Source organism: Pseudomonas sp. 32_A, assembly GCF_017490905.1.
In the GTDB taxonomy this organism is placed as follows: Bacteria; Pseudomonadota; Gammaproteobacteria; order Pseudomonadales; family Pseudomonadaceae; genus Aquipseudomonas; species Aquipseudomonas inefficax.
In genome coordinates, this window is record NZ_JAFGYI010000019.1 from 1 (window position 1) to 104,280 (window position 104,280).

Annotated in this window: 100 protein-coding genes, 2 tRNA genes, 2 pseudogenes and 1 riboswitch; of the genes and pseudogenes, 58 read left to right on the forward strand and 46 right to left on the reverse strand. The window is 63.9% G+C overall.

Annotated elements, in window-relative coordinates; all coding sequences use genetic code 11:
- From J5M58_RS13615 to J5M58_RS13630, 4 genes are all read right to left on the reverse strand, one after another.
- On the reverse strand, nt 1–401 hold a 401-nt coding region (locus tag J5M58_RS13615), incomplete at its 3' end, for a GreA/GreB family elongation factor (protein WP_207878430.1).
- 67 nt (nt 402–468) lie between these two features.
- Complete coding sequence (locus J5M58_RS13620; protein WP_207878432.1) at nt 469–825, reverse strand: hypothetical protein; 357 nt, start codon at nt 823–825, stop codon at nt 469–471.
- A gap of 136 nt (nt 826–961) precedes the next feature.
- Nucleotides 962–2,815, reverse strand: coding sequence for a DUF4105 domain-containing protein (locus J5M58_RS13625; RefSeq protein ID WP_112251935.1), 1,854 nt, complete (start codon nt 2,813–2,815; stop codon nt 962–964).
- A 74-nt stretch (nt 2,816–2,889) separates the two neighbouring features.
- Nucleotides 2,890–3,378, reverse strand: a complete 489-nt coding sequence (locus tag J5M58_RS13630; protein ID WP_112251936.1) for a DUF3015 domain-containing protein — start codon at nt 3,376–3,378, stop codon at nt 2,890–2,892.
- Nucleotides 3,379–3,631: 253 nt separating this feature from the next.
- Between J5M58_RS13630 and J5M58_RS13635 the strand changes: the two genes are divergently transcribed.
- The 5 genes from J5M58_RS13635 to J5M58_RS13655 all read left to right on the forward strand — a co-directional run bounded on the left by J5M58_RS13635 (nt 3,632) and on the right by J5M58_RS13655 (nt 8,419).
- Nucleotides 3,632–6,070, forward strand: coding sequence for a Lon protease family protein (locus J5M58_RS13635; protein WP_207878434.1), 2,439 nt, complete (start codon nt 3,632–3,634; stop codon nt 6,068–6,070).
- A 161-nt stretch (nt 6,071–6,231) separates the two neighbouring features.
- Nucleotides 6,232–6,570: a hypothetical protein gene (locus J5M58_RS13640; protein ID WP_003247487.1), complete on the forward strand. Its 339-nt coding sequence runs from the start codon at nt 6,232–6,234 to the stop codon at nt 6,568–6,570.
- 194 nt (nt 6,571–6,764) lie between these two features.
- Nucleotides 6,765–7,253, forward strand: a complete 489-nt coding sequence (locus J5M58_RS13645) for a TIGR00645 family protein (protein ID WP_003247486.1) — start codon at nt 6,765–6,767, stop codon at nt 7,251–7,253.
- A 157-nt stretch (nt 7,254–7,410) separates the two neighbouring features.
- A complete protein-coding gene (locus J5M58_RS13650; protein WP_085626988.1) occupies nt 7,411–7,716 on the forward strand; it encodes a DUF6482 family protein in 306 nt (101 codons plus the stop codon).
- Nucleotides 7,717–7,801: 85 nt separating this feature from the next.
- Nucleotides 7,802–8,419, forward strand: a complete 618-nt coding sequence (locus J5M58_RS13655; RefSeq protein WP_025337633.1) for an FKBP-type peptidyl-prolyl cis-trans isomerase — start codon at nt 7,802–7,804, stop codon at nt 8,417–8,419.
- 142 nt (nt 8,420–8,561) lie between these two features.
- Here J5M58_RS13655 and J5M58_RS13660 read toward each other — a convergent pair whose 3' ends face one another.
- From J5M58_RS13660 to J5M58_RS13670, 3 genes are all read right to left on the reverse strand, one after another.
- Nucleotides 8,562–8,807: a hypothetical protein gene (locus J5M58_RS13660; RefSeq protein WP_112251938.1), complete on the reverse strand. Its 246-nt coding sequence runs from the start codon at nt 8,805–8,807 to the stop codon at nt 8,562–8,564.
- Between the two features lie 84 nt (nt 8,808–8,891).
- Nucleotides 8,892–9,233, reverse strand: a complete 342-nt coding sequence (locus tag J5M58_RS13665) for a zinc ribbon domain-containing protein YjdM (RefSeq protein WP_016713349.1) — start codon at nt 9,231–9,233, stop codon at nt 8,892–8,894.
- A 187-nt stretch (nt 9,234–9,420) separates the two neighbouring features.
- The gene (locus tag J5M58_RS13670; protein WP_112251939.1) at nt 9,421–10,389 is read right to left on the reverse strand and encodes a polyprenyl synthetase family protein; all 969 of its coding nucleotides are present in this window, start codon (nt 10,387–10,389) and stop codon (nt 9,421–9,423) included.
- A 244-nt stretch (nt 10,390–10,633) separates the two neighbouring features.
- On the opposite strand from J5M58_RS13670, the gene rplU reads away from it, so the two are divergent.
- The 5 genes from rplU (at nt 10,634) to J5M58_RS13695 (ending at nt 14,329) form a co-directional block, all read left to right on the forward strand.
- Complete coding sequence (gene rplU, locus J5M58_RS13675) at nt 10,634–10,948, forward strand: 50S ribosomal protein L21 (protein WP_003247466.1); 315 nt, start codon at nt 10,634–10,636, stop codon at nt 10,946–10,948.
- Between the two features lie 38 nt (nt 10,949–10,986).
- Nucleotides 10,987–11,244 (forward strand): 50S ribosomal protein L27, encoded by a 258-nt coding sequence (rpmA, locus tag J5M58_RS13680; RefSeq protein WP_003247464.1) that lies wholly within the window; start codon nt 10,987–10,989, stop codon nt 11,242–11,244.
- Between the two features lie 188 nt (nt 11,245–11,432).
- Nucleotides 11,433–12,659 carry an Obg family GTPase CgtA gene (cgtA, locus tag J5M58_RS13685; protein ID WP_112251940.1) on the forward strand — a complete coding sequence of 409 codons (1,227 nt, stop codon included), beginning with the start codon at nt 11,433–11,435 and terminating at the stop codon, nt 12,657–12,659.
- An 85-nt stretch (nt 12,660–12,744) separates the two neighbouring features.
- Entirely contained in the window at nt 12,745–13,863 is a 1,119-nt protein-coding gene (proB, locus tag J5M58_RS13690) for a glutamate 5-kinase (RefSeq protein WP_112251941.1), read from the forward strand.
- Nucleotides 13,864–13,885: 22 nt separating this feature from the next.
- On the forward strand, nt 13,886–14,329 hold the full coding sequence (locus J5M58_RS13695) for a CreA family protein (protein ID WP_207878486.1): 444 nt from the start codon (nt 13,886–13,888) through the stop codon (nt 14,327–14,329).
- A 131-nt stretch (nt 14,330–14,460) separates the two neighbouring features.
- Here the strand turns inward: J5M58_RS13695 and mksF are convergent, their stop codons facing one another.
- Genes mksF through mksB form a run of 3 tightly spaced genes read right to left on the reverse strand, consistent with a single transcriptional unit; the run spans nt 14,461 to nt 19,275 of the window.
- Nucleotides 14,461–17,292 (reverse strand): Mks condensin complex protein MksF, encoded by a 2,832-nt coding sequence (mksF, locus tag J5M58_RS13700; protein WP_112251943.1) that lies wholly within the window; start codon nt 17,290–17,292, stop codon nt 14,461–14,463.
- Nucleotides 17,289–17,996, reverse strand: a complete 708-nt coding sequence (mksE, locus tag J5M58_RS13705; protein ID WP_112251944.1) for an Mks condensin complex protein MksE — start codon at nt 17,994–17,996, stop codon at nt 17,289–17,291. The genes mksF and mksE overlap by 4 nt, the downstream gene beginning before the upstream one ends.
- A complete protein-coding gene (gene mksB, locus J5M58_RS13710) occupies nt 17,986–19,275 on the reverse strand; it encodes an Mks condensin complex protein MksB (protein WP_112251945.1) in 1,290 nt (429 codons plus the stop codon). Before mksB ends, mksE begins: the two co-directional genes overlap by 11 nt.
- A gap of 301 nt (nt 19,276–19,576) precedes the next feature.
- Here mksB and J5M58_RS13715 point away from each other — a divergent pair, with 301 nt between their 5' ends.
- The 4 genes from J5M58_RS13715 to J5M58_RS13730 all read left to right on the forward strand — a co-directional run bounded on the left by J5M58_RS13715 (nt 19,577) and on the right by J5M58_RS13730 (nt 22,279).
- Nucleotides 19,577–20,362 (forward strand): energy transducer TonB, encoded by a 786-nt coding sequence (locus J5M58_RS13715; protein WP_207878436.1) that lies wholly within the window; start codon nt 19,577–19,579, stop codon nt 20,360–20,362.
- On the forward strand, nt 20,359–20,814 hold the full coding sequence (gene rimI, locus J5M58_RS13720; RefSeq protein WP_112251947.1) for a ribosomal protein S18-alanine N-acetyltransferase: 456 nt from the start codon (nt 20,359–20,361) through the stop codon (nt 20,812–20,814). The genes J5M58_RS13715 and rimI overlap by 4 nt, the downstream gene beginning before the upstream one ends.
- A gap of 49 nt (nt 20,815–20,863) precedes the next feature.
- Entirely contained in the window at nt 20,864–21,502 is a 639-nt protein-coding gene (can, locus tag J5M58_RS13725) for a carbonate dehydratase (RefSeq protein ID WP_112251948.1), read from the forward strand.
- 201 nt (nt 21,503–21,703) lie between these two features.
- Nucleotides 21,704–22,279, forward strand: coding sequence for a D-Ala-D-Ala carboxypeptidase family metallohydrolase (locus J5M58_RS13730; RefSeq protein WP_207878438.1), 576 nt, complete (start codon nt 21,704–21,706; stop codon nt 22,277–22,279).
- Here the strand turns inward: J5M58_RS13730 and J5M58_RS13735 are convergent.
- A complete protein-coding gene (locus tag J5M58_RS13735) occupies nt 22,219–23,136 on the reverse strand; it encodes a LysR substrate-binding domain-containing protein (protein ID WP_207878440.1) in 918 nt (305 codons plus the stop codon). The genes J5M58_RS13730 and J5M58_RS13735 overlap by 61 nt on opposite strands.
- A 246-nt stretch (nt 23,137–23,382) precedes the next feature.
- On the opposite strand from J5M58_RS13735, the gene J5M58_RS13740 reads away from it, so the two are divergent.
- A complete protein-coding gene (locus J5M58_RS13740; RefSeq protein ID WP_207878442.1) occupies nt 23,383–24,000 on the forward strand; it encodes a LysE family transporter in 618 nt (205 codons plus the stop codon).
- 102 nt (nt 24,001–24,102) lie between these two features.
- Here J5M58_RS13740 and J5M58_RS13745 read toward each other — a convergent pair.
- Nucleotides 24,103–24,179: transfer RNA gene (locus J5M58_RS13745), tRNA-Met, on the reverse strand.
- A gap of 101 nt (nt 24,180–24,280) precedes the next feature.
- Nucleotides 24,281–24,879 (reverse strand): annotated as a pseudogene (locus tag J5M58_RS13750) (FecR family protein); the annotation flags it as partial.
- 155 nt (nt 24,880–25,034) lie between these two features.
- On the opposite strand from J5M58_RS13750, the gene J5M58_RS13755 reads away from it, so the two are divergent.
- The 3 genes from J5M58_RS13755 to J5M58_RS13765 all read left to right on the forward strand — a co-directional run bounded on the left by J5M58_RS13755 (nt 25,035) and on the right by J5M58_RS13765 (nt 27,812).
- Nucleotides 25,035–26,249 (forward strand): MFS transporter, encoded by a 1,215-nt coding sequence (locus J5M58_RS13755; RefSeq protein ID WP_112251953.1) that lies wholly within the window; start codon nt 25,035–25,037, stop codon nt 26,247–26,249.
- A 184-nt stretch (nt 26,250–26,433) separates the two neighbouring features.
- A complete protein-coding gene (locus J5M58_RS13760) occupies nt 26,434–26,571 on the forward strand; it encodes a hypothetical protein (RefSeq protein ID WP_166674214.1) in 138 nt (45 codons plus the stop codon).
- A gap of 83 nt (nt 26,572–26,654) precedes the next feature.
- Nucleotides 26,655–27,812, forward strand: a complete 1,158-nt coding sequence (locus J5M58_RS13765; protein ID WP_112251954.1) for an MFS transporter — start codon at nt 26,655–26,657, stop codon at nt 27,810–27,812.
- 173 nt (nt 27,813–27,985) lie between these two features.
- On the opposite strand, the gene J5M58_RS13770 is transcribed toward J5M58_RS13765, so the two are convergent.
- The 3 genes from J5M58_RS13770 to J5M58_RS13780 form a co-directional block, all read right to left on the reverse strand.
- Entirely contained in the window at nt 27,986–30,454 is a 2,469-nt protein-coding gene (locus J5M58_RS13770; RefSeq protein ID WP_207878444.1) for a TonB-dependent receptor, read from the reverse strand.
- A gap of 96 nt (nt 30,455–30,550) precedes the next feature.
- Nucleotides 30,551–31,507, reverse strand: a complete 957-nt coding sequence (locus J5M58_RS13775; protein ID WP_112251956.1) for a FecR domain-containing protein — start codon at nt 31,505–31,507, stop codon at nt 30,551–30,553.
- A complete protein-coding gene (locus tag J5M58_RS13780; RefSeq protein WP_112251957.1) occupies nt 31,494–32,009 on the reverse strand; it encodes a sigma-70 family RNA polymerase sigma factor in 516 nt (171 codons plus the stop codon). Before J5M58_RS13780 ends, J5M58_RS13775 begins: the two co-directional genes overlap by 14 nt.
- A gap of 172 nt (nt 32,010–32,181) precedes the next feature.
- On the opposite strand from J5M58_RS13780, the gene J5M58_RS13785 reads away from it, so the two are divergent.
- The 3 genes from J5M58_RS13785 to J5M58_RS13795 all read left to right on the forward strand — a co-directional run bounded on the left by J5M58_RS13785 (nt 32,182) and on the right by J5M58_RS13795 (nt 36,699).
- Nucleotides 32,182–32,808: a DNA-3-methyladenine glycosylase gene (locus J5M58_RS13785; RefSeq protein WP_207878446.1), complete on the forward strand. Its 627-nt coding sequence runs from the start codon at nt 32,182–32,184 to the stop codon at nt 32,806–32,808.
- Between the two features lie 370 nt (nt 32,809–33,178).
- Nucleotides 33,179–34,231 carry a bifunctional DNA-binding transcriptional regulator/O6-methylguanine-DNA methyltransferase Ada gene (gene ada, locus J5M58_RS13790; RefSeq protein ID WP_207878449.1) on the forward strand — a complete coding sequence of 351 codons (1,053 nt, stop codon included), beginning with the start codon at nt 33,179–33,181 and terminating at the stop codon, nt 34,229–34,231.
- A 56-nt stretch (nt 34,232–34,287) separates the two neighbouring features.
- Complete coding sequence (locus J5M58_RS13795; RefSeq protein WP_207878451.1) at nt 34,288–36,699, forward strand: DUF3772 domain-containing protein; 2,412 nt, start codon at nt 34,288–34,290, stop codon at nt 36,697–36,699.
- A gap of 69 nt (nt 36,700–36,768) precedes the next feature.
- On the opposite strand, the pseudogene J5M58_RS13800 reads toward J5M58_RS13795, so the two are convergent.
- Nucleotides 36,769–37,029 (reverse strand): annotated as a pseudogene (locus tag J5M58_RS13800) (DUF3422 family protein); the annotation flags it as partial.
- 160 nt (nt 37,030–37,189) lie between these two features.
- On the opposite strand from J5M58_RS13800, the gene J5M58_RS13805 reads away from it, so the two are divergent.
- Nucleotides 37,190–37,708, forward strand: a complete 519-nt coding sequence (locus tag J5M58_RS13805; RefSeq protein ID WP_207878453.1) for a GNAT family N-acetyltransferase — start codon at nt 37,190–37,192, stop codon at nt 37,706–37,708.
- Nucleotides 37,709–37,838: 130 nt separating this feature from the next.
- On the opposite strand, the gene J5M58_RS13810 is transcribed toward J5M58_RS13805, so the two are convergent.
- The 3 genes from J5M58_RS13810 to J5M58_RS13820 form a co-directional block, all read right to left on the reverse strand.
- On the reverse strand, nt 37,839–39,269 hold the full coding sequence (locus tag J5M58_RS13810) for an aldehyde dehydrogenase family protein (RefSeq protein WP_112251962.1): 1,431 nt from the start codon (nt 39,267–39,269) through the stop codon (nt 37,839–37,841).
- Between the two features lie 13 nt (nt 39,270–39,282).
- Nucleotides 39,283–40,782 carry a cytosine permease gene (locus J5M58_RS13815; RefSeq protein ID WP_207878455.1) on the reverse strand — a complete coding sequence of 500 codons (1,500 nt, stop codon included), beginning with the start codon at nt 40,780–40,782 and terminating at the stop codon, nt 39,283–39,285.
- A 94-nt stretch (nt 40,783–40,876) separates the two neighbouring features.
- Complete coding sequence (locus J5M58_RS13820; protein ID WP_112251964.1) at nt 40,877–41,266, reverse strand: nuclear transport factor 2 family protein; 390 nt, start codon at nt 41,264–41,266, stop codon at nt 40,877–40,879.
- Between the two features lie 394 nt (nt 41,267–41,660).
- Here J5M58_RS13820 and J5M58_RS28465 point away from each other — a divergent pair, with 394 nt between their 5' ends.
- Nucleotides 41,661–41,798, forward strand: a complete 138-nt coding sequence (locus tag J5M58_RS28465; protein WP_353844704.1) for a Fic family protein — start codon at nt 41,661–41,663, stop codon at nt 41,796–41,798.
- Nucleotides 41,799–41,928: 130 nt separating this feature from the next.
- Here J5M58_RS28465 and ehuA read toward each other — a convergent pair whose 3' ends face one another.
- The 4 genes from ehuA to ehuB form a co-directional block, all read right to left on the reverse strand.
- Nucleotides 41,929–42,723 carry an ectoine/hydroxyectoine ABC transporter ATP-binding protein EhuA gene (gene ehuA / locus J5M58_RS13825; protein ID WP_075046875.1) on the reverse strand — a complete coding sequence of 265 codons (795 nt, stop codon included), beginning with the start codon at nt 42,721–42,723 and terminating at the stop codon, nt 41,929–41,931.
- Nucleotides 42,724–42,782: 59 nt separating this feature from the next.
- Nucleotides 42,783–43,439: an ectoine/hydroxyectoine ABC transporter permease subunit EhuD gene (gene ehuD, locus J5M58_RS13830; RefSeq protein WP_003256382.1), complete on the reverse strand. Its 657-nt coding sequence runs from the start codon at nt 43,437–43,439 to the stop codon at nt 42,783–42,785.
- The gene (gene ehuC / locus J5M58_RS13835; protein WP_046616765.1) at nt 43,436–44,095 is read right to left on the reverse strand and encodes an ectoine/hydroxyectoine ABC transporter permease subunit EhuC; all 660 of its coding nucleotides are present in this window, start codon (nt 44,093–44,095) and stop codon (nt 43,436–43,438) included. The genes ehuD and ehuC overlap by 4 nt, the downstream gene beginning before the upstream one ends.
- A 62-nt stretch (nt 44,096–44,157) precedes the next feature.
- Nucleotides 44,158–45,012: an ectoine/hydroxyectoine ABC transporter substrate-binding protein EhuB gene (ehuB, locus tag J5M58_RS13840; protein WP_177421250.1), complete on the reverse strand. Its 855-nt coding sequence runs from the start codon at nt 45,010–45,012 to the stop codon at nt 44,158–44,160.
- 240 nt (nt 45,013–45,252) lie between these two features.
- On the opposite strand from ehuB, the gene J5M58_RS13845 reads away from it, so the two are divergent.
- The 14 genes from J5M58_RS13845 (at nt 45,253) to J5M58_RS13910 (ending at nt 61,845) form a co-directional block, all read left to right on the forward strand.
- Nucleotides 45,253–46,647: a PLP-dependent aminotransferase family protein gene (locus tag J5M58_RS13845; RefSeq protein WP_112252041.1), complete on the forward strand. Its 1,395-nt coding sequence runs from the start codon at nt 45,253–45,255 to the stop codon at nt 46,645–46,647.
- Between the two features lie 214 nt (nt 46,648–46,861).
- Entirely contained in the window at nt 46,862–47,833 is a 972-nt protein-coding gene (gene eutB, locus J5M58_RS13850; protein WP_207878457.1) for a hydroxyectoine utilization dehydratase EutB, read from the forward strand.
- Nucleotides 47,834–47,864: 31 nt separating this feature from the next.
- Entirely contained in the window at nt 47,865–48,857 is a 993-nt protein-coding gene (gene eutC / locus J5M58_RS13855) for an ectoine utilization protein EutC (protein WP_112251967.1), read from the forward strand.
- Nucleotides 48,858–48,893: 36 nt separating this feature from the next.
- Complete coding sequence (gene doeA, locus J5M58_RS13860) at nt 48,894–50,084, forward strand: ectoine hydrolase DoeA (RefSeq protein WP_207878459.1); 1,191 nt, start codon at nt 48,894–48,896, stop codon at nt 50,082–50,084.
- 3 nt (nt 50,085–50,087) lie between these two features.
- Complete coding sequence (gene doeB / locus J5M58_RS13865) at nt 50,088–51,107, forward strand: N(2)-acetyl-L-2,4-diaminobutanoate deacetylase DoeB (RefSeq protein WP_112251969.1); 1,020 nt, start codon at nt 50,088–50,090, stop codon at nt 51,105–51,107.
- A 36-nt stretch (nt 51,108–51,143) separates the two neighbouring features.
- Nucleotides 51,144–52,610: an NAD-dependent succinate-semialdehyde dehydrogenase gene (locus J5M58_RS13870; protein ID WP_207878461.1), complete on the forward strand. Its 1,467-nt coding sequence runs from the start codon at nt 51,144–51,146 to the stop codon at nt 52,608–52,610.
- A gap of 12 nt (nt 52,611–52,622) precedes the next feature.
- The gene (locus J5M58_RS13875; RefSeq protein ID WP_112251971.1) at nt 52,623–54,008 is read left to right on the forward strand and encodes an aspartate aminotransferase family protein; all 1,386 of its coding nucleotides are present in this window, start codon (nt 52,623–52,625) and stop codon (nt 54,006–54,008) included.
- 125 nt (nt 54,009–54,133) lie between these two features.
- Nucleotides 54,134–54,754 carry an isochorismate family cysteine hydrolase YcaC gene (ycaC, locus tag J5M58_RS13880; RefSeq protein WP_010951959.1) on the forward strand — a complete coding sequence of 207 codons (621 nt, stop codon included), beginning with the start codon at nt 54,134–54,136 and terminating at the stop codon, nt 54,752–54,754.
- A gap of 264 nt (nt 54,755–55,018) precedes the next feature.
- Nucleotides 55,019–55,837 (forward strand): polyphosphate kinase 2, encoded by an 819-nt coding sequence (gene ppk2 / locus J5M58_RS13885; RefSeq protein ID WP_112251973.1) that lies wholly within the window; start codon nt 55,019–55,021, stop codon nt 55,835–55,837.
- A 36-nt stretch (nt 55,838–55,873) separates the two neighbouring features.
- The gene (locus J5M58_RS13890; RefSeq protein ID WP_207878463.1) at nt 55,874–57,070 is read left to right on the forward strand and encodes a monovalent cation:proton antiporter-2 (CPA2) family protein; all 1,197 of its coding nucleotides are present in this window, start codon (nt 55,874–55,876) and stop codon (nt 57,068–57,070) included.
- A gap of 37 nt (nt 57,071–57,107) precedes the next feature.
- A complete protein-coding gene (locus J5M58_RS13895; RefSeq protein WP_133970249.1) occupies nt 57,108–58,205 on the forward strand; it encodes an AI-2E family transporter in 1,098 nt (365 codons plus the stop codon).
- Nucleotides 58,206–58,218: 13 nt separating this feature from the next.
- Entirely contained in the window at nt 58,219–59,739 is a 1,521-nt protein-coding gene (locus J5M58_RS13900) for an efflux transporter outer membrane subunit (protein ID WP_207878465.1), read from the forward strand.
- Nucleotides 59,736–60,833 (forward strand): HlyD family secretion protein, encoded by a 1,098-nt coding sequence (locus tag J5M58_RS13905; protein ID WP_112251977.1) that lies wholly within the window; start codon nt 59,736–59,738, stop codon nt 60,831–60,833. Before J5M58_RS13900 ends, J5M58_RS13905 begins: the two co-directional genes overlap by 4 nt.
- Nucleotides 60,823–61,845 carry a DUF2955 domain-containing protein gene (locus tag J5M58_RS13910; protein WP_112251978.1) on the forward strand — a complete coding sequence of 341 codons (1,023 nt, stop codon included), beginning with the start codon at nt 60,823–60,825 and terminating at the stop codon, nt 61,843–61,845. Before J5M58_RS13905 ends, J5M58_RS13910 begins: the two co-directional genes overlap by 11 nt.
- 89 nt (nt 61,846–61,934) lie before the next feature.
- On the opposite strand, the gene J5M58_RS13915 is transcribed toward J5M58_RS13910, so the two are convergent.
- From J5M58_RS13915 to J5M58_RS13955, 9 genes are all read right to left on the reverse strand, one after another.
- Nucleotides 61,935–63,647, reverse strand: coding sequence for a SulP family inorganic anion transporter (locus J5M58_RS13915; protein WP_207878467.1), 1,713 nt, complete (start codon nt 63,645–63,647; stop codon nt 61,935–61,937).
- A gap of 184 nt (nt 63,648–63,831) precedes the next feature.
- Nucleotides 63,832–64,932, reverse strand: a complete 1,101-nt coding sequence (gene ychF / locus J5M58_RS13920) for a redox-regulated ATPase YchF (protein ID WP_016713314.1) — start codon at nt 64,930–64,932, stop codon at nt 63,832–63,834.
- A 24-nt stretch (nt 64,933–64,956) separates the two neighbouring features.
- Nucleotides 64,957–65,541 carry an aminoacyl-tRNA hydrolase gene (pth, locus tag J5M58_RS13925; protein WP_009686183.1) on the reverse strand — a complete coding sequence of 195 codons (585 nt, stop codon included), beginning with the start codon at nt 65,539–65,541 and terminating at the stop codon, nt 64,957–64,959.
- 79 nt (nt 65,542–65,620) lie between these two features.
- Nucleotides 65,621–66,214 (reverse strand): 50S ribosomal protein L25/general stress protein Ctc, encoded by a 594-nt coding sequence (locus tag J5M58_RS13930; RefSeq protein ID WP_112251980.1) that lies wholly within the window; start codon nt 66,212–66,214, stop codon nt 65,621–65,623.
- A gap of 121 nt (nt 66,215–66,335) precedes the next feature.
- Nucleotides 66,336–67,277, reverse strand: coding sequence for a ribose-phosphate pyrophosphokinase (locus tag J5M58_RS13935; protein ID WP_003247410.1), 942 nt, complete (start codon nt 67,275–67,277; stop codon nt 66,336–66,338).
- Nucleotides 67,278–67,324: 47 nt separating this feature from the next.
- A tRNA-Gln gene (locus J5M58_RS13940) sits at nt 67,325–67,399 on the reverse strand.
- A gap of 20 nt (nt 67,400–67,419) precedes the next feature.
- Nucleotides 67,420–68,280, reverse strand: coding sequence for a 4-(cytidine 5'-diphospho)-2-C-methyl-D-erythritol kinase (ispE, locus tag J5M58_RS13945; protein ID WP_112251981.1), 861 nt, complete (start codon nt 68,278–68,280; stop codon nt 67,420–67,422).
- A 3-nt stretch (nt 68,281–68,283) separates the two neighbouring features.
- Nucleotides 68,284–68,901, reverse strand: a complete 618-nt coding sequence (gene lolB / locus J5M58_RS13950) for a lipoprotein insertase outer membrane protein LolB (RefSeq protein ID WP_085626905.1) — start codon at nt 68,899–68,901, stop codon at nt 68,284–68,286.
- A gap of 4 nt (nt 68,902–68,905) precedes the next feature.
- Nucleotides 68,906–70,627 carry a tetratricopeptide repeat protein gene (locus J5M58_RS13955; RefSeq protein WP_112251982.1) on the reverse strand — a complete coding sequence of 574 codons (1,722 nt, stop codon included), beginning with the start codon at nt 70,625–70,627 and terminating at the stop codon, nt 68,906–68,908.
- A 553-nt stretch (nt 70,628–71,180) separates the two neighbouring features.
- On the opposite strand from J5M58_RS13955, the gene hemA reads away from it, so the two are divergent.
- From hemA to J5M58_RS13985, 6 genes are all read left to right on the forward strand, one after another.
- The gene (hemA, locus tag J5M58_RS13960; protein ID WP_112251983.1) at nt 71,181–72,458 is read left to right on the forward strand and encodes a glutamyl-tRNA reductase; all 1,278 of its coding nucleotides are present in this window, start codon (nt 71,181–71,183) and stop codon (nt 72,456–72,458) included.
- Nucleotides 72,455–73,537: a peptide chain release factor 1 gene (gene prfA / locus J5M58_RS13965; protein WP_013970909.1), complete on the forward strand. Its 1,083-nt coding sequence runs from the start codon at nt 72,455–72,457 to the stop codon at nt 73,535–73,537. The genes hemA and prfA overlap by 4 nt, the downstream gene beginning before the upstream one ends.
- A complete protein-coding gene (gene prmC, locus J5M58_RS13970) occupies nt 73,537–74,367 on the forward strand; it encodes a peptide chain release factor N(5)-glutamine methyltransferase (protein WP_207878469.1) in 831 nt (276 codons plus the stop codon). The genes prfA and prmC overlap by 1 nt, the downstream gene beginning before the upstream one ends.
- Nucleotides 74,361–75,116, forward strand: a complete 756-nt coding sequence (locus tag J5M58_RS13975; RefSeq protein ID WP_112251984.1) for a molybdopterin-synthase adenylyltransferase MoeB — start codon at nt 74,361–74,363, stop codon at nt 75,114–75,116. Before prmC ends, J5M58_RS13975 begins: the two co-directional genes overlap by 7 nt.
- A complete protein-coding gene (gene murI / locus J5M58_RS13980; RefSeq protein ID WP_112251985.1) occupies nt 75,109–75,906 on the forward strand; it encodes a glutamate racemase in 798 nt (265 codons plus the stop codon). Before J5M58_RS13975 ends, murI begins: the two co-directional genes overlap by 8 nt.
- A gap of 101 nt (nt 75,907–76,007) precedes the next feature.
- Nucleotides 76,008–76,526 carry an acyloxyacyl hydrolase gene (locus J5M58_RS13985; protein ID WP_112251986.1) on the forward strand — a complete coding sequence of 173 codons (519 nt, stop codon included), beginning with the start codon at nt 76,008–76,010 and terminating at the stop codon, nt 76,524–76,526.
- 123 nt (nt 76,527–76,649) lie between these two features.
- Here J5M58_RS13985 and J5M58_RS13990 read toward each other — a convergent pair whose 3' ends face one another.
- From J5M58_RS13990 to J5M58_RS14010, 5 genes are all read right to left on the reverse strand, one after another.
- On the reverse strand, nt 76,650–77,348 hold the full coding sequence (locus J5M58_RS13990; protein ID WP_112251987.1) for an SDR family oxidoreductase: 699 nt from the start codon (nt 77,346–77,348) through the stop codon (nt 76,650–76,652).
- Nucleotides 77,345–78,787 carry a deoxyribodipyrimidine photo-lyase gene (gene phrB / locus J5M58_RS13995; RefSeq protein WP_207878470.1) on the reverse strand — a complete coding sequence of 481 codons (1,443 nt, stop codon included), beginning with the start codon at nt 78,785–78,787 and terminating at the stop codon, nt 77,345–77,347. Before phrB ends, J5M58_RS13990 begins: the two co-directional genes overlap by 4 nt.
- Nucleotides 78,778–79,665: a MerR family transcriptional regulator gene (locus J5M58_RS14000; protein ID WP_112251989.1), complete on the reverse strand. Its 888-nt coding sequence runs from the start codon at nt 79,663–79,665 to the stop codon at nt 78,778–78,780. Before J5M58_RS14000 ends, phrB begins: the two co-directional genes overlap by 10 nt.
- A complete protein-coding gene (locus J5M58_RS14005; protein ID WP_207878472.1) occupies nt 79,655–80,623 on the reverse strand; it encodes a DUF523 and DUF1722 domain-containing protein in 969 nt (322 codons plus the stop codon). Before J5M58_RS14005 ends, J5M58_RS14000 begins: the two co-directional genes overlap by 11 nt.
- Nucleotides 80,624–80,720: 97 nt before the next feature.
- Nucleotides 80,721–81,707 (reverse strand): NAD(P)/FAD-dependent oxidoreductase, encoded by a 987-nt coding sequence (locus J5M58_RS14010; protein ID WP_112251991.1) that lies wholly within the window; start codon nt 81,705–81,707, stop codon nt 80,721–80,723.
- 187 nt (nt 81,708–81,894) lie between these two features.
- Here J5M58_RS14010 and J5M58_RS14015 point away from each other — a divergent pair, with 187 nt between their 5' ends.
- Nucleotides 81,895–82,800 (forward strand): TIGR01777 family oxidoreductase, encoded by a 906-nt coding sequence (locus tag J5M58_RS14015; RefSeq protein ID WP_112251992.1) that lies wholly within the window; start codon nt 81,895–81,897, stop codon nt 82,798–82,800.
- 13 nt (nt 82,801–82,813) lie between these two features.
- A complete protein-coding gene (gene hemH / locus J5M58_RS14020) occupies nt 82,814–83,827 on the forward strand; it encodes a ferrochelatase (RefSeq protein ID WP_207878474.1) in 1,014 nt (337 codons plus the stop codon).
- A 103-nt stretch (nt 83,828–83,930) separates the two neighbouring features.
- On the opposite strand, the gene J5M58_RS14025 is transcribed toward hemH, so the two are convergent.
- The gene (locus tag J5M58_RS14025) at nt 83,931–85,202 is read right to left on the reverse strand and encodes a uracil-xanthine permease family protein (protein ID WP_112251995.1); all 1,272 of its coding nucleotides are present in this window, start codon (nt 85,200–85,202) and stop codon (nt 83,931–83,933) included.
- A 2-nt stretch (nt 85,203–85,204) separates the two neighbouring features.
- Nucleotides 85,205–85,843, reverse strand: coding sequence for a uracil phosphoribosyltransferase (upp, locus tag J5M58_RS14030; protein ID WP_011532223.1), 639 nt, complete (start codon nt 85,841–85,843; stop codon nt 85,205–85,207).
- 161 nt (nt 85,844–86,004) lie between these two features.
- On the opposite strand from upp, the gene J5M58_RS14035 reads away from it, so the two are divergent.
- The 4 genes from J5M58_RS14035 (at nt 86,005) to J5M58_RS14050 (ending at nt 88,055) form a co-directional block, all read left to right on the forward strand.
- The gene (locus tag J5M58_RS14035) at nt 86,005–86,562 is read left to right on the forward strand and encodes a hypoxanthine-guanine phosphoribosyltransferase (RefSeq protein WP_003256346.1); all 558 of its coding nucleotides are present in this window, start codon (nt 86,005–86,007) and stop codon (nt 86,560–86,562) included.
- Between the two features lie 2 nt (nt 86,563–86,564).
- Nucleotides 86,565–87,038: a WbuC family cupin fold metalloprotein gene (locus J5M58_RS14040; RefSeq protein WP_112251996.1), complete on the forward strand. Its 474-nt coding sequence runs from the start codon at nt 86,565–86,567 to the stop codon at nt 87,036–87,038.
- Nucleotides 87,039–87,225: 187 nt separating this feature from the next.
- The gene (locus tag J5M58_RS14045) at nt 87,226–87,696 is read left to right on the forward strand and encodes a hypothetical protein (RefSeq protein ID WP_112251997.1); all 471 of its coding nucleotides are present in this window, start codon (nt 87,226–87,228) and stop codon (nt 87,694–87,696) included.
- 68 nt (nt 87,697–87,764) lie between these two features.
- A complete protein-coding gene (locus J5M58_RS14050) occupies nt 87,765–88,055 on the forward strand; it encodes a PA4642 family protein (protein ID WP_112252042.1) in 291 nt (96 codons plus the stop codon).
- 179 nt (nt 88,056–88,234) lie between these two features.
- Here the strand turns inward: J5M58_RS14050 and mqo are convergent, their stop codons facing one another.
- Both mqo and J5M58_RS14060 read right to left on the reverse strand, forming a co-directional pair.
- Complete coding sequence (gene mqo / locus J5M58_RS14055) at nt 88,235–89,743, reverse strand: malate dehydrogenase (quinone) (RefSeq protein ID WP_025337698.1); 1,509 nt, start codon at nt 89,741–89,743, stop codon at nt 88,235–88,237.
- 600 nt (nt 89,744–90,343) lie between these two features.
- Nucleotides 90,344–90,577, reverse strand: a complete 234-nt coding sequence (locus tag J5M58_RS14060) for a hypothetical protein (protein WP_112251998.1) — start codon at nt 90,575–90,577, stop codon at nt 90,344–90,346.
- A gap of 145 nt (nt 90,578–90,722) precedes the next feature.
- Between J5M58_RS14060 and J5M58_RS14065 the strand changes: the two genes are divergently transcribed.
- Both J5M58_RS14065 and J5M58_RS14070 read left to right on the forward strand, forming a co-directional pair.
- Nucleotides 90,723–91,307, forward strand: coding sequence for a YajG family lipoprotein (locus J5M58_RS14065; protein WP_013970929.1), 585 nt, complete (start codon nt 90,723–90,725; stop codon nt 91,305–91,307).
- A 166-nt stretch (nt 91,308–91,473) separates the two neighbouring features.
- The gene (locus tag J5M58_RS14070) at nt 91,474–91,734 is read left to right on the forward strand and encodes a hypothetical protein (protein ID WP_046616028.1); all 261 of its coding nucleotides are present in this window, start codon (nt 91,474–91,476) and stop codon (nt 91,732–91,734) included.
- Between the two features lie 33 nt (nt 91,735–91,767).
- Here the strand turns inward: J5M58_RS14070 and J5M58_RS14075 are convergent, their stop codons facing one another.
- Nucleotides 91,768–92,934, reverse strand: a complete 1,167-nt coding sequence (locus tag J5M58_RS14075) for a 1-acyl-sn-glycerol-3-phosphate acyltransferase (RefSeq protein WP_112251999.1) — start codon at nt 92,932–92,934, stop codon at nt 91,768–91,770.
- A 125-nt stretch (nt 92,935–93,059) separates the two neighbouring features.
- Between J5M58_RS14075 and J5M58_RS14080 the strand changes: the two genes are divergently transcribed.
- The 4 genes from J5M58_RS14080 (at nt 93,060) to J5M58_RS14095 (ending at nt 95,153) form a co-directional block, all read left to right on the forward strand.
- Complete coding sequence (locus J5M58_RS14080) at nt 93,060–93,242, forward strand: CPXCG motif-containing cysteine-rich protein (RefSeq protein WP_012270508.1); 183 nt, start codon at nt 93,060–93,062, stop codon at nt 93,240–93,242.
- Nucleotides 93,242–93,502: a DUF2007 domain-containing protein gene (locus J5M58_RS14085; RefSeq protein WP_133970277.1), complete on the forward strand. Its 261-nt coding sequence runs from the start codon at nt 93,242–93,244 to the stop codon at nt 93,500–93,502. Before J5M58_RS14080 ends, J5M58_RS14085 begins: the two co-directional genes overlap by 1 nt.
- A 15-nt stretch (nt 93,503–93,517) precedes the next feature.
- Entirely contained in the window at nt 93,518–94,138 is a 621-nt protein-coding gene (locus J5M58_RS14090; protein ID WP_112252000.1) for an SOS response-associated peptidase, read from the forward strand.
- A 199-nt stretch (nt 94,139–94,337) separates the two neighbouring features.
- Nucleotides 94,338–95,153, forward strand: a complete 816-nt coding sequence (locus tag J5M58_RS14095) for a M48 family metallopeptidase (protein ID WP_025337703.1) — start codon at nt 94,338–94,340, stop codon at nt 95,151–95,153.
- A 138-nt stretch (nt 95,154–95,291) separates the two neighbouring features.
- Here the strand turns inward: J5M58_RS14095 and J5M58_RS14100 are convergent, their stop codons facing one another.
- The 3 genes from J5M58_RS14100 to J5M58_RS14110 all read right to left on the reverse strand — a co-directional run bounded on the left by J5M58_RS14100 (nt 95,292) and on the right by J5M58_RS14110 (nt 98,162).
- Entirely contained in the window at nt 95,292–95,873 is a 582-nt protein-coding gene (locus J5M58_RS14100) for a TMEM165/GDT1 family protein (RefSeq protein WP_207878488.1), read from the reverse strand.
- A gap of 91 nt (nt 95,874–95,964) precedes the next feature.
- Nucleotides 95,965–96,104, reverse strand: a riboswitch (yybP-ykoY riboswitch).
- Nucleotides 96,105–96,143: 39 nt separating this feature from the next.
- A complete protein-coding gene (locus J5M58_RS14105) occupies nt 96,144–97,142 on the reverse strand; it encodes a class I SAM-dependent methyltransferase (protein WP_112252003.1) in 999 nt (332 codons plus the stop codon).
- Nucleotides 97,143–97,196: 54 nt separating this feature from the next.
- Nucleotides 97,197–98,162: a 2-hydroxyacid dehydrogenase gene (locus tag J5M58_RS14110; RefSeq protein ID WP_207878476.1), complete on the reverse strand. Its 966-nt coding sequence runs from the start codon at nt 98,160–98,162 to the stop codon at nt 97,197–97,199.
- Between the two features lie 288 nt (nt 98,163–98,450).
- Between J5M58_RS14110 and J5M58_RS14115 the strand changes: the two genes are divergently transcribed.
- The 3 genes from J5M58_RS14115 (at nt 98,451) to J5M58_RS14125 (ending at nt 103,741) form a co-directional block, all read left to right on the forward strand.
- Nucleotides 98,451–100,133, forward strand: coding sequence for a fatty acid--CoA ligase (locus J5M58_RS14115; protein WP_112252005.1), 1,683 nt, complete (start codon nt 98,451–98,453; stop codon nt 100,131–100,133).
- Between the two features lie 331 nt (nt 100,134–100,464).
- The gene (locus J5M58_RS14120; protein ID WP_207878478.1) at nt 100,465–102,351 is read left to right on the forward strand and encodes a DUF1302 domain-containing protein; all 1,887 of its coding nucleotides are present in this window, start codon (nt 100,465–100,467) and stop codon (nt 102,349–102,351) included.
- 25 nt (nt 102,352–102,376) lie between these two features.
- Nucleotides 102,377–103,741: a DUF1329 domain-containing protein gene (locus tag J5M58_RS14125; RefSeq protein ID WP_207878480.1), complete on the forward strand. Its 1,365-nt coding sequence runs from the start codon at nt 102,377–102,379 to the stop codon at nt 103,739–103,741.
- The last annotated feature ends 539 nt before the right edge of the window (nt 103,742–104,280 follow it).

Genomic DNA, 104,280 nt, shown 5'->3' on the forward strand with positions numbered 1-104,280 from the left:
CTCCCCAACGGCGAACCCCAGTTGATCAACCCCCGCCCGGCATCCGCCTCATCCTCGCCCACCAGCCTTACCACTTGCTCCTGGTACTGCCCATCGACAAACCGCACCCGGCTACCAATCTGCACCTTGCTGCGCGATGTCGCCGCCGGCACCACCTGGGCACTCTGCACCCGCGCGCTGAAGTAGCGCAGGTCCCGTTCGGTATCCGCCAGCCTTTGCCTGTCGCCCCGTTCGCCCTGGGCCTGCAGTTCGCTGCGCAGGGCATTCAGTTCGGCCACGCGCTCCTGCAGCTGGCGCAAACCACTGGCGGTGACGTAGTTGGGTTGCGCGCTGACCCGTCGCTCGACCGGCTGATCAGCCTGGGCGGCGGCCTGGTCTTCGTTGACGAATGCTCGGCTCATGTGTGGCCTCCTTGTGCAGGAGACCATCATCGCAGGCTGCCGGTTTCAAGGAATGTCCGTTTGCGACTCAGTTGTGGCGATAGGCGCGTGCGGCATCGCGGTCTTTTTCCTGCTCCCAGTCGCGTTCGCGCTGGTCCCAGAAGCGCTCGTGGTACTGGCGCTGTTCTTCGCTGTTCTGCATGGCGTGGCACTGGCGAAAACCGTCGTCCCAGCCGCTTTCGTACTGGCGCTCGTGCAGGTAGCGCGGCACGTCCTTGCGAAAACCACCGACCATCAGCCCCGCCGCCTGGCGGCCGCTGCTGCAGCCGTCCTGGAAACCATCGGCATAGGCGGGGGGATAACCCTGATTGATCATCTGCTCGTGGGTGGTTTCGCAACCAGACAGCAACAACGCCATGCACACGCCGAACCAGTACCGCGACATAACCACAAAACCCTCCGGTTGATACTGGAAAGTCTAGGTGGGGATTTGTCGGGGGGCCGTCAAAACAGTGTCAAAGAGTCGGTTGGGTCACACAGGTTCTGCCCTGGCGCGCTCCTACAAAAATGCTTGGGGCCGATCAATAGTGATACCACTTCAGCTCAAGCATCACCTCGTTCTGCGCCGTAGCCAGGTGGCTGAACTCCCGCGAAGCACTCAACCGCACGCCCAGGTTCTGGCTGATTTCCCACTGCTGGTTCAGGCTCACACTGCGCCGCACCTCGCCATTGGCGAAATAATCGCCCTTGGCCTCCAGCGTCATGTTGCCCAGCCCGTTGCGCCACAGCAGCCCGCCATTGAAGCCCGCCGCCGGGGCGATGAACTGAGCAAAATCATTGTGGTGCTCGACCCGCACCGTGCCCAGGGCAAAGCCCAGCAACCCGTCGGCCAGTTGCCAGGTGCCACCGGCCCCGCCGTTCACATGGCTCACCAGCACTTCGTCATCATGCTTGCCCGGCACGCGCTCAAGCCCGCCGGCCACCTGCCACGACCAAGGCTTGAGCAGCTCGTTGCGCGGCGTCAGCGAGCGAATGGTGGCCAGGTCCAGGCGCTGTACCTGCCAGTCATTGCCTTCGTACTGGCGCAGCTTCAGCTGCAGGATCTCGATCTGCGCACCCAGCGGGAAGCCATAGGCGTTGTCATTCAGGTCGTGGTAGGCCATGCGCAGGCCGTACTCGGCGTAGGCGCGGTCTTCGCGGGTGCCCACGCCCAGCTGCCAGGTGCGCGAATCATGGCCGTCCTCGGGCAGGCCCGGGCGCTCGATCTGCAGGGGCGGTGGCGGGTTGCTGTTGATTGCCCGCAGCAGTTCGAAACTGCGCTTGGCCTGCCCAGGGTCGCGCTCCTGGCCATTGGCGCGGTAACGCTCCAGGCGGTACGCGGCATCCTGCACCAGCGCCTGGCGCTGGCGGGGGAGGGCCTTGAATTCGGGGCTCTGCAATTGCGCGGTGTCGGCGCTTACAGCCAGCACCTGGCGCTTCTCGTCGTGATCAAGCGGCTCGGCCCGGGCCAACAGTTCGCGTTCGCGAGAAGGGCGGTACGTTTCGCTGGCGACCATGCCGGACTGCTTCACGGCCTTCACCGTGTCGGTCGGGATCGCGGTCAGCGGGAACTGCGACGTCAGGTCCAGGCTCGGGCGGGCCACCTGCAGCAGTTCCAGCAGGCGATACGAGCAGTTCTCGTCGAAGAAGAAGTAGTCGAACTGGATCTGCTTCAGCTCCCACACATGTTCGACCATGCGCCCGGTTTCTTCCGGGGTCAGGTCCAGCTGGTACTCCCACAGGTCGCGGTTTTCCAGGCTGCGGTATTCGGACAGTTTTTCCTGGTAGGGCATCAGCGCGAACAGGCCCGGGTAGCCGCCCATCAGGCCTTTCCAGGCATACAGGATGCTGTTGTCGCTGCCTTCGATGTAGGCGCCGAAGTTGATCGCGTAGCTCAGCAGCGTGGTGTCGTCGCTGCGGGTGTTGGACTGGTCGATGCGCAGCAAGGTGTGGCCGAACATCGATGACGGGCTGTTCAGGTAGGCCGCCGGGAAGATCAGCGCCGCACTGTGCGGGTCGATCGACTGGTACCAGGTGGTGAATTCCTGGCAGTTTGGTTGTGGCAAATCCTGCAGGTCGAGCTGTTCGCGCAGCCAGCGGGTGCGCGCCGGGAACACGCACTGGGCATGCTTGTCGCCGAGGTTGGCCGGCGCGTACAGCGCTTCGACCGTGGCTTGCAGCTCCTGATCGGGGTGGTGCGCGCCGTCCTCGGCAAGGAAGAACGCCTCATCGTCCACGTAGCTGCGCCAGCCACCCAGCTTGGCGGTTTCGTAATGGCCCAGGGCAATCCAGTAAGGGGTGTTGGCCAGTTGCTGGACACGGCCTTGGTCCAGCACGGGCGCGGCATGAACAGGGGCGCAGGCACACAGCGCCAGGGATACGAAGCGTTTGAGCATGTCGGGCAACTACTTCTGAACGATGCCGAAAAAAGGCGAAACCCGCCCCGGAACCGGGGCGGGAGCAGCTGCACTCAGGCCTCGGTTGCGTATTTGGCCAGGCGTGGGTCGTTCTTCAGAACGGCCAGGGTGTTGCTGTGGACGGTTTCGGCAGTGACGTCGGCGCTGCTGAAGATCTGGTTGAAGTGCTGGTGGGTGACCGACGCGAAGTAGCCACGGTCTTCCGGAGCCACACCGAGGACCACGGCATAGGTGGTCAGCGCTTCACCCTGGCCCATGGCCATGTCTTCGGACAGTTCGTTCATCATGCCATTCATGGCGAACCAGGACTTACCGCCGTAGGTCAGCGACGCCCTGGTCGAGCAGCCGTTGGTGCCGGAGGTCATGCCGAAGGTGGCGTTACCGGAGGTGCCGTTGGTGGTGGAAGCCAGGAAGTGTGCCGGAGTGCCGCGCTGGCCTTCGAACAGCATGTTGCCCCAGCCGCAGTTCGGGCCGCCTGGCGCTTCGGCCATGGCATTGATCGAGACCACGGTGAACAGAGTACCCAGAAGAATCCGTTTCATAGCATTTGTTCTCTATTTGACTTAACCAAGGGTCAGGGTTTCTGGCAACTCGGTTGCCAGGTCGGGAAAGCTTTTCACCCACCCGCGCAGCTTGGAGTTTAGGCACGATCTAAAGGTTGCGTTGTTGATTGCGAAAAATTTGCTGTTCCATGACCCGCTTCGGCTGCGACATAAAGTCCTGCGGAGCCTTGCAAGGCGCGCGCGGGCAGCGCCAGAATGCTGCGTATCTGCCCCGCCGAAGTAAGGAAACCCAATGCCCGATCCTGTCGCTGCGCGCCTGCGTCTCGCGCCTGAAGCCCTGACCCGGCGTTTCTCCCCCGAGCAGTTTGCCTTTACCCATACTGACGATCTGGAGCCGTTTCGCGGAGTCCTGGGCCAGGAACGTGCTGTCGAGGCCCTGCAGTTCGGCGTGGCCATGCCGCGCCCTGGTTACAACGTGTATGTGATGGGCGAGCCCGGTACCGGCCGCTTCTCGTTCGTCAAGCGCTACCTCAAGGCCGAGGGCAAGCGCCAGCAAACCCCTTCCGACTGGGTCTACGTCAATCATTTCGACGACACCCGCGAACCGCGTGCGCTGGAATTGCCGTCCGGCAGCGCCGGGGCGTTCATCGCCGACATGAACGGGCTGATCGACAACCTCTTGTCGACCTTCCCGGCGGTGTTCGAACACCCGTCGTACCAGCAGAAGAAAGGCGCCATCGACCGTGCCTTCAACCAGCGTTACGACCGCGCCCTGGATGTGATCGAGCGCGCCTCGCTGGAAAAGGACGTGGCCCTGTACCGCGACGCCAGCAACGTTGCCTTCACCCCGATGGCCGACGGCAAGGCGCTGGATGAAGCCGAGTTCGCCCAGTTGCCGGAAGAGGTGCGCGAGCAGTTCCACGAAGATATCGCCCTGCTCGAGGAACGCCTGAACGAAGAGCTGGCCAGCCTGCCGCAATGGAAACGCGAGTCGAACAACCAGCTGCGCCAGCTCAACGAAGAAACCATCACCCTGGCCCTGCAGCCGTTGCTGGCGCCGCTGTCGGAGAAGTACGCCGAGAACGCTGCCGTCTGCGCCTACCTGCAGTCGGTGCAGCTGAACCTGCTGCGTACCGTGGTCGAGCAACTGGTCGAAGACAGCAAGACTGACGCTGCCGCGCGCAAGCTGCTGGAAGAGCAGTACGCCCCAAGCCTGGTGGTCGGCCACCACGCCGACGGCGGTGCCCCGGTGGTATTCGAGCCGCACCCGACCTACGACAACCTGTTCGGCCGTATCGAATACAGCACCGATCAGGGCGCGCTGTACACCTCGTACCGCCAGCTACGCCCGGGCGCGCTGCACCGCGCCAATGGCGGCTTCCTGATCCTCGAAGCCGAGAAGATGCTGGGCGAGCCGTTCGTCTGGGACGCGCTCAAGCGCGCGCTGCAATCGCGCAAGCTGAAGATGGAGTCGCCGCTCGGCGAGCTGGGCCGGGTCGCCACCGTCAGCCTGACGCCGCAGATGATCCCGCTGAACATCAAGCTGGTCATCATCGGTTCGCGCCAGCTGTACTACGCGCTGCAGGACCACGACCCGGACTTCCAGGAGATGTTCCGGGTGCTGGTGGACTTCGACGAAGACATGCCCATGGTCGATGAGAACCTGGAGCAGTTCGCCCAGCTGTTGCGCACCCGCACCAACGAAGAAGGCATGGCGCCACTGACCAGCGACGCGGTGGCGCGCCTGGCCACGTACAGTGCCCGCCTGGCCGAAAACCAGTCGCGCCTGTCGGCACGTATCGGCGACCTGTTCCAGCTGGTCAGCGAAGCCGATTTCATCCGCCAGCTGGCCAGTGACGAAATGACCGACGCCGGGCACATCGAGCGTGCGCTCAAGGCCAAGGCCACCCGCACCGGGCGTGTTTCGCAGCGGGTGCTGGACGACATGCTCGCCGGCATCATCCTGATCGACACCGAAGGCGCGGCCATCGGCAAGTGCAACGGCCTGACGGTGCTGGAAGTGGGCGATTCGGCGTTCGGCATGCCGGCGCGTATCTCCGCCACCGTGTATCCGGGTGGCAGCGGTATCGTCGACATCGAGCGTGAGGTCAACCTCGGCCAGCCGATCCACTCCAAAGGTGTGATGATCCTCACCGGCTACCTGGGCAGCCGCTATGCCCAGGAGTTCCCGCTGGCGATCTCGGCGAGCATCGCCCTGGAACAGTCCTACGGCTATGTGGATGGTGACAGCGCCTCGCTGGGCGAAGCCTGCACGCTGATCTCGGCCTTGTCGCGCACGCCGCTCAAACAGTGCTTCGCCATCACCGGCTCGATCAACCAGTTTGGCGAAGTGCAGGCAGTGGGCGGGGTCAACGAGAAGATCGAGGGCTTCTTCCGCCTGTGCGAGGCGCGCGGCCTGACCGGCGAGCAAGGGGTGATCATCCCGCGTGCCAACGTTGCCACGTTGATGCTCGACGAGCGCGTGCTGCAGGCGGTGGAGAACGGCATGTTCCACGTGTACGCGGTCAGCCAGGCCGACGAGGCGTTGAGCTTGCTGGTGGGCGAGGAGGCCGGTGTGCCGGATGACAAGGGCCAGTTCACCGAAGGCAGCGTCAACGCCCGGGTGGTTGAGCGCCTGCGTGAGATCGCCGAGATGATCAGCGAGGAAGAAATCGAGAAGGCGGAGAAAGAGCGCCTGGAAGAGGTGATCGCCCAGGCCAAACCGGCCTGAGTCAATAAACCGGCGCTGGCGGCGATGTGCTACCGTTCAGCGCCGGTTTTCCATCTTTCTATACCGTTCTTCTATGCTGGAACTTAAGGACGGTATCAGCGTTCAGGATGGAAACAGCCTGAGGTTCAGGCTGAACAAGGCTTATTGGAGGGGGCGCGGCCATGCGCAATCTCAGCCTCACACGCCAGTGCCTGGGCCTGGTGACCCGCATCGAATGCAGCATTCGTCCGCTGGCCGGGGACAACGGCATGTGGACACTGCTGTTCGCCGCCGGCATGGCCGGTGAACAACCCTCCGCGATCAAGGCCCAAGGGCCGTTCCATGGGCCGCTGGTGGCCGAATCGGTGCTCAATGCCATTGTCGACAGCCTGACCTTGCATGGCTATCAGGTGGCCGAGGATCCGCAGATCTGGTGCTTGCATTTGCAGGCGCAGTTGCGGCGGATCAATGGTGAGCGTTGCCGGAACCTGGGGGATTACCAGTTTCATCCTGAGACCTGATTGAGGCCGGGGGCCGCTTTGCGGCCCATCGCGACACAAGGCAGCTCCTACAAGGGACCGCGATCTCTTGTAGGAGTGGCCTTGTGTCGCGATGGTCTGCAAAGCAGCCCCCATTTCACCGGGCTTTTGCTGTAACAGGTGGCTGGCTATACTCGCCGTCGCTTTTTTAGTCACCTGATGAGTCCCGACACTCCATGGAACGTATCCTCGAAAACGCGATGTATGCCTCGCGCTGGCTGCTCGCCCCTATCTACTTCGGCCTGTCCCTTGGCCTGCTGGCCCTGGCGCTGAAATTCTTCCAGGAAGTGGTTCACGTCCTGCCCAACGTCTTCGCCCTCAGCGAAGCCGACCTGATCCTGGTGATCCTGTCGCTGATCGACATGTCCCTGGTGGGCGGCCTGCTGGTGATGGTGATGATCTCCGGCTACGAGAACTTCGTCTCGCAACTGGACATCGACGAGAGTAAGGAAAAGCTCAACTGGCTGGGCAAGATGGACTCTTCGTCGCTGAAGATGAAGGTTGCCGCGTCGATCGTGGCCATCTCGTCCATCCACCTGCTGCGTGTGTTCATGGATGCGCAGAACATCTCCACCGATTACCTGATGTGGTACGTGATCATCCACATGACCTTCGTGGTCTCGGCATTCTGCATGGGCTACCTGGACAAGCTGACCAAGCACTGAGCCTTCAGGCCTCTTCGCGATCCCTGTGGGAGCGGGCAAGCCCGCGAAGAGGCCGGTACGGTCCACCTGACGAGCGGCGTCAGTCATGCCTTGTGCATTCGTCCATTCTGTACAAAAAATGAGCTCTCATGCGTGGTTCTCATCGCGAGGTGCTTTCATGAACCTGCATCAGCTCAACACCGAGGCCAGGGCTGGCCATGTCGACGAACTGAACCTGATCGCCATCGAAGGCGGTGACTACCTGCTCGAGGCCCGGATCAAAGGCCACGCCCACCCCCTCTCAGACCCCCGTGGTGAACGCCTGCGCGTGCACTCGGTGGAGGATGCGCGCAAGTTGCTGCAAACCATCCCCATGGTCTCGATGAACCTGGTGCACTGGTCGGTGCAGGACGAAATGTGCGGCATGGGCACGCACCCGGAAGAAGACTTGAAGGTGCCGATTTCCCAGCGCTCGGCCTGGTAGCTGCTCGCAGCGCCCCAGTATGCTAGGCTGCTCGCCCTTTTCATCAAGGGCGCGGCTTCACTGCGCCCTGCAGTGGAGCACGACAATGTCCGAACTCAACCTGTCCACCGACGAAACTCGCGTCAGCTACGGCATCGGCCGTCAGCTGGGCGGCCAGCTGCGCGACAACCCGCCACCAGGCGTCAGCCTGGAAGCCATCCTGGCCGGCCTGACCGACGCCTTCAACGGCGCCGACAGCCGCGTCAGCGAAGCCGACCTGTCGGCCAGCTTCAAGGTCATCCGCGACGTGATGCAAGCCGAAGCAGCCGCCAAGGCTGAAGCCGCTGCTGCCGCTGGCAAGGCATTCCTGGTCGAGAACGCCAAGCGTGACGGCATCACCACCCTGGCTTCGGGCCTGCAGTTCGAAGTACTGACCGCTGGCGAAGGCGCCAAGCCGACCCGCGAAGACAACGTGCGCACCCACTACCACGGCACCCTGATCGACGGCACTGTGTTCGACAGCTCCTACGACCGTGGTCAGCCGGCTGAATTCCCGGTAGGTGGTGTGATCGCTGGCTGGACCGAAGCCCTGCAACTGATGAACGCTGGCAGCAAATGGCGCCTGTACGTGCCGAGCGAGCTGGCCTACGGCGCCCAAGGCGTTGGCAGCATCCCGCCGCACAGCGTGCTGGTGTTCGACGTCGAGCTGCTCGACGTTCTGTAATGCCGCTGGGGCCGCTTTGCGGCCCATTCGCGGGCAAGCCCGCTCCCACAGGTACAGCGCAGGATTCAGATGCTGTGGAGTCCCTGTGGGAGCGGGTTCATCGTGGCGACGAACCGCCGCGAAGAGGCCGGCCCTGCCAGCCTCAATTCCAGTCTGTTCCCCCGGGGCGCAACGCCCGCGCATAGCAGAACAGAAACAGATTCCGCACCAGCTCCTTGAGCACCCCCGGTTCACTCGAATTCAGCCCGCTCATGTCCAGGTCGCCCAGGTCACGCAGCTCGTCGAGCGCTTCTTCTTCAAGCACCGCGCACACTTCACCGGTTTCCCGATGAAGAATGCGCAGGTAGGGGTGAGGGCGGTCCAGCCAGGCGTCGATCAGATAAGTCATGGCTATTCTCCTTGGATAGCAGTCCCAATGAGAATAATTCTTATTATCTGAATAGCAAGCGCCAATTGGCGGTTTTAAGAAAAATCAGACCTTGCGTACGAATTCGGACTTCAGCTTCATGGCGCCGATGCCGTCGATCTTGCAGTCGATGTCGTGGTCGCCGTCGCACAGGCGGATGTTCTTGACCTTGGTGCCGACCTTGACCACCAGGGACGAGCCCTTGACCTTGAGGTCCTTGATAACGGTGACGGTGTCGCCATCCTGCAGGATGTTGCCGACCGAGTCCTTCTTCACCACCTCGTCGCTGGCCGCTTCGGTGTCGCCGCTGGCCGACCACTCGTGGGCGCATTCAGGGCAGATCAGCTGAGTGCCATCCTCATAGGTGTATTCGGAGTTGCATTTCGGGCAGGGTGGCAGAGTGCTCACTTCGGTTCCTCAAACAAACAGACGGGCGGTTAAAGACCCGCATTGTAAAAGGTATTTCTGCGAAAGTGATTATGTCCGGACAAAAGCTTCGCGGGTAAACCCGCTCCCATAGGTACCGCATAGGCCCAGAGCCCTGTGATATCCCTGTGGGAGCGGGTTTACCCGCGAATGAAGGCGACTCGGTCTATCAGTGAGTACGCGCGACAGCAAACTCGCTCAGCTCGACCAGCGCATCCCGGTATTCGCTGGCCGGCAGCACTTCCAGGCAGGCGATGGCACGCTTGACGTAGTCACGCGCCAGCTCCGCGGTGTACTTCAGCGCCCCCGACTCTTCTACCGCCACGCGAATCTGCTCCAGGTCTTCCAGGCCACCTTTCTGAATGGCCTGGCGCACCAGCGCAGCCTGTTCGGCAGTGCCTTCGCGCATGGTGTAGATCAGCGGCAGGGTAGGCTTGCCTTCGGCCAGGTCGTCACCGACGTTCTTGCCCAGGGTCTGCGAGTCGCCCTTGTAGTCCAGCAGGTCGTCGACCAGCTGGAAGGCCACGCCCAGGTGGTCGCCAAAGGTGCGCAGGGCCTCGCGCTGTTCGTCGGTTGCCTCGGCCAGCGCGGCGGCGCTGTGGGTCGACGCTTCGAACAGCATCGCGGTCTTGCCGCGGATGACCTCCATGTAGACTTCCTCGGTGGTGCTGGCATCGCGTACCCGCGACAGCTGCAGCACTTCACCCTCGGCAATCACGCGGGTGGCCTTGGACAGGATCTGCATGACCGGCATCGAGCCCAGTTCGACCATCATCTCGAACGAGCGCGAATAGAGGAAGTCGCCCACCAGCACGCTCGGTGCGTTGCCCCACAGGGCATTGGCGGTGGAGCGGCCACGGCGCATGCCGGACATGTCGACCACGTCGTCGTGCAGCAGGGTAGCGGTGTGCAGGAATTCGATGGTGGCAGCCAGCAGGCGCAGGTCGTCGCCTTCGCGGCCCAGGGCCTTGCCACACAGCAGCACCAGCAGGGGGCGCAGGCGCTTGCCACCGGCGGACGTGATATAGTCGCCGATCTTCGATACCAGCGGCACGCGCGAGGTCAGCTGCTTCTTGATGATCTCGTCGACGGCGCTGAAATCATCAGCCACCGCGCGGTAGAAGGATTGGGGTTGCATCGGCTGCTCCAGTGAGGTTGCGCGGCATGCTAGGTCGCGGGTCCCGGCGTGTCAAGGCGCGGTGCCAGCGCGCCGGGGGCGGTACTTGCAAGCAAAACCGCGGTTGCGTACAATCGCGCACCCTAACTTCCTGGGCAGCACCTGCCTTACGCAATTGCGCCGGGCCGTTCCAGCCCTGTGCAGCCATGCCAGCCAATACTCATCATATAAAGCGCTGGGTGAGCAGGATTATCGGAGAAATACCATGTCTTACGCAGTAATCGTTACCGGCGGCAAGCAGTACAAAGTCGCTGAAGGTGAATTCCTCAAGATCGAAAAACTGGAAGTCGCCACTGGCGAATCCGTGACCTTCGATCGCGTCCTGCTGGTCGCCAACGGTGAAGAAGTCACCATCGGTGCTCCAGTTGTTGCTGGCGCTAAAGTAGTGGCCGAAGTCGTTTCGCAAGGCCGCCACGACAAGGTTCGCATCATCAAGTTCCGTCGTCGTAAGCACCACATGAAGCGTATGGGCCACCGCCAGTGGTTCACCGAGATCAAAATCACCGGCATCCAGGCTTAATCCCCTAGATCCCCTGAATTTATTTGGAGAATTGAACCATGGCTCACAAGAAGGCTGGTGGTAGTACTCGTAACGGTCGCGACTCAGAATCGAAACGCCTTGGCGTGAAGATGTATGGCGGCCAGGTTATCAAGCCAGGCAACATCATCGTCCGTCAGCGCGGCACCGAATTCCACGCTGGCTACGGCGTTGGCATGGGCAAGGATCACACCTTGTTCGCCAAGATCGAAGGCGTGATCAAGTTCGAGAAGAAAGGCGAGTTCATGCGCCGTTACGTGAGCATCGTCGCCGCTTAATCGCGACGTCGCTCCAGAAGCCCCGTCACGCGACGGGGCTTTTTCGTTTGTGGTGAGCCTCTTGCAAAGCTGTTTGTATGGGCTGCCGGCGTGAGTTTCTACGGTCGTACGGGGCCGCCGCGCTCATTTTTGCAAGAGCCTCATGTTTTTGAGTCATTCAGCTCGTCTACCGACGAGAGGCGGTTTTAATGAAGTTTGTTGACGAAGTATCCATTCGGGTCAAGGCCGGTGACGGCGGCAACGGTTGCATGAGCTTCCGTCGCGAGAAGTTCATCGAGAACGGTGGCCCCAACGGTGGTGACGGTGGTGATGGTGGTTCGGTGTACATGATCGCCGACGAAAACCTCAACACCCTGGTCGACTATCGCTACACCCGTCACCATGAGGCCCAGCGTGGCGCCAACGGTGGCAGCACCGACTGCACCGGCAAGAAAGGCGAAGACCTGTTCCTGCGTGTGCCGGTCGGTACCACCGTGATCGACGCCTCCACCCAGGAAGTGATCGGTGACCTGGTTACCCCGGGCCAGAAGCTGATGGTCGCCCAGGGCGGCTGGCACGGCCTGGGCAACACCCGTTTCAAGTCCAGCACCAACCGTGCGCCGCGCCAGACCACCCCTGGCAAGCCGGGTGAGCAGCGTGACCTGAAAATGGAAATGAAAGTGCTGGCCGACGTCGGCCTGCTGGGCCTGCCGAACGCCGGCAAGAGCACCTTCATTCGCTCGGTTTCGGCCGCCAAGCCGAAAGTGGCCGACTACCCGTTCACCACCCTGGTGCCGAACCTGGGTGTTGTCAGTGTCGACCGCTGGAAGAGCTTCGTCATCGCCGACATCCCCGGCCTGATCGAAGGTGCTTCCGAAGGCGCCGGCCTGGGTATCCGCTTCCTCAAGCACCTGGCGCGTACCCGCGTGCTGCTGCACCTGGTGGACATGGCGCCGCTGGACGAAAGCAGCCCGGCCGATGCCGCCGAAGTCATCGTCAACGAGCTGACCCGCTTCAGCCCGTCGCTGGCCGAGCGTGAGCGCTGGCTGGTGCTGAACAAGGCCGACATGGTCATGGACGACGAGCGCGACGAGCGGGTCAAGGAAGTGGTCGAGCGCCTGCAGTGGGAAGGCCCGGTCTACGTGATCTCGGCCATCTCCAAGCAGGGCACCGAAAAGCTCAGCCACGACCTGATGCGCTACCTCGAAGACCGCGCCGACCGCCTGGCCAACGACCCGGCCTACGCCGAAGAGCTGGCCGACCTCGACCAGCGCATCGAAGACGAAGCCCGCGCCCAGCTGCAGGCCCTGGACGACGCCCGTACCTTGCGCCGTACCGGCGTCAAGAGCGTGCACGACATCGGCGACGATGACGGTTGGGACGATGATTTCGAGGACGACGAAGACGGCCCGGAAATCATTTACGTGCGCGACTGACCGGTTGCAGTACACTAAACGCCGCTCTTTGGAGCGGCGTTTTTGTATCCACGGTATCTACAGATTCGACATAGGTTGGAAGAAGATGCGAAGCAAGGTGACGGGCGCCAAGCGCTGGGTCGTGAAGATTGGCAGTGCTCTGCTGACCGCCGATGGCAAAGGCCTCGACCGCGGTGCCATGGCCGTTTGGGTCGAGCAGATGGTAGCGCTGCGTGAGGCAGGCGTGGAGTTGGTACTGGTCTCCTCCGGGGCCGTGGCTGCCGGCATGAGCCAGCTGGGCTGGACGTCGCGACCGAGTGCGATGAACGAGCTGCAGGCGGCTGCCTCGATCGGCCAGATGCGCCTGGTGCAGGCCTGGGAGTCGAGCTTCGGCGAGCACGGCAAGCACACTGCGCAGATCCTGCTGACCCACGACGACCTGTCCGACCGCAAGCGCTACCTGAACGCCCGTAGTACCCTGCGCACGCTGGTCGACCTGGGCGTGGTGCCGGTGATCAACGAGAACGATACCGTGGTCACCGACGAGATCCGCTTCGGCGACAACGACACCTTGGCGGCGCTGGTGGCCAACCTGGTCGAGGCTGACCTGCTGGTGATCCTTACCGACCGCGATGGCATGTTCGACGCCGACCCGCGCAACAACCCCGAAGCCCAGCTGATCTACGAGGCCCGCGCCGACGACCCGACACTGGACGCCGTAGCCGGCGGTACCGGCGGTGCTCTGGGCCGTGGCGGCATGCAGACCAAGCTGCGCGCCGCGCGCCTGGCAGCCCGTTCCGGTGCCCACACCATCATCATCGGTGGCCGCATCGAGCGCGTGCTGGATCGCCTCAAGGCTGGCGAACGCCTGGGTACCTTGCTGTCGCCCGAGCGCGGCATGCTTGCGGCGCGCAAGCAGTGGCTGGCTGGCCACCTGCAGACCCGTGGCACCCTGGTGCTGGATGCCGGTGCCGTGCAGGCGCTGCGCCAGGCCAACAAGAGCCTGCTGCCGGTTGGCGTGAAGACCGTGCAGGGCAGCTTCCGTCGTGGCGAGATGGTGGTGTGCGTCGGCCCGGACGGCCTTGAAGTGGCGCGCGGCCTGGCCAACTACAGCGCCCTGGAGGCGCAGAAGATCATCGGCCAGCCGTCGGATGCCATCGAAAGCATCCTGGGCTATATCGCGGAGCCCGAGTTGGTGCACCGTGACAACCTGGTTCTGGTCTGAGGACGTGCGCGTGCTGAAAAGGATGTTTGCCGTGGCGGCACTGGCGTTGCCGATGCTGGCCGGGGCCGAGGAAATCGGCCAGGTGTCCACCGTGTTCAAGTTCCTCGGGCCGAATGATCGTATTGTGGTCGAGGCGTTCGACGACCCCAAGGTCGAGGGCGTGACCTGCTACCTGTCGCGGGCCAAGACGGGCGGCGTGAAGGGTGGGTTGGGGCTGGCGGAGGACCGGGCGGAGGCATCGATTGCCTGTCGTCAGGTCGGGCCGATCAGTTTCAAGGGTGAGCTGAAGGATGGCGAGGAGGTGTTCAAGGAACGCACCTCGCTGGTGTTCAAGACCATGCAGGTGGTGCGCTTCCTCGACAAGAAGCGCAATACCTTGGTGTACCTGGTGTACAGCGACCGCATCGTCGAAGGTAGCCCGCAGAATGCGGTGACAGCGATTCCGATCCTGCCTTGGGCGCATTGATCGCCTGACAGATCGCCGGGAGGCCTTTGGCCTCCATCGCGACACAAGGCCGCTCCTACAGGGAACGCGAATCCCTGTAGGAGCGGCCTTGTGTCGCGATAGGGCCGCAAAGCGGCCCCATTACCCCGATATCAGGCCAATTCTTCGGCCTGATCCTCTCGCACAACAGCCTTCACTTCATCCCGACGGCTGATGAACTTCCAGTCCGCTTCGTCGATGTAGATGCCATTCGGCCCGCTGCCACCTTCCAGGTCGATCGCCACGCGCGCCGAAACCTGCGGCTTCACGCTCGCCAGAATCGGCACGAAGCCCAGCTGCAGGCTGGTTTCCAGCAGCGCAGCCTGGTTGCGTTCGTCGATGTCCGCCGCTTCGTCCAGGTAGTACGGCAGGCGAATGCGCCCGGCCAGGTCGCGGTCCATCAGGTGCAGCAACAGGTACATGTTGGTCAGCGCCTTGATGGTCATGGTGGTGCCGTTGGATGCCGCGCCGTCGATGTCGGCATGGATCACCGGCTGGCCGTTGACCTTGGTGATCTCGAACGCCAGCTCGAACAGGTCCTTCAGGCCCAGCTGGTTGTGGTTGGCCGCCACCAGCCGTGCCAGGTATTCCTTGGCCTCTTCGTTCTTGTTGTCCTGCTCGGCGCTCTGGGTCAGGTCGAATACCGACAGGGTTTCGCCTTCTTCGTACTGACCAGCGCTGTGGATGATCTGGTCGATGTGCTTGAGCGCTTCCTTGTTCGGCGCCAGCACCACGCGGAAGCTCTCCAGGTTGGATACCTGGCGCTTGTTGATCTCGCGGTTGAACAGGGCCAGCTGGTGCTCGAGGCTGTCGTAGTCGCTGCGGATGTTACGCAGGGTCCGGGCGATGTCGGTGACCGCCGCGCGGCGGGCCTTGGCCAGGGTCAGGGCTTCGTCGGTGCGGTGCGCATAGGCATTCACCAGCAGTTGCAGGCGGCGCTCCATGTCGTCTTCGCTGTCGAACTTGGCCACGCCTTTCAGGCGCACCTGGGCGTACAGCGCCTCGATCTGGTTGTCCACCCGCTGCAGGCCCTGCCAGCTGTCCTGGTAGTCGTTGAGCAGTGGCAGCAGGTTGTCCATCGAGTCGTCGACGGCTTCCATGTACGGCGTGCCGTAGGGCAGGTCGGCCGGCAACAGCTGGCGACGGCGCAGAGCGTCTTCCAGGGTGCGCTGCTTGGCCTCGAGGTCGCCGATCTGCCTACCGACCAGCTGCAGCTTGGCCGACAGTTGCTGGACACGTTCGGTGAAGGCGTCGCTGGAGCGCTTGAGTTCGTCCTGGGCGGCTTCGAGCTGCGACAGCTGTTCCAGCTTCTCGGGCTCTTCGGCGGCCAGGGTTTCGCTGCGGCGGAAGTCTTCCAGCGCTTTTTGCGCGTCCAGTACTTCCTGGTACAGGGTTTCGGTCTGCGCCTTGGAGGCGGAGCGGTCGGCGGCCACGGCTTGCTGGGTCTTGAGCTGCTTGAGCTCCTTTTCCAGGCGCTCTTTCTGGTCACGCAGGGCAGCACGGTCGGCCAGGGCCTGCAGTGCTGGTGGGTCGATGTGCGACAGGTCGATGGACAGCCCCGGGGCTTCGAAGCGTTCGCCCTTGAAGCCGTCGAGCACCGCCTCCAGCGATTTTACCCACAGGTCGCTGTCGTCCAGTTCGATGCCGCGGTCACCCAGCGGCAGGCTGAACAGCGCGCCGTTGAACAGGCGCATCAGGCGGTCGACGTCCTGCTGCGAGAACTCCTCGCGCAGGCGGGCGTAGCTGTTGTTGTCGGCGTGGTCGAGCTGTTGCTTGACCTGCTTCAGGCGTTTTTCCAGGTCGCGTACGCGCTCGTCGAGGTCTTCGGCGCTGAACTGTCGCGACTGGGCCAGGGCGCCGGCCAGTTCGTCGTGGGCGTCCTTGGCCGCCAGCAGTTGCTGCTCCAGCACCTTGACGTCATCGACCAGGGCGAAGCGGTGCTTGAGCACCGACAGCTCGCCCAGCCAGCGCTGGATACCGGTGATTTCACGCTCCAGGCGCATCAGTTCCTGGGTGCCGCCGCGCTGGTCGTTCTGCAGGCGATCCTGCTCGCCACGGTAGTGCTCGGCCTGGATCACCAGCTCTTCCTTGCGCGCCATGGCGTATTCCTGCCAGGTGCCCAGCAGGGTGTCGAGCACTGGCGAAATGCGGTGCAGCTTGCCGCGCAGGATGTCGCGCTGGGCCACGCCACCGGCCAGGGCCTCGACCAGCGGGCCGGCGGCGACCAGGGCGTTGTAGTCCTGCTCCATGCGGCGCACGTCGCGGAAGGCTTCCTCGCAGGCGGCGATGTAGTCGACGCTGCCGGAGCGCAGGCTGTGCTCGAAGGCGTCGAGGAACAGCTGCTTGAGCTTGGCGGCGGTGATTTCGCGCATGTGCAGCAGGTTGATGAACAGCGCGCGGAAGGTTTTCAGGCTTTGCTCGCTGGTCGAGCGCAGCGGGATCATGGTCAGGTCCAGCGGCACCGAGGTGTGGCCGCCGACCAGCAGCCGGCGCAGTTCATCCGGCTTCAGCTCGTAGGCCTTGATCCCCAGGCGCTCGAGGTTGGTGAACAGCTCTTTCTGGCGCAGGCAGGTGTCGTTCTTCTGGTAGTGGGCCAGGTCCAGTTCGCCCTTGTAGGCAAAGAACTGGTGGCCGAAACCGCCGCCCGGGCCGCGGCCGACCACGCCGATGACGTGCGGGCCGTGGGGCAGGCTCAGTTCGCAGAGAATGTACGAGGTGTCGCTGGCGAAGTAGAAGCGGCGCGACTGCTCGAGGCTGTACTTGCCGAAGCTCATGTCCGACATGCGCGCCAGGATCGGGAACTGCAGGGCGTTGATCGACGCCGATTTACCCAGGTTGTTGGCACCGTATACCGACAGTGGGTGCTCCAGCGGGAACAGGCCAAGGCTGTAGCCGGCGGTGTTGAGCAGTGCGAAGCGGCGGATGCCGTAGCGTTCCTGGCTCATGCGTCAATCTCCTGTTGCTCTTCGCGGATCGCCCGGGCCAGGGCTTCCTCTTCGCTTTCCTCGCCCTCGAAGGGGCTGAGGTCGAGCGGGTCGTCGGTGCGGTTGAGTTCTTCGGGGCTTTCTTCCTCGACCAGCACCGGGGTCGGCAGCGGCAGGTCGCTGTGCAGGGTGGCCGCCAGGTCGCGGTCCTGCTGCACCGCCAGGCACACATCGAGGAACCGGTGCATCGGCGGCAGGAAGCGGTAGATGCCGCCTTCCTCGAAGGCGAAGCCGAGCTGGGTCATGCGGCGCAGGATTTTTTCTTCCAGCTCGTCCACGGTCTGCACTTCGGCCTGCAGGAACAGGTCGCGGTACTTGTCCAGCAGCGAGGGCAGTTCGTCACGGCCGATGCTGCCGCCATCGAGCACGGCCATCGGGTCGCGGCCCTGGTCGGCCAGGTGTTCGACCAGGATGAAGGTGAACAGCGACAGGCGCTGCGCGGTCTTGTTGACCTGCGCGGCGGCCATGTCCGGCACGAAGTAGTAGAAGCCACGGGTATCGCACACCAGTTCGAAGCCCAGAGCCTTGAACAGGGTGCGGTACTGGTCCTGGAAGTTCGACAGCTGAGCATACAGCTCGGGGTCGCGGCGGCTGACGTGGAAGCCTTTGAACAGCTCGCGGAAGATCGGCGCGAGCTGGGACAGTTCGGAAAGATCAAGATGCATGGGCTGGGCTCGCGTTGGATTCGGTAGGCGCGCTGGCGGCGTCTTCGCGGCTGGAGGTCAGGGCGAACGAGCGCAGGCTGACCAGGTGTTCCTGGGTGATGTACTCGCGGCGGTCGAGGCGTTCGCGCTTGAAGCGCTTTTCCCGCGACAGGCGCGAGAACCAGTACAGCAGCTCGTCGGTGGCGCCTTCGGGTTCCTGCTCCAGCAGCCAGACCATCAGGTCGGGCAGCGGCAGGGCCTGTTCGCAGCGTTCGGCCATTTCCTTGACCGTGCGCGGTGCACGGGGCAGGGCGCCGGACTGGGTCTTGTGGGCCTTGGGGAAACGCGCCGGCTTGGGCTCGAAGCGGGCCAGGGCGTAGACATAGGCTTCCACCTGGCTGGCGCTGCCGAGGAAGGTGCTTTGCGGGCGGGTGAACATCGGCATGGCCGCTTGCGGTACGGCGTCGATGCCCTTGCGCCGGATCACCGACAGGGCCAGCGCGGCGCCACGGGTCACGGCGTTGTGCCGGCGGGCTTCCTCACGCAGCGGCAGCAGCAGTTCGCGGGCGTGACGCAGGGTCAGCTGGGCGCTGGTCTGCATTTCCAGGATGCGCGCGTGGGTCCGCAGCAGCATGTCGTCGTCGACCAGGTGGCCCAGGCGCGCCTGTTCGCCCAGCAGCTTCAGCAGCACGGTCTCGACTTTGCGCACGCCCTGTTCGAAGGCGCCGTCGGCGTTGACCAGCTGGATCATCGGCTCGACGTACTCGTCCCAGGTCGCCAGTACTTCGGCATAGCGCTGGCGCAGCGGGATCTGGCGGTTGCTGGTCTTGGCCCGCTCGGCCACGGCCACCAGTGCCTGCTCGTCATTGTCGAGCTTCTTCAGTACATCGCGCACACGCATGTCGAGCAGGCGCAGCTGGCGTGCCAGGTCGTCGCTGTCGCGGTTGTCGAAGGCGTCCTGGATATGCCCGGCCAGGCGTTCCAGGTGGCGCAGGTAGGCTTCGATCTCCAGGCACAGGCCCAGCCGGTGTTCGCGGCGCAGGTAGGCGAGGAAGTCATGGATCTGCGCGTTGAGCTCGAAACGGTTCGGGCTCTTGGCCACCGGGACCAGGATATCCAGACGGATCCACACGTCGAGCAGCTGGGTGATGTCCTGCGGGGTGCTCTCGACCTGCTGGCGGCCCACATGCTGACGCAATTCGACCAGGCTCAGGGTGCCCTGGTCGAAACGCTCGCACAGCGGCTCGATCAGGGCCCAGTGTTCGGCTAGGGCGCGCAGGACGCGCTTGGGTTCGATCATTGGCTTCGACTCGTTGCCAAGAAAAAGGGGGCGATTGTACTGCATCCGGGGGGGAGGTTTTCACCCCTTGGTCTGTAATGAGCGATAACCTTGATACTTGCAGGGGATTCACTGGCCTCTTCGCGGGTGAACCCGCTCCCACAGGCACTGCGCACATTTCAGACTGTGTGCAGTACCTGTGGGAGCGGGCGTGCCCGCGAAGAGGCCGGTACAGGCAACAAAAATCCGCCGACCAGTTGCGGCACTCGAATGCCAACAGCGTTAGAATGCCCCACTGTCTCCACCCCTCGGATACCCGCTCTTGCTCACCGAACCCCGTCGCCGCGCCTACCTTTCCGCCATGCAAGTGGTGCACTGGCTGCCGCGCGCCGAGCTGCCGTTCGCCGCACCGTCGCGGCCCGAGCTGCTGTTGCCGGTGGCGCCGGTCGAGGACCTCGATTTCGACGTCAGGCCCGCACCGGCGGCTACCGAGGCACCAGCCGCCCCCCAGGCTCGCTCCGGCGAGCGGCCAAAAATCGAGATTCCGCGCCCGGGCAGTGCGCCAAAACCGGCCGCCAAACCAGTCGAGTCCGAGGAGCAGGCCGCGCCACCGCGCCCGGCCCCGGTACCGCCCCCGCGCTTCTCGTTGCAGTTGCTGCGCGCCGGCAGCTGCCTGCTGCTGGTGGAGCTGGCCACCGGCCAACCATTTCAGAGCCGCGACCCGTCCTATCTGCTGCTCAAGGACATGCTGCGCGCCGCCGGGCTGCCCGACGCCCCGCAGATCATCGGCGAACCGGTGCGCTGGCCGCTGCTGGTGCGCGGCAACATGGACCAGGGCCCGGAGGCCGCGCGCGATTTCGTCCAGGGCTTTGTTCAGGCGCGCCTGGAAGAGGCGCCGTGCAGCTGCCTGTGGCTGATCGGCGTGCCGGCTCTGCGCTTTGCCGCCAATGCCGACGGCGAGGCCTATTACCAAACCCTGAAGCTCGAGGGCCTTGGCGAAGCCTGGGCCTTGCCGGGCCTTGAACTGTTGATGGACGAGCCGCAGCGCAAGGCGGACGTCTGGAAAGCCATGCGCCAGCTGATGGCGCGCTGGAAGAGCGTTGAATGAGTGACTCGATCAGCTTCCGCCCGATGACCGAGGCGGATCTGGATGCCGTACTTAAGATCGAATATGCCGCGTTCAGTCATCCCTGGACCCGCGGGATCTTTCAGGATGCACTCAAATCGTACGAAGTCTGGCTGATGTTCGACGGCCAGCAGCAGGTGGGCCATGGCGTGATCAACGTGATCATCGACGAGGCGCACCTGCTCAACATCACCGTCAAGCCGGAAAACCAGGGCCGCGGCCTGGGCCTGCGCCTGCTCGAGCACCTGATGGCACGGGCCTACCAGCTCAATGGCCGCGAGTGCTTCCTGGAAGTGCGCGCAAGCAACCAGTCGGCCTATCGTTTGTACGAGCGCTACGGTTTCAATGAAATCGGCCGCCGCCGCGACTACTACCCGGTTGCCGGCGGCCGTGAAGACGCCCTGGTGATGGCCTGCACCCTGTTCGAGGACTGACCTTGCAGGGGCTGGAGTCATGCAGGCAAACCCTGATGAGGCAACGACCATGCATGACCTGCAGGAACTGATCGACAACAACGCCCGCTGGGCCGACGCGATCAACCAGCGCGACCCCGACTTCTTCGCCAAGCTGGCCCGCCAGCAGACTCCGGAGTTCCTCTGGATCGGCTGTTCCGACGCCCGCGTGCCGGCCAACGAAATCGTCGGCATGCTACCGGGTGATCTGTTCGTCCACCGCAACGTTGCCAATGTGGTGCTGCACACCGACCTCAACTGCCTGTCGGTGATCCAGTACGCGGTGGAGGTATTGAAAGTGCGGCACATCCTGGTTACCGGCCACTACGGTTGCGGTGGCGTGCGCGCCGCCATGCAGGACCGCCAGCTGGGCCTGATCGATGGCTGGCTACGCTCGATCCGCGACCTGTATTACGAAAAGCGCACCGAGCTGGCCAAGCTGGACAACGAAGAGGCGAGGGTCGACCGCCTGTGCGAACTGAACGTCATCCAGCAGGTGGCCAACGTGGCCCATACCAGCATCGTGCAGAACGCCTGGCACCGTGGCCAGGAACTGTCGGTGCATGGCTGCATCTATGGCATCAAGGATGGCCGGTGGAAAAGCCTGGACACCACCATCAGCGGCTTCGCCCAACTGCCGCCGCAGTACCGGTTGCGGGCGTTGGAGTAGTGACGTTTGCAAGCCTGGCACAGACCCTGTGGGAGCGGGTTCACCCGCGAAGAAGGCGACGCGGTGCATGGCACCGGCTTTGCCGGTGTTCGCGGGTGAACCCGCTCCCACAGGGATCGTGCAAGCGTTTGGGTTTTCAGTAGGACAGTTGCCGTAAGGCGGCGTGGCAGCCTATGTTCCATGTGCAGGGATGGGTGAAGGATGAAAAGACTGCTTCTGGCGGCAGGCCTTCTGGTAGCGGCCACTGCCCACGCCGAGGAACGCGACCTGTGGTTGTTCGCGCAATGGGCTGGGGACCATCAGACCCGGCCGTTTCGCGAGATGCTGGTGGATGCCCGCCTGTATGGCGTGGTGCCGATCCATCAGTTGCTGCGTTCGGCTTCGGACTGGAAGCTGTGCCGCGCGTCCCCCTTCGCCGTGCCACCTGCCAGCAACTGGCCGCAAGTGCGGTCAACGCTCTCGCTGATCAAGACGCTCGACGAGCAAGGCATCCTGCGCCAGTTCGAGGTGGTTTCGGCCTATCGCGACCCACGGCTGAACGTCTGCGCCGGCGGGGCGGCCAACAGCGCGCATACCCGGGCGTTCGCCGTCGATATCCTGCTACCCGACTGGGCGGACCCCAACCCGCTGTGCCGTTTCTGGCAGCAGTATGGCCAGGCCTGGAACATGGGCCTGGGGCGCTATCCGTCCGGGCGTATACATGTGGATACGGCGGGTTACCGTACCTGGGGCGGTGACGGCCGTGCGGGTTCGTCGTTCTGTATCAAGCCCAGATGAGCCAGGCAGCTCCTGCATTCGCCCGTCACCCACGTGGCGAAGCGCTGGCGCTTGCCGTTGTCTTCCAGTGGCTGGGGGCTGAGCAGGTGATAGGCCGAGCCGTCACGCACAAAGCCGAACGGCGCCTGCAGCTGCCCGTTGTCGAGCTCGTCGCGCACCATGAGGGCTGAGGCCATGGCCAGGCCCAGGCCGGCGCTTGCGGCCTGGATCGACAGGTAGAAATGCTCGTAGTCGCTGCGCTCGGTGTGCCGGGCCTGCTGGCCGCTCAGGCGCAGCCAGTTGGGCCAGGCGCCGGGGCGAGTGGCGCTGTGCAGCAGGCGTTGGCCTTCGAGTTGGATGGGGGCGGTGGGGCGGCAGACCGGGCCGATCCATTCGTCGCAGATCTTCTGGTTGTACAGCTGCTCGTCCCAGTGGAAGTCATCGCGGCGTATTGCCAGGTCGACACCACTGCGGGCGAAATCCAGTGGCCCGCCTGCGGCCACCAGGTGCAACTGCAGGTCGGGATGGATGGCATGGAAGCGGGGCAGGCGCGGGATCAGCCAGCGCATGGCGATTGTCGGCTCGCAAGACAGCACCAGCACGTTGTCGCGGGCCTGTTGCTGCAAGCGCTGCACGGCGCCTTCGAGCTGCTCGAAGATCGCCTGGGTGGTGCCTTGCAAGGCACGCCCGGCAGGGGTGAGGAAAATGGCCCGGTTGCGGCGCTCGAACAACTCCACACCAAGGCTTTCTTCAAGCAGGCGCACCTGGCGGCTGACTGCACCATGGGTGACATGCAGATGCTCGGCGGCGCGCACGAAGCTCTCGGTTGCGGCGGCGATGTCGAAGTAGCGGAAGGCGTTGAGTGGGGGCAGTTTCATAGCATCCCTTTGTGCCTTTGCAGGCCTTTTCGCGGGTAAACCCGCTCCCACAGGTGATACGCAACCCTCAGGTTTGGTGAAGTCCCTGTGGGAGCGGGTTTACCCGCGAAGAGGCCGGCACAGGTTCTATATATCTGTGAGTAAAGCTATCAGATTTGCCCCACTATAAATCGATTTTCCCCTGTCCATAAGCTCTCGATAATTACCTGGTCTGTGCATTTCCATCGCCTATCGAGACCCACCAGCATGACCGAAATCATCGCCGTCGCCCTGTTCACCTTGCTCGCCGTCATCAGCCCCGGTGCCGACTTTGCCATGGTCACCCGCAGCAGTTATGCACAGGGCCGCAAGGCCGGGCTGGCTGCTGCCGTAGGCATTGCCCTGGGAGTGCAGGTGCATGTCCTGTACACGGTGCTGGGCATTGCGGTGATCATCAGCAAGAGCCCGACCTTGTTCCTGACCATGAAAGTGCTGGGCGCGGGTTATCTGATCTACCTGGGCTATCAGTCACTGACCAACACCCGCCGCATCAGCCTCGACGGGGTTGCCGCATCATCAGCCGCCAGCGTAACGCAGGCATTGCGCACGGGCTTTCTGACCAACGCCCTCAACCCAAAGACCATGCTGTTCGTCATCAGCGCCTTCACCCAAGTGGTGCAACCTGGCAGCTCGCTGGCGCTGGATTTTGCCTACGGCGCTTTCATGTCCGTTGCCCACTGGCTGTGGTTCAGCCTGGTGGCGGTGTTCTTCTCCAGTACGGCATTGCGCAAGGCGATGATCGAGCGGCAAGGGCTGGTGGACCGGGTAATCGGCCTGGCACTGATCGGGTTGGGGCTGGCCGTGGCGGTGACCGGCATGCGTTGAGCCGGGGATCGAATGCCCTGTGCGGGAAGGGGGCAGGCCTGTGGGGAGTTTTTCGCAGGCAAAGAAAAAGGGCTTACCTTGCGGTAAGCCCTTCGTCTTGTTTGGTGGCTACACAGGGACTTGAACCCCGGACCCCAGCATTATGAATGCTATGCTCTAACCAACTGAGCTATGTAGCCGATGGCGCGCATTATTCTCTTGAACGGCCCCCCTGTCAACACTCATTTCAAAAAAAATTTGCACGCTTTCAAAAACTTAGCGGCCAAGCCCGGGCCGTTGCCTTGCCCAACGGCATGTCGCCGGCTTTCAGCTGCCCGTACGCCAGCCATCGGCGGCCTTGAGGTCGGCTTTCTGTACCGGGCCGATACGCGCGCCATCGAAGGTTACCCGCTCGCCCGCCGATATCATGCGCTGTTCGGCACCCTGGTTAACCAGGGCCTTGCCACTGAGCACTACCAGTTCGTCATGGCCGGCATGGCGGGCGACCTGCAGGCGGGTACCGAGCACCTGGATGCGCGCGTCGCCCACCGCCACCTCCATGGCTCGGCCGTCGAGCGTCACTTCAAGGTACACCCGGCCCTGCACCAGGTGCAGCTGGCGCGTGCGCCCGCGCAGGTCAGCGTTCATCGCGCTGGCGCTGCCCAGGTGCAGAGTGGTGCCATCGGCCAGGCGGACACTGCGGCGTTCGCCTGTATCGGTGTGCAGTTGGCTGCCCAGACGCTGCATCAGCGGCCAGTACAGGTAGACGGCGGTGCCCAGCCCCAACAGGAACAGTAGCGCCAGCCATTTGCTCAAATGGCTGGCGCGCGTAGTGATCTGTCGTGGACGGGGGCGAGCAGGCATCGGGCTCATGAGTTCGGTCTGCTCGCTGTAAGGGTTGTTTCGCCCAATGATTGCAGGGTATCGAGCCGAAGATGCTAATAATATTGAGAACCATTTACAAGTACGCTGCCGCAGAGAATTAAAAAAGGTAGCTATGTATCTATTCGTTTCCCGATAATCGGATCCCAAACTACGGATGGAGATTCAGGCACATGGCTATCAGTAGCGCCTCTACGGCGCCCACCGGTGCGGCGGCGAGCCAAGCCACGCCGCTGGTGATGCGCATCATCGGCTTTTGCGCCTTGGCGCACCTGATCAATGACCTGATCCAGTCGGTGCTGCCGGCGATCTACCCGATGCTCAAGGCCAACTACGACCTGAGTTTCGCCCAGATCGGCATGATCACGCTGACCTTCCAGATCACTGCCTCGCTGCTGCAGCCGTGGGTCGGCTTCTTCACCGATCGCCGACCGGCACCGAACCTGCTGCCGCTGGGCACCCTGTGTACCCTGGTGGGTATCGTGATGCTGGCCTTCGTCGGCAGCTTCCCCATGATTCTGCTGGCATCGGCGCTGGTGGGGATCGGCTCGTCGACCTTCCACCCGGAAACCTCGCGTATTGCGCGCCTGGCCTCGGGCGGGCGTTTTGGCCTGGCCCAGTCAACCTTCCAGGTCGGCGGCAACACCGGCTCTGCCCTGGGCCCACTGCTGGCGGCGGCCATTGTCATTCCGTTCGGCCAGAGCCACGTGGCCTGGTTCGGCCTGGCTGCGCTGTTCTTCCTCGGCGTCACCCTGATGCTGCGTGGCTGGTACAAGGAGCACCTCAACCAGGCCAAGGCGCGCAAGGCAGTGCAGGCGACCCATGGCATTTCCCGTGGGCGGGTGGTTGCGGCGCTGATCGTGCTGGGCCTGCTGGTGTTCTCCAAGTACTTCTACATGGCCAGCTTTACCAGCTACTTCACCTTTTACCTGATCGAGAAGTTCGACGTGTCGGTGGCCAGCTCGCAGCTGCACCTGTTCCTGTTCCTCGGTGCGGTGGCGGCGGGAACCTTCTTTGGCGGGCCGATCGGTGACCGCATCGGGCGCAAGGCCGTGATCTGGTTCTCGATCCTTGGCGTGGCGCCGTTTACCTTGGTATTGCCGTATGCCGACCTGTTCTGGACCACCGTGTTGAGCGTGGTGATCGGCTTTATCCTGGCCTCGGCGTTTTCCGCGATCGTGGTGTATGCGCAGGAGCTGGTGCCGGGCAGCGTGGGCATGATTGCCGGGATCTTCTTCGGGCTGATGTTTGGCTTTGGTGGCATCGGTGCGGCCTTGCTGGGATATGTAGCGGACATGCGTGGCATCGAGTACGTGTACGAGGTGTGTTCGTTCCTGCCGTTGTTCGGGTTGTTGGCGGTGTTCTTGCCGAGTACCGGCAAGCGTTGATATTGCCGGGGCTGCTTGCAGCCCATCGCGACACATGGCCGCTCCCACAGGGGACCGCGTACTGTTGTAGGAGCGGCCTTGTGTCGCGAAAGGGCCTCGTAGAGGCCCCCTGGGCAATTGACGAGCCAACCTGCGGTGGCCTAGAGTCCGCCTTTCCCCAACCACCTGCGTAGTAGTCAAAGCAATGTGCCGTACCCAGTCCCTGCCAAACGCCCGCCAGCCTGCCTTCCAGGCCCTGCGTCGTGCGTGGCCGAGCGACACGGTGCTCAAGCGTCGCCGCAGCGTGCTGTTTGCCTTCACCTTCTCGCCACACCTCGCCTGAACTGATCTGCGCTTTCGCGTCGCTCGCCGCCCTGGCGTGCGCGCCTGTGTCTGCACGTCTTTTCGGTTTGCAAGGAGTGGTACATGAACATGCGTTTGCTGGCGGGCTTGTTGTTCGCCGTTTCGGTCGTGGGTTTCAGTCTGGGGGCCAGCCTGCCGCTGGTGTCGTTGCGCCTGCATGAAGCCGGTGCGAGCACCCTGGAAATCGGCATCATCTCGGCCATACCCGCTGCGGGCATGATGCTCTCGGCGTTCCTGGTCGACGCCTGCTGTCGCCACCTCACCCGGCGCACCATCTACCTGCTGTGCTTCAGCCTGTGCATGCTCAGCATCGGCTTGCTCGAGTCGGCGTTCGGCTCGCTGTGGCTGCTGGCGCTGCTGCGCCTGGGCCTGGGGCTGGGCATGGGTATTGCCATCATCCTCGGCGAGTCGTGGGTCAACGAGCTGTGCCCGGAGCACAACCGCGGCAAGATCATGGCCCTGTACGCCACCAGCTTCACCGGCTTCCAGGTGCTCGGCCCGGCCATGCTGGCAGTGCTGGGCGCCAACAGCCCGTGGATCACCGGTGTGGTCACCGCCTGTTATGGCCTGGCGCTGCTGTGCATCGTGCTGACCGTGCCCAACGACCATGTGGAACATGAAGAGGGTGAAAAGAGCTTCGGCCTGGCTGGTTTCTTCCGTGTGGCGCCGGCGTTGTGCGTGGCGGTGCTGTTCTTCTCGTTCTTCGATGCCGTGGTGCTGTCGCTGCTGCCGGTGTATGCCACCAGCCATGGCTTTGCCGTGGGCGTGGCGGCACTGATGGTGACCGTGGTGTTCGCCGGTGACATGTTGTTCCAGTTGCCGCTTGGCTGGCTGGCCGACCGGGTGGAGCGCACCGGGCTGCACCTGGTGTGCGGGCTGCTGGCGATGGCGATCGGGATCGGCCTGCCCTGGCTGCTGAACCTGACCTGGTTGCTGTGGCCGCTGCTGGTGCTGCTGGGCGCTGTGGCAGGAGGCATCTATACCCTGGCGCTGGTGCTGATCGGGCAGCGCTTCAAGGGGCAGGACCTGGTTACCGCCAATGCCAGCGTGGGCTTGCTGTGGGGTGTGGGTAGCCTGGTCGGGCCGCTGGTCAGCGGTGCGGCGATGGATGTGGCGCCGCATGGTCTGCCCATCGCGCTGGCGCTGATGGCCGGGTTGTTCGTGTGCTTTGCCCGGCAGTCGTACCGGCGCGCTGGGCGGTTGCGGGCGGTGGTGGACTGAGGTCCTCCAGGGCTGCACGGTCCCTGTAGGAGCGGCCTTGTGTCGCGATAGGGCTGCAAGGCAGCCCCGGCGATATCTGCGGCGCTGCTGAGGCCCGGGGGCCGCTTTGCGGCCCTATCGCGACACAAGGCCGCTCCTACAGGAATGGTGCCAGCCGGTCAGGCAAATGCCTGTCAGAAACTCCCGCGCAAGGTCACCGACACATTGCGCGGCTCCCCCCAGTAGTACCCCGTCGCCGTGGTGCCGATCTGCCGGTAGTACTTCTTGTCGAAGATGTTGTTGGCGTTCAGTTGCACTGAGTAGTTGTGGTTGATGCGATACCCGAGCATGCCGTTGTATACCGCATACCCCGCCTGGGTCGCCTTCGCCGTGCCGCTTTCGGAATAGATGTCGCTCTGCGCCTGTACGCCGCCGCCAATGGTCCAGGCGTCCAGCCTGCCCGGCAGGCGGTAGCTGGTGAACAGCCGCAGCATGTGCTCCGGGTCGGTGGTGCGGATCGCGTTGCCATTGGTGGCTGCCGAGTTCTTCAGGTACTCGGTGGTGTTGTAGGTGTAGCCACCGGTAACCTGCCAGCCCGGCAGCACTTCGCCGGAAATCTCCAGGTCGATGCCCTCGCTGCGGCTCTTGCCCGAGGCGATCTTGCAGCGGCCGGTGGTGCCGTTGCAGCCGATTGGCGTGGACAGGTCATCCACCGGCGTACCGACCTGGTTGATACGGAAAAACGCCAGGCTGGTGTTCAGCCGGCCATCGTAGAACTCGCCCTTGATACCCGTTTCGTAGGCTTCGCCGATGATCGGGTCGAGCACCGAGTTGTTCTTGTCCACCACTGTCTGCGGGCTGAATATCTCGGTGTAGCTGGCATACACGCTGAAGTGCTCATCCAGGTCGTAGATAAGCGCCGCATACGGCACGATCTTCTCGTCGACGCTGAACTTGCCGTTGGCACCGGTGTTGTTTTCCTGCTCGTAGTCATACCAGTTGGCCCGTGCGCCGATGATCGCGGTCAGCGGTTCGGCCAGCGAGATGCGCCAGGTGGCATGCGCCGCTTGCTGGGTGGTACGGGTGCGCACCGGGTGTGCGGTGATGTCGATGTCTGGCTCGGGCAGGCTGGTTTTCGGGTCCCAGTAGCGGATGTCGTACAGCCCGGAAATTACCCGGTTGGTGGCCGAAGCGTAGGAGTCGTTGCGAATCCGTTCGACGCCGACCATCAGCTCGTGGGTGCGGCCAAACAGGTCGAACGGGCCGTTGAGGGTGGCGCTCAGGTTGTTCTGCAGGCTCTCGCCGCCGTCGCCTTCGGTAACCTGGTATTGCATCAGGTACGGGTTGCCGGTGGGGTTCAGGTTGGCCGGTGCGCGCTCCATGTAGGTTTGCTTGAAGCCATGGTCGTCCAGCTCGAAGTGGGTACGCAGGGCCATCAGCTTCAGGGTCCAGTCGTTGTCGAAGCGGTGTTCCAGTTCGGCAAAGGTGTTCAGGTTGCTGCGGTCCCAGCGGTTCCAGTCGGCGCCCAGGTAGGTGCTGCGTCCGAAAGGCAGGGGGGCGCCGCTGGCGTCGGCGGGCAGGTTGCCCCAGGCTCCGGTGGCGTCGAGCTTGGTCCATTCGACACCGGTGGTCAGCGTGGTGCTGTCGTCCAGGTCGAAGGCCAGCGAGCCGCCGAACGCCTCCTTGCGCTCCATGCGCGAGTCCTGGAACAGGTCGCGGTCGTCATGCACGGCGATCACCCGCCCGCGTACGTTGCCGGTTTCGGTCAGCGGGCCGGAGATATCGGCCACGTAGCGCTGGGCATTCCGCGAGCCCAGGGTCACGCTGCCCGTAGCCTGGAAGTCATGGGTCGGGCGCTTGCGCACCAGGTTCACCGTGCCCGACGGGTTACCGGCGCCACGCAGCATGCCGGTGGCGCCACGCAGCACTTCAGCGCGGTCGATGAACGCCGAGTCAGTCTGGATGAACGAACCGCCACCGCTGCTCTGCACCACGGTGGCGCCGTCGTACTGGATGGCATCGATGGCAAAGCCACGCGAGTAGTACTGCACCCGCTCGCTGTCGGTGTAGTTGACCACCACGCCGGGTGTCTGCTCCAGCAGGTTGGTCAGGTTGGTGATGTTCTGGTCATCGATGCGCTGGCGGGTTACCACGCTTACCGATTGCGGGGTGTGGCGCAGGGTTTGCGGCATCTTGCCGATGGTCACTTCACCGGTAGTGTAGGAGCCGGTGTGCTCGGTGGTTTCGCCCAGGCGGTCGCTGGAAATACTGGTAGCGCCCAGCTCAAGGGCGTTTCCCACATCCAGCGCCGGCATCAGCAGGAAGCTGGTTGCACTTTCCTGCTGGACCTGCACGTTGCTGCCCTGCAACAGGATCGATAGCGCCCCTGCACCGTCATGTCGGCCCTGTACGCCGCGGGTGGTCTTGCCCTGCAGGCTGTTCGCGTCGAACGACAGGCTCAGGCCGCCCTGGCGGGCCAACTGGTCCAGCGCCGGAGCCAGCGGGCCGGGCGGGATGTTCCAGTCGGTCTGCTGGCTCTGGCTGGCCACTGCAGCCTGGGCCATGGCCGGGAAGGCACCGCCAGCTGCCAGGCCAAGGCCGAACACGGCCGCGCGTACGGCACGGCGCAGCCTGTCGTTGCGAAGGGAACACGGGGCAATCATGAAGCGCTCCTGAAGGTTGTGAAGACCACTTTTCGGGTTTTGTTCCTTCAGGCCGGACGAGAATGAGATTCCACCTCATTTATTTTCGAAAATTTTTCAGGCCGCACCGATGCTCACCCAATAACGCGTGCGGTAGTCGACCCGCACCGGCAGGCTGCGGGTGAGCAGTTGCAGGATCTGCCCGGTGTCGGCCAGCTGGTAGGTACCGGATACCTTCAGCTCTGCCACTTCCGGGGCGCAGCGCAGCAGGCCCGGGCGGTAGCGCGCCACTTCGGCGATGAACTCGCCCAGCGGCATCTGCTGGACGCTGAGCACACCGTCGGTCCAGCCCCAGGGGTCGCTATGCAGCGTCACCGCCTGGAAGCTGCCGTTGGCCCACACCTGCAAGGTTTCGCCTGGCAGCACCCGGCGTGGCGAGGCCGAGGAGGGGAACAGCGTGACGTCGCCCCGGCGTACCGCCAGCAACAGGCCCAGGTCGTTCTCGCGCAGCAGCAGGTGGCTGTCGAGAGTGGCCAGTTGGCCGACGCGGGTGTCGATGCGGAACGGGCGGTTGTCGTTGGGGTTGCTGTCCAGGCTCACCTCGCCACGCACCAGTTGCAGCCGGCGCTGCTCGGCGCTGTAACTCAGGTCGATGGCGCTGGCGGTATTGAGCTGGATGCGGCTGCCATCGCTGCCTTGCAACCGGCGGCGCTCGCCGGTGGCAGTGCTGCTGTCGGCAAGCAGTTGGGGTATGCCTAACGGTTCGCGCGCGGCCCAGCCCAGGCTGCCGCCCACGGCCAGCACGGCCAGCAACTTGAGGTGGTCGCGGCGGTTGATGTGCTGGCGCTGGCTGGCATCCAGAGTGCGGCGGCTCAGGCCCTTGGGCAGCCCGGCCAGTTCGTCACCGAGGTGGCTGACCCGCTGCCAGGCCAAGGGATTGTGCGGATGGCTGGCCAGCCAGTGCTGGAACTGTTGCTCGGTACGCGGGCAGGGGCTGTCGAAGCGCAACTTCACCAGCCAGTCGATGGCCTGGTCGACCTGCGCCTGCGCGGGCGCGCTGTCAGGCGTCGGCATAGCGCAACCGGTAGCAGACGCCCAGGGCCTTGGCCAGGTCGCGTTCGACGGTGGCCCGCGATACACCCAGGCGCAGGGCGATCTGTACGATGCTCAAACCGTCGAGCTGGGCCAGCAGGAATGCCTGGCGGGCACGCGGTTTCAGTTGGTGCAGGGCACGGTCGAGGCGCGCCAGGGTATCGAGGATGACCAGTCGATCTTCTTCGCTGGGTACTTCGGCTTCGGGCAGGTGAGCCAGGCTTTCCTGGTAGGCCCGTTCCAGCGCACGGCGGCGGAACTGGTCGATCATCAGGCCACGGGCGATGCTGCTGAGGTAGGCGCGTGGCTCCTTCAGCGGCGACAGCTGGCGGGCCCGCAACAGCCGCACGAAGGTATCCTGGGCCAGGTCGGCGGCGTGCTCGCTGCAGCCGACCCGGCTGCGCAGCCAGCCGCTGAGCCAGCTGTGGTGGGCCTGGTAGAGCAGAGCAACCTCGGTCGGCTTGAGCGTGTCGTTGATCTGCATCTTGGCGAAGGCCCGGTCCTGTGGATATATGCGATTGTGAATTGTTCTCAATTCTATGCGGGGACGATGGCGCGGAGCAATGGCATGCCAGGAATTAGCCGCGCAAGAACCGGCGTTTGCCCGATGAGCGGCTGCGCTAAGCTGGACCTGCAATCGACTTGATGGAGGTGCCATGATCCTGGCCGACCTTTCGCCTGACGCGTACCGCGAGGCCACCGAATACCTGGCGGCGCTCGACCCTGACTGGTCGCGGCATATCGCGGCGACGGGGCCTTGCCTGCACCAGGCCACGCCGGGGCGTGAACCTTACGAGGTGTTGGTGCGGGCGATTGCCTACCAGCAACTGCATGCCCGCGCTGCCGAGGCAATTCTGGGGCGGTTGTTGGCGCTGTTTCCGGAGGCCGAGTTCCCTGGGCCGGAACAGTTGCTGGCGGTTACACCGGAAGCCATGCGCGCCTGTGGTTTTTCCGCGAGCAAGATGGCGACTATCCAGGGTATTGCCCAAGGCCGGCTGGATGGCCTGGTGCCGAGCCGGGAGGAGGCACTGGCCCTGGCTGACGAGGCGTTGATCGAGCGGCTGGTGGCATTGCGCGGGGTAGGGCGGTGGACGGTGGAGATGTTGCTGATCTACAGCCTGGCGCGTTCGGATGTTCTGCCGGTCGACGATTTTGGCGTGCGCGAGGGGTACCGGCGGCTGAAGGGGCTGGGCAAGGCACCGACGCCGGCGCAAATGCGTTCGCTGGGCGGAGGCTGGCGACCGTACCGCACCGTGGCGGCCTGGTACCTGTGGCGGGCCTGAGGCCTTGCACTGCCTGTGCCGACCCTTTCGCGGGTAAACCCGCTCCCACAGGGACTTCCACAGCCTTGAAAGTCTATGCAGTACCTGTGGGAGCGGGTTTACCCGCGAAAGGGCCGGTACAGCCAACAACTATCTGGAAGTTGTAGGTGAACCCGCCTCAAAGGCATGGCACAACATCCGAAACCGACACGGTCCCTGTGGGAGCGGGCATGCCCGCGAAGAGGCCGGCACAGCCAACAACCTTTCTGGAAGTTGTAGGTGAACCCGCCTCAAAGGCAGACACAACATCCGAAACCGACACGCTCCCTGTGGGAGCGGGTTTACCCGCGAAGAGGCCGGTAAAGGCAACAACCTACCTGGACATTTACCCATGAGCTCCTACACCACCCCCGACCAACGCTGGCAAGCCGTAGCATCCCGCGAAACCGCCGCCATCGGCCACTTCGTCTACGCCGTGCGCACCACCGGTATCTACTGCCACCCCGCCTGCAAATCACGCCTGGCCAAGCGAACCAACGTCGAGTTCTACGACACCCCAGCCGCCGCCGAAGCCGCCGGCTTCCGCGCCTGCAAACGTTGCATCGCCACCACCAGCGCCACGCGCCACAGCCAGCTGGTCACCCGCGCCTGCCGGCTGATAGAAGCCAGCGACCCTGCGCCCAGCCTCGACCAACTCAGCGCCCGACTGGCCATCAGCCCTTTCCACCTGCACCGCCTGTTCAAGGCCGAAACCGGGCTCACCCCCAAGGCCTATGCCACTGCTTTCCGTGCCCGGCGCCTGCGCGCGCATCTGGAAGATGGCCAGCGCTCTGTCACCGATGCCATCTATGACGCTGGCTACAACTCCAACAGCCGTTTCTACGAAAGCGCCGACCAGCGCCTGGGCATGCGCCCGCGGCAATACCGCGCCGGCGGTGCCGGGGCAACCATCCACTTCGCCCTCGGCCAGTGCTCTCTGGGCGCGATCCTGGTGGCCCAGAGCGAGAAGGGCATTTGCGCGATCCTGCTGGGCGACGACCCCGAGGGCTTGCTGCGCGACCTGCAGGACCAGTTTCCCAAGGCCCACCTGGTCGGCGGCGACAGTGCTTACGAACGGTTGGTCGCCGAGGTAGTGGGCTTCGTCGAAGCCCCTGCGCTGGGCCTGGCCTTGCCACTGGATGTGCAAGGCACAGCGTTTCAGGAACGGGTGTGGCAGGCCCTGCGCGAGGTGCCGGCCGGCAGCCGGGTCAGCTACACCGACCTCGCCGAGCGCATCGGTGCACCCAAGGCGGTGCGCGCGGTGGCCATGGCCTGCGCGGCCAACCACATCGCCGTGGCCATCCCTTGTCATCGGGTGGTGCGCCGGGACGGCGACATCAGCGGCTACCGCTGGGGTGTCGAGCGCAAACAACAACTGCTCAAACGAGAAACGGCACTCTCCTGATTGCCTGAAGCCGCGTAGAATCCCCCGCCAAATCGAATTGTAAAGAGGAATATTCGATGAGGCGTGTCAGCCTTGCCCGTTATTGCCCAGGCCTGATGGTTTTCATGGCCCTGATGCTGGCCATTGCCAGCCCGGCCTGGTCGGCCCCGGCCACGCCCTTGTCCAATTTGGCGGTTGCCGAAGCGAACGTGCTGGATGAAAACGCCAGCATCGAGCAGTTGAGCGATCGACTGGACCAGATCCGCCAAGGTGTCACCAGCGAGGCCAACGACGACCTGCTGTCGCAACTGCGCCTGGGCGCCATGCAGGTCCAGCGTCAGGCCGATGCGTTAAGTGCCCTGCGCACCACGGATGTGGAGAAAGTCGACGACAAGCTCAAGGTCATCGGCCCGGTCCAGCCGGACGAGGCCGCCGCCCTGACCCAGCAGCGCAAGGAGCTGGAGGCCGAGAAGAAAGCCTTGGTAGCCCAGCAGGAGCAGGCGACCAAGCTGACCCAGTCGGCCCGCGACCTGTCCACGCAAATCGTCAACCTGCGCCGCAGCCAGTTCAACTCGCAGATCACCAGCCGCGCGGCCTCACCGCTGAGCCCGGCGTTCTGGCAGAGCATCATTCGCCCCACCCAGGACGATGTGGCACGCCTGCGTGACCTGCGTGGCGAGACTGCCGATGCCATTGCCAGCGCCTTCAGCGCCGAACATCGCTGGCTGTTCATTACCAGCCTGGTGGCGGCAATCCTGGTATGGACCCTGGTGCGCCGCATGCTCGAGCGCCTGCTGGCCAGCGCCATGGTCAGCTGGCTACCCGAAGGCCGCCTGCGCCGCAGTGCGTTGGCGCTGGGGGTGAGCCTGGCAACCCTGGGTACCATCGCCGGCTCGGTCTCGCTACTGCGTTGGGGGCTGGAGAGCAGCGCCGAGCTGGGCTCCGATATCGCCAGCCTGGCCAACCATGTGCTCGCGCTGGTGGTGTTCAGCGCCTTCATTACCGGCCTGGGCCGCGCCATGCTGATGCTGCAGCGCCCGTCCTGGCGCCTGCCGCCGATTCACGACGAAGTGGCCAGCGCCCTGGGCTGGTTCCCCAAGGTGCTGGCGTTGGCGCTGATGGTCATGATGACCATGGAACGCATCAACAGCGTGATCGGTGCCAGCCTGGCGCTGACCGTGGCGGTCAACGGCCTGACCGCGCTGGTCGTGGCGGTCACCTTCGCCGGTGCGCTGCTGCGTTACCGCCGCACCCTGCGCAAGCATGACCTGGAGCGCCCCACGGGCCTGGCCGGGCTGATCCCGTTCGTGATGGTGATCTGGCTGACGCTGATCCTGCTGGCCTTGCTCGCCGGTTACCTGACACTGGCCTACTTCCTCACTGCCAAGCTGCTGTGGGTCAGCCTGGTGATCACCTGTGCCTACCTGCTGACCACCTTCTTTGGCGACCTCTGCGAAACCCTGCTGTCGCCCCGCCAACCCGGCGGCCTGGCGCTGGCCTCGACCCTGGGCCTGGCGCCACGTCACCAGGCCCAGGCCAGCACCATCCTGGCCGGCATCGGCCGCACCGTGGTGCTGTTTCTGGCGTTGTTGCTGGCACTGATGCCATCGGGCACCAGCCCCAGCGAGCTGCTGCTGAGCCTGGGTGATTGGGACGAGACCGGCGGCAAGCTGCTGGGCAACATGAACATTGTCCCCCAGGACATCCTGTTGGCAGTGGTGATGTTCCTCGGCGGCCTGTTCGCCATCCGCGTGGTAAAACGCTGGCTGAGCGATCGCCTGCTGCCGGAAACCGACATGGACGCCGGCATGCGTGCCTCGCTGGTGACCCTGGTGGGCTACCTGGGCTTCATCTTCCTGGCCATGCTGGTGATGTCGACCCTGCGCATCAACCTCACCAGCCTGACCTGGGTGGTCAGTGCCCTGTCGGTGGGTATCGGTTTCGGCTTGCAGCAGATCGTGCAGAACTTCATCTCTGGCCTGATCCTGCTGACCGAGCGCCCAGTGAAGGTGGGCGACTGGGTCAGCCTGGCGGGCGTCGAGGGCGACATTCGCCGTATCAACGTGCGTGCCACCGAGATCCAGATGTCCGACCGTTCGACGGTAATCGTGCCCAACTCGCAGTTCATTTCCCAGAACGTGCGCAACGTGACCATGGGCAATGCCTTGGGCGTGGTCGGCATTACGCTGACGCTGCCGCTGGAGACCGATGCCAACCGCGTGCGTGAATTGCTGCTGGCGGCTTATCAGGAGCACGAGGCGATTCTGGATGCGCCGGCCACCTCGGTGTCGTTCAAGGACCTGACCAGCAGCGGGATGGTGATTGGCGTGAGTGGTTACGTGGCGGGGCCGCGGCAGGTGTCTGGTACCCGTAGCGACCTGCTGTTCACCATTCTTGGGCGCCTGCGTGATGAAGGCATTTCCTTGTCGTCGCCGCAGAGCATGGTGTTGGTGCAAGAGGGCAATCGCTCGGCTGACGAGTCGGTGTGAAGCCAATCGCCGGCAAGCCGGCTCTCACAAGGGCCGCGTCGTCTTCAAGCCATACGCAGTACCTGTGGGTTGCGGGGCGATAGCCTCGGCCAGCACCGGCTGCAGTGCAGGGCACCACCAGGGTCAGGGTGAAGAACTCGGTGTGCCGCTCCCACTTGAACGGATGCCCATCCAGGCGGGTGATGCCCTGGGCGGTTGCGGTGTCCAGGGCATCCGGGCAGCAGCGTCGCCTCCGAGCAAGGCCAGGTGGAAGACATGCGCCGGGCCGTCGAAATACAGCGACGGGCGGGCGTGCAGTTCATTGTGCAAGGCGGTGCGTTGAGGGTGCATGGGTGGTCCGGCCTGGTGTTGTGATTTGGGGGGACCAGGGAGTGGGACTTTGCCGGGGGCCGTGAAAGTTACCTGTTGGTGACACATATTGTCGCAGCGCAGCCGGCAGCTACCGCGAGATTGCGCATACAGTAGCTATTCGACGAGCAGGGAGAACCGAATGCAACCCACACTGTATACGCCACGTTTGCAGCTTCGCCCCCTCGCCCAGCGCGATGCGTCTGCCATCGAGGGCTTGCTGCAGGACCGGGAAATCGCCCAGATGACCTCGCTCATTCCCTTTCCTTACCCGCCAGGCCTGGCGAGTGCCTGGATTGGCCGGCACCCACGGCTCTGGGCGGCCAGGGAAGGGGTGGTGTGGGGGATCTGCTGCCGTGATGAGAGAACGCTGATGGGGGTGATTTCGTTGCGGGAGCTGGGCGGTGCAGCACCGGTGCTGGGGTATTGGCTGGGCAAGGCGTTCTGGGGCAATGGCCATGCAACCCAGGCTGCCAGCCGGGTTTGCCGGTATGCCATTGATGAGCTGGGGATCCATACCCTGGCGGCCAGTTGCCTGAAGCGGAACATTGCCTCCGCCAAGGTGTTGAGCCGGGTGGGGTTCAAGGTCGTCGGGCTAGGGTTCGAGTTGCTCGACAACAAGCCGGGCCATGAAGCGGTTGTGTATCACCGCCTGGGGTAGGGGCTTGCCGGCGAATGGGCCGCATGGCATGTGTTGCCTGCACCGGCCTCTTCGCGAGTAAACCCCCTCCCACAGGTACGGCGCTGCCCTTCAGGCCTGCGCTATCCCTGTGGGAGCGGCCGCAGAAATCTCAGCCCAGACACCGCGTCACATGCTTGACCGACTGGTAGGCCGACAACCCCCACGGCCCCAACTCACGCCCGATCCCGCTGCCCTTGGTACCACCCCATGAGGTCTCGACGAACACCGCCTGTACCGAGTTGATCCACACATGGCCAACCTCCAGCGCATCGGCCACTCGCTCGGCGCGCTCCAGGTCGGCGGAGCACACCGTCGCCACCAGCCCGAAACGGCTGTCGTTGGCCTCGGCAATCGCCTGTTCCTCGGTAGCAAAGCGCCGTGCGCACAGTACCGGGCCAAAGATTTCCTCGGTCCACAGGCGGCTGTCTTTCGGCACATCGGCATACAGCGTCGGGCTGACGAACCAGCCATCCCGGTCCAGCGCCTTGCCACCGGCCAGGCACTGCAGGCCTTCTTCCCGCGCCGTGGCAAAGTAGCTGGCCACCTTCAACCACTGGGCCTGGCTGGTCAGTGGCCCCATATCGACCTCTTCGGTCAACGGATTACCGACCCGCAGGTTTTCCAGTGCAGCCTGCAAGCGCGTTAGCAGCGCATCGGCAATGCCGTCCTGCACCAGCAGCCGCGAAGTGGCCGAGCACATTTGCCCGGCATTCCAGGTGATGCCGGCGACGATCCATTCCACAGCCTGGTCGACATCGCAATCATCGAACACCACGATCGCCGACTTGCCACCCAGTTCCAGCGTCACCGGCCGGCACTGCGCCGACGCGCTGCGCATCACCTGGCTGCCGACGCTGTTGCTGCCGGTGAACGACAGTTTGTCCAGGCCGTTGTGGTTGCTCAGTGCGGCGCCAGTCTCGGCCTTGCCGTTGACGATGTTCAACACCCCGGCCGGCAGCCCCAGGGCATCGGCGATCTGGCCGTAGGCCTGTTCGATGAGCGGGGTGACTTCCGACGGCTTGAGCACCACGGTGCAACCGGCGGCCAGGGCCGGGGCGAGCTTCCAGGCGCTGGTCACCAGCGGGAAGTTCCACGGCACGATCAGGCCGACCACGCCCACCGGCTCCAGGCGAGTGCGCGCAGTGAAACCCGGTGCAGCCAAGGGTACGTCACGGTTCTTCGATGGCAGTTGCTCGGCCAGTTCGGCGTAGTAGCTGAAGGTGGCGATGGCGTCGTCCAGGTCGATTTCCGCTTCGTGACGTGGCTTGCCGTTGTTGCGCATCTGCAAGCTGATCAGCGCTTCGCGGCGTTGGCCGAGTTGCTCGGCAAAACCGCGCAGGTAGGTGGCGCGTTCGCTGGCGCTGGTGTTTTTCCAGGCGGGCAGGGCGCCACGGGCAGCGGTCACGGCCTGGTCTACCTGGGCGACGCTGGCGGCCATCAGTTCGGCGAACGGTTGCCCCAGTGCAGGGTCATTGACGCTGATGCAGTCGCTGCCCTGGCCTTCGACCCAGCGGCCGGCGATGTAGTGGGAAGTGGTCATGGTCGGTTTCCAGTCAGGCCATTTCGGCAGTGGTTACCGGCGTGTGCGCGGTGCTTTTGCAACGCACCCAACGCGGGCCCAGGGGGCCATACACGCCAGCAGGTTCGGGGAACAGGTTGAGCAGCAGCAGGTACAGCACGCCGGCCAGCCCCAGGGTGACCGGCAGGCTCAGGTCGATGCCGCCGGCCAGGTCGCCCAGCGGGCCGACGAACTGCCCTGGCAGGTTGACGAAGCACAGGCCGACCGCCGCGCTGGGGATCCACGCCCCCATGCCGCGCCAGTTCCAGCCATGCAGGAACCAGTAGTGGCCGCCACGCTGGCCGCGGGTGAACACCTGCAGGTCGTCGGCATGGTAGAAGCCGCGGCGAGTGATCAGGCCGAGGATCATGATCACCATCCACGGGCTGGTGCAGGTGATGATCAGCACGGCGAAGGTCGACACGCTCTGCACCAGGTTGAAGGTGAAGCGGCCGATGAAGATGAAGCCGATCGCCAGCACACCGATCAGCAGTGTGGCGCCGGCACGGCTGAGCAGGCGTGGGAACACGCTGGACATGTCCAGGCCAGTGCCGTACAGCGCCGTGGTGCCGGTGGACATGCCACCAATTACCGCAATCAGGCACACCGGCAGGAAGAACCAGCTTGGCGCCACCGCCAGCAAGCCACCGACGTAGTTGTTGGCAGCGATGTAGTCCGGCGCCTGGGTGGCCACCAGGGTGGCGGTGCACAGGCCGAACAGGAACGGGATCAGTGTCGCGCCCTGGGCCGCGATCACCGCCAGCATGATGCGCGCCTTGGGCGTTTCACGCGGGATGTAGCGCGACCAGTCGCCGAGGAACGCACCGAACGACACCGGGTTGCTCATGGCCAGGATCGCCGCGCCAACGAATGCCGCCCAGAAGCCCGCCTGGCCGAGGTTGACGCTGCCCGCGTAACCAGCATCGAACGGCCCGGCAAAGGCAACGATGCCCAGCAGGAACAGCAAGCTCGATGCCCACACGGCAATCTTGTTCACCCACAGCATGAAGCGGAAGCCGAAGATGCATACCACCAGCACCAGTACCGCGAACAGGCCGTAGGCCAGGCCCAGGGTGAGGTCGGTTTCCGGCAGGCCAGCCAGGCGCTTGGCGCCCCCGACCAGGGCGTCGCCCGAGCTCCACACCGACAGCGAAAAGAACGCCACCGCGGTAAGCAGCGACAGGAACGAACCGACGATGCGCCCATGCACGCCAAAGTGTGCACCCGACGACACCGCGTTGTTGGTGCCGTTGAGCGCGCCGAACAGGCCCATGGGCGCGAGGATCAGCGCGCCCACGACGACGCCGAGCAGGATCGCCCACACGCCGGCCTGGAACGACAGCCCGAACAGCACCGGGAAGCTGCCCAGTACGGCCGTGGCGAAGGTATTGGCGCCGCCGAAGATCAGGCGGAACAGGTCCAGCGGGGAGGCGTCGCGTTGATCGTCGGGGATCTGTTCGACGCCGTTGGTCTCGATACCGGTCGAGTGGCTCATGGTGATGCTCCAGCGCGGTTGTTGTGGGCCGGCGCAGTACGCGGGCCTTATTGTGGGTGCGATGGCAGGGCGGCAGGGCCGCGTAAAGGGATGATCAGGCCGGCGATACGACCGACAGGTGCTCGTGGCAGGCCAGCCACCGTTCGCCGTGGCGGCGGAAGACGATGGTCTCGCGCTCGCTCAACTTGTGTTCTTCGCCGGCGATGCGGATGTGCGTGGCCACATCGTGCATGAAGATCGCCACATCACCTTGCAGGCTCACCTGGGCATTGCCCGATTCGCAGGCCAATACCGCAAACCCGTCGGCCTGCCACCGGGCCCAGAGTTGCTCGTAGGCATGGCGCGACAGCAGCGGTTGCGGCAGGGTGTGGAAAAGGAAGGTGGCGTCTTCGCTGAAGCAGGCGAAATAGCGAGCAGTGTCGTTGCTGGCGAACGCGGCAACGAGGTCGGCGGCGGCTTGCCGTACCTGGAGTGTCTGGTCCACGGGAGTGGCCTCACGGTTCTTGTGATTGTGGTGAAGCGATTCTGGTGGCGGTTGGCGAGGGGAAAAATCGCTGCGGGCAAATAATCAGTTCAGAAATTTGTGAAGTGATGGCTGCGCTTGTTTGGGTTTCGCGCCGCATCCTGTGGGAGCGGCTTTAGCCGCGAACACCGGCGCAGCCGGTGCCAGGCACCGCGTTGGATTCTTCGCGGCTAAAGCCGCTCCCACAGGGTATGCGGACCGCTTGCGAATGCAGTTCTCTAGGCGACAGCGCAGCCCAAAGGGCTTTCAGCTATCCAACTGTCATCTGACTGCAACGAATATTCAAAGCGGGTTCGGCGTTGAGGGGTAAGCATCTATCGCGGCACTCGCCTGCTGCATTAAGAGTAGCGAATTGATGCACCAACTTGGCCTCTCGCACCGTGCCACATTCCGCAAGAGTTACTTGTACCCGGCGGCTGTCGGGTTGATCGAAATGACTGATCCCGAATCACAACGGAGCCCCAAACAGCAATATCGGCGGGTTGCAAGGTAGGTTTCGCGCCGCGCATCCTGTGGGAGCGGGCGTGCCCGCGAAGAATCCAGCGTGGTGCATGGCACCGGCTTCGCCGGTGTTCGCGGGCGCGCCCGCTCCCACAGGGAAATACTGAAGCGACGATCGCAGGTCAGTTCGCCTCCCGCACTGCACTCAGGAACGCCCGGGTCCGCTCCTGCTGCGGGTTTTCGTAGATCTGCGCCGGCGTCCCCTGTTCGTGGATCTGCCCCTTATAGAAGAAGCACACCCGATCGGCGAACTCGCGGGCAAAGCCCATCTGATGCGTCACCATCAGCATGGTCAGGTTGTGCTCGCTGCCCAACCGGCGGATCACGTTCAGCACCTCGCCACACAGCTCCGGGTCCAGCGCCGAGGTCACTTCGTCGAACAGCATCACCTTGGGCCGCATCGCCAGCGCCCGGGCAATCGCCACGCGTTGTTGCTGGCCACCGGACAACTGCGACGGGTAATGCTCGAACTTGTTGCCCAGGCCAACCATCTCCAGCAGCTCGGCTGCCCGTTCGCGCGCCTCGGCCGGCTTCACGCCCAGCACCTGGACCGGGGCCTCGATCACGTTCTGCAAGGCACTCATGTGCGGGAACAGGTTAAAGCTCTGGAACACCATGCCGATCTTCGCCCGCACTTTGCGTACATGGCGCTCGTTGGCGATGAGTTGCGCGCCGTTGCGCCCGGGCATGTGGGTGAGCGATTCGCCATCGACTTCGATCATGCCCTGGTCGATGCCCTCAAGCGTCATCAGTACCCGCAGCAACGTCGACTTGCCCGAGCCGCTGGGGCCGATGATCGCCACCTTTTCGCCGGGGGCGACATCGAGGTTGAGGCCGTCGAGCACGGTGAAGCTGCCGTAGCGTTTGGTCACGTCCTTGAAGCTGACGATCGGTTGAGCGATGGCCGGTGTGGGCATGTGGGTGTCCAGCGGCTGGGTGGCGGTGGCAGTGGCGAAGTGGGTCACAGGGGCGATCATCAGCGGAGCTCCAGGCGCACTTCAAGGCGCCGAACGAGGTAGGCCAGAGCGACGCTCAAGGCCAGGAAGAACAGACCGACCAGGGTGATCGGCTCGAGGTAGCGGAAGCTTTCCGAGCCGACGTTCTTGGCCTGCTGCATGATTTCCACCACGGTGATGGCCGACAGCACCGGGGTGTCCTTGAGCATGGCGATCAGGTAGTTGCCCAGCGGCGGCAGGATCGGCCGAATCGCCTGGGGCAGGATGACTGCCCGGTAGGCGGTCCACGGCGCGAAGTTGAGGGCGACCACCGCTTCCCACTGGCTGCGCGCCACCGAGTCGAGGCCACCGCGGTAAACCTCGGCCAGGTAGCAGGCGTAGTGCACGCCGATACCGATGATGCCGGCTTGCATGGCCGTCATGTTGACCCCGTAGTTGGGCAGCACGTAGTAGAGGAAATACACCTGGATCAGCAGCGGCGTACTGCGGATGAACTCGATCAGCAGTGCTACCGGCCACGACAGCCAGGCTTGGCGGCTGCGCCGGGCGATGGCCAGGAACAGGCCCAGTACCACCGCAATCAGGAAGCCTACCAAGGTGATGCCCAGGGTTTTCAGCGACGCCTGCAGCAAGTCGGGCAGGATTTGCGCGACGTAGTTCCAGTCCCAGAAATTCATGACAGGCTCCCCCGCAGGCGACCGCGGCTCAGGCGCCGTTCGACCCGACGCATGAGGAAGTTGATGACCTGCGCCAGGACGAAGTAGAGCAGCAGGGTAAGGCTGAAGATTTCCAGGGTCTGGAAGGTCGCCTGGTCCAGCTGACGGGCGCGGAAGCTAAGGTCCGACAGGGTGATCAGTGACACCAGCGAGGTGTTTTTCAGCAGTTCGATCAGCAGGTTGGTGCCAGGTGCGATGGCCGCCAGCAATGCCTGCGGCAGGATGATCCTTCGGAAGCGGATGGTGGCGGGCATGTTCAGCGCGGTGCAGGCTTCGTACTGCCCCTTGGCCACCGAGCTGATCGCCCCGCGCATCACTTCGGCACCGTAGGCACCGATATGCAGCCCGAGGCCGACGATGGCCACGGTGTAGGCGCTGAGTTCGAGGTTGAACGGTGGCAGCGGCAATACGAAGAACAGCCAGAACAACTGCACCAGCAACGAGGTGCCGCGGAACAGCTCGATGTAGGCCACGCACAGCCAGCTCAATGGCCGCCATGACGAACGCCGGCCGAGGGCGGCGAGGATCGCGGCGACGATGGCCAGCAGCGAGCCGAAGAAGGTGACCTGGATGGTGACCCAGGCGCCTTGCAGTAACAACGGTATCAATTCACCCATGGTTCGACCTGAATAATCGGATTACACAGGGACTGGCATGGCAAGCGCCATGCCACCTCGATTCACTGCTGGGCACAGAGCTCGGCGGCGGTCTTGTCTGTCACGTTGCTGCGATCGAAGCCGAACGGTGCGACGGTCTTCAGATGCTCCTCGCTGCCCAGCCACTTTTTCATCTCGGCGTTGACCGCATCGCGCAGCGCTTTGTCCTCGGGGCGGAAGGCCAGGGCGCCGTAGCCGGTGTGGGCCGGGTCATCCGTGAAGTCGCTGATCGCCTCGACCTTGTCGCCACCCTTTTTCGCCAGGCCCTTCATGGTCAGCTGGGTGCCCACGGCAGCATCGGCACGGCCGGCGCGCACGGCCTGCAACTGGGCGGTGGTGTCCGGCACCTGAAGGATCTGCGCATCGGTGATGCCGGAGTCGCGGGCATAGGCGAGGTTGACCGTGCCGGCCATGATCGCCAGCTTCACGTCCGGGTTCCTGGCGATGTCGGCGTAGCTGTGCAGGTTCTTCGGATTGCCCTGTGCCACCAGCAGGGTGTCGGGCAGGGCGTACTGCGGGTCGGTGAAGATCACCTGCTTGCAGCGTGCCGGGGTGATGTACATACCGGCGGCAATCACATCGAAGCGCCCGGCGCGCAAGCCTGGGATCAACGAACCCCACTCGGTGAGCACGCCATCGACCTGCTTGATGCCCATCTTCTCGAAGATGACCTTGGCGATTTCCGGTGACTCCCCGGTTACCCGGCCATCGGTTTCGGTGAAGGCGAACGGGGTTTCGTTGGCGTAGCCGATGCGGATATGGCTGGTTTCCTTGATCTCGTCCAGGCTCGCGGCCTGGGCGCTGGCGAGCACGCCGAAGGTGGCACAGGCCATCAGCAGGCGCTGGAAGGGGCGTGGAACGTTGAAAGGCTGGCTCATCAATGAAACTCCTGTTTGTTATAAAAACCGTCGTCGACGGCTCTGTGTTAGGAGGCAGTGGAGCAAAACAGCGAAAGCAGGGTGGGTCGTTTGTTCGAAGCTGCCAGGCAGCGGGAGTTCGACCTTGGGCCGAGCATACAAAAGCTGAAACGGCGATGGCATTGCACTAGGACAATTGCCCGGGGCACATGTACAGGGGATGCTGTGACCCTGGCCCCGGCAAGTGAAGCGAACATCATGATGCACAGTTGGAAGGCAGCCCTGGACGCCGCCCGCATCGGCGAGTCCAAATACAAGATCCTGGTGCAGGCCGTCACCAGCGAGATCGAGCGCGGCGTATTGGTACATGACCAGCGCCTGCCACCGCAGCGCCAGGTAGCCGATGCCCTGGGCATCAGCGTGCAGACCGTGACCAATGCCTACAAGGAGCTGGAACGCCAAGGCCTGGTGCGTTGCGAGATCGGCCGTGGCAGTTTCGTCAGCCGGCGCATGAGCGACCGTGTGTCGGATGACATCATCGACCTGCCCGAGCGTACCCTGGTCGACTTCTCCATCACCCGCATCCTGCACACCCAGGTGCATGAGCGCATCTGGCGCGACACCTGCGCCGAGCTGGCCGTGGAAGAGGAGCAGCCGTGGATCCATGCCTACCGGCCCATCGCCGGTTTCGAGAGCCACCGCGAGGCCGCGGTACGCTGGCTTGCCGGCCTGGGCATGCAGGTCGAGCGTGACGATGTGCTGGTCACCAACGGCGCCGCCCACGCCATTTTCCTGGCCCTGGCCTCGCTGGCCGGGCCGGATGACGTGGTGCTGTGCGAGGGGTTGACCGACCATGGCGTGATTGGCAATTCACAGGTGCTCGGCTTCACCCTCAAAGGCCTGGAGATGGACCGCGAGGGCATCAACCCGGAGCATTTCGAGGACATCTGCAGCAACGAGCGGGTGACCGCGCTGGTGTGCACGCCCAATCTCAACAACCCGACCGTCAGCCTGATGCCCGACAGCCGGCGCCAGGAGATTGCCGAAATTGCCCGGCGCTTTGGCGTGCATATCATCGAAGATGACGTTTACGGGCCGCTACTGGGTGGCAGCCATGCCAGGCCGCTCAGTTCCTATGCGCCGGAACTGTCGTTCTACTGCACCAGCATGACCAAGTCGGTGCTGACCGGCCTGCGCGTGGGCTACCTGGCCATGCCCAAGCGCCTGGCGCTGCGCACCGAGAGCATCTTGCGGGTCAACAGCTGGATGGCTACACCCCTGGTGGCGGAGATTGCATCGCGCTGGATCAATGACGGGCGCGCGGCGCAGTTGGTGGCGTTGCAGCGCACCTTGCTGGGCGAGCGCCAGGCGTTGTTGCGTGAGTACCTGGGGGAATATGTACGTGGCCAGCACGCCCATGCCCTGGGTGCGTGGCTGAACATTCCCGAGCGCTGGGAAGTGGACAGCCTGGTGCGTGCCTTGCGCCGCCGACAGATTGCGGTGACGCCACCGGAGCCGTTCCTGGTGCGCGGTACACCGCGGCCACGGGCCGTGCGCTTGTGCGTGGGCGCCGAGTGTTCGGACGCAAAGCTGCGCCAGGCCTTGGGCGATATGCGGGAGTTGTTCGGGCAGTATCCGCAGATCCACGAGCTTTGAGCGGCCTGTACCGGCCTCTTCGCGGGTAAACCCGCTCCCACAGGTTCCGTGTGGGGTTCAGGAAATGCGCGATTCCTGTGGGAGCGGGTTTACCCGCGAAGAGGCCGGCGCAGGCAAAAACAAATTCCCCGGCAAATTGCCCTAGTACATTCATCACGACAATTTTCGCCTCATACACTCCGCCCAACATCAGCTCACTTGTTGGGTCCCGGTCATGTCAGCGCTCTCGCTTCACGATCTCTACCTCGCCCGCCAGCGTATCCACGGCCTGGTGCGCAATACTCCGCTGGAACTTTCCCCCAGCCTGTCACGGCGCCTGGGTACGCCGGTCTACCTGAAGCTCGAAGCCTTGCAGACCACCGGCAGTTTCAAGCTGCGCGGCGCCAGCAACGCCATCGTCGTACTCAGCGCTGAACAACGCGCATGCGGCGTGGTTACGGCCTCCACCGGTAATCACGGGCGGGCGGTGGCCCACGCTGCTGCGCAACTGGGTGTGAAGGCAACCGTGTTTCTTTCGCAACTGGTGCCAGCCAACAAGGTCCAGGCCATCCGCGACCTGGGTGCCGAAGTTTGCGTCATCGGCCATTCCCAGGACGATGCCCAACAGGCCGCGCAACAACATGCCGAGCAACAGGGCGCAACGCTGATTCCACCTTTCGATCACCCCCAGGTCATCGCCGGCCAGGGCACGCTGGGCCTGGAAATCATCGAGCAGTTGCCCGAGGTGGAGCAGGTGCTGATTCCGCTGTCCGGTGGTGGCCTGTTCGCGGGTGTGGCGTTGGCCATGAAAAGCATCAAGCCGGCGATCACCACCCACGGCATCAGCATGCAGCGCGGCGCGGCGATGTACGCCAGCCTGCAGGCCGGCAAACCGGTCGAGGTGGAGGAACTGCCGACCCTTGCCGACTCGCTCGGCGGCGGCATCGGCTTGGGCAACCAGCACACCCTGAGCATGACCCAGCGTCTGCTCGACCACCTTCACCTGCTGCCGGAAGCGTCGATCGCCAATGGCATGCGCCACGCCTACCAGCACGAACGGCTGGTACTCGAAGGTGCCGGCGCGGTCGGCATCGCCGCGCTGCTCGACGGCCTGGTGACGGCCCGCGGCCCGGTCGTGGTGGTGGTCAGCGGGCGCAACGTCGACAGCGCACAGCATCAGCGCGTCATCAACGGCGGCGACGCCTGAAACTCACGTTTCCTTCACTGGAGGTATTCGAATGCCGGCCATCACCTTGCTCAGCGAAGCCGACCTGCGTAGCTGCATCACCCTCGACCGCGACGCGATCGATGCTATCGAGCAGGCCTTTGCCCTGCTTGCCACGGCCAAGGTGGCGATGCCACCGATCCTGCGCCTGGATGTGCCCGAGCACAACGGCGAGGTAGATGTGAAAACCGCCTACCTGCCGGGGCTGGAGCGTTTCGCGATCAAGGTCAGCCCGGGCTTTTTCGACAACCCCAAGCTTGGCCTGCCCAGCCTCAACGGCATGATGATGCTGCTGTCAGCCCGCACTGGCCTGCTCGATGCCTTGCTCCTCGACAATGGCTACCTCACCGCCGTGCGCACCGCTGCAGCCGGTGCGGTAGCTGCACGCTGGCTGTCGCGGCAGGACAGCCGCAGCGTGGCCCTGATCGGCAGTGGCGAACAGGCACGCCTGCAGCTGCAGGCACTGCGCCTGGTGCGGCCGATCGAGCAGGTCAAGGTGTGGGGGCGCGATGCGCAGAGAACCGCAGCGTTATGTGATGACCTGGGGCGCGATGGGCAACTGCAGGTAAAGGCTTGCGACAGTGTCGACCAGGCCATGCAGGCGGTCGATATCGCCATCACCTGTACCCCCAGCCGCGAGCCGCTGATCCAGCCGCATCACCTGCAACCGGGGCTGCACATCACCGCCATGGGCTCGGATGCCGAGCACAAGAACGAGATCGCGCCCACGGCCCTGGCCCGGCTCGACCGTTATGTCGCCGACCGCCTGAGCCAGACCCGCGTGCTGGGCGAACTGCACCACGCCTTGCGCGCTGGCGCAGTCAGCCAACAGGCCGTTCATTCCGAGCTGGGCCAGATCATCGCCGGCCTGCACCCGGGCCGCGTACAGGCCGAAGAGGTCACCCTGTGCGACCTGACCGGCACCGGGGCCCAGGACACCGCCATCGCCAACCTTGCCTTCGAACGCGCAATCGCCGCCCACAAAGGCCTGGCGTTTAACAGCTGACAGTTTTCGCAACCCACTCACAAGAAGGGCATCCGTATGTCACAGACAGTGGTCAACCTGCCGTTCAGTCGGCAGGAGTACGCCCAGCGCCTGGCCAAGACCCGCGCTGCCATGCAGGCACAGGGCCTGGAGCTTTTGCTGGTAACCGATCCATCGAACATGGCCTGGCTCACCGGCTATGACGGCTGGTCGTTCTACGTGCACCAGTGCGTGCTGCTGGCGCTCGATGGCGAGCCGGTCTGGTTTGGCCGCGGCCAGGACGCCAACGGCGCCAGGCGCACGGTGTTCATGCAGCACGACAACATCGTCGGCTACCCGGACATCTATGTGCAGTCACGCGAGCGCCACCCGATGGACTACCTGTGCCAGGAGGTGATTCTGGCCAAGGGCTGGGGCGGCCTGAGCATCGGCGTGGAGATGGACAACTACTACTTCAGCGCGGCGGCTTACCAGGCGCTGTGCAAGCACTTGCCGCAGGCGCGTTTCAGCGATGCCGCCGGGCTGGTCAACTGGCAGCGGGCGGTCAAGTCGCCGCAGGAAATCGAATACATGCGCATCGCTGCGCGCATCGTCGAAAAGATGCACGGGTGCATCCTCGAGCGTATCGAGCCCGGCATGCGCAAGAACGAGCTGGTGGCCGAGATCTACCGCAGCGGCATCCTCGGTGTCGATGGCCATGGCGGCGACTACCCGGCGATCGTGCCGTTGTTGCCGACTGGCGCTGATGCCAGCGCGCCGCACCTTACCTGGGACGATTCCCCGTTCACCCGCGGCGCCGGCACGTTCTTCGAGATTGCCGGCTGCTACAAGCGCTACCACTGCCCGCTGTCGCGCACCGTGTACCTGGGCAAGCCGCCGCAACACTTTCTCGATGGCGAAAAGGCGGTGGTCGAAGGTATCGCGGCCGGCCTCGATGCCGCGCGGCCAGGCAACACCACCGGTGACATCGCCAGGGCGTTCTTCCGCGTGCTGGAGAAGTTCGGCATCCACAAGGACAGCCGCTGTGGTTACCCGATCGGTATCAGCTACCCGCCAGATTGGGGCGAGCGCACCATGAGCCTGCGCCCGAGCGACACCAGCGTGCTGCAACCGGGCATGACCTTCCACTTCATGCCGGGGCTGTGGATGGATGACTGGGGCCTGGAGATCACCGAAAGCATCCTTATCACCGAGACCGGGGTCGAGACCCTGTGCAACGTGCCGCGCCAGCTGTTCGTGAAGGACTGACCCATGAATGCGATCGCACAGGCCGCCGCCACGGTGGCCAACCCCATCACCTGTACCTTGGATTTCGAGCAGGACGGCGTGCAGCACGGCTTCCTCAAGCTGCCGTACTCGCGTGACGACTCGGCCTGGGGGGCGGTGATGATTCCGCTGACGGTGGTCAGGAACGGCAATGGCCCGACAGCCTTGCTCACGGGCGGCAATCACGGTGACGAATACGAAGGCCCGGTGGCGCTGAGCAAGCTGGCCCAGCAGCTGCAGGCCGGGCAGGTAAGCGGGCGGGTGATCATCGTGCCGTTCATGAACACACCGGCGTTCCAGGCGGGCACCCGGACTTCGCCGATCGACCGGGGCAACCTCAACCGCAGCTTCCCTGGCCGGCCTGATGGCAGCGTGACGGAAAAGATCGCCGACTATTTCCGCCGCACCTTGCTGCCGTTGGCCGATATCGTCCTGGACATCCACTCCGGTGGTCGCACCCTCGACTTCCTGCCGTTCGCTGCATGCCATGTACTGCCCGACAAGGCCCAGCAGGCCCGCTGTGAAGCCGGCATGCGGGCCTTCGCCGCGCCCTACAGCATGCGCATGCTCGAGCTGGATGCGCAGGCGATGTACGACACCGCGGCAGAAGAGCAGGGCAAGGTGTTCATCACCACCGAACTGGGCGGTGGTGGCACCTCCACGGCGAAAAGCGTGGCCCTGGCGGAGCGTGGCGTGCGCAATGTGCTGATTCACGCCGGCATCCTCGCCGGCGAAGTGGAGCAGGGCGAGACAACCCTGCTGGACATGCCCGATGGCGATTGCTTCATCGCCAGCGAGCACGACGGCTTGCTGGAGATGTGCCGCGACCTGGGCGAAACGGTCAGCCAGGGTGAAGTGATCGCCCGTATCCATGACATCCGCCGCACCGGCAGTGCCCCGGTCGAGTACCGCGCCCGCCGCAGTGGCTTGCTCGCAGCCCGGCACTTTCCCGGGCTGGTGCAGTGCGGCGACACCCTGGCGGTGATCGCCGACGTACTGGCCTGAACCTGGCGCCAAGACAACGAGGTATGGAGAACAGTCATGTCACACCACTACCCATTCAACAGCCTGTGCCACGTCGATGGCCAATGGCTGCACAGCCACAGCGGCAACAGCATCGCCGTGCATGACCCGGCCAACCGCCAGGTGATCGGCCATGTGCCACTGCTTGACCACGAGCAGATCGTCGCTGCAGTGGATGCCGCCCATCGGGCTTTCACGGCCTGGCGCCAGCAGAGCCTGGACAGCCGCGCTGCGCTGTTGCGGCGCTGGGCCGAATTGATGCTCGAGCACCAGGAGGCGCTGGCGCGCATTCTCAGCGAGGAGCAGGGCAAGCCGCTGGCCGAAGCACGCGGTGAAATCGCCTATGCGGCAAGCTTCATCCCCTGGTTTGCCGAGGAGGCCCGGCGCCTCAACGGGCAGACCATCCCCAGCCATATTGCGGGTGCCCAGCTGAGTACGCTGAAGGAGCCCGTCGGGGTCTGCGCGCTGCTCACCCCGTGGAACTTCCCCAGCGCCATGATCACCCGCAAGGCGGCTGCGGCGTTGGCGGCCGGCTGCACGGTGGTGGTCAAGCCGGCCCACGAAACACCGTTCTCGGCGCTGGCCCTGGCCCAGCTGGCAGAGGACGCCGGCTTCCCGCCGGGGGTGTTCAACGTGGTGATCGGCGAGCCGCAGATGGCCATGGAAACCCTGGTGCGCGACAGCCGCGTGCGGGCGGTCAGCTTCACCGGCTCGACCCGGGTCGGCAAGCTGGTGCTGCAAGCCGCGGCTCAGGATGTGAAGAAAGTGGCGCTGGAGCTGGGCGGCAACGCGCCGTTCATCGTCTGCGCCGATGCCGACCTGGAGCTGGCCGTACGGGTGGCCGTGGCAGCCAAGTTCCAGACGTCTGGCCAGGACTGCTGTGCGGCCAACCGGATCATGGTGCAGCGGCCGTTGTACGAAGCATTCCTGGTGCGCTTCGCAGAAGCAGTGCGGGCGCTGAAGGTTGGCCCGGCGATGGTCGATGGCGAGGAGACAGCGGCAGAGGTCGGCCCGCTGATGCACCAGGCCGCCTTCGATGCCACCCAGGCCCGGGTCGAGGACGCCCTGCAGCGTGGCGCCCGGCGCCTGGTCGGTGGCGAGGGCCATGCGCTGGGTGGCTGGTTCTTCCAGCCGACGGTGCTTGCCGATGTCACGCCGGCGATGCGCATCTACCAGGAAGAAAACTTCGCGCCGATTGCCGGGGTCATGCCGTTCGACACGCTGGAGCAGGCCATCACCATGGCCAATGACACCGAGTACGGCCTGGCTGCCTACATCGTCGGCAACCGCCTCGATGTCGTGCACCCGCTGGTGCGCGGGCTCGACCACGCGATGGTGGCGATCAACGGCGTCAAGTTCACCGGCCACCCCATCCCGTTCGGCGGCATGAAAGCCTCGGGCCTGGGCCGCGAAGGCGGCAGCGAGGGCTTCGAACCCTTCGTCGAAACCAAATACGTTTGCTTGCACCACCACGGTCAGTTCTAAGGAGTGTTTGCCATGAGCCAAGATTACAGCCAGCTGTTCGATCAGGACCGCGCCCACTTCATGCACCCTTCGACCCATGCCCATGACCACGCCAGCGGCGCGCTCAAGGGCCGGATCATCACCGGTGCCGAGGGCATTCGCCTGCGTGACCACGAAGGCCGCGAACTGATCGACGCCTTCGCCGGCCTGTACTGCGTGAACATCGGTTACGGGCGTACCGAGGTCGCGGACGCCATCCATCGCCAGGCCAAGGAGCTGGCGTATTACCACACCTACGTCGGCCACTCGACCGAGGCGATCATCGAGCTTTCCAGCCGTATCATCGACTGGGCGCCGGCCGGGATGAAAAAGGTCTATTACGGCTTGTCGGGGTCCGATGCCAACGAGACCCAGGTCAAGCTGGTGCGTTACTACAACAACATCCTGGGGCGTCCACTCAAGAAGAAGATCATCTCGCGCGACCGTGGCTATCACGGCTCGGGCATCATGACCGGCAGCCTTACCGGCCTGCCCAGCTTCCACCAGCATTTCGACCTGCCGGTGGAGGGCGTCAAGCATACGGTCTGCCCGCACTGGTACCGCAAGGCACCGGCCGGCATGGACGAGCAGGCCTTCGTGCGCTACTGCGCCGACGAGCTGGAGCAACTGATCCTGGCCGAAGGCCCCGACACCGTCGCCGCGTTCATTGGCGAGCCGCTGATGGGCACCGGTGGCATCATCGTGCCGCCCAAGGGTTACTGGCAGGCGATCCAGGCGGTGCTTGATCGCTACGACGTGCTGTTGATCGCCGACGAAGTGGTGTGCGCCTTTGGCCGCCTGGGCTCGAAGATGGGCAGCCAGCGCTACGACATCCGTCCGGACCTGATCACCACGGCCAAGGGCCTGACCAGCGCCTATGCGCCTCTGTCGGCGGTGATCGTTGGCGAGAAGGTATGGAACGTGATCGAAGAAGGCTCGCAGAAAGCCGGCCCCATGGGCCACGGCTGGACCTACTCCGGGCATCCGATCTGCGCAGCGGCGGCGCTGGCCAACCTGGATATTCTCGAGCGCGAGAACCTGACCGAGAATGCCGAAGTGGTGGGGGCCTACCTCAACCGGCGCATGCGCGAAACCTTCGAAGGCCACCCGCTGGTAGGTGAAGTGCGGGGTGACGGCATGCTTTGCGCGGTCGAGTTCATGGCCGATCGCGAGGCGCGCACGGCGTTCGACCCGGCGTTGAAGGTAGGGCCACAGGTGTCGGCAGCGTGCCTTGAGCGCGGGATGATCGCCCGGGCCATGCCGCATGGTGACATTCTCGGTTTTGCACCGCCGTTGGTGCTGAGCCAGGAGGATGCCGAAAAGATCGTCGCCATCACCAAGGCGGCGGTCGATGAGGTGGCTGGCAAGGTGCTCGGCTGAGCATTGCAGGGGCCGCCGTGCGGCCCCATCGCCGGCCTCGGCAGGCGAACCGACTGACGGTCCCACCCACCCCTCATCCTTGCCTACGCTGATAATCCCAACCTGCTGAAGCAAGGAGAACCGTCATGGCCTTCCAATACAAGCGTCTGGACAAGAACAACGCCGCCGTGCTGCTGGTCGACCACCAGACCGGCCTGCTCTCGCTGGTAAGGGACATCGACCCCGACCGCTTCAAGAACAACGTCCTGGCCCTGTCGGACCTGGCCAAGTACTTCAAGCTGCCGACCATTCTCACCACCAGTTTCGAGACCGGCCCCAACGGCCCGCTGGTGCCCGAACTGAAAGAGCAGTTCCCCGACGCCCCGTACATCGCCCGCCCCGGCAACATCAACGCCTGGGACAACGAGGACTTCGTCAAGGCCGTCAAGGCCACCGGCAAGAAGCAGCTGCTGATCGCCGGCGTGGTGACTGAAGTGTGCGTGGCCTTCCCGGCACTGTCGGCTCTGGAGGAGGGCTTCGAGGTATTCGTCGTCACCGACGCCTCCGGCACCTTCAACGAACTGACTCGTGACTCGGCCTGGCGGCGCATGGAGGCCGCCGGTGCGCAACTGATGACCTGGTTCGGCGTGGCCTGCGAGCTGCACCGTGACTGGCGCAATGACATCGAAGGGCTGGGGACCCTGTTCTCCAACCATATTCCGGATTACCGCAACCTGATGACCAGCTACAACAAGCTGGCCAAGTAATCCGGCCTCGAGGCCACACCCTACCCTGTGGGAGCAACTGTCTTACTCGATTTCTAAAGGCTGGCGCGTTCCTGTGGGAGCGGGTTCACCCGCGAATGCGTCAGTGAAGCTGCCGACGCTTTCGCGGGTGAACCCGCTCCCACAGTCAGCCGAATACCCAACAAATCAATCGACTAGACGCACAACCTGCGAAAACAACAAGCGAAGCGGCAAACTGCCATGGATCGACCATACTGACTCTTCATTCGCCCTCAGGAGAGTGCCATGTCGAAGTCGTCCAGGAAGAAAGACGCCAAGGACCAGTCGGAGAAATTGGGCGGCAAGGCCTACGAGAAGGAACTCAAGCAGCTGCATGTGGAATTGGTGAAGCTGCAGGAGTGGGTGGTGGCCAAGGGCCTGAAGGTGTGCATTGTCTTCGAGGGCCGCGACGGTGCCGGCAAGGGCGGTACCATCAAGGCCATCACCGAGCGTGTCAGCCCCAGAGTATTCCGCGTGGTGGCACTGCCGGCGCCGACCGAGCGGGAAAAGACCCAGATGTACCTGCAGCGCTATGTCGGCCATCTGCCGGCCGCAGGTGAAGTGGTGATCTTCGATCGCAGCTGGTACAACCGTGCCGGGGTCGAACGGGTGATGGGCTTCTGCTCGAACGAACAGGCCGACCGGTTCCTGGCTGGCGTGCCGCTGTTCGAAAAGGTCATGGTCGAGTCGGGCATCATCCTCATCAAGTACTGGCTCGAGGTCAGCGCCGAAGAGCAGACCCGGCGCCTGCAGGACCGCATCAACGACGGCCGCAAGCTGTGGAAGCTGTCGCCCATGGACCTCAAGTCCTACACCCGCTGGGATGACTACACACAGGCCCGTGATGAGATGTTTGCCGCCTCGGATACCGCTTGGGCGCCCTGGTTCATGGCCCACTCCAACGACAAGCGGCGTGCCCGGCTGAACATCATCAGCCATCTGCTGACACGCATTCCCTACAAGGACATCACCCGAGAGCAGGCAGTGAAGCTGCCCAGACGCGGCAAGATCGGCAAGTACAAGGCCGTTGCCTACCCGTTCAAAGAAGTGGAACAGCGTTTCTGATCCCCTCCCTGCGGGGAGCAGCGAGGGTGCAAACCTATGCCACATGACGGCAGCCTGCTACAGGCGACGGTGGTGTTTTTGCTGGCCGTGGTACTTCTGGTACCGCTGGCGCAGCGTTTGAAAATGGGGGCGGTGCCTGGCTATCTGCTGGCGGGCATTCTGATAGGGCCATCGGTGTTTGGCCTGCTGAACAACCCGGATAACGTGGCGCGCCTGTCGGAGATGGGCGTGGTGATGCTGCTGTTCGTCATCGGCCTGGAGCTGTCGCCGCGGCGTTTGTGGAGCATGCGCCGCGCGTTGTTTGGCGTTGGCTCGCTACAAGTGGGCCTGAGCGCTGTGGTGCTTGGCCTGCTGGCGTACTGGCTGTTCGACCAATCGAAGCCGGCTGCCATCGTGCTGGGGGTGGGCCTTGCGTTGTCGTCCACCGCGTTTGGCCTGCAGGTACTGGCCGAGCGCAAGGATCTGGGCAAGCCGCACGGCCGCCTCGCTGTGGCGATCCTGCTGTTCCAGGACATTGCCGCGATCCCGCTGATTGCCGTGGTGCCACTGCTCGGTGGTGATGTCAGTACCGCCGACGAAGGTGCCTGGCCGATGCTGGCGGTGGCGGTTGGCATAGGTGTGGTGATCATCGTTGGCCGCTACCTGCTGACCCCTGTCTTCAAATGGACAGTCGGTTCGGGCCTGCCCGAACTGTCTACCGCTACCGCCTTGCTGGTGGTGCTGGGCACCGCCTGGGTGATGGAGCACGTGGGTGTGTCCATGGCACTGGGGGCATTTCTTGCGGGCGTCCTGATGGCCGAGTCGCCTTTCCGCCACGAACTGGAATCCCAGATCGAGCCCCTCAAGGGTTTGCTGCTGGGGCTGTTCTTCGTCGGGGTGGGGATGAGCGCCGACCTGCGTCTGCTGTTCGGCATGCCGTTGCTGGTGCTGGGGCTGACCCTGCTGCTGGTGGTCATCAAGCTGCCGCTGCTGTATGGCCTGGGGCGCATGGCCGGTGGGCTAAACCAGGCCCAGGCATTGTGCCTGGGCGTGGTGCTGGCGTCTGGCGGCGAGTTTGCTTTCGTGGTGTTCAAGCTGGCGCTGGACCATCAGGTGCTGGCGCAGCAGGTGCACGACCTGCTGGTGCTGGCCATCACCTTGTCGATGGCGGTGGTGCCCTTGGTAATGATGGCCCTGGCGCGGCAGTTGCGTGACGACAGCCCAGCCCAGGCAAGCCCTGAAACGGGCCATTGAAACGCGCCACATGGCGCACCTGATTCGGAGGTGAAGCATGCAACCGGGTATCAAGCTGGACAGCAGCCTGTCGCGGGGCTTGCTCGATGTGCTCATCAAGGCCGGCCTGGTGGCTGCTCTGGTGATTTTCGCCTTCCAGACGTTCCAGCCGTTCCTGGAGCTGATGTTGTGGGCGGTGATCCTGGCGGTGACCTTGTACCCGTTGCATTGCCGCATCCAGCGCCGCACAGGGCTCAAGGACGGGCTTTCGGCGACGCTGGTCGTTCTACTGGTACTGGTGGTGCTGCTGGTGCCGATCTACCTGGTGGTGATGTCCATCGGCGAATCGGTGGACAGCCTGGTGACGCTGCTCAAGAGCGGTGCCTGGAGCGTGCCGGCACCTCCCGAGTCGGTGGCGGCCTGGCCACTGATCGGGCCGAAGGTGCATGCCCTGTGGCTGGCGGCCTCCGAAAACATGGCCAGTGTGCTGAACCAGTGGATGCCCCAGCTCAAGGGGGCAGGGCGCACGGTACTGGGGGCGGCGGCCAGCGCTGGTGGGGCCTTCCTGCTATTCATCGGTGCAATCATCATCTCGGGGGTGATCATGGCTTTCGGGCAACGCGGTGAAATCGCGGCTCAGCGTATCGCCATGCGGGTATCGGGCGAGGAGCGCGGCAAGCCACTGGCCAAGCTGTGCACAGCCACCATTCGCGCGGTGGCCCAGGGCGTGATCGGCATTGCCTTCATCCAGATGCTGCTGATCGGTGTCGGCTTCGTCATCAAAGGGGTACCGGGGGCCGGGATGCTGGCGATCGTCATCCTCATGCTGGGGATTGCCCAGGCCCCCGCCACGCTGATCACGTTGCCGGTGATCATCTACGTATTCAACGTCGAAGGCTTTACCGTGGCGACCATCATCTTCGCCATCTATACCTTCGTTGCCGGGCTTGCCGACAACGTGCTCAAACCGCTGCTGCTGGGGCGCGGGGTGGATGTGCCGATGCCGGTGGTGCTGATCGGGGCACTGGGCGGGATGGTGGTCAAAGGCATCATCGGCCTGTTCATCGGCCCGGTGATCCTGGGCGTCACTTATGTACTGTTCTGGCAGTGGGTAGCGCTGCAGGTGCCGGAAAACCCCGTCGAACCGACGGCGTGAGCCAAGGACTGCCATGCCCGGACGCGTCTATGGTTGTGCACTGAGCCTGGTGGCCATGTTGGTGGGCTGCACTCAAGTGGGCCCGGACTTCCAGCCGCCGCAAGACCCATGGCTGGGCACCTGGAACACCCCGCTGCTAGAGCAGGCCGGGCAGCAGGCCGCGGCGCCCGACCTGCGCCAGTGGTGGACCGTGTTCGCCGACCCGGCGCTGGATGCCTTGATCGCCGAGGCCGATGCCAATAACAGCAACCTGCGTGTGGCCGGTTTGCGCATTGCCGAAGCCCGCGCCCAGTTGGCCATCGTGCAGACCGGGCGTTATCCACAGCTGCAGCAGGTGCGCGCCCAGAGCCTGTACCTGAAACAGGACCAGTCCGGTACTGCCACCGCTCGCGATTCGGTGTTCTGGCAATCCAGCGCGGGCTTCGACATCGGCTGGGAAATCGACTTCTGGGGGCGCTTCAGCCACGCCATCGAAAGCGCCGACGCCGTCTACTTCGCCTCCCAGGCCAACTACGCCGATGCCATGTTGCTGTTGCGTGCGCAGGTGGCCGACACCTACTTTGCCCTGCGCACCGCCGAGGCGCGGCTGGATATCGCCGAAGAGAACGCCCGCCGCCAGGCGCGCAGCCTGGAGATAACCGAGCGGCTGTTCCGTCATGGCGAAAACGACGAACTCGACTGGCAACAGGCGCGTACCCAGTACCTGGCTACCCAGGCCACCATCCCCGAGTTCCAGAACCAGCTCAATGGCTTGCGCAACGTGCTGTGCTCGCTGCTCGGCCGGCCACCCGGGTCGCTACCTCAGCTGGATGCCGGCCACGGCCAGTTGCCGTTACCGGACCGTGCGGTGCTGCAGGACGTGCCCGCCAACCTGCTGCAGCGTCGCCCGGATATCCGTGCCGCCGAGCAGGCGGTAGCGGCGCAATCGGCGCTGGTCGGGGTGGCCGAGGCTGATCTTTATCCACAGCTGAGCCTGCTGGGCAGCATCGGCTGGAGCTTTGTCACGGCCAATCACCTGCCCGATACCTTCGACATCGCCGCCGGGCCCAGCCTGATCTGGAATCCGTTCGACTACGGCCGCCGCAAGAACGCCGTGCGCGTGGAAGACGCCCGCTTGCAGCAACTGATCGAGTTGTATCACCAAGGTGTGCGCGAAGCCGCCCGCGAGGCCGACGATGCCGCCAGCGGGCTGGTGCGTTCGCTGCAGAGCGCAAGTATCCGCGACCAGGCCTCGCAGGCCGCACAGCGCTCGCTGAACCTGGCCAGCTCGCAGTACCGCGAAGGCTTTGCCGACTTCCAGCGCGTGCTCGACGCCCAGCAACTGCTGCTGCAGCAACAGGACGGCTACCTGGTCAGCCGCGGCAATGCCGTCAGCAGCCTGGTGACGCTGTACAAGGCCCTGGGCGGCGGCTGGGACGCCAGCCGCACACCGATCGACCCGGCCACCCGCCAACAGATGCAGCAACGCACAGACTGGGGCGAACTGCTCGACGAGCCGGGCCCCAGCGCCCATGCACAAGGTGAAACGAAATGAGCGACGCTACGCCGACGCCACCCCCGCCAGCCCCCGATCGCGGCATGCGCTGGGTGCTGCTGCTGATTGCCGTGAGCCTGCTGTGGTACCTGCTGGCCGACCGCTTCACGCCCTATACCCAGCAGGCCCGCCTGCAGGCCTACGTGGTGCCGGTTAGTGCCGAGGTGGCCGGGCAGGTGAAGCGTGTGGCGGTGGGCAACAACCAGGAAGTACGCAAGGGCGATGTGCTGTTCGAACTGGACCAGGAGCAATACCGCATCGCCCTGGCCCGCGCCGAAGCCGACCTGGACGCGGTACGCCGGCAGATCGGCGCTCACACCGCTGGCATCGACTCGGCCCAGGCGGCGCTGGTGGCGGCCCAGGCCAACGAGCGCAAGGCGCGGCAAGACGCCGAACGGCTCAAGCGCTTGATCGATGAAGACCCGGGAACGGTGTCGGTGCGCCGCCTGGAGGGTGCCCAGGCCACCCGCGACCAGGCTATCAGCCAGGTGGCGGCAGCCCGTGCCGAAGTTGAGCGGGCCCGTGAGCAGCAGGGCGGGGCGCAGGACGACAACGCCCAACTGCGCAGCGCGGCGGCCAATGTGGAAAAGGCCCGACTGGACCTTGCGCGCACTGTGGTACGCGCCGATGCAAACGGGCTGATTACCGACCTGCGCACCGACGTTGGCCATTATGTCGGTGCCGGCAGCCCGATGATGACCCTGATCGCCATCCATGACGTGTGGATAAGTGCCGACATGACCGAGAACAACCTCGCTCGGCTGCGCCCTGAAACCCCGGTACTGGTAGTGCTCGATGCGCTGCCCGGCACGGTGCTGAAGGGGCGCATTCGCAGCATCGGCTACGGCGTGAGCGTGGGCCAGAGTAATCCGCCGGGCACGTTGCCGACCGTGCAGAACAGCCGCGAGTGGCTGCGTTCTGCGCAGCGCTTCCCGGTGATCGTCGAACTGGAGCGTGACCAGTTGCAGGACAAGAGCGGTTTGCGGGTTGGCGGCCAGGCCGAAGTCATGGCCCTGCCAAGCGAGGGCAACCCATTGAACCTGCTGGGCCGGCTGTTCATGTGGCTGATGAGCTGGCTGTCGTATGCCTATTGAGCTGCGCCGCCTGCGCGCCCTGCGCCTGGCATGGGGCGTGGCGCTGTGCCTAGCGGTGAGTTTCGGCATCGGCCTGCCGGTGCCGATCCTGGCGCCGGTATTTGCGGTGCTGTTGCTGGCCATGCGCAGCCAGCCCTTGCCCCTGCGTGCGGCACCGGCCCTGGCGGTGCTGGTGCTGCTTGCCTGTGGCAGCGGGCTGCTGCTGATTCCGCTGTTGCGCCATGCCCCGGCGAGTGGGGTGTTGTTGGTGGGGGTTGGGGTTTTCCTGACCTTGCGTTATGCGCTGAAAGGCGGCAACGGCCTGCTGGCCAATTTGCTGGTGATCGGCCTGACCATGATTGCCGCCGCCGGCACCAGCGACTTCACCCTGGCGCTGTCGGTGGTCGAAGCGCTGGCCAAAGGCATGCTGCTGGCGGTACTGGGTAGCGCTGCAGCACATGTGCTGTTTCCCGAGCCGGCCGATGCGCCGGCACAACCGGCACCGCCTCTGCTCGATAGTGATCAGGTGAGCTGGGTCGCCTTGCGTGCCACGTTGATCGTCATGCCGGCCTTTTTGCTGGCGCTGATCGCCCCGGACCAGTACATGCCGCTGATCATGAAGGCAGTGAGCCTGGGGCAGCAGGCCGGCGAAACCCGCGCGCGGCATGCCAGCCGCGAGCTGATCGGCTCGACCTTGCTTGCCGGGTTGCTGGCGATACTGACGTGGGGCGCGTTGAGCCTGTTCGTGCACCTGTGGATGTTTTTCCTGTGGGTGCTGCTGTTCGTCCTTTGGCAGGGGCGCAGGCTTTACCGTGCGGTGGATACCAGGCAAAGCCCGGCATACTGGGTGAGTTGCCTGACGACCATGCTGATCTTGCTGGGGCAGTCGGTGCAGGACAGCGCGGGCGGGCAGGATGTGTATCGTGCCTTTGCCGTGCGCATGGCGCTGTTTCTGGCGGTGTCGGTGTATGCCAGTGCCATGCTCATATGGATTGATCGGCTTCGGACAAGGCGTGGGCTTGTTCGCGGGTAAACCCGCTCCCACAAGGATTGTGTGATCCCATGGGCAACGCCATGCCTGTGGGAGCGGGTTCACCCGCGAAGAGGCCAGTACAGGAAAACCTAGGGCTTCCAGTCAACCTCACTCTCTTCCAGATAGGCATCCACCGCCGCACCGACAGTGGGATGAAACGCCGACTCCCCCATATGCTCGAACAACTCGAACCGCCGCATCTTGTCCTTTACCGGGTCCTTCATCTCGGCAAATTGCAACTCCACCCCCCGCGCCTCCAGCGCCCGGTCCAGCTCGGCCAGCATGTCTGCCGAGGTGATATCGATGCTGGTCACCGGCTCCGCCGCAATCACCAACCGTTGAACCGGGGTAGGTGATGCGTCCACCGCCGCCATCACCGTGCTCTGGAACTGCTCGGCATTGGCAAAGAACAGCGGCGCGTCCCAACGCAGCAGCACCAGCCCCGGAATGCGTCGGGCCTGTGGATAACGCTGCACATCATGGTAACCGCGGGTGCCATCCACCCGTCCCAGCACCGCATGATGCGGCCGCCAGCCGTCCCACAGGAATTCGATCACCGATATCGCCACGGCAATGCAGATACCGGGAATGGCCCCGAATACCGCTACGCCGACGAAGCAGGTGAACGATAGCCAGAATTCCCATTGCTGCATGCGGAAGATGCGCTTGAGGTCGGCAAACTCGAACAGGCCCAACGCTGCGGCGATCACTACTGCCGCCAGGGCGCTGTTGGGCAGGTGTTGCATCAGGTTGGGCGCGACCAGCAGCAAAAGGGTTACCGCCAGGGCGCCGATGATGCCGGTGAGCTGGGTCTGTGAACCGGCCGCTTCAGCCACCGGTGTGCGTGACGAGCTGCTGCTGATCGGGATGCCCTGGAACAGCCCGGAGGCCAGGTTGGCCACACCCAGGCCGAACATTTCCTGGTTCGGATTGACCGGCATCTTCATGCGCGCGGCGTAGGAGCGCGACAGCACGCTGGTATCGGCGAACGACACCAGCGCCACCGCGATGCCGCCTAGCAATACTTCCACCAGGTCGATATCGTTGACCCAGGGGAAGACCAGGCTGGGTAGCCCCTGAGGCAGTTCGCCGAGCACTTTCACGCCTTGCTGGTCGAGCCCCAGCAGGCTCACCGCCAGCGTAGCCGCCACCACCGCAATGAGAATGCCCGGCAAGCGCTTGAACGGCTTGAGCAGCAGGATCAGCGCCAGGCTACCGCCACCGACTACGAAGCTTGGCCAATGGCCCTGGCCGGCGAGCAAGGCCTGGATCAGGTTCCAGGTATCCCGCAGCGGGCCCTGGCTGTCGACCGACAGGCCGAACAGTTTGGGCAACTGACTGATCAGCACCGTGAGGGCAATGCCATTCATGTAGCCATAGCGGATCGGCTTGGACAGCAACTCTGTGATGAAGCCCAGGCGCAGCAAACCGGCGATCACACAGAACGCCCCGGCAACCAGGGCCATCATGCTGGCGATGGCGATAGCCCGTTGCGGCTCGCTGGCGGCATATTGCACCACCACCGCCAGGATCGGCGCGGCCAGTGCCGAGTCCGGGCCCAGTACGAGGATGCGGCTGGGGCCGAACAGGGCATAGGCCAGCAGCGGGATGATGGTGGCGTACAGGCCATAGATTCCGGGTACGCCGGACGCTTCGGCATAGGCGATGCCCACCGGCACCAGCATGGTGGTGAGCACCAGGCCGGCGGCGATGTCTTTGGGTAGCCAGGCGGGTTGGTAGTGGAGCAGGGTGACCAGGCCGGGAAGCCAGCGTTGCCAGTCGAGGCGGGGTTTTTCGGGCATGATGCGCGCGTCCGGGGGAGGGTGCTGAATCACAGCTTAGATGCTGAATTCCGGGGCCGCTTTGCGATCATTTCGCGACACAAGGCTGCTCCCACAGGGGACGCGCGCCCTGCCAAATGCCAGAAAAAACAAAACCCCTTGAGGCGTTGGCCTCAAGGGGTTTGTGGGTACTGCAGGCTGGCGCTTAGACGTTGAAGCGGAAGTGCATCACGTCACCGTCCTTGACAATGTAGTCCTTGCCTTCCAGGCGCCATTTTCCGGCTTCCTTGGCACCGCTTTCACCCTTGAACTGGATGAAGTCGTCATAGGCCACCACTTCAGCGCGGATGAAGCCTTTTTCGAAATCGGTGTGGATAACCCCGGCTGCCTGCGGAGCAGTGGCGCCGACGCGGACGGTCCAGGCACGTACTTCCTGCACGCCGGCAGTGAAGTAGGTCTGCAGGTTCAGCAGCTCGTAACCGGCGCGGATCACGCGGTTCAGGCCAGGCTCTTCCAGGCCCAGGGCCTCGAGGAACATGTCCTTCTCTTCACCGTCGTCCAGCTCGGCGATTTCCGCTTCGATCTTGTTGCACACCGGCACCACTACCGCGCCTTCTTCCTCGGCGATGGCCTTGACCACGTCCAGGTGCGGATTGTTGTCGAAGCCGTCTTCGGCCACGTTGGCGATGTACATGACCGGCTTGCTGGTCAGCAGGTGGAAACCGCGAATGACCGCCTTGTCTTCGGCGCTCATGTTCTTCATCAGGCTGCGCGCAGGCTTGCCTTCGGTGAAGTGCGGGATCAGCTGTTCGAGGATGGCCTTCTGCGCCAGGGCTTCCTTGTCGCCGCCCTTGGCGTTGCGGGCAACCTTCTGCAGTTGCTTCTCGCAGCTGTCGAGGTCGGCGAAGATCAGTTCGAGGTCGATGATCTCGATGTCGCGCTTGGGGTCGACGCTGTTGGAAACGTGGATCACGTTCTCGTCTTCGAAGCAGCGCACCACGTGGGCAATGGCGTCGGTTTCGCGGATGTTGGCGAGGAACTTGTTGCCCAGGCCTTCACCTTTCGAGGCACCAGCCACCAGGCCGGCGATGTCGACGAACTCCATGGTGGTCGGCAGGATGCGGTTTGGCTTGACGATTTCAGCCAAGGCATTCAAGCGCGCATCGGGCATCGGCACGATGCCGCTGTTAGGCTCGATGGTGCAGAAGGGGAAGTTCTCCGCCGCGATGCCAGACTTGGTCAGGGCGTTGAACAGGGTGGACTTGCCGACGTTGGGCAGGCCGACGATGCCGCAATTGAAACCCATGGGTATTCCCCTCTCTAAAGGAAATCAGGCCTTCTGGCTGTGCAGCTCGCGCATCGCCTTGGCAAAGTCGCCGGCAAGCACGTCCGGCAGCACGCCGAGGGCAAAATCGATGCTGGCGTCGAGCTTCTCCTGCTCGGCGCGCGGCGCGCGGCCCAGGACGAAGTTGGAGACCAGTTTGGCGTCGCCCGGGTGGCCGATGCCAAGCCGCAGGCGGTGGAAGTCGTTCTGGTTGCCGAGCTGCGCGATGATGTCGCGCAGGCCGTTGTGCCCACCATGGCCACCGCCGCGCTTGAGCTTGGCGACGCCCGGAGGCAGGTCGAGTTCGTCATGCGCCACCAGGATCGCCTCCGGCTTGATGCGGAAGAAATTGGCCAACGCCGCCACGGCCTGGCCGCTGCGGTTCATGTAGGTGGTGGGGATCAACAAACGAACGTCGTTGCCCTGATGGCTGAATTTAGCCGTCAGGCCGAAATACTTTTTGTCAGCGGTCAGCGAAACGCGCTGGGCGCTGGCAATGCGTTCAACGAAAAGAGCCCCTGCGTTATGCCGGGTCTGTTCGTATTCGGGGCCGGGGTTACCCAGGCCGACGATCAACTGGATGGCGGTCACGTCAGGGGCTCTTCCTTGGAGTTGGTGGGTTACAGGGCGCGCGGCACTGTAACCCGATCAACGCCGGCGTGCGAGTGGATTACTCGGCAGCGCCTTCTGCTTCTGGAGCAACGCGTGGAGCGTGAACGTTGGCAACAGCTTTGTCATCACCGTGGGCCAGAGCTACGAACTCTACGCCTTTCGGAGCTTTCAGGTCCGACAGGTGGATGATGGTGCCGATTTCAGCGTTGGCCAGGTCGACTTCGATGAACTCAGGCAGGTCTTTGGCTTCGCAGGAAACTTCGATCTCGGCTTCTACGTGGGAGATCTCGCCGCCTTTCTTGACCGGGGCTTCTTCGTTGATGAAGTGAACCGGTACCTTGGCGGTCAGTTTCTGGCCAGCAACGACGCGAATGAAGTCGGCGTGCATGATGAACTGCTTGGCTGGGTGACGCTGCATGGCCTTGATGATGACGTTCTGCTTGACGCCGTCAACGTTCAGCTCGATTACGTGGCTGAAGGCAGCTTCGTTTTCGAACAGCTTGGTGATTTCCTTGGCCAGGATGGTCAGGGACTGAGCTTCCTGGTTACCACCGTAGACAACGGCTGGGATGTTCGCGGAGTGACGCAGGCGGCGGCTCGCACCTTTCCCCAGGTCAGTACGCGCTTGGGCGTTCAGAGTGAATTCGGTCATTTTGTTTCTCCAAAATAGCCCCCCGAGGGCGTTTGCGACCAGCGCCAACGGGGATGGCAAAAAAGCCCCGCCCCAACAACCAGTGTTGGGGCGGGGCGCTTTTCGTCAGCGTGTGTTCCGCTTAGCGGAACATCGCGCTGATCGATTCTTCGTTGCTGATGCGGCGGACCGCTTCAGCGACAACCGGTGCGATATCCAGCTGGCGGATACGGTCACAGGCTTGAGCAGCGGCGGACAGCGGAACGGTGTTGGTCACCACCAGCTCGTCCAGTACCGACTTCTCGATGTTCTCGATCGCGCGGCCCGACAGGACAGGGTGCGTGCAGTAGGCGTAAACCTTGGCAGCGCCGTGTTCTTTCAGGGCTTTGGCCGCGTGGCACAGGGTGCCGGCGGTGTCGACCATGTCGTCTACCAGGATGCAGGTGCGCCCTTCGACGTCGCCGATGATATGCATGACCTCGGAGTGGTTAGCCTTCTCGCGGCGCTTGTCGATGATACCCAGGTCGACGCCCAGGGACTTGGCGACGGCACGTGCGCGCACGACACCACCGATGTCCGGGGAGACGATCATCAGGTTCTCGAAACGCTGGTCTTCGATATCGTCGACCAGTACGGGCGAGCCGTAGATGTTGTCGACCGGGATATCGAAGAAACCCTGGATCTGGTCAGCGTGCAGGTCGACGGTGAGTACACGGTCGATACCTACGACAGTGAGCATGTCAGCGACGACTTTGGCGCTGATGGCTACACGTGCCGAACGCGGACGGCGGTCCTGGCGGGCGTATCCGAAGTAAGGAATCACGGCGGTGATTCGGGATGCTGAGGAGCGGCGGAAGGCGTCGGCCATCACTACCAGTTCCATCAGGTTATCGTTGGTCGGGGCACAGGTCGGCTGAATAATGAAGACGTCTTTACCGCGGACATTCTCATTGATCTCAGTGCTGATCTCGCCGTCGGAGAACTTACCGACAGAGACGTCACCGAGAGGGATATGCAGCTGACGTACGACACGCCGAGCCAGATCGGGGTTAGCGTTCCCCGTAAAGACCATCATCTTGGACACGCGCAGTACCTGAAGGCTGAGGGTAACCTGGATGAGTATAAGGAAAATGGCAGGGGCGGCTGGATTCGAACCAACGCATGGCAGGATCAAAACCTGCTGCCTTACCGCTTGGCGACGCCCCTGTATCTGTTGCTGCGAACGCTTATGCGCTCGACTTCTTGACCAGACTTTGCAGCTTGCGATGCAACATCGAAACGTTGCTTCCTTTCGCCACAAACCCTGTTTGGGTCGCTGAAAGAAGGGCCAGAACTTTATCAGCTTCGGCTTTGCTTGGGAAGGCCCCAAACACACAACTTCCAGTACCGGTCAGTCGAGCTTCAGTGAATTTACCCAGTGAATTCAACGCATTGCGAACTTCCGGGTAACTCTGCTCTACCACCGGTTGGCAGTCATTTCGACTGTTTCCCTCGGGAACGGGGCGCATCTTAAGGGGGAGCGAATCACGTGTCAACTGTGGATGTGAAAAAATTTCTACTGTGCTGACAGACACTTGCGGCACAAGCACGACATACCACGGCTCTTCCGGGTCGACCGGGGTCAGTTGTTCACCCACGCCCTGGGCGAACGCCGCGTGGCCGCGCACGAAAACCGGTACGTCGGCGCCCAGGCTCAGGCCCAGGGTGGCCAGGCGGTCTTCGCTCCAGTCCAGTTGCCACAGGTGGGCGAGGGCCAACAGGGTAGTGGCGGCATCCGAGCTGCCGCCGCCGATGCCGCCGCCCATGGGCAGCACCTTGCTCAGCCAGATGTCGGCGCCCAACGTCGTGCCGGATTGTTCCTGCAGCTTGCGCGCGGCACGCACGATCAGGTTGCTGTCGTGCGGCACCGCCTCGATTTCGGTATGCAGGCGGATCACGCCGTCGTCACGCACGGCGAAGCTCAGCTCGTCGCCGTGATCGAGAAACTGGAAGACGGTTTCCAGCTCGTGGTAGCCGTCCGCGCGGCGGCCGATGATGTGCAGCCAAAGGTTGAGCTTGGCCGGGGCGGGCAGGGTAAGGGTCTGCATGTATCAGTGCCCCAGCTGGCGCGGCTGCCAGTCCTTGACCACCAGGGTCACGTCGAGGTCCTTGCCGTGCAGCTTCAGGCGCTCGGGCAGCCAGTAGCCGTTCTGCTCCGTGTAGCTCAGGTACTGCACCTGCCAGCCATCCTGGTCGAGGCTGGCCAGGCGGCTGTCGCCGTCCAACGTCAGCTTGCTCTTGCTGTCGGGAGCGGGCAGGCCGCGTACCCACCAGACCAGGTGCGAGACCGGCAACTGCCAGCCCAGTTGCTCTTCCAGCAGGGCTTCGGGGCTTGGGGCCTCGTAGCGGCCCTGGTTGGCGACTTCCAGTACCACGCTGCCGGGGCGACCGGTCAGGCGTGCGGCGCCACGGCCCAGCGGGCCGGCCAGGCGGATGTCGTAGTAGTCCTGGCGTTGCAGCCAGAACAGCGTGCCACTGCCGGAGTCGCGCGGGGCACGGATGCCGACCTTGCCGTTGATCTGCCAGCCATCGAGGCTGCTCAGCTGCTCTTTATGGGCGCGCCACTGCTGCGGGTCGCCGTGGCCCTGCAGGGCCTCGCGGCTACCGAAGCCGGCACAGCCGGCGAGCAGGGCGATCAGGGTGAAGGTAATGCAATGGCGCAGGAACATGGCGTTAGAGAGTCTCGGATCCGGTCAGGCGCAGGAGGGTCTTGCGCAGGATGGGGCTGTCGGCCTGGGCTTCGAAGCCCTTGGCCCAGACCTGGCGGGCTTCGCGTCGCTTGCCGTTGGCCCACAGCACTTCGCCCAGGTGGGCGGCCACTTCGTGGTCGGGGAAGCTGGCAAAAGCCTTGCGCAGGTAGGTTTCAGCCTCGTCGAGGTTGCCCAGGCGGTAATTGACCCAGCCCAGGCTGTCGAGTACCGCCGGGTCGTCGGGGGTCAGCTGATGGGCCTTGTCGATCAGCGCCTTGGCTTCGCTGTAGCGGGTGGTGCGGTCGGCCAGGGTATAGCCGAGGGCGTTCAGGGCCATGGCGTTTTCCGGCTCGCGGGTGATGATGGCACGCAGGTCTTTTTCCATCTGCGGCAGGTCGTCACGCTTTTCGGCCAGCATGGCGCGGGTGTACAGCAGGTTGAGGTCGTCCGGGTAGCGCTGGATGGCTTGTTGCAGCACCTGGCTGGCCTGAGTGTCCTTGTTGTTGTTGCTATAGCTTTCCGATTCGATCAGGAACAGCTGGATGGCGTAGTCCGGCTGGGCTTCGCGGGCATCGGCGAGCAGGCGCGAGGCTTCGGTACCACGGCCGTTGGCAATCAGGATGTCGGCCTGGCGCAGTTGCGCCGGCAGGTAGTCGGGGCCGGGGCCGACCAGGGCGTATTCACGCAGGGCGCCTGCAGGGTCGTGGCGCTCCTCGCGGATGCGGCCCAGGTTCAGGTGTGCGGCGTCGACGTTGCTGTCGCGTTCGATCAGCTCCTGCAGGTAGCCCTCGGCTTCATCCCAGTCCTTGTTCTCCAGGCACACCAGGGCCAGCGAATAGCGCAGCTCGTCGTCCTCGGGGTATTGCTGGACCAGGCTGAGGAACTCGCCCTTGGCATCGGCGATGCGGTCCTGTTCGACCAGGGTGCGGGCGTAGGTCAGACGCAGGCGCTTGTCGTCGGGGTTGTCGCGAATCGCCCCGCGCAGCAGAGGCAGGGCCTCCGGGCCACGGTCCAGGGCTTGCAGCAGGCGCGCGCGCAGCAGGATCGGGGCGATTTCGCCGTTTTGCGGCGGGTGCGACTCGAGCAGCTCCAAGGCTTCTTCGGCCTTGCCGTCCTGGTTCAGCAGCAGGGCCTTGCCGAACACCAGCTGGCTGTTGTCCGGGTACTTCACCAGCAGCCGCTCGAAGCTTTGCAGCAGGCCGTCGCGGGTGCTCTGGTCGGTTTCGGCGGCGGACAGGGCGAGGAAATCGAAATGGGTGTCGCCCTGGCCTTGGAGGACTTTTTCCATGTACGTCATGGAGTCGTCATAGCGGCCTGCGCGGGCCAGCTGGATGGCAGCGGCGCGCTGGGCGTCGAGGTTCTGCGGGTCGTTGCGGGCCCAGACCAGCGCGTTGTCCAGTGCCGGTTCGTCGGCGCCGAGGTATTCGGCAATGCGGTAGGCGCGCTCGGATACCCCTGGGTCTTGGGTTTTCGCGGCCTGGTCGGTGTAGTTGGCCAGGGCGATGTCGAAGCGATTGCGCTGGCCAGCCAGCTCCGCCACCAGCAGGCTATAGAGCGTGTCCTGCTTGAACGAGCCATACACCACGGGCTTTTCCACCTCGCTCTTGCCGGCCTCGGCGACGGGAGGCTCGGCTTTTTGCGGGGCCAGGCTCTGGCAGCCCTGGAGCAGGGCGAAGGCAAGCAGCAATGCGTATGGTTTGTTCATAGAAGGCTTTGAGAGGACTCACCGGCGGTCGGAGCATGATGACACAAGCGCGGGGGCAAACCCACCTGTGCTGTGGCTGGTTAACTGCGACCTTTGAGGGGGGGAAGGGTTCCGGGCAGGTTGGTTGTGCCGGGTGTATGGCTTGACACTTTCTGCGCCTTTGAGATCGAGCGCCGCCCGCGCGGCGCTTCGCGGGACAAGCCCGCTCCCACATTTGTTGCAACGTACCGAACTTGTCAGGCCATGGTTGCCCGCCTTGTTGGCCCGACTCGATCTCGAGGTGGACACATCCGCCGCCCCACCTGTCTTAAGACATGCCCCAAAGCTGGCAACGCCTCTCCAACAGACATGGCCACGTTGCAACAAATGTGGGAGCGGGCTTGTCCCGCGAAGCGCCGCGCGGGCGGCGCTCGATCTCAAAGGCGAAGATGGTGAAAAGCCGAACACCCGCGAAGTGCACCACCTGACTATCAGCGCAATAGCGAACGGTGGTTGTCCTGAAACCTGCGAAAGAGGACAATTATCGGCTTCCCGTCACAACCAGCGACCTTGCATGGCCTTTCTTGCACTTGGTATCAACCATAAGACTGCCTCGGTAGACGTACGCGAGCGCGTGGCGTTTACCCCAGAGCAGCTGGTAGACGCCCTGCAGCAGCTCTGCCGGCTGACATCCAGCCGCGAAGCGGCAATCCTGTCGACCTGCAACCGTAGCGAACTCTATATCGAGCAGGACCACCTGTCCGCCGATGTCGTGCTGCAATGGCTCGCCGACTATCACCGCCTCAGCCTGGACGAGTTGCGCGCCAGCGCCTACGTGCACGAAGAGCACGAGGCGGTGAAGCACATGATGCGGGTGGCCTCCGGCCTGGACTCGCTGGTGCTCGGCGAGCCGCAGATCCTCGGCCAGATGAAGTCCGCCTACGCGGTGGCGCGCGAGGCCGGCACCGTCGGCCCGTTGCTCGGGCGCCTGTTCCAGGCCACCTTCAGTGCCGCCAAGCAAGTGCGTACCGACACCGCCATTGGCGAAAACCCGGTGTCGGTGGCGTTTGCCGCGGTCAGCCTGGCCAAGCAGATCTTCAGCGACCTGGGCCGTAGCCAGGCCTTGCTGATCGGCGCTGGCGAAACCATCACCCTGGTCGCCCGCCACCTGCATGAGCAGGGCGTGCGTCGCATCGTCGTGGCCAACCGTACCCTGGAGCGGGCCAGCATCCTGGCCGAGCAGTTCGGTGCGCACGCCGTTCTGCTGGCCGACATCCCTCAGGAACTGGCCAACAGCGACATCGTTATCAGCTCCACCGCCAGCCAGTTGCCGATCCTCGGCAAGGGCGCGGTCGAAAGCGCGCTGAAGCAGCGCCGGCATAAGCCGATTTTCATGGTCGACATTGCCGTACCCCGCGATATCGAAACCGAAGTCGGCGAACTGGACGACGTCTACCTGTACACTGTCGATGACCTGCACGACGTGGTGGCGGAAAACCTCAAGAGTCGTCAGGGCGCGGCCCAGGCCGCCGAAGAGCTGGTGTCGGTAGGGGCTGAAGACTTCATGCTGCGCCTGCGCGAGCTGGCCGCGGTGGATGTGCTCAAGGCCTATCGCCAACAAAGCGAGCGCCTGCGCGACGAAGAACTGCAAAAGGCCCAGCGGCTGCTGGCCAACGGCGCCAACCCCGAAGATGTGCTGGCCCAACTGGCCCGGGGGCTGACCAACAAACTCCTGCACGCGCCCAGCGTGCAATTGAAAAGGCTCTCGGCCGAGGGCCGCCTCGATGCGCTGGCCATGGCCCAGGAACTCTTTGCCCTCAACGAGGGCTCGACGGACAAATCCCCGCAATGAAAGCGTCGCTGCTGAACAAACTGGAAATCCTCCAGGACCGCTTCGAAGAACTCACCGCACTGCTCGGTGATGCCGAGGTCATTTCCGACCAGACGCGCTTTCGCGCCTATTCTCGTGAATACGCCGAAGTCGAGCCGGTCTACGCTGCTTATAAAGAGTGGCGCAAAGTCCAGGACGACCTCGAAGGTGCCCAGGCGCTGCTCAAGGACAGTGACCCGGACCTGCGCGAAATGGCCGTGGAAGAAGTGCGTGAAGCCAAGGAACAACTGCTGACGCTGGAGTCGCAGCTGCAACGCATGCTGTTGCCCAAGGACCCCAACGACGGCCGTAACGTGTTCCTCGAGATCCGTGCCGGCACCGGTGGCGACGAGGCGGCGATCTTCTCCGGCGACCTGTTCCGCATGTATTCGCGCTACGCCGAAAAGCGTGGCTGGCGCCTGGAAATCCTCTCCGAGAACGAAGGCGAGCACGGCGGCTACAAGGAAATCATCGCCCGCGTCGAAGGCGAGAGTGTGTACGGCAAGCTCAAGTTCGAGTCTGGCGCGCACCGCGTACAGCGCGTGCCCGAGACCGAATCCCAGGGCCGTATCCACACCTCCGCATGCACCGTGGCGGTACTGCCCGAGCCGGACGAACAGGCGGCCATCGAGATCAACCCGGCCGACCTGCGCGTGGACACCTACCGCGCATCCGGTGCCGGCGGCCAGCACGTCAACAAGACCGACTCGGCGATCCGTATCACCCACTTGCCCACCGGTATCGTGGTCGAGTGCCAGGAAGAGCGCTCGCAGCACAAGAACCGCGCCCGCGCCATGTCCTGGCTGTCGGCCAAGCTCAACGACATGCAGACCAGCGCCGCGCAGAACGCCATCGCCACCGAGCGCAAGCTGCTGGTCGGCTCGGGTGACCGTTCCGAGCGCATCCGTACGTACAATTATCCACAGGGCCGGGTGACCGACCACCGCATCAACCTGACCCTGTACTCGCTGGACGACATCCTCGCCGGCGGCGTGGAGGCGGTGATCGAACCGCTGCTGGCCGAATACCAGGCCGATCAACTGGCCGCCCTGGGGGACTGATGACCATCATCGCCAGCCTGCTGCGCAACGCGCAGTTGCCAGAATCGCCCACCGAGCGGCTGGATGCCGAGCTGCTGTTGGCCGCGGCCATCGGCAAGTCGCGCAGCTACCTGCACACCTGGCCCGAGCGAATCGTCAGCAGCGAAGATGCCGAGACCTATGCCGGCTACCTGCAGCGCCGCCGTGGCGGCGAGCCGGTTGCCTATATTCTTGGGCTGCAGGGCTTCTGGAAGATCGACCTGGAGGTGGCACCGCATACTCTGATCCCGCGGCCGGATACCGAGCTGCTGGTCGAAGCCGCGCTTGAGCTGCAACCCGCCACGCCGGCCAAGGTCCTTGACCTGGGCACCGGCACCGGCGCCATCGCCCTGGCCCTGGCCAGCGATCGCCCGGCCTGGCAGGTGACTGCAGTGGACCGGGTGGAGGAGGCCGCCGCCCTGGCCGAGCGCAACCGCCAGCGCCTGGGCCTGGCGAACGCCCAGGTACGGCTCAGCCACTGGTTCGACAGCCTGGCCGGCGAGCGTTTCGACCTGATTGTCAGCAACCCGCCCTACATCGCCGCCGCAGACCCGCACCTGGTCGCCGGTGATGTACGCTTCGAACCCAGCAGCGCGCTGGTGGCCGGCGCCGATGGCCTGGACGACTTGCGCGTAATCGCGGCCCAGGCCCCCGTGCACCTGGTGCCGGGTGGCTGGTTGCTGCTGGAACACGGCTACGATCAGGCAGCGGCGGTGCGCGCCTTGCTGGCTGAACAAGGCTTCATCGAGGTCGCCAGCCGCACGGACCTGGGCGGCCATGAACGCATTACCCTGGGGCGCCTGCCATGCTGAGTGATCAGGAACTGCTGCGTTACAGCCGGCAGGTATTGCTGGCCCAGATCGACATCGACGGCCAGTTGCGGCTCAAGCAGAGCAAGGCGCTGATCGTCGGGCTCGGTGGCCTTGGCTCGCCAGTTGCCTTGTACCTGGCCGCTGCCGGGGTGGGTGAGCTGCACCTGGCCGACTTCGATACCGTCGACCTGACCAACCTGCAACGCCAGGTGATCCACGACAGTGCCAGCGTCGGCATGAGCAAGGTCGATTCGGCCTTGCAGCGCTTGCAGGCGATCAACCCGGAAATCAGCCTGGTTGCCCATCGCCAGGCTCTGGACGAGGACTCGCTGGCAGCCGCTGTGGCAGCGGTCGACCTGGTGCTGGACTGCTCCGACAATTTCGGTACTCGCGAGGCGGTCAACGCCGCCTGTGTCGCGGCTGGCAAGCCGCTGGTCAGCGGTGCGGCGATCCGCCTGGAAGGGCAGTTGTCGGTATTCGACCCACGGCGTGACTACAGCCCCTGCTACCACTGCCTGTACGGTCATGGCAGCGAAGCCGAACTGACCTGCAGCGAAGCCGGCGTGATCGGCCCGCTGGTGGGGCTGGTGGGCAGCCTGCAGGCGCTGGAGGCGATGAAGCTGCTGGCCGGGTTCGGCGAGCCGCTGGTCGGCCGCCTGCTGTTGATCGATGCTCTCGGCACTCGTATCCGCGAATTGCGGGTCAAGCGCGACCCGGCCTGTGCGGTCTGCGGCCAGCGCGATGGCTGAGCGCTCGGCGCCGGTCGGCGTGATGGACTCCGGGGTCGGCGGCTTGTCGGTGCTCGCCGAGATCCAGCGCCTGCTGCCGAACGAGACGCTGCTGTACGTGGCCGATTGTGGCCACGTGCCCTATGGCGAGAAATCACCCGATTACATCCGCGAGCGTCTGCGGCGCATTGCCGGGTTCTTCCATGAACAAGGCGCCAAGGCCATGGTGCTTGCGTGTAACACCGCCACGGTGGCGGCAGTCGCCGATTTGCGCGAGTTGTATCCGCTCTGGCCGCTGGTGGGCATGGAGCCAGCGGTGAAGCCCGCTGCCGCGGCCACGCGCTCGGGCGTGGTCGGGGTGCTGGCCACCACTGGTACCCTGCAAAGCGCCAAGTTCGCCGCCTTGCTTGACCGCTTCGCCAACGACGTACAGGTCATCACCCAGCCTTGCCCGGGCCTGGTCGAGCGGATCGAGACCGGCGACCTGGTCAGCCCGGCGCTGCGTCAGCTGCTGTCGGGCTACGTGCAGCCGCTGCTGGCGGCGGGTTGCGACACGCTGATCCTCGGCTGCACTCATTACCCCTTCCTGCGCCCGTTGCTGGCCGAGATGGTGCCAGCCGATGTGGCCATCATCGACACCGGCGCCGCAGTGGCGCGTCAGCTGCAGCGACTATTGGGGGCGCATGACCTGTTGGCCGATGGGCCGGCAGGTGCTACCCGGTTCTGGACCAGCGCTGACCCACAGTCGCTAAGAAAAATCCTACCTTTGCTGTGGCATCAGTCCGACAGTGTGCAAAGCTTTCCGCTGTGAAAAAAATGTGAAAAGCACCTGAACTATCGTACCAGTGCCGCTTTCTACCGCTTTGCCTGACCTAAGGCGGACACCAATAACAGCAAAGAAGGATGTTGCTCATGAAGAAGCTGCTCGGCTTGGCGGCGGTTGCTGCCTTTACCTTGGGGCAAGCGCTGTCGGCGCAAGCTGCTGACGTTTCGTTTTCGGTGGGGCAGACCGGCGACTCGACCATGGTCTACCGGCTGGGGCTGCAATCGAACTGGGACGCGAGCTGGTGGCAGACCAGCGTGGGTCGCCTGACCGGTTATTGGGATGGGGCTTATAGCTACTGGGATGGTGACGAGACGGCCAGCAACCACAGCCTGTCGTTTGCGCCAGTGTTTGTTTATGAGTTTGCCGGGGAGTCGGTGAAGCCTTACATCGAGGCGGGGATCGGCGTTGCGGCGTTCTCCAGTACCGAACTGGAAGACAACGAGCTGGGCTCGTCATTCCAGTTCGAAGACCGTATCGGCTTTGGATTGCGCTTTGCCGGTGGGCATGAGATTGGCGTGCGGGCGATTCACTATTCCAACGCAGGCATCAAGCAGCCCAACGATGGGGTGGAGAGCTACAGCCTGCATTACCGCATGGCGCTCTGAGCTCTCCTGGGCCGGCCTCTTCGCGGGTGAACCCGCTCCCACAGGTATATCACTGGACTCAAGGTGCAGGGAGTCCTGTGGGAGCGGGTTTACCCGCGAAGAAGGCGATGCCGATATCAGATGCTATCGCATCAACGGCCACAGGCTACTGAGCTCCAAAACCTCCAGCACCAGCTCAGGTTCCCTCTGTGGCCACCGCAGCAGCAGCTCTTCTGCCGCTTGCTGCGGCGTCCACGCCTCCGGTATCGCCTGCGCCGATGTCACAGGCGTCTTCAACGACTGCGGCCCCACCACGGTCAGCTCAACCCCTTGCGCCTTCAGCGCCTGACGCTGCTCGCGCATCCATTGCGGCATATTGTTCCAGCCCGCAGTCACCTGCGTCGGTGCATGCAACTGCAACGCCGAATAACGGTTGAACACCGCCATCACCTGCGATGAGTCGCCCTTCGCCAGCAACGGCAGCGCACTGGCCAGGCAATGCTCGCCGGCCAGCTGGTTGCCAGTGACGATAGCCTCGAACAACTCGCTGTCCGCCACATTGTCCGCCAGGTAATCGCTGGTACCGGCGTTGATGATCAAGCCGTCCAGCGCGCACCAGGCATGGCAAATCTGCTGGCAGGCCTGGGCCGCCTGATGTTCTTCGTGCAACTGCCAAGGCAAGCGCAACAGCTGGCTGCCATAGCGTGCAGCCAAGGCATCCAGTGCCTCGCCATGCTTGCCGCTTGCAGCTACCCGGTGTCCTTGCCGGAGCAACCCCTCCACTAACGCCAGGCCTAGTCCATTGCCTGCTCCCGTCACCCAGATACTGCGTGCGTTGTTCAAGATGCTGCCCTCTGATCCTGCCGGCGCGGGAGGTTCTTGAATGCCTCCAGTGCGCGCTGGCGACTGCTGTCGAGATCGACGATTGGACGGTAGTAGGATTGTCTGGCAAAAAGATCGGCTGATATTAAGGGAAGATGAATAGCTTTTTCATCCAGCCTTTGCAATTCCGGCAGCCAGTGCCGAATGAAACGCCCCTGCGGGTCGAAACGCTGCGACTGCGTAACCGGGTTGAAGATGCGGAAATAGGGCACCGCGTCGGTGCCAGTGGACGCGCTCCACTGCCAGCCGCCGTTGTTGGCGGCCAGGTCGCCGTCTATCAGGTGGCGCATGAAATGTCGCTCGCCCTTGCGCCAGTCGATCAGCAGGTTCTTGCTGAGGAACATGGCCACGATCATGCGCAGGCGGTTGTGCATCCACCCGGTATCCAGCAGCTGGCGCATGGCGGCGTCGATGATGGGGAAGCCGGTTCGGCCCTGTTCCCAGGCTTCGAGGTCGGCCGGTGCGTCGCGCCAGGGCAGGGCTTCGGTCTGGGCGCGGAAGGCGCGGTGACGCGAGACCTGTGGATAACCGGCCAGGATGTGTTTGTAGAATTCGCGCCAGAGCAGCTCGTTGACCCAGGTTTGCACGCCACTGCTGCCGCTGTCGAACTCACCGCGGTTGCTGGCCAGGGCGCCGTGCAGGCACTGGCGCGGCGAGATCACGCCAGCGGCCAGGTAGGTGGAGAGCTGGCTGGTACCGGGCTTGGCAGGCAAGTCACGCAGCTGGTGGTAGTCGTCGATGGTTTCGTCGAGAAAGCGGGCCAGCCGCGCCTGCGCTTCGGCTTCGCCGGCCGGCCAGTGGTCGCGCAGTGTTTGCGCGGGTTTTTCGAAACCGTCCACGTGCTCAGGGATCGGGTCGCTGGTGATCTGCAGTGGTGCCTGGCGTTTTACCCGGTGGGCCAGGGCTGGGAGGCCTCGGTGCAGGTGCTCCAGGCAGTTCTTCTTGAACTGGCTGAACACCTGGAAGTAGTCACCGCTGCGGGTAAGGATGGTGCCCGGCCGGAACAACAGCTGGTCGAGATGGCTGTGGGCCTGGATGGACGACTTTTCCAGCAGCGCGCGGGTAGCGTCGTCGCGGCGTTGCTCGTTGATGCCGTACTCCTCGTTCCAGTGCACGCTTTGCACCTGATGTTGGCGGCAGACGTCTAGCACGGCCTGCGGCGCCTGGTCCCAGATGTCGATCCTGCGGATCAGCAGAGGTATGTTCAGGCGCTCCAGCGACTGGCGCAGGTCGCGCAGGTTGCGCAGCCAGAAGTCCACTTTGCACGCGGCGTCGTCATGGGCCAGCCATTGCCCGGGGCTGACCAGCCACAGGGCAAGGGTCGGCCCGCGCTCGCTGGCGGCGGCGAGCGCGGTGTTGTCATCGATGCGCAGGTCGCTGCGCAGCCAGGTCAGGTGCATGGTGCGGTCATCTCTCCAGGCTGGCGGCCATGGGCTTGCAGCAAACGCAATGCCGCCTGTGGGGTATCGAACAGTTCGAGGTTGGGCAGGCGGAGGGCGCGCAGCCGGGCTTCGTGCAGCGCCAGCATCGGCCCGCCGGCCAGGGTCGGTACGGGCAGGCGTTGCAGCACCTTGTCATCGAGTCGTGGCCCCAGGTGCAGGAGCACGGCACGCGGCTTGAGCATGGTGACGGCGCGTTGCAGGTGCGCGCCGCCAATGGTGTGCTCCAGCACTTCGACCGGCACGCCGTTGCTGGTGAACAGCCAGGCGCACAACCACAAGCCAGGGCTGAAGGTGTGTTCACTGTCTTCGGCCAGCAAGATGACAGGGCCTTGCAGCAGCTGGTTGTCGTGGTAGACCCGGGCGCCCAGCTTGCTGCGCAGCCAGCTGTGGAAAAACACCTGCTCCAGCCGTGCATTGAAATAGCTGCGCCAGCGCAGGTCGAGGAGGTCGAGCAGCGGCAACAGCAATTGCTCGCATAGGGTGACGGCCGGGTAAAGGGCCATGGCCTGGTTGAGCTGCTGGTCCAGGGCGCGCTGTGACAGCGTAGCGATAGCCTCGATCAGTTGGAACTGCCGGGCTTGCCAGTCGCCTTTGGGCGGTGTGCTGGCCGGTTTGTCGAGCAGCTCGCGTACCTGGCTGACGGAGGCACCGCGCTGCAGCCAGGCGAGGATCGCCTCGACGCGTTCGACTTGTTCCAGCGGATACAGGCGATGGCCCTTGGCGGTACGCTGGGGCTTGAGCAGGCCGTAGCGGCGCTCCCAGGCGCGCAGGGTGACGGGATTGACGCCCGTGCGGCGAGCCAGCTCGCCGATGGGCAGCAGGATTTCAGACGGCATTGCGCAGGCCCAGGCTTTCGGGATGCGGCTGCAGGTAGGCCTGCTGCTGCAGATACGGGTCGGGGTGTTTGCGCAAATGGTGCTTGAGCAAGGTAAGCGGCACTACCAGCGGCACCACGCCTTGCTGGTATTGGCCAATGATGGTTTGCAGCTCGGCTTTGTCCTGTGGTGTGAGGGTGTCCTTGAAGTAGCCGCTCAGGTGCTGCAGCACGTTGCAGTGAGTGCCACGGCTGGCACAGCGGCGCAGAGCCTGCATCAGTTGGCTGAAATAGCGCGGGCCGATACTTTGCGGGTCGTCGTCCTTGCTCATGCCGCCAAGCAGGCGCCCCAGGCTGCGGTAGGCCTGCGGGTTGTTGGCCATCAGCAAATACTTGTAGCGCGAGTGGAAGCGCACCAGGGCGCCACGGCTCAGGCCTTCGGCCAGCAGGCGCTGCCAGTCGGCGTAGGCATACACGCGGCTGATGAAATTCTCGCGCAGCACAGGGTCGTGCAGGCGGCCTTCTTCCTCCACCGGCAGGTCCGGGCGCCGTGCGCAGAACGCCTGGGCATACACGCCCCGCCCACTGTGGAAGGCCGGGTGGCCATTGTCCTGGTACACCTTGACCCGCTCCAGGCCACAGGAAGGCGATTTCTGCATGAAGATGTAGCCGCAGATATCGTCGAGCTCGGCCGCCATTTGCTCGCCATAGCTGCGCAGTGGGCCGGTCAGGTCCATGCCGGGGTTGCGGGTGCCTACCACTTCGGGCCGGCTGGGGTCGCCGACCAGGCGAATCGGGTCACGCGGTACACCCAGGCCGATGGCCACCTCCGGGCACACCGGCAACCAGTCGAAATGTTCCTCGAGCTGCATACGGCACAAGTCGGAGGCCTTGTGGCCACCGTTATAGCGCACGCTATGCCCGGTCAGGCAGGCGCTGATGGCGATACGCGGCTTGCTGTGGGCAAATGAGTCGTGCATGGGCTGTCTCCAATAAAACTTGTACTAGACTACAAAGTTGTACAGGTTTATTGCAGCACAACCCAGAAGTTATGCAAACCGGTTTTTTTGTATAGCTCTATTCGAGGTGTTCGAGCAGCCGACGCGCTGCTTCCTGGCCACTGAGCCAGGCGCCTTCGACGCGGCCGGACAAGCACCAGTCGCCGCAGGCGTACAAGCCTTGGTCTGCATCGGCCAGCGCGCCCCATTCATGGTTGCTGCTCGGGCGGGCATACAGCCAGCGGTGAGCCAGGGCAAATGTAGGGGCTGGTACCACGCAGCCGACCAGCTCGGCAAACTCGCCCCACAGCTGTTCGATCACTTCTTCCTTGGGCAGGTCGATGTGTTGACGGCTCCAGTCCGAGGTGGCGTGCAGTACCCAGGTATCCAGCTGCTCGTCACGCCCGGGCTTGCTGCGGTTGCGGGCCAGCCAGTCGAGCGGGTTGTCCTGTACGAAGCAGCCTTGCATCGGGGTGTCCAGCGGGGCCTGGAAGGCCAGGGCGACAGCCCAGGTGGGCTCCATCTGCACACCTGCGGCCACGGCAGCGAGTTTTGGGGTAGAGGCCAGCAGCGGCGTGGCCTGCGGTGCCGGCACAGCAATCACGACGCGGCTGTAGGGGCCATGGCTGCAGCCTTCGGTGTCCTGCAGGTGCCAGTATTGCTTGCCGCGGAACACTTCGGCGATGCGGCAGCCGAAGTTGACCGTCACATCCTTGAGCAGGCCGCGGGTGATTGCACTCATGCGCGGCACGCCCACCCAGCGTGTCTGCTCGTCGGGGGACGGGGTGAGTTCACCATCGCGGTAGTTGTACAGCTGTGGCTTCCATTGCTCGGCCCAACCAGCGGCAACCCACTGCTGTACCTGCTCGACGAAGCGCCGGTCACGGGCAGTGAAATACTGGGCGCCGAGGTCCAGCGCGCCAGCTTCGCTGCGCTTGCTGGCCATGCGCCCGCCACTGCCGTGGCCTTTGTCGAACAAATGCACGGATTGCCCGGCCTTCTGCAAGGCCTGGGCGGCTGACAGACCGGCGATACCGGCCCCGATTATGGCGATAGGTACTGTCATGATGGCCTCTTCAAACCTTGCTGTAAGCAGACTACGCTGTCAGGCAAACCTGTACAATGCTAAAATTTTGTATAAGGTTATTCCGTGTTGGCAGGCAGCTTGGCCTATGTTTATCCGAGAGCGTCGGGTCAAAAAAGTGCCTTGCTGTTAAAAATAGACCACCGCCGCATTCTGCGAGGACACAGCCATGCATATATTGCTGACAGGCGGCACTGGGTTGATTGGCAAGCACCTGTGTCAGTACTGGCTCGGCCAGGGTCATCGCCTGACGGTATGGAGCCGGCGACCTGAGCAGGTGCCGAAAATTTGTGGGGCTGGCGTGCGCGGCATCGCACGCCTGGAGCAACTGGAGCCGGATGATCAGCTGGATGCGGTGATCAACCTGGCCGGCGCGCCAATTGCCGACCGGCCTTGGACGGCGGCCCGGCGCAACCTGCTGTGGGCCAGCCGCGTTACCCTCACCGAGCAGTTGCTGGCTTGGCTGGGCAGCCGTGAGCAGCGCCCGGAAGTGCTGATTTCCGGCTCTGCGGTGGGTTGGTACGGAGACGGCGGCGAACGCGAGCTGTCCGAGGCTTCACCGCCGGTGCGCGAAGATTTCGCCAGCCAGCTGTGCATTGCCTGGGAGGAGACGGCCATGCGTTCACAGGCCCAGGGCATTCGCGTTGTACTGGTGCGAACCGGTTTGGTACTGGCAAGTGATGGCGGCTTTTTGTCGCGTCTGCGCCTGCCCTTCAAATTGGGGCTGGGCGGGCCTTTGGGCGACGGGCGGCAGTGGATGCCCTGGGTCCATATAGACGACCAGATCGCCCTTATTGATTTTCTCTTGCAGCACAAGGATGCCAGCGGTCCTTATAATGCCTGCGCCCCCGAGCCGGTGCGCAACCGCGAGTTCGCCAGGTGCCTGGGCCGCACCTTGCACCGGCCGGCGTTGCTGCCAGTGCCGGCACTGCTGCTAAAGGCCGGGCTGGGTGAGCTGTCGACCCTGCTGCTCGGCGGCCAGCGCGCCCGCCCGGTACGCTTGCTGGCGGCAGGCTTCACCTTCCGCTTCAACGATCTGCAATCGGCCCTGGACAACCTGTCCAGCCGCCTCTGACATAGGATGCTGCATGACCGATCACGCCCTGCTGCTGGTCAACCTGGGTTCCCCGGCCTCCACATCGGTGGCCGATGTACGCCGCTACCTCAACCAGTTTCTGATGGATCCCTATGTGGTCGACCTGCCGTGGCCGCTTCGGCGGCTGCTGGTGTCGCTGATCCTGATCAAGCGCCCGGAACAGTCGGCCCATGCCTATGGCTCTATCTGGTGGGAAGAGGGCTCGCCGTTGGTAGTGCTGACCCGTCGCCTGCAGGCGGCGATGGTCGAGCACTGGCCCCATGGCCCGGTGGAGATTGCCATGCGCTATGGCCAGCCGGCCTTGCCCGAAGTGCTCGAGCGCCTGGCGGCCCAGGGTGTACGCAAGGTGACCTTGGCACCGCTGTATCCACAGTTTGCCGACAGCACGGTGACCACGGTGGTGGAGCTGGCCAGGCAGACGATCAGCGAGCGCCAGCTGCCGTTGCAGATGCGCGTGCTGCAACCATTCTACGAACACCCGGATTACATCGAGGCACTGGCGGCCAGCGCCAGGCCTTACCTGGAGCAGGACTACGATCACCTGTTGCTGAGCTTTCATGGTTTGCCGGAGCGGCACCTAAAGAAGCTCTACCCGGCCGGCAAGCATGACCTGCGCGCGGCGGATTGTTGCGAAGGTGCCAGTGCCGAGGTGCGTGCGGTGTGTTATCGCGGGCAGTGTCTGGCCACGGCCAAGGCTTTTGCGCAGAAGCTGGGCATACCGGACGGCAAGTGGTCGGTATCGTTCCAGTCGCGCCTCGGGCGCGACAAGTGGATCGAACCCTACACCGAAACCCGGCTGGACGAACTGGCCAAGGCCGGAGTGAAGCGGTTGCTGGTTATGTGCCCTGCGTTCGTTGCAGATTGCATCGAGACGCTGGAAGAAATCGGCATGCGCGGCAGCGAGCAGTTTGTCGAGGCTGGCGGGCAGGAGCTGGTGCTGGTGCCTTGCCTGAATGATCACCCGGAGTGGGTGAGGGTGTTGGCCGACATGTGCGAAAAGGCCTGATTGTCAGGTTGCCTTTGCCGGCCTCTTCGCGGGTAAACCCGCTCCCACAGGTTTTGTACAATGCCTGTGGGAGCGGGTTCACCCGCGAAGGGGCCAGGTCAGGTCAAAGCTGATCGTCCAGCTTCTTTTGCTTCCAGCCATCATTACCCGGCAAGATCAGGTTCAGCGCGATAGCCACGATGGCGCACAGGGCGATGCCCTTCAGGCCCCAGTCATCCGGGCCGTCACCGCTGCCGATCAGCACACCGCCGATACCGAACACCAGGGTGACCGACACGATCACCAGGTTGCGCGCTTCGGACAGGTCGATCTTGTGGCGGATCATGGTGTTCATGCCCACCGCCGCGATCGAGCCGAACAGCAGGCACAGGATGCCACCCATCACCGGTACCGGGATGCTTTGCAGCAATGCACCGAACTTGCCGATGAAGGCGAGGGTGATGGCGAAGACCGCCGCCCAGGTCATGATCTTCGGGTTGTAGTTCTTGGTCAGCATCACCGCGCCGGTGACTTCGGCATAGGTGGTGTTGGGCGGGCCGCCAAACAGGCCGGCTGCCGTGGTGGCCAGGCCGTCACCCAGCAGGGTGCGGTGCAGGCCAGGCTTTTTCAGGTAGTCGCGGCCCGTAACGCTGCCGACCGCGATCACCCCGCCGATATGCTCGATCGCCGGTGCCAGGGCAACCGGGACGATGAACAGGATGGCCTGCCAGTTGAACGCTGGTGCGGTGAAGTTGGGCACCTCCAGCCACGGTGCGGCGGCGATCTTGGCAGTGTCGACCACGCCAAAGGCGAACGACAGGGCAAAGCCCACCAGCACGCCAGCGATGATCGGCACCAGGCGGAAGATGCCCTTGCCGAACACGGCGACGATCAGCGTTGTCAGCAGGGCCGGCATCGAGATCATCATGGCGGTCTGGTAGGGCAGCAGCACGCTGCCGTCACCGGCCTTGCCCATCGCCATGTTGGCGGCGATCGGCGCCATGGCCAGGCCGATGGAGATGATCACCGGGCCGATCACCACCGGCGGCAGCATGCGGTCGATGAAACCGGTGCCTTTGATTTTCACCATCAGGCCCATGAAGGTGTACACGAAACCTGCGGCCATCACGCCGCCCATGGTCTCGGCCAGCCCGAACTGGCCCTTGGCGAGGATGATCGGGGTGATGAAGGCAAAGCTCGAGGCCAGGAACACGGGTACCTGGCGGCCGGTGACCAGCTGGAACAGCAGGGTGCCGATGCCGGCAGTGAACAGTGCGACGTTCGGATCTAGGCCGGTGATCAGTGGCATCAGCACCAGCGCGCCGAATGCCACGAAGAGCATCTGCGCGCCCGAAACGACCTGGCGCCAGAGCGGGTCGTTGAAGCCGTCCTGCATGGTCAGGCGTCCTTTTGCTTGGTGCCGAAGATCTTGTCACCGGCATCGCCCAGGCCCGGCACGATGTAGCCGTGTTCGTTCAGGCGCTGGTCGATCGAGGCGGTGTAGATCTGCACGTCCGGGTGGGCTTTTTCCACCACTTCGATGCCTTCTGGCGCGGCGACCAGAACCATGGCGCGGATCTCTTTGCAGCCGGCCTTCTTCAGCAGGTCGATGGTGGCAACCATCGAACCGCCGGTGGCCAGCATCGGGTCGATGATCAGCGCCAGGCGCTGGTTGATGTCCGGCGCAAGCTTTTCCAGGTAGGTGTGGGCTTCGAGGGTTTCCTCGTTGCGGGCAACGCCGACAGCGCTGACCTTGGCACCCGGGATCAGGCTGAGCACGCCATCGAGCATGCCGATGCCGGCACGCAGGATCGGCACCACGGTAATTTTCTTGCCGGCGATTTTTTCAACTTGCACCTTGCCGCACCAGCCGTCGATCTCGTAGGTTTCGAGCGGCAGGTCCTGGGTGGCTTCGTAGGTCAGGAGCGCGCCGACTTCCTGGGCAAGTTCGCGAAAATTCTTGGTGCTGATATCGGCACGGCGCATCAGGCCGAGCTTGTGGCGGATCAGCGGATGGCGGATCTCACGAGTGGGCATAGGGGGGCTCCGAAAGGCGGGCAAAAAAACCGCGCTAGATTAATCTATTCAGCCTGTGCTGTCGTCTGGTCATTCTGGACGTTAGTCCATAAATGCTTGATCTGTGACGAGCGGATGCGTACCTTTGCCCGCTTTTCCAAAATGCACCCCCGGAGAGCGCCATGTCCGCCGATCTCGAGCATATCCGTCAAGTCATGCGTGAAGCTGACTGCCTGTACACTGAAGCCGAAGTCGAAGCGGCCATCGCCAAAGTCGGCGAGCAGATCTGCAAGGACCTGCACGACAAGAACCCGGTGGTGTTCTGCGTGATGAACGGCGGCCTGATCTTCTCCGGCAAACTGCTGACCCACCTGCAGTTCCCACTGGAAGCCAGCTACCTGCACGCCACCCGCTACCGCAACCAGACCAGCGGCGGCGAACTGTTCTGGAAGGCCAAGCCGGAAGTGTCGTTCATCGACCGTGACGTACTGATCGTCGACGACATTCTCGACGAGGGCCACACCCTCAGCGCCATCATCGAGTTCTGCAAGCATGCCGGTGCGCGCTCGGTGCACACCGCGGTGCTGATCGACAAGGACCATGACCGCAAGGCCAGCCCGGAGCTCAAGGCCAACTACGTGGGCCTGCCCTGCGTCGACCGCTACATCTTCGGTTACGGCATGGACTACAAAGGCTACTGGCGCAACGCCAACGGCATTTTCGCCGTAAAGGGGCTGTGATCATGCGCCAGCCCGCGTTCATCGACCAATCGCTGTTCGCCGGGCTGGCCGCACAGGCTGCCGCCAACCCGCGCGGGCGGCAGCACCACAATTTCCATGAGATGGCAGAGCCTTGCCACCGCATGGCGGTCGGGCTGCAACCGAGCACCTATATCCCGCCGCATCGTCACCTCAGCGATGACAAGGCCGAAACGCTGGTCGTGCTAAAGGGGTGCCTTGGCCTGCTGATCTTCGACGAGCAGGGCGCTGTGACCGACAAGCGGGTGATGCAGGCGGGCGGCGATTGCCTGGGTGTGGACCTGGCGCCTGGAACCTTCCATGGGCTTGTGGTGCTGGAGCCGGACAGCATTCTGTTCGAGTGCAAGGCTGGGCCGTATCGGCCGGTGGGTGAAGGTGAACATGCGCACTGGGCGCCGCGCGAAGGTGAAGAAGGCGTGGCCGAGTACCAGGCCTGGATGATCGCGCAGTTCGATTGATGTCAGGCCGGCGCACTCAACTGTAGGAGCGGCCTTGTGTCGCGATCGGGCTGCGCAGCAGCCCCTCGATTGAAGCTTCGCCACCAACATGGCCGGTGCCGCTTTGCAGCCCATCGCGACACAAGGCCGCTCCTACAAGAGCCTGTGCAGGCCGTGCTAGAGTGCTCCTTCATTCAAGGAGCCTCACATGCGTGCGTTTCTTCCCCTCCTGTTGGCGGTCAGCCTGCCACTCGCCGCCGCACCGCTGCACAGCCAGTTCCTGCCACCTGACGACCAGTCACTGCGCCAGGAAGCGCCGACCGGCCAGCAATTGCTGCAAGTGACCGACTACTCGGTGGTGGTGGGTACCCAGCGCCAGTCCGACCAGCAGCCGATCCCGATCACCTCGTCGTTGCAGGTGCGCCTCAAGGGCAAGCCGCTGAGCAAGGGCGCGACCATCGCCCAGGTGCTACTGACCTTTGACGGTGAAGCGGCCAAGAGCCTGAAGAAACCCGTCTACGACGAGAAAACCCGCACCTTGAGCCTGAACTACCCGCTCAGCGACTACCGCGTGATCATGGACCTGCTGCGCAACGAGACACTGTATGTGCAGTTCCTCACGTACGCCAACGGCCACGTCTGGGCCGACCTGCACACCGGTACCGTACGTACGCGTTGAGGCGCCCGGCCTGCGGGGGGTACACTGCCGGCCTTGGAAATTTCGTGATGGTCCAGTTGGAGTCGGCAATGCGTAAAGACAAGAAACAGGTAATCGGTGACGAGATCAGCGACGACTACATCAAGGCATTCCTTCAGTTCGAGCCGGCCGATGGCGTGACCTCGCCGTCGCTGCACAAGCTGGTCAAGGCGTACCGTGGCCTGCGCATCGACGATTTCGAGCGCTTTGTCGGCTTCTTCATCGAAGCCGGGCTGGACCTGGATGGCAAGGACGAGCATGGCAAGACCTTTGTCGAGCAGATCGCCGACCAGCGCAATGCGGCGGAGTACATCGAGATCATTGCCAAGGCCCGTGGCTGATTTTTAAACCTGCTCCGGCCTCTTCGCGGGTAAACCCGCTCCCACAGGTACAGCGCAGCCCTTGGCTGTGGCTCTGATCCTTGTGGGAGCGGGTTTACCCGCGAAAGGGCCGGAACAGGCTTACTAAGATCCAGGCACAAAAAAACGCCCCAAGGGGCGTTTTTTCGTTACCGGCCGAATCAGGCGTAATGCTTGGCCGCCGGGCTGCTTTCCACCAGGTCCAGTGCCACGTCGTTGTCGGCGCTGATCTTGTGGTACAGGGCTGCATCGGTTGCCAGGGTCTTCTCGCGAGCCGGGAAGATTTCCTTGAGCTTGGCAGCCCAGGCGCCTTTGGCCTGCTCGGGGAAGCAGCGCTCGATCAGTTCCAGCATGATCGATACGGTTACCGAAGCACCCGGCGATGCGCCGAGCAGTGCAGCCAGGCTGCCGTCCTGGGCCGAGACCAGCTCGGTACCGAACTGCAGCACGCCGCCTTTCTTCGGGTCCTTCTTGATGATCTGCACGCGCTGACCAGCCACTTCCAGGCGCCAGTCTTCGGCCTTGGCCTGCGGATAGAAGCGACGCAGGGCTTCCAGGCGCTGCTCCATCGACTGCATCACTTCGCTGACCAGGTACTTGGTCAGGTCCATGTTGTCACGGGCCACGGCCAGCATCGGGCCAATGTTGCCCATGCGCACCGACAGCGGCAGGTCCATCAGCGAACCGTGCTTGAGGAACTTGGTGGTGAAGCCGGCATATGGGCCGAACAGCAGCGATTTCTTGCCATCGACCACGCGGGTATCCAGGTGTGGTACCGACATCGGTGGGGCGCCGACCGCGGCCTGGCTGTAGACCTTGGCCTGGTGCTGCTTGACGATTTCCGGGTTGTCGCAACGCAGCCACTGGCCGCTGACCGGGAAGCCGCCGAAGCCTTTGCTTTCCGGAATGCCCGACAGCTGCAGCAGCGGCAGGGCCGCGCCACCGGCGCCGAGGAAGACGAAGCGGGCGTCCACTTCACGGCTGCCGCCGCTGTTGACGTCCTTGATGCTTACGGTCCAGCCCTTGCCGTTACGGCGCAGGCCAACGACCTTCTTGCTGTACTTGACCTGGGCGTCTTGCGAGTCGCCCAGCAGCTTCAGCAGCTTGTTGGTCAGGGCGCCGAAGTTGACGTCGGTACCCTTGAGCACGCGGGTGGCGGCGATGTGCTGGTCGGCTGGGCGGCCTGGCATCATCAGCGGCATCCAGTCGTTCATCACGGCCTTGTCTTCGGTGTATTCCATGTCGGCGAAGGCATGGTGCTGCTTGAGCAGCTCATAGCGCTTCTTGAGGAAGGAAACACCCTTGTCACCCTCGACGTAGCTCAGGTGCGGGACAGGGTTGATGAAGGCACGCGCCGAGCCGAAGTTGCCTTTCTTGCTCAGGTAGGCCCAGAACTGGCGCGAAACCTCGAACTGGGTGTTGATGTGCACGGCCTTCTTGATGTCGATGCTGCCATCGGCGGCCTGGGGCGTGTAGTTAAGCTCGCAAAGGCCGGCGTGGCCTGTGCCTGCGTTGTTCCAGGGGTTGGAGCTTTCCGCGGCTCCGGAGTCCATCGCCTCCACGACCTCAAGTTTCAGGGTCGGGTCGAGCTCCTTGAGCAGTACGGCCAGGGTGGCACTCATGATGCCCGCGCCTACCAGTACCACATCAACCGATTCGTTCTGCGCCATTTAACGCGTCTCCACAATCTACAGCTACCTAATTGACAGCATAGGACCTGGGTTCGCCAGGGTCGCCATGTCCGACTTTTCGCAGTTCTTGCAACTTCCGCGGACACCGCCAATCAGTCTTCGGGTTCGGGTATTGAACGCGGTTTGCCACGGGTGCGGCAATTCGACTTATGGTCAAGGTGTCATGCGTGCGTTATGGAACGGCTCAGACACTCATACGAGATGAGCGCATTTGCCGCCTGTTCAGGGCTGTTCGGGACACATCTGCCGCTTTTGCACATGCCAGACTGTTCATTTGCTCGCCACACTCTTGTGAAGTTGTGAAAACCGTTTTTTCACGCTCTTTTGGAGACGTGAACCTCAAAAGGGGACTGCGCGATGGCAACCCGCAGGTTCATGCAGTGTGAAGGGCCGGAAAAGCAGGCACGACAGCCGATGCAAGACCTGAGTGGAAGGCTCTCTGTGGGCGAAGCGTTGAAGTTGCCGGGGTCAATCGGCGAGTGCGGGGCCCGATCAGGAGACGTCCTTATAATCGGGGGGAGATTATAGCGATGTCGCGGGCAGAAATGTCGCCATTCGTGGTTTTTATTGCAGCGTTTGTCAGGCCGCGAGGATGCGCTGGTGCCAGCGGCGGCTTGCGCGGGCGCAAACCCGGGCACTGGCGGGCAGTTCGCGGCCCAGCCAGGCGAGCTGGATTTCGCCGATCTGGACCCAGCCGCTGCCGCTTGGTGCCTGGCTGCATTGCTTGAAGGCCAGGCATTTGCCGTCGTCATCGAGGCGGGCATAGGTGTTGTGGCGCGGGCGTTGGAAGAGCAGGGTCCAGAGCGAGGCCATGGCAGCGAGTCCTGTGTGTTAGGGCTTGGCGCAAGGATAAGGGCGCGGCGATGAAACGATTGTGACAAGCGGGCCAGGCCGATGACTGGTCGATGCGTGGCTAGGTATACTGTGGGCCTTCGCCGCTTTTTCTGGAGTAACGCGCATGTTGCAACGTCTGTTGTTCGGTTTGATCGCCGTGGCCAGCCTCAGCCTGGTCGGTTGTGCCCACAGCCCGCAACAACTCAACCCGCAACCCACGCTCAAGGCCCAGCTCGCCCCGGTCGGCCATGGCCAGCCGGTAGTGGTCCGGGTGGTTGACGGCCGGGCCTCGCAGTCCCTGGGCACTCGCGGTGGCATGTACCCCGAGACCAGCACCATCAGCGTCAGCGGTAACGACATCGTGCCCAAGCTGCAGGCCCAGGCCGAAGCAGCCGTGCGCCTGCTCGGCTTCACCCCGACGCCGAACGCCTACAACGCGCCGCAGCTGACCGTGACCCTGGCCGAGTTGAAGTACCAGTCGCCGAAAGACAACCTGTACGTGACCGAGGCTACCATCGGCGCCACCTTCCGTGCCGACGTGTCCAATGGCGGCCGCCGCTACAGTGGCCGTTACGGTGCTTCGCTGGACCAGCGTTTCGGCATGGCGCCGAACCAGGAAACCAACACCCAGCTGGTGGGTGATGTGCTGAGCGATGCGCTGACCCGCATGTTCAAGGACCCGACCATCGGTCAGGTGCTGGGGCAGTAAGGCTTCAGCTGTAAAACAAAACCCGCTGCCTGTGTTCCAGGCAGCGGGTTTTTTGTTGCCTGTGCCCTGGATGAAATTCAATGACATTTTGTCGCCTGGGCCGGGCGTCAGGGCGCGACTTGGGTAGAATGCCGGCCTTTGCCGTCGCTCATACCGAGGTTGCGTGATGTCCTTGCAAGTGCTCTGGGGGTTCCTGGCCGCCCACCCGACCAAGCTGATCAATCTGCTGGCGCTGCTGCTGACCTGCCCGGGCGGGTTGCTGCTGCACAGTGCGCGGCGGCGCGAGGCCGAGACCCGCGAATACATGGCGGTGGACGATGGGGTGGTGGACGCGTTCGACCTGCGGGTACCCCGGTACTTCTACATTCTCGGTTTTTCGTGCCTGGCGATGGCGTTGCTGCTGTCCTGGTTCAGTACCTGGGTTTGAGAACCCGGGGCTGCAAAGCAGCCCTGGGATCGATCAGGCAACCGGCGCCTGCTGCCTGACCTGGTACTGGTTGCGCACCGGCGTCGCATACTGCAACACCAGGTACGGCCGCTGCTCCTCGGGGCAGGCATCCAGGCGGCGTTGCCATTCTTCCTTGGCCCGAGCCAGTTCCTCAGCCGGGAACACCTTCTCGGCGCTCGGCACCTGCAGCGCCTCATCCTTGCCTTCCCACATCGCATAGGCCAGGTAGTGCACCGGGAACAGCCGGTAGCCACCGAGGATCTGCCGGTCGATTTCCACCGCCAGCTGCTTGGTGTCCTCGTGGAACTCGGTCACCGGCGGGGCGAAGTTGATGTGCACCCGGCCCTTGTAGCCGGTAATGCCCTTGGCGATGCTGTTGTCGTCCTCGCCCGGCGCCTTCTTGTAGGTGCCGGTGGTGGCGCGGATGTACAACTCGCGGGCCTTGGCCTGGTCGCACGGGTCATACTCGTAGCTGATCGACACCGGCGTCAGGTTCAGGCTCTGGATCACCGCGCCGAACGGCTCGTCCTTGCGGCTCATGTGGAACATCTTGAGGATCGCCGAGTCGGTGCGGTCGTCACCGTCCTTGGCCCGGCCTTCGGCCTGGGCGATCCAGATCGACGTGGCGTCGTTGCGGATCGAGTGGTTGATGTAGGCCGAGAGCAGCTGGTAGGCCGCCAGTTTCTCGCGGCGCCCGCTGATCGAGCGGTGCACGATGAAGCTCTTGTTCAGGCGCATCATGTCGCTGACAAACGGCTTTTGCAGCAGGTTGTCGCCAATGGCGATGCGCGGCGTGGGCAGGCCGGCGTGGTACACCGCATAGTTGACGAACGCCGGGTCCATGACGATGTCACGGTGGTTGGCCAGGAACAGGTAGGCGGTGCCGGCCTTGAGTTGCTCCACGCCCGTATAGGTGACGCCGTCGGTGGCACGGTCGATGGTCTGGTCGACGTAGTACTCGACTTTGTCCTGCAAGGTCGAGACGCAGGTGACGCCGGCAAATTCCTTGCGCAGGCGGCGGGCGATCAGCGGTTTGAGCAACCAGCCGAGAGCACCGGCCGCACGCGGGAAGCGGAAGTGGGTGAGGATATCGAGGAATGCCGGGTCGCTGAGCAGGCGTGCCAGAACGGCAGGGACCTCAGCGTCGTCGTACGGTCGGATGGCATCGAATTCGCCCATCATGCTCTCTTGTTGGAAACGGCTAGGGTAATAAGGTAGGGACGGGTTCCGAAAAACGGCTCGGACACACACAGGCCCTGTAAACAGACCGGCAATTATACGCATAAGTCACCCCGGAGGCCGCGATGCTGGAAACTGCGATCTACGATTGCCCTTATTGTGGCGAAGAAGTCGAAACCACGGTGGACCTGTCCGGTGGCGATCAGGAATACATCGAGGACTGCCAGGTTTGCTGCAAGCCTATCCGCTTCGTGCTGCAGGTTCATGGCGAGGAGTGGATGCTCGATGTATTCGGTGAGAATGACTGATGCAGCGTATCTACGAACCGGAAAGCCTGCTCGAGGCTGAAATGCTGGCGGGCATGCTCGCCAGCGAGGGGGTCGAGGCGCACCTGGTCGGCCGTGACCTGGTCGGTGCTGCCGGCGAGTTGCCGCTGCAGGGCCTGCTGGGGCTTGCCGTGGCTGACGAGCAGGCCGAGTACGCACGGCAGCTGATCGATGCGTACAATGACGCCCAGCCACTGGTTGGCGACGAACCGGAGAGTTTCCCCGGTACCTTGATCTGCTAGGTTCTGAATTCGCCCATGTGTGGACGTTATGCCCTGTTTCGCTGGCCCCAGGCTCTTGCCAGTCTGCCGGGCTTTCCCGTCGGCCAGCCAGCCCAATGGAACATCTCGCCGGGGGCTTCGGTGCTGATCCAGCGCCAGCTCGACGGCCAGCTGCAATTGGCCAAGGCGCGTTGGGGGCTGACCCCGGCCTGGCTCACCGACCTGTCCCGAACCCCCGCCCATGCCCGCGCCGAGACCCTGGCCGAGCAGCCGATGTTTCGCGACGCGTTTCGCCAGCGCCGCTGCCTGATGCCGGCCAACGGCTTTTACGAATGGCGCGGTAGTGTGCGCAAGCGCCCGTACTGGCTGACCCCGGGGGAGGGCGCTTCGCTGTACTTCGCCGCCGTGTGGGAGGCCTACCCGGTGCAGGACCAGGTTTGGCTGAGTTGTGCGGTGGTGACCCAGGCGGCGATGAACCAGCGTCGGCCGCTGATACTGGACGAGGCAGGGCAGGCAGCCTGGCTTGACCCGGACACGCCGGTTACCCGTTTGCACGAGCTGCTGGCCAGCCCGCCGGCGACGCTGCGTGAGCGGGCCCTGGCGAATTTCGTCAACGATCCGAAGCTGGATGCACCGGAGTGCCTGACCCCGGCTTGATGCATTGCCTTTGACGGCCCTTTCGCGGGTAAACCCGCTCCCACAGGTACTGCACCGAACTTGAAACCTGGGTAGTCCCTGTGGGAGCGGGTTCACCCGCGAAGAGGCCGGTGCAGGCAAATAAATTCTTCCGTGCGGCTATGGCGGCCCAGCGGCGACTCGGCCTACGATACGGCGCATGTAAAAAGGGAGTGTTTTCATGCGTAAGTCTTTTGTCGTCAGTCTGTTGAGTGCTGGCATCCTGCTAGCTGGCTGCCAGGCGGTGAATACCACCAGCGGCGGTGCTGTCGGCGTCGAGCGCCAGCAGTACATGTTCAGCATGCTCTCGACCGATGAGGTCAACCAGATGTACGCCCAGTCGTACCAGCAGACCCTGGGTGAGGCATCGAACAAAGGCGTGCTCGACAAGTCCAGCGCAGTTGCCAAGCGTGTACAGGTAATTGCCAACCGCCTGATCGCCCAGACCCCCAAGTTCCGCCCGGATGCCGCGCAATGGAACTGGGAAGTCAATGTGATCAAGAGCGACGAGCTCAACGCCAACTGCGGCCCGGGCGGCAAGATCATCGTCTACACCGGGCTGATCGATCAGCTCAAGCTCACCGATGCGGAAATTGCTGCGGTGGTGGGCCATGAGATCGCCCACGCCCTGCGTGAGCACAGCCGCGAGGCGATGTCCAAGGCGTACGGCGTCGAAATGGCGCGTCAGGGCGCCGGTGCCCTCTTTGGCCTCGGCCAGGGCAGCATGGCCATGGCCGATACCGTAGTGAACTATGCCATGACCCTGCCCAACAGCCGGGCCAACGAGAACGAAGCCGACCTGATCGGCCTGGAGCTCTCGGCGCGTGCCGGTTACGACCCGAACGCCGCGATTACCCTGTGGAACAAGATGAGCCAGGCGTCCGAAGGCGCACCGCCCGAGTTCATGAGCACTCACCCGGCGTCCCAGAGCCGCATTGCTTCGCTGCAGGCGGCGATTCCGAAGGTGATGCCGCTGTATCAGGCGGCCAAGAAGTAAGACCGTAAGGGGCTGCTTTGCAGCCCAATCGCCGGCAAGCCAGCTCCCACAGAGTGCTCTATCGGCCTCAAGGCCTGTGCAATACCTGTGGGAGCTGGCTTGCCGGCGATTGGGCCGCAGAGCGGCCCCCGTCAGCAGTCAACCCACCCAGCCACTGGCCTTCATCGCCGAGTACACGGCCACGATCGCCAGCACGAAGAACGCCGTGGCCGCCAGGCGACGGATCAGCGTCAGCGGCAGTTTGTCCGCAGCGAAGTTACCCGCCAGTACCACCGGCACGTTGGCAATCAGCATGCCCAGGGTGGTGCCGATAATGACCATGACCAGGTGCGGATACTGAGCCGCCAGCATCACCGTGGCGACCTGGGTCTTGTCGCCGATTTCAGCCAGGAAGAACGCGATCAGGGTGGTCAGGAACGGCCCGAAGCGGCGTGCCGGGTTCTCGTCGTCATCCATCTTGTCCGGAACCAGGGTCCACAGCGCAGTGGCAGTGAAGCTCGCAGCCAGGATCCAGTGCAGTGCCGAGTTGCTGAAGAAGCTGCCGACCCACGCGCCCACGGCACCGGCCGCGGCATGGTTGGCCAGGGTAGCGGCGATGATGCCGGCGATGATCGGCCAGGGTTTGCGGAAGCGGGCGGCGAGTATGAGCGCGAGCAATTGCGTCTTGTCGCCGATTTCGGCGAGGGCAACGATGGCGGTGGGGACCAATAGTGATTCCAGCATCAGGATTCCTACGGGGGCGGGTCGACACGGCTATGACACGTACAGCCTCCCCGCCCCGGGTAAGGTGTGCGTGTCATAGGTCTTGTCAAACCCTGGATCCGTCTATGCGGATCTCGCCATGCAGGCTTGCATGGTGGGTCGCACGCGCCATGGTCTGTGGACCAAGTATGTTGACGCGTACCGGGCGAGCTGGGCGCTCGCGGGAGACTACTCCCCTAGGACGGTGCGGATTCTGCCTAGGCAAAACGCTTTCGGCAAGCGCTGTTTTTAACCGCGTGTTGCGCGGTAGATGCGGAAGCCGTCCGCCTCGTCGCGTATCTGGCAGTTGCCCAGCGCCCCTTCGATCAGCGGCTGGTAACGCAGGAAGCTGTTGGCAACCAAGCGCATTTCGCCACCTTTTCGCAGATGAACAGCCGATTTTTTCAGCAAGTTTTCCGATGCCTGGTAGTTGGTGTGCACCCCGGTGTGGAACGGCGGGTTGCTAAGGATCAGGCTAAGCTCGGTCGGCGCCGCGTCGATGCCATCACCGCTGATCACTTCGCCCTCCAGGCCATTGGCGGCCAAGGTCAGGCGGCTGGCGGCCACGGCGAAGGCATCCACGTCCAGCAGGGTTACCCGGTTTTGCGGGTAACGGCGCTTTACCGTTGCGCCCAGCACCCCGGCACCGCAGCCGAAGTCCAGCACATGCCCGCTCGGCAGGTCGTCGAGGTGCTTGAGCAGCAGGGCGGTACCGCGATCGAGGCGGCCATGGCTGAACACGCCGGGCAGGCTGACCACCTGCAGTGGGCCGTCTTCCAGGCTGAGTTCGAAGCGTTCGGCCAGGCTTTCCAGGGGCTTGGCTTCTGGTGCGTGTTCGATGGTCACCTGCCACAGCTGGCAATGGCGGGCGCTGTCGAGCTTGCGCGGCTTGCCAAAGGCCTGCAGCTGCTTGGCCGCGCCTTCGATACCACCACGTTTCTCGCCGACCACGTATAGCTCGCGACCAGCCAGGCGCGAGGCCAGGGCGTTGAGCAGGTAGGCGGCCAGTTCGCGGGATTTGGGCAGGAACAGCACGGCGCTGTCGAACGCCACTTCAGGGGGCTCCACTGCATAGTGGCTGCGCCCGGCGAAGCGGCTTTCGAGCATGGCCTGATCGCCCGCATGCCAAGTCCAGGCCCGGGCCTGGGGCAACTGGCCAAGCAGGCCGTCGGCGGGGGCACCGGCGAGCAGCAGCGGGCTCTGGAACAGCTCTGCCTGGCGGAGCAACACTTCACTGCGCGGGTCCATGGACGACGCCTCCTGGAAAAAAGTGGCGCAGTGTAGCAGAGGCGGGCGCCGGGCTCAGCTGACCACGCGGCGTGGCTGCCCGGCGAAGAAGGCCTGGGCGTTCTCGCTGAGCTGGCCGACGATGCGTTGGCGCGACTCCACCGCACCCCAGGCGCTGTGCGGGGTGATGATCAGGCGCGGGATACCGGGTTCGAGCAGCGGGTTGCCGTTGACCGGCGGCTCCACGCTCAGCACGTCGGTGGCGGCTCCGCCCAGGTGGCCACTGCGCAGGGCGTCGGCCAGCGCTTGCTCGTCGATCAGGCCACCGCGGGCAGTGTTGACCACCAGCGCGTTGGGCTTGAGCAGGGCCAGCTCGCGTGCCCCGAGCATGTGTCGGGTGTGCTCGTTCAGCGGGCAGTGCAGGGTCAGGGCGTCGACGTGCGGCAGCAATTCGTCCAGTGGCAACCGGTCGGCCCGTTCCGGGCGGCCTGGGATCTGCCCGCTGAGCACGCGCATGCCAAAGGCTTCGGCCAGCCTCGCCACCGCGCCACCCAGTTCACCATGGCCCAGCAGGCCAAGGGTCTTGCCCTCCAGCTCGACGATGGGAAAATCCAGCAGGCAGAACTGGCTGGCCCTGGCCCATTGGCCATCGGCTACCGCCTGGTTGTAGTCGCACAGGCGGGTGGCCAGGGCCAGCAGCAGGGCGAGGGTGTGCTGGGCGACGGACGGGGTGCCGTAGCCCTGGCAATTGCACACGGTGATGCCCTGGGCGTGCGCTGCCGCCAGGTCGACATTGTTGGTGCCGGTGGCGGCCACCAGGATCAGCTTCAGTTGCGGGTTGGCGGCCAGGGACGCGGCGTCGAGCATGACCTTGTTGCTGACTACCGCCACCGCGCCCTGCAGGCGTTCGGCGACCTGCTCCGGGCGGGTGGCGGCGAACAGTTCGAACTCGTCGAACTGCTGCTTCAGGGGCGAGAGGTCGAGATCGCCCAGGTCCAGGGACTGGTGATCGAGAAACACGGCGCGACGCGGACTGGGCATGAAGGCCTCCGGGGATGGGCGGGATTTCGGTGTCGCGGCCATTCGCGGGTAAACCCGCTCCCACAGGTATTGCACCATTGCAGAGGCTGGTGCAGAACCTGTGGGAGCGGGTTTACCCGCGAATAGGCCCTCAGCGCCGCAGTGTCTAGCTCAACCTTGCCGCCCGTCAACGCCCGCCACTCATACCTTCGCCATGCAAATCATTCCTTCGGCTGATTTAGCCGTCACATTGGCGAACTACAGTAACTCCCAGACTTGTCCGGCCCGCTTTTCAGAAAAGGGATACCCATGTTGCAGACCCGCATCATCAAGCCCGCCGAGGGCGCCTACGCCTACCCCCTGCTGATCAAGCGCCTGCTGATGTCTGGCAGCCGCTACGAAAAGACCCGCGAAATCGTTTACCGCGACCAGTTGCGGCTGACCTATCCCCAGCTCAACGAGCGCATCGCGCGCCTGGCCAACGTGCTGACCGAAGCCGGAGTAAAGGCTGGTGACACCGTGGCGGTGATGGACTGGGACAGCCACCGCTACCTCGAATGCATGTTCGCCATCCCGATGATCGGCGCGGTGGTGCACACCATCAACGTGCGCCTGTCGCCTGAGCAGATCCTCTACACCATGAACCACGCCGAAGACCGCGTGGTGCTGGTCAACAGCGACTTCGTCGGCCTGTACCAGGCCATCGCCGGGCAACTGACCACCGTCGACAAGACCCTGCTGCTGACCGACGGCGCGGACAAGACAGCCGAGTTGCCCAACCTGGTGGGCGAGTACGAGCAACTGCTGGCCGCTGCCAGCCCGCGCTACGACTTCCCGGACTTCGACGAGAACTCGGTAGCCACCACCTTCTACACCACTGGCACCACCGGCAACCCCAAGGGGGTGTACTTCACCCACCGGCAACTGGTGCTGCATACCCTGGCCGAAGCTTCGGTGACCGGCAGCATCGACAGCGTGCGCCTGCTGGGCAGCAACGACGTGTACATGCCCATCACCCCGATGTTCCACGTGCACGCCTGGGGTATCCCCTACGCTGCCACCATGCTTGGCATGAAGCAGGTGTATCCGGGGCGCTACGAGCCGGACATGCTGATCACGCTGTGGCGTGAGGAAAAGGTCACCTTCTCCCATTGCGTGCCGACCATCCTGCAGATGCTGCTCAACTGCCCGACTTCCCAGGGCCAGGACTTCGGCGGCTGGAAGATCATCATCGGCGGCAGCGCACTCAACCGCTCGCTGTACCAGGCCGCCCTGGCCCGCGGCATCCAGCTGACTGCCGCGTATGGCATGTCCGAGACCTGCCCGCTTATTTCCGCCGCCCACCTCAACGACGAACTGCAGGCCGGCAGCGAGGATGAGCGCGTCACCTACCGTATCAAGGCTGGCGTGCCGGTGCCGCTGGTCGAGGCGGCCATCGTCGACGGCGACGGCAACTTCCTGCCTGCCGATGGTGAAACCCAGGGCGAGCTGGTGCTGCGTGCGCCGTGGCTGACGATGGGCTACTTCAAGGAGGCGGAAAAGAGCGAGGAGCTGTGGCAGGGTGGCTGGCTGCATACCGGTGATGTCGCCACCCTCGACGGCATGGGCTACATCGACATCCGCGACCGTATCAAGGATGTGATCAAGACCGGTGGCGAGTGGATTTCCTCGCTCGACCTCGAAGACCTGGTCAGCCGCCACCCGGCCGTGCGCGAAGTGGCGGTGGTGGGGGTGGCCGACCCGCAGTGGGGCGAGCGCCCGTTTGCCCTGCTGGTGGTGCGCGAAGGCCAGGTCATCGATGCCAAGGCACTGAAGGAACACCTCAAGCCATTTGTCGAGCAAGGGCATATCAACAAGTGGGCAATTCCAAGCCAGATCGCCGTTGTTACTGAAATTCCCAAGACCAGTGTCGGCAAGCTCGACAAGAAACGCATCCGCCAGGACATCGTCCAGTGGCAGGCCAGCAACAGCGCGTTCCTCTCCACGCTGTAACCGCCATGCGGGTCGCGTACCGCAGCACGTGACCCGCATGCTAGAGGGGTTTGGCCTTGCCAAACGGCAGAAATACGCCATCCTTTAGCACTGCCAGCGCGCAGCCGGGGCAACATTGCAGCGAGTTGGCCGCACGGAGCGCAAATCACACTTTAGAGGGATCAAGCGCCTGTGCCTTGCTGGCTATAGTCGGGCCAGGGGATTTTCAGGAATGGGGGAAGGCGACATGCGCAAGCCGTGTCGCCGCGGGCGCAAGCCTGCAAACCGGTCGCTCGGGCCGTTCTTGAAAGGACTCACTGCCATAACAAAAAAAGTACATGGAGTAGCGTCGATGAAATCTGCAAACCTGTTCTGGCGCCGGGCCAAGTTGCCCTTGGCCGTCAGCCTTGCTTCCACGCTCGCAAGTCCTGCTTTCGCTGTCAGTTTCAACATTGGTGAAATCGAAGGCCAGTTCGACTCGTCGCTCTCCATCGGCGCCAGCTGGTCGACGGCCAACCCCAACAAGAACCTGATCGGGGTGAACAACGGCGGCAAGGGCCTGTCGCAGACATCCGACGATGGCCACCTGAACTTCAAGAAGGGCGAAACTTTCTCGAAGATCTTCAAGGGCATCCATGACCTGGAACTGAAGTACGGCGATACCGGCGTGTTCGTCCGTGGCAAGTACTGGTATGACTTCGAACTGAAGGACGAAGGCCGCGAGTTCAAGGACATCAGTGACTCCAACCGCAAGGAAGGCGCCAAATCGTCCGGTGCCGAGCTGCTCGACGCATTCGTCTATCACAACTACTCCATCGGCGATCAGCCAGGCTCGGTGCGCCTGGGCAAGCAGGTGGTGAGCTGGGGTGAAAGTACCTTCATCGGTGGTGGCATCAACTCGATCAACCCGATCGACGTGTCGGCGTTTCGCCGCCCGGGGGCCGAGATCAAGGAAGGCCTGATTCCGGTCAACATGTTCTACATCTCGCAAAGCCTGACCGACAACCTGTCGGCCGAGGCCTTCTACCAGATCGAGTGGGACCAGACGGTCGTCGACAACTGCGGCACGTTCTTCTCCCAGCCGGACATCATTGCCGACGGCTGTACCGACAACCTGCGCGTGCTCAACAGCAGCCGCACAGTGCCGGGGGCGGCGCAGCAGTTCCTTGCTACCCGGGGCGTGAACATCAACGAAGAAGGGGTGATGGTGCGCCGCGGTGCCGACCGTGACGCGCGTGACAGCGGCCAGTTTGGCGTGGCCATGCGCTACATGTTCGAGCCGCTGGACACCGAGTTTGGCGCCTACTTCATGAATTACCACAGCCGCGCGCCAATCTTCAGCGCCACCGGGGCCCCGCCTTCAGTGTTCGCCGGGTTGAGCGCCCTACCTGCGCAGCTGCGTGCATTGGCGCCGCTGATCGTGGCGGGTAACTCCGAGTACTTCGTCGAATATCCCGAGGATATCCGCCTTTATGGTTTGAGCTTCTCAACCACACTGCCCACCGGGACCGCCTGGAGCGGCGAGCTCAGCTACCGCCCCAACGCACCGGTGCAACTCAATACCACGGATATTCTGTTCGCCGGGGTCCGCCCCATTGGCGGCGCGTTGAGCAACGCTTCGCTGCTGACCGGTACGCCGGGGCAGGACCTGCACGGGTATCGCCGCAAGGAGATCACCCAGTTCCAGACCACCCTCACGCATTTCTTCGACCAGGTGATGGGCGCCAGCCGCATGACCGTGGTGGGTGAACTCGGTGTCACCCATGTGGGTGGCCTGGAGAGCGCACACGATACCCGCTACGGTCGCGACCCGGTGTACGGTCCAGGCCCGCTGCCATCCACGGGTGGGGCCAATACCTGTCAGGCACTCAATGCCAGCACCATCGCAGGCGCCGGTGCTGGTGCCTCCACTGCCAACCTGAGCCGCAACTGCGAGAACGATGGTTTTACCACCAGTACTTCCTGGGGCTATCGCGCCCGGGTCATCTGGGACTACAACGACGTCTTCGCCGGGATCAACCTGAAACCCAGCGTGGCTTGGTCGCACGACGTCTCCGGCTACTCGCCGGGCCCTGGCGCCAACTTCGAGGAAGGCCGCAAGGCCGTCAGCCTGGGCCTCGATGCCGAGTACCAGAACACCTATACGGCTAGCCTGTCGTACACCAACTTCTTCGATGGCGAGTACACCACCGTGGATGACCGTGACTTCGTCGCGCTCAGCTTCGGCGTGAACTTCTAAGCATACAGATCCAGGACGACACGACATGAACAAGACCAGAAGTCTGCTGCAAGCCGGTGTGCTGGGCCTGTCCCTGCTGGCGACCAGCGTCATGGCTGCAGTATCCGCCGACGAGGCGGCCAAGCTGGGCAGTACCCTGACTCCGATGGGCGCCGAAAAGGCCGGCAACGCCGATGGCTCGATAGGCCCGTGGGAGCCGCTGTCGAAGAGCGCGGGCAGCGCCGACGCCAAGGGTTTCCTGCCCGACCCGTACGGCAGTGACAAGCCGCTGTTCACCATCACCGCGCAGAACGCCGACCAGTACAAGGACAAGCTCTCGCCGGGCCAGCTGGCCATGCTCAAGCGCTACCCGGACACCTTCAAGATCCCGGTATTCAAGACCCATCGTGGCTCGACGGTGCCGGCCGACGTGTTTGCCGCCATCAAGGAGAACGCCACCAAGACCACTCTGGTCGAAGGCGGCAACGGTCTGAGCAACTTCCGCACGGCTGTACCGTTCCCGATTCCCCAAAGCGGCCTGGAGGTGATCTGGAACCACATCACCCGCTACCGGGGTGGCAGCGTCAGCCGCCTGGTGACCCAGGCCACGCCGCAGCAGAACGGCTCCTTCAACCCTGTGTACTTCTCTGACCAGTTCGTCTTCCGCGACAAGATGAAGGATTACGACCCGAACAACCCGGGCAACATCCTGTTCTACTTCAAGCAGGAAGTGACCGCGCCTGCGCGCCTGGCCGGTACCGTGCTGCTGGTGCACGAAACCCTCGACCAGGTGAAGGAACCGCGCAAGGCGTGGATCTACAACGCCGGCCAGCGCCGCGTGCGCCAGGCACCGCAAGTGTCGTACGACGGCCCGGGTACCGCTGCCGACGGTTTGCGCACCTCGGACAACCTGGACATGTTCAACGGTGCGCCGGATCGCTATGACTGGAAGCTGGAAGGCAAGAAGGAGATGTACATCGCGTCCAACGCCTTCAAGCTCGACGACCCCAAGCTCAAGTACACCGACATCATCAAGGCCGGGCACATCAACCAGGACCTTTCCCGTTACGAGCTGCGCCGCGTATGGCACGTGGTCGCGACCCTCAAGCCGGGCCAGCGGCACATCTATGCCAAGCGTGACTTCTACATCGACGAGGACACCTGGCAGGCTGCGGTGATCGACCAGTACGACGGCCGTGGCCAACTGTGGCGGGTGTCCGAGGCACATGCCCAGCCTTACTACAACGTGGAAGTGCCGTGGTACACCCTGGAGACCATCTACGACCTGCAGTCGGGCCGTTACCTGGCCCTGGGCATGAAGAACGAAGAGAAGCGCGCCTACGACTTCGGTTTCAGCGCCAGCAAGGCTGACTTCCAGCCAGCGGCACTGCGCCAGTCGGGTATTCGTTGATCTGAAAACGCGTCACACCGTGTTATCCCCAGAGCGCCCCGGCTTGCCCGGGGCGTTTCTATTTCCCGTTTCGGCCCCTTCGCGGGCGCGCCCGCTCCCACAGGAGTCGCGCAAGCCCAGACCAGCTCGATTCCTGTTGGAGCGGGTAAGCCCGCGAAGCAAGCGACACGGTGCATGGCACCGGCTGCGCCGGTGTTCGCGGCTAAAGCCGCTCCCACAGGTACAGCGCGAGCCCAGGCCTGCGCCAATCCCATGTGGGAGCGGGCAAGCCCGCGAAGCAAGCGATCCGGTGCATGGCACCGGCTGCGCCGGTGTTCGCGGCTAAAGCCGCTCCCACAGGTGCAACGCGAGCCCCAGGCCTGCGCCAATCCCATGTGGGAGCGGGCAAGCCCGCGAAGCAAGCGACACGGTACATGGCACCGGCTGCGCCGGTGTTCGCGGCTAAAGCCGCTCCCACAGGTACAGCGCGAGCCCAGGCCTGCGCCAATCCCATGTGGGAGCGGGCAAGCCCGCGAAGCAAGCGATCCGGTGCATGGCAC

What these genes read in the sequence shown, in the direction of transcription:
- rimI (WP_112251947.1), top strand. Translation starts at nt 20,359, where the DNA reads ATGAGTGACTCGATCAGCTTCCGCCCGATGACCGAGGCGGATCTGGAT.
- hemH (WP_207878474.1), top strand. Translation starts at nt 82,814, where the DNA reads ATGACCGATCACGCCCTGCTGCTGGTCAACCTGGGTTCCCCGGCCTCC.
- J5M58_RS14010 (WP_112251991.1), bottom strand. Translation starts at nt 81,707, where the DNA reads ATGACAGTACCTATCGCCATAATCGGGGCCGGTATCGCCGGTCTGTCA.
- J5M58_RS14075 (WP_112251999.1), bottom strand. Translation starts at nt 92,934, where the DNA reads ATGGGCGAATTCGATGCCATCCGACCGTACGACGACGCTGAGGTCCCT.
- J5M58_RS13635 (WP_207878434.1), top strand. Translation starts at nt 3,632, where the DNA reads ATGCCCGATCCTGTCGCTGCGCGCCTGCGTCTCGCGCCTGAAGCCCTG.
- doeA (WP_207878459.1), top strand. Translation starts at nt 48,894, where the DNA reads ATGTCACAGACAGTGGTCAACCTGCCGTTCAGTCGGCAGGAGTACGCC.
- J5M58_RS28465 (WP_353844704.1), top strand. Translation starts at nt 41,661, where the DNA reads ATGCACCAACTTGGCCTCTCGCACCGTGCCACATTCCGCAAGAGTTAC.
- lolB (WP_085626905.1), bottom strand. Translation starts at nt 68,901, where the DNA reads ATGTTCCTGCGCCATTGCATTACCTTCACCCTGATCGCCCTGCTCGCC.
- J5M58_RS13770 (WP_207878444.1), bottom strand. Translation starts at nt 30,454, where the DNA reads ATGATTGCCCCGTGTTCCCTTCGCAACGACAGGCTGCGCCGTGCCGTA.
- J5M58_RS13870 (WP_207878461.1), top strand. Translation starts at nt 51,144, where the DNA reads ATGTCACACCACTACCCATTCAACAGCCTGTGCCACGTCGATGGCCAA.
- ehuD (WP_003256382.1), bottom strand. Translation starts at nt 43,439, where the DNA reads ATGAATTTCTGGGACTGGAACTACGTCGCGCAAATCCTGCCCGACTTG.
- phrB (WP_207878470.1), bottom strand. Translation starts at nt 78,787, where the DNA reads ATGCACCTGACCTGGCTGCGCAGCGACCTGCGCATCGATGACAACACC.
- J5M58_RS14025 (WP_112251995.1), bottom strand. Translation starts at nt 85,202, where the DNA reads ATGCAGGACGGCTTCAACGACCCGCTCTGGCGCCAGGTCGTTTCGGGC.
- J5M58_RS13765 (WP_112251954.1), top strand. Translation starts at nt 26,655, where the DNA reads ATGAACATGCGTTTGCTGGCGGGCTTGTTGTTCGCCGTTTCGGTCGTG.
- ispE (WP_112251981.1), bottom strand. Translation starts at nt 68,280, where the DNA reads ATGCAGACCCTTACCCTGCCCGCCCCGGCCAAGCTCAACCTTTGGCTG.
- J5M58_RS13975 (WP_112251984.1), top strand. Translation starts at nt 74,361, where the DNA reads ATGCTGAGTGATCAGGAACTGCTGCGTTACAGCCGGCAGGTATTGCTG.
- J5M58_RS14015 (WP_112251992.1), top strand. Translation starts at nt 81,895, where the DNA reads ATGCATATATTGCTGACAGGCGGCACTGGGTTGATTGGCAAGCACCTG.
- ada (WP_207878449.1), top strand. Translation starts at nt 33,179, where the DNA reads ATGAGCTCCTACACCACCCCCGACCAACGCTGGCAAGCCGTAGCATCC.
- eutB (WP_207878457.1), top strand. Translation starts at nt 46,862, where the DNA reads ATGTCAGCGCTCTCGCTTCACGATCTCTACCTCGCCCGCCAGCGTATC.
- J5M58_RS14005 (WP_207878472.1), bottom strand. Translation starts at nt 80,623, where the DNA reads ATGCACGACTCATTTGCCCACAGCAAGCCGCGTATCGCCATCAGCGCC.
- J5M58_RS13815 (WP_207878455.1), bottom strand. Translation starts at nt 40,782, where the DNA reads ATGAGCCACTCGACCGGTATCGAGACCAACGGCGTCGAACAGATCCCC.
- upp (WP_011532223.1), bottom strand. Translation starts at nt 85,843, where the DNA reads ATGCCCACTCGTGAGATCCGCCATCCGCTGATCCGCCACAAGCTCGGC.
- J5M58_RS14110 (WP_207878476.1), bottom strand. Translation starts at nt 98,162, where the DNA reads ATGCCCAGTCCGCGTCGCGCCGTGTTTCTCGATCACCAGTCCCTGGAC.
- J5M58_RS13810 (WP_112251962.1), bottom strand. Translation starts at nt 39,269, where the DNA reads ATGACCACTTCCCACTACATCGCCGGCCGCTGGGTCGAAGGCCAGGGC.
- J5M58_RS13785 (WP_207878446.1), top strand. Translation starts at nt 32,182, where the DNA reads ATGATCCTGGCCGACCTTTCGCCTGACGCGTACCGCGAGGCCACCGAA.
- J5M58_RS13915 (WP_207878467.1), bottom strand. Translation starts at nt 63,647, where the DNA reads ATGCCCGAAAAACCCCGCCTCGACTGGCAACGCTGGCTTCCCGGCCTG.
- ehuB (WP_177421250.1), bottom strand. Translation starts at nt 45,012, where the DNA reads ATGAGCCAGCCTTTCAACGTTCCACGCCCCTTCCAGCGCCTGCTGATG.
- ppk2 (WP_112251973.1), top strand. Translation starts at nt 55,019, where the DNA reads ATGTCGAAGTCGTCCAGGAAGAAAGACGCCAAGGACCAGTCGGAGAAA.
- J5M58_RS14105 (WP_112252003.1), bottom strand. Translation starts at nt 97,142, where the DNA reads ATGGACCCGCGCAGTGAAGTGTTGCTCCGCCAGGCAGAGCTGTTCCAG.
- J5M58_RS14045 (WP_112251997.1), top strand. Translation starts at nt 87,226, where the DNA reads ATGCGTGCGTTTCTTCCCCTCCTGTTGGCGGTCAGCCTGCCACTCGCC.
- J5M58_RS13695 (WP_207878486.1), top strand. Translation starts at nt 13,886, where the DNA reads ATGTTTGCCGTGGCGGCACTGGCGTTGCCGATGCTGGCCGGGGCCGAG.
- rpmA (WP_003247464.1), top strand. Translation starts at nt 10,987, where the DNA reads ATGGCTCACAAGAAGGCTGGTGGTAGTACTCGTAACGGTCGCGACTCA.
- J5M58_RS13645 (WP_003247486.1), top strand. Translation starts at nt 6,765, where the DNA reads ATGGAACGTATCCTCGAAAACGCGATGTATGCCTCGCGCTGGCTGCTC.
- mksB (WP_112251945.1), bottom strand. Translation starts at nt 19,275, where the DNA reads ATGATCGAACCCAAGCGCGTCCTGCGCGCCCTAGCCGAACACTGGGCC.
- J5M58_RS13875 (WP_112251971.1), top strand. Translation starts at nt 52,623, where the DNA reads ATGAGCCAAGATTACAGCCAGCTGTTCGATCAGGACCGCGCCCACTTC.
- J5M58_RS13775 (WP_112251956.1), bottom strand. Translation starts at nt 31,507, where the DNA reads ATGCCGACGCCTGACAGCGCGCCCGCGCAGGCGCAGGTCGACCAGGCC.
- J5M58_RS13625 (WP_112251935.1), bottom strand. Translation starts at nt 2,815, where the DNA reads ATGCTCAAACGCTTCGTATCCCTGGCGCTGTGTGCCTGCGCCCCTGTT.
- J5M58_RS13735 (WP_207878440.1), bottom strand. Translation starts at nt 23,136, where the DNA reads ATGAAACTGCCCCCACTCAACGCCTTCCGCTACTTCGACATCGCCGCC.
- J5M58_RS14090 (WP_112252000.1), top strand. Translation starts at nt 93,518, where the DNA reads ATGTGTGGACGTTATGCCCTGTTTCGCTGGCCCCAGGCTCTTGCCAGT.
- J5M58_RS13900 (WP_207878465.1), top strand. Translation starts at nt 58,219, where the DNA reads ATGCCCGGACGCGTCTATGGTTGTGCACTGAGCCTGGTGGCCATGTTG.
- ehuA (WP_075046875.1), bottom strand. Translation starts at nt 42,723, where the DNA reads ATGCCCACACCGGCCATCGCTCAACCGATCGTCAGCTTCAAGGACGTG.
- J5M58_RS13630 (WP_112251936.1), bottom strand. Translation starts at nt 3,378, where the DNA reads ATGAAACGGATTCTTCTGGGTACTCTGTTCACCGTGGTCTCGATCAAT.
- J5M58_RS14040 (WP_112251996.1), top strand. Translation starts at nt 86,565, where the DNA reads ATGCGCCAGCCCGCGTTCATCGACCAATCGCTGTTCGCCGGGCTGGCC.
- ychF (WP_016713314.1), bottom strand. Translation starts at nt 64,932, where the DNA reads ATGGGTTTCAATTGCGGCATCGTCGGCCTGCCCAACGTCGGCAAGTCC.
- J5M58_RS13730 (WP_207878438.1), top strand. Translation starts at nt 21,704, where the DNA reads ATGAAAAGACTGCTTCTGGCGGCAGGCCTTCTGGTAGCGGCCACTGCC.
- J5M58_RS13755 (WP_112251953.1), top strand. Translation starts at nt 25,035, where the DNA reads ATGGCTATCAGTAGCGCCTCTACGGCGCCCACCGGTGCGGCGGCGAGC.
- J5M58_RS13740 (WP_207878442.1), top strand. Translation starts at nt 23,383, where the DNA reads ATGACCGAAATCATCGCCGTCGCCCTGTTCACCTTGCTCGCCGTCATC.
- mksE (WP_112251944.1), bottom strand. Translation starts at nt 17,996, where the DNA reads ATGCATCTTGATCTTTCCGAACTGTCCCAGCTCGCGCCGATCTTCCGC.
- J5M58_RS13655 (WP_025337633.1), top strand. Translation starts at nt 7,802, where the DNA reads ATGTCCGAACTCAACCTGTCCACCGACGAAACTCGCGTCAGCTACGGC.
- ycaC (WP_010951959.1), top strand. Translation starts at nt 54,134, where the DNA reads ATGGCCTTCCAATACAAGCGTCTGGACAAGAACAACGCCGCCGTGCTG.
- J5M58_RS13895 (WP_133970249.1), top strand. Translation starts at nt 57,108, where the DNA reads ATGCAACCGGGTATCAAGCTGGACAGCAGCCTGTCGCGGGGCTTGCTC.
- prfA (WP_013970909.1), top strand. Translation starts at nt 72,455, where the DNA reads ATGAAAGCGTCGCTGCTGAACAAACTGGAAATCCTCCAGGACCGCTTC.
- cgtA (WP_112251940.1), top strand. Translation starts at nt 11,433, where the DNA reads ATGAAGTTTGTTGACGAAGTATCCATTCGGGTCAAGGCCGGTGACGGC.
- J5M58_RS13955 (WP_112251982.1), bottom strand. Translation starts at nt 70,627, where the DNA reads ATGAACAAACCATACGCATTGCTGCTTGCCTTCGCCCTGCTCCAGGGC.
- J5M58_RS13795 (WP_207878451.1), top strand. Translation starts at nt 34,288, where the DNA reads ATGAGGCGTGTCAGCCTTGCCCGTTATTGCCCAGGCCTGATGGTTTTC.
- J5M58_RS13640 (WP_003247487.1), top strand. Translation starts at nt 6,232, where the DNA reads ATGCGCAATCTCAGCCTCACACGCCAGTGCCTGGGCCTGGTGACCCGC.
- doeB (WP_112251969.1), top strand. Translation starts at nt 50,088, where the DNA reads ATGAATGCGATCGCACAGGCCGCCGCCACGGTGGCCAACCCCATCACC.
- J5M58_RS14000 (WP_112251989.1), bottom strand. Translation starts at nt 79,665, where the DNA reads ATGCCGTCTGAAATCCTGCTGCCCATCGGCGAGCTGGCTCGCCGCACG.
- eutC (WP_112251967.1), top strand. Translation starts at nt 47,865, where the DNA reads ATGCCGGCCATCACCTTGCTCAGCGAAGCCGACCTGCGTAGCTGCATC.
- J5M58_RS14080 (WP_012270508.1), top strand. Translation starts at nt 93,060, where the DNA reads ATGCTGGAAACTGCGATCTACGATTGCCCTTATTGTGGCGAAGAAGTC.
- can (WP_112251948.1), top strand. Translation starts at nt 20,864, where the DNA reads ATGCATGACCTGCAGGAACTGATCGACAACAACGCCCGCTGGGCCGAC.
- J5M58_RS13660 (WP_112251938.1), bottom strand. Translation starts at nt 8,807, where the DNA reads ATGACTTATCTGATCGACGCCTGGCTGGACCGCCCTCACCCCTACCTG.
- J5M58_RS13905 (WP_112251977.1), top strand. Translation starts at nt 59,736, where the DNA reads ATGAGCGACGCTACGCCGACGCCACCCCCGCCAGCCCCCGATCGCGGC.
- proB (WP_112251941.1), top strand. Translation starts at nt 12,745, where the DNA reads ATGCGAAGCAAGGTGACGGGCGCCAAGCGCTGGGTCGTGAAGATTGGC.
- J5M58_RS14035 (WP_003256346.1), top strand. Translation starts at nt 86,005, where the DNA reads ATGTCCGCCGATCTCGAGCATATCCGTCAAGTCATGCGTGAAGCTGAC.
- J5M58_RS14095 (WP_025337703.1), top strand. Translation starts at nt 94,338, where the DNA reads ATGCGTAAGTCTTTTGTCGTCAGTCTGTTGAGTGCTGGCATCCTGCTA.
- J5M58_RS13670 (WP_112251939.1), bottom strand. Translation starts at nt 10,389, where the DNA reads ATGCAACCCCAATCCTTCTACCGCGCGGTGGCTGATGATTTCAGCGCC.
- J5M58_RS14120 (WP_207878478.1), top strand. Translation starts at nt 100,465, where the DNA reads ATGAAATCTGCAAACCTGTTCTGGCGCCGGGCCAAGTTGCCCTTGGCC.
- ehuC (WP_046616765.1), bottom strand. Translation starts at nt 44,095, where the DNA reads ATGGGTGAATTGATACCGTTGTTACTGCAAGGCGCCTGGGTCACCATC.
- J5M58_RS13805 (WP_207878453.1), top strand. Translation starts at nt 37,190, where the DNA reads ATGCAACCCACACTGTATACGCCACGTTTGCAGCTTCGCCCCCTCGCC.
- J5M58_RS14050 (WP_112252042.1), top strand. Translation starts at nt 87,765, where the DNA reads ATGCGTAAAGACAAGAAACAGGTAATCGGTGACGAGATCAGCGACGAC.
- J5M58_RS14070 (WP_046616028.1), top strand. Translation starts at nt 91,474, where the DNA reads ATGTCCTTGCAAGTGCTCTGGGGGTTCCTGGCCGCCCACCCGACCAAG.
- J5M58_RS13930 (WP_112251980.1), bottom strand. Translation starts at nt 66,214, where the DNA reads ATGACCGAATTCACTCTGAACGCCCAAGCGCGTACTGACCTGGGGAAA.
- J5M58_RS14085 (WP_133970277.1), top strand. Translation starts at nt 93,242, where the DNA reads ATGCAGCGTATCTACGAACCGGAAAGCCTGCTCGAGGCTGAAATGCTG.
- J5M58_RS14115 (WP_112252005.1), top strand. Translation starts at nt 98,451, where the DNA reads ATGTTGCAGACCCGCATCATCAAGCCCGCCGAGGGCGCCTACGCCTAC.
- murI (WP_112251985.1), top strand. Translation starts at nt 75,109, where the DNA reads ATGGCTGAGCGCTCGGCGCCGGTCGGCGTGATGGACTCCGGGGTCGGC.
- J5M58_RS14060 (WP_112251998.1), bottom strand. Translation starts at nt 90,577, where the DNA reads ATGGCCTCGCTCTGGACCCTGCTCTTCCAACGCCCGCGCCACAACACC.
- J5M58_RS13910 (WP_112251978.1), top strand. Translation starts at nt 60,823, where the DNA reads ATGCCTATTGAGCTGCGCCGCCTGCGCGCCCTGCGCCTGGCATGGGGC.
- J5M58_RS14065 (WP_013970929.1), top strand. Translation starts at nt 90,723, where the DNA reads ATGTTGCAACGTCTGTTGTTCGGTTTGATCGCCGTGGCCAGCCTCAGC.
- mksF (WP_112251943.1), bottom strand. Translation starts at nt 17,292, where the DNA reads ATGAGCCAGGAACGCTACGGCATCCGCCGCTTCGCACTGCTCAACACC.
- J5M58_RS13650 (WP_085626988.1), top strand. Translation starts at nt 7,411, where the DNA reads ATGAACCTGCATCAGCTCAACACCGAGGCCAGGGCTGGCCATGTCGAC.
- hemA (WP_112251983.1), top strand. Translation starts at nt 71,181, where the DNA reads ATGGCCTTTCTTGCACTTGGTATCAACCATAAGACTGCCTCGGTAGAC.
- J5M58_RS14125 (WP_207878480.1), top strand. Translation starts at nt 102,377, where the DNA reads ATGAACAAGACCAGAAGTCTGCTGCAAGCCGGTGTGCTGGGCCTGTCC.
- J5M58_RS13890 (WP_207878463.1), top strand. Translation starts at nt 55,874, where the DNA reads ATGCCACATGACGGCAGCCTGCTACAGGCGACGGTGGTGTTTTTGCTG.
- J5M58_RS13620 (WP_207878432.1), bottom strand. Translation starts at nt 825, where the DNA reads ATGTCGCGGTACTGGTTCGGCGTGTGCATGGCGTTGTTGCTGTCTGGT.
- J5M58_RS13985 (WP_112251986.1), top strand. Translation starts at nt 76,008, where the DNA reads ATGAAGAAGCTGCTCGGCTTGGCGGCGGTTGCTGCCTTTACCTTGGGG.
- J5M58_RS13760 (WP_166674214.1), top strand. Translation starts at nt 26,434, where the DNA reads ATGTGCCGTACCCAGTCCCTGCCAAACGCCCGCCAGCCTGCCTTCCAG.
- mqo (WP_025337698.1), bottom strand. Translation starts at nt 89,743, where the DNA reads ATGGCGCAGAACGAATCGGTTGATGTGGTACTGGTAGGCGCGGGCATC.
- J5M58_RS13780 (WP_112251957.1), bottom strand. Translation starts at nt 32,009, where the DNA reads ATGCAGATCAACGACACGCTCAAGCCGACCGAGGTTGCTCTGCTCTAC.
- prmC (WP_207878469.1), top strand. Translation starts at nt 73,537, where the DNA reads ATGACCATCATCGCCAGCCTGCTGCGCAACGCGCAGTTGCCAGAATCG.
- J5M58_RS13845 (WP_112252041.1), top strand. Translation starts at nt 45,253, where the DNA reads ATGCACAGTTGGAAGGCAGCCCTGGACGCCGCCCGCATCGGCGAGTCC.
- rplU (WP_003247466.1), top strand. Translation starts at nt 10,634, where the DNA reads ATGTCTTACGCAGTAATCGTTACCGGCGGCAAGCAGTACAAAGTCGCT.